Origin of the sequence: Phragmitibacter flavus (genome assembly GCF_005780165.1) — a bacterium.
Classification (GTDB): Bacteria; Verrucomicrobiota; Verrucomicrobiia; order Verrucomicrobiales; family Verrucomicrobiaceae; genus Phragmitibacter; species Phragmitibacter flavus.
Genome location: NZ_VAUV01000006.1, coordinates 115343 through 230418, shown reverse-complemented (window position 1 = coordinate 230418; position 115076 = coordinate 115343). Strand labels below are relative to the sequence as shown.

102 protein-coding genes and 1 other RNA gene (2 of these 103 running past the window's edge) are annotated in these 115076 nt (G+C 57.3%); 56 read left to right on the top strand and 47 right to left on the bottom strand.

All coding sequences use genetic code 11. The features are described 5' to 3' along the window. The 3 genes from FEM03_RS09330 to FEM03_RS09320 form a co-directional block, all read right to left on the bottom strand. Positions 1–1024: the 5' portion of a PepSY-associated TM helix domain-containing protein gene (locus tag FEM03_RS09330; protein ID WP_138085937.1), read on the bottom strand. 110 nt of this gene lie to the left of the window's left edge; only the first 1024 of its 1134 coding nucleotides appear in the window; it begins with the start codon at positions 1022–1024; the stop codon falls past the left edge of the window. A 17-nt stretch (positions 1025–1041) separates the two neighbouring features. After that, the gene (locus tag FEM03_RS09325) at positions 1042–1734 is read right to left on the bottom strand and encodes a Fe2+-dependent dioxygenase (RefSeq protein ID WP_138085936.1); all 693 of its coding nucleotides are present in this window, start codon (positions 1732–1734) and stop codon (positions 1042–1044) included. A gap of 161 nt (positions 1735–1895) precedes the next feature. Further along, entirely contained in the window at positions 1896–4187 is a 2292-nt protein-coding gene (locus FEM03_RS09320; RefSeq protein ID WP_166442745.1) for a TonB-dependent receptor, read from the bottom strand. 379 nt (positions 4188–4566) lie between these two features. Here FEM03_RS09320 and FEM03_RS09315 point away from each other — a divergent pair, with 379 nt between their 5' ends. Next, positions 4567–5733 (top strand): efflux RND transporter periplasmic adaptor subunit, encoded by a 1167-nt coding sequence (locus tag FEM03_RS09315; protein WP_138085934.1) that lies wholly within the window; start codon positions 4567–4569, stop codon positions 5731–5733. 53 nt (positions 5734–5786) lie between these two features. Further along, positions 5787–8990: an efflux RND transporter permease subunit gene (locus tag FEM03_RS09310; RefSeq protein ID WP_138085933.1), complete on the top strand. Its 3204-nt coding sequence runs from the start codon at positions 5787–5789 to the stop codon at positions 8988–8990. A 75-nt stretch (positions 8991–9065) separates the two neighbouring features. Here the strand turns inward: FEM03_RS09310 and tmk are convergent, their stop codons facing one another. From tmk to FEM03_RS09275, 7 genes are all read right to left on the bottom strand, one after another. Further along, a complete protein-coding gene (gene tmk / locus FEM03_RS09305; protein ID WP_138085932.1) occupies positions 9066–9746 on the bottom strand; it encodes a dTMP kinase in 681 nt (226 codons plus the stop codon). A 61-nt stretch (positions 9747–9807) separates the two neighbouring features. Beyond that, entirely contained in the window at positions 9808–10887 is a 1080-nt protein-coding gene (rfbB, locus tag FEM03_RS09300; RefSeq protein ID WP_138085931.1) for a dTDP-glucose 4,6-dehydratase, read from the bottom strand. Positions 10888–11215: 328 nt separating this feature from the next. Further along, positions 11216–11725 carry a single-stranded DNA-binding protein gene (locus FEM03_RS09295; protein ID WP_138085930.1) on the bottom strand — a complete coding sequence of 170 codons (510 nt, stop codon included), beginning with the start codon at positions 11723–11725 and terminating at the stop codon, positions 11216–11218. A 132-nt stretch (positions 11726–11857) separates the two neighbouring features. After that, complete coding sequence (gene rpsF / locus FEM03_RS09290; RefSeq protein WP_138085929.1) at positions 11858–12142, bottom strand: 30S ribosomal protein S6; 285 nt, start codon at positions 12140–12142, stop codon at positions 11858–11860. Next, on the bottom strand, positions 12139–12765 hold the full coding sequence (gene pth, locus FEM03_RS09285) for an aminoacyl-tRNA hydrolase (protein ID WP_138085928.1): 627 nt from the start codon (positions 12763–12765) through the stop codon (positions 12139–12141). The genes rpsF and pth overlap by 4 nt, the downstream gene beginning before the upstream one ends. Positions 12766–12792: 27 nt before the next feature. Continuing rightward, positions 12793–13407: a 50S ribosomal protein L25 gene (locus tag FEM03_RS09280; protein ID WP_138085927.1), complete on the bottom strand. Its 615-nt coding sequence runs from the start codon at positions 13405–13407 to the stop codon at positions 12793–12795. A 62-nt stretch (positions 13408–13469) separates the two neighbouring features. Next, on the bottom strand, positions 13470–14408 hold the full coding sequence (locus FEM03_RS09275) for a ribose-phosphate diphosphokinase (protein WP_138085926.1): 939 nt from the start codon (positions 14406–14408) through the stop codon (positions 13470–13472). 104 nt (positions 14409–14512) lie between these two features. On the opposite strand from FEM03_RS09275, the gene FEM03_RS09270 reads away from it, so the two are divergent. Beyond that, entirely contained in the window at positions 14513–15313 is an 801-nt protein-coding gene (locus tag FEM03_RS09270) for a hypothetical protein (RefSeq protein WP_138085925.1), read from the top strand. A gap of 212 nt (positions 15314–15525) precedes the next feature. Here the strand turns inward: FEM03_RS09270 and FEM03_RS09265 are convergent, their stop codons facing one another. Together FEM03_RS09265 and FEM03_RS09260 are read right to left on the bottom strand one after the other, a co-directional pair. Next, positions 15526–15987, bottom strand: coding sequence for a pyridoxamine 5'-phosphate oxidase family protein (locus FEM03_RS09265; RefSeq protein ID WP_138085924.1), 462 nt, complete (start codon positions 15985–15987; stop codon positions 15526–15528). Positions 15988–16105: 118 nt separating this feature from the next. After that, entirely contained in the window at positions 16106–16396 is a 291-nt protein-coding gene (locus tag FEM03_RS09260) for an EF-hand domain-containing protein (RefSeq protein WP_138085923.1), read from the bottom strand. A gap of 273 nt (positions 16397–16669) precedes the next feature. Between FEM03_RS09260 and FEM03_RS09255 the strand changes: the two genes are divergently transcribed. Continuing rightward, the gene (locus FEM03_RS09255) at positions 16670–17371 is read left to right on the top strand and encodes a hypothetical protein (RefSeq protein ID WP_138085922.1); all 702 of its coding nucleotides are present in this window, start codon (positions 16670–16672) and stop codon (positions 17369–17371) included. 51 nt (positions 17372–17422) lie between these two features. On the opposite strand, the gene FEM03_RS09250 is transcribed toward FEM03_RS09255, so the two are convergent. Continuing rightward, complete coding sequence (locus FEM03_RS09250; protein WP_138085921.1) at positions 17423–17800, bottom strand: hypothetical protein; 378 nt, start codon at positions 17798–17800, stop codon at positions 17423–17425. A 44-nt stretch (positions 17801–17844) separates the two neighbouring features. Then, entirely contained in the window at positions 17845–19434 is a 1590-nt protein-coding gene (locus FEM03_RS09245) for a PhoH family protein (RefSeq protein WP_138086098.1), read from the bottom strand. 474 nt (positions 19435–19908) lie between these two features. Between FEM03_RS09245 and FEM03_RS09240 the strand changes: the two genes are divergently transcribed. The 4 genes from FEM03_RS09240 to FEM03_RS09225 all read left to right on the top strand — a co-directional run bounded on the left by FEM03_RS09240 (position 19909) and on the right by FEM03_RS09225 (position 25715). Continuing rightward, entirely contained in the window at positions 19909–21996 is a 2088-nt protein-coding gene (locus tag FEM03_RS09240) for a tetratricopeptide repeat protein (protein WP_138085920.1), read from the top strand. Positions 21997–22107: 111 nt separating this feature from the next. After that, positions 22108–23688, top strand: coding sequence for a peptidylprolyl isomerase (locus FEM03_RS09235; protein ID WP_138085919.1), 1581 nt, complete (start codon positions 22108–22110; stop codon positions 23686–23688). Continuing rightward, a complete protein-coding gene (locus tag FEM03_RS09230; protein ID WP_138085918.1) occupies positions 23685–24050 on the top strand; it encodes a tetratricopeptide repeat protein in 366 nt (121 codons plus the stop codon). Before FEM03_RS09235 ends, FEM03_RS09230 begins: the two co-directional genes overlap by 4 nt. Positions 24051–24143: 93 nt before the next feature. Continuing rightward, on the top strand, positions 24144–25715 hold the full coding sequence (locus FEM03_RS09225) for a class I tRNA ligase family protein (RefSeq protein ID WP_138085917.1): 1572 nt from the start codon (positions 24144–24146) through the stop codon (positions 25713–25715). Positions 25716–25881: 166 nt separating this feature from the next. Here the strand turns inward: FEM03_RS09225 and FEM03_RS09220 are convergent, their stop codons facing one another. After that, positions 25882–26319: a VOC family protein gene (locus FEM03_RS09220; RefSeq protein WP_138085916.1), complete on the bottom strand. Its 438-nt coding sequence runs from the start codon at positions 26317–26319 to the stop codon at positions 25882–25884. A 162-nt stretch (positions 26320–26481) separates the two neighbouring features. Between FEM03_RS09220 and FEM03_RS09215 the strand changes: the two genes are divergently transcribed. Next, positions 26482–27177: a DUF899 domain-containing protein gene (locus tag FEM03_RS09215; RefSeq protein WP_138085915.1), complete on the top strand. Its 696-nt coding sequence runs from the start codon at positions 26482–26484 to the stop codon at positions 27175–27177. 75 nt (positions 27178–27252) lie between these two features. On the opposite strand, the gene mnmM is transcribed toward FEM03_RS09215, so the two are convergent. Both mnmM and FEM03_RS09205 read right to left on the bottom strand, forming a co-directional pair. After that, on the bottom strand, positions 27253–27876 hold the full coding sequence (gene mnmM, locus FEM03_RS09210) for a tRNA 5-(aminomethyl)-2-thiouridylate-methyltransferase MnmM (RefSeq protein WP_138085914.1): 624 nt from the start codon (positions 27874–27876) through the stop codon (positions 27253–27255). A gap of 81 nt (positions 27877–27957) precedes the next feature. Continuing rightward, entirely contained in the window at positions 27958–29016 is a 1059-nt protein-coding gene (locus FEM03_RS09205) for an NAD(P)/FAD-dependent oxidoreductase (RefSeq protein ID WP_138085913.1), read from the bottom strand. 107 nt (positions 29017–29123) lie between these two features. Between FEM03_RS09205 and FEM03_RS09200 the strand changes: the two genes are divergently transcribed. Then, positions 29124–30311: a hypothetical protein gene (locus tag FEM03_RS09200; RefSeq protein ID WP_138085912.1), complete on the top strand. Its 1188-nt coding sequence runs from the start codon at positions 29124–29126 to the stop codon at positions 30309–30311. A gap of 14 nt (positions 30312–30325) precedes the next feature. On the opposite strand, the gene FEM03_RS09195 is transcribed toward FEM03_RS09200, so the two are convergent. The 7 genes from FEM03_RS09195 to FEM03_RS09165 all read right to left on the bottom strand — a co-directional run bounded on the left by FEM03_RS09195 (position 30326) and on the right by FEM03_RS09165 (position 37424). After that, on the bottom strand, positions 30326–31252 hold the full coding sequence (locus FEM03_RS09195; protein ID WP_138085911.1) for a PEP-CTERM sorting domain-containing protein: 927 nt from the start codon (positions 31250–31252) through the stop codon (positions 30326–30328). 63 nt (positions 31253–31315) lie between these two features. After that, the gene (locus FEM03_RS09190) at positions 31316–32407 is read right to left on the bottom strand and encodes a metallophosphoesterase (RefSeq protein ID WP_138085910.1); all 1092 of its coding nucleotides are present in this window, start codon (positions 32405–32407) and stop codon (positions 31316–31318) included. A gap of 47 nt (positions 32408–32454) precedes the next feature. Continuing rightward, positions 32455–33399, bottom strand: coding sequence for a metal ABC transporter permease (locus FEM03_RS09185; RefSeq protein ID WP_138085909.1), 945 nt, complete (start codon positions 33397–33399; stop codon positions 32455–32457). Positions 33400–33409: 10 nt separating this feature from the next. After that, complete coding sequence (locus FEM03_RS09180) at positions 33410–34840, bottom strand: metal ABC transporter permease (RefSeq protein WP_166442744.1); 1431 nt, start codon at positions 34838–34840, stop codon at positions 33410–33412. A gap of 97 nt (positions 34841–34937) precedes the next feature. Continuing rightward, positions 34938–35705 carry a metal ABC transporter ATP-binding protein gene (locus tag FEM03_RS09175; RefSeq protein ID WP_138085907.1) on the bottom strand — a complete coding sequence of 256 codons (768 nt, stop codon included), beginning with the start codon at positions 35703–35705 and terminating at the stop codon, positions 34938–34940. A 17-nt stretch (positions 35706–35722) separates the two neighbouring features. Continuing rightward, entirely contained in the window at positions 35723–36493 is a 771-nt protein-coding gene (locus FEM03_RS09170; protein ID WP_166442743.1) for a transporter, read from the bottom strand. 4 nt (positions 36494–36497) lie between these two features. Further along, a complete protein-coding gene (locus tag FEM03_RS09165; protein WP_138085905.1) occupies positions 36498–37424 on the bottom strand; it encodes a metal ABC transporter solute-binding protein, Zn/Mn family in 927 nt (308 codons plus the stop codon). Between the two features lie 100 nt (positions 37425–37524). Here FEM03_RS09165 and mntR point away from each other — a divergent pair, with 100 nt between their 5' ends. The 12 genes from mntR (at position 37525) to FEM03_RS09105 (ending at position 47376) form a co-directional block, all read left to right on the top strand. After that, positions 37525–37968 carry a transcriptional regulator MntR gene (mntR, locus tag FEM03_RS09160; RefSeq protein WP_138085904.1) on the top strand — a complete coding sequence of 148 codons (444 nt, stop codon included), beginning with the start codon at positions 37525–37527 and terminating at the stop codon, positions 37966–37968. 89 nt (positions 37969–38057) lie between these two features. Then, positions 38058–38792 carry an ATP-binding cassette domain-containing protein gene (locus tag FEM03_RS09155; protein WP_138085903.1) on the top strand — a complete coding sequence of 245 codons (735 nt, stop codon included), beginning with the start codon at positions 38058–38060 and terminating at the stop codon, positions 38790–38792. Further along, a complete protein-coding gene (locus FEM03_RS09150; RefSeq protein ID WP_138085902.1) occupies positions 38789–40540 on the top strand; it encodes a hypothetical protein in 1752 nt (583 codons plus the stop codon). Before FEM03_RS09155 ends, FEM03_RS09150 begins: the two co-directional genes overlap by 4 nt. A 41-nt stretch (positions 40541–40581) precedes the next feature. Continuing rightward, positions 40582–41133, top strand: a complete 552-nt coding sequence (locus tag FEM03_RS09145) for a redoxin family protein (RefSeq protein ID WP_138085901.1) — start codon at positions 40582–40584, stop codon at positions 41131–41133. Between the two features lie 16 nt (positions 41134–41149). Next, positions 41150–41653: a GNAT family N-acetyltransferase gene (locus FEM03_RS09140; RefSeq protein ID WP_138085900.1), complete on the top strand. Its 504-nt coding sequence runs from the start codon at positions 41150–41152 to the stop codon at positions 41651–41653. A gap of 32 nt (positions 41654–41685) precedes the next feature. Continuing rightward, positions 41686–42996: a hypothetical protein gene (locus FEM03_RS09135; protein WP_138085899.1), complete on the top strand. Its 1311-nt coding sequence runs from the start codon at positions 41686–41688 to the stop codon at positions 42994–42996. A gap of 1124 nt (positions 42997–44120) precedes the next feature. Beyond that, on the top strand, positions 44121–44753 hold the full coding sequence (locus tag FEM03_RS09130) for a hypothetical protein (RefSeq protein ID WP_138085898.1): 633 nt from the start codon (positions 44121–44123) through the stop codon (positions 44751–44753). A gap of 182 nt (positions 44754–44935) precedes the next feature. Beyond that, the gene (locus FEM03_RS09125) at positions 44936–45124 is read left to right on the top strand and encodes a hypothetical protein (protein WP_138085897.1); all 189 of its coding nucleotides are present in this window, start codon (positions 44936–44938) and stop codon (positions 45122–45124) included. Further along, positions 45105–45365: a type II toxin-antitoxin system RelE family toxin gene (locus tag FEM03_RS09120; protein ID WP_138085896.1), complete on the top strand. Its 261-nt coding sequence runs from the start codon at positions 45105–45107 to the stop codon at positions 45363–45365. Before FEM03_RS09125 ends, FEM03_RS09120 begins: the two co-directional genes overlap by 20 nt. Before the next feature lie 63 nt (positions 45366–45428). After that, positions 45429–45914, top strand: a complete 486-nt coding sequence (locus FEM03_RS09115) for a hypothetical protein (protein WP_138085895.1) — start codon at positions 45429–45431, stop codon at positions 45912–45914. A 116-nt stretch (positions 45915–46030) separates the two neighbouring features. Next, complete coding sequence (locus FEM03_RS09110) at positions 46031–46405, top strand: hypothetical protein (RefSeq protein ID WP_138085894.1); 375 nt, start codon at positions 46031–46033, stop codon at positions 46403–46405. 164 nt (positions 46406–46569) lie between these two features. Beyond that, positions 46570–47376: a class I SAM-dependent methyltransferase gene (locus tag FEM03_RS09105; protein WP_138085893.1), complete on the top strand. Its 807-nt coding sequence runs from the start codon at positions 46570–46572 to the stop codon at positions 47374–47376. Between the two features lie 119 nt (positions 47377–47495). Here the strand turns inward: FEM03_RS09105 and FEM03_RS09100 are convergent, their stop codons facing one another. From FEM03_RS09100 to FEM03_RS09085, 4 genes are all read right to left on the bottom strand, one after another. Next, positions 47496–50327: a beta strand repeat-containing protein gene (locus FEM03_RS09100; protein ID WP_138085892.1), complete on the bottom strand. Its 2832-nt coding sequence runs from the start codon at positions 50325–50327 to the stop codon at positions 47496–47498. Between the two features lie 220 nt (positions 50328–50547). After that, the gene (gene lpdA, locus FEM03_RS09095; RefSeq protein ID WP_138085891.1) at positions 50548–51933 is read right to left on the bottom strand and encodes a dihydrolipoyl dehydrogenase; all 1386 of its coding nucleotides are present in this window, start codon (positions 51931–51933) and stop codon (positions 50548–50550) included. A gap of 100 nt (positions 51934–52033) precedes the next feature. Further along, on the bottom strand, positions 52034–53356 hold the full coding sequence (locus FEM03_RS09090; protein WP_138085890.1) for a pyruvate dehydrogenase complex dihydrolipoamide acetyltransferase: 1323 nt from the start codon (positions 53354–53356) through the stop codon (positions 52034–52036). A 178-nt stretch (positions 53357–53534) separates the two neighbouring features. After that, the gene (locus FEM03_RS09085; RefSeq protein ID WP_138085889.1) at positions 53535–54263 is read right to left on the bottom strand and encodes a response regulator; all 729 of its coding nucleotides are present in this window, start codon (positions 54261–54263) and stop codon (positions 53535–53537) included. Positions 54264–54463: 200 nt separating this feature from the next. On the opposite strand from FEM03_RS09085, the gene FEM03_RS25560 reads away from it, so the two are divergent. Next, a complete protein-coding gene (locus FEM03_RS25560) occupies positions 54464–55495 on the top strand; it encodes a DUF6799 domain-containing protein (RefSeq protein ID WP_138085888.1) in 1032 nt (343 codons plus the stop codon). A gap of 78 nt (positions 55496–55573) precedes the next feature. On the opposite strand, the gene FEM03_RS09075 is transcribed toward FEM03_RS25560, so the two are convergent. Beyond that, on the bottom strand, positions 55574–56263 hold the full coding sequence (locus tag FEM03_RS09075) for a response regulator transcription factor (protein ID WP_138085887.1): 690 nt from the start codon (positions 56261–56263) through the stop codon (positions 55574–55576). A 132-nt stretch (positions 56264–56395) separates the two neighbouring features. Here FEM03_RS09075 and FEM03_RS09070 point away from each other — a divergent pair, with 132 nt between their 5' ends. The 10 genes from FEM03_RS09070 to FEM03_RS09025 all read left to right on the top strand — a co-directional run bounded on the left by FEM03_RS09070 (position 56396) and on the right by FEM03_RS09025 (position 66371). After that, a complete protein-coding gene (locus tag FEM03_RS09070) occupies positions 56396–57604 on the top strand; it encodes a sialidase family protein (protein WP_138085886.1) in 1209 nt (402 codons plus the stop codon). A gap of 52 nt (positions 57605–57656) precedes the next feature. Beyond that, a complete protein-coding gene (fabG, locus tag FEM03_RS09065) occupies positions 57657–58403 on the top strand; it encodes a 3-oxoacyl-[acyl-carrier-protein] reductase (protein ID WP_138085885.1) in 747 nt (248 codons plus the stop codon). Between the two features lie 115 nt (positions 58404–58518). After that, positions 58519–59721 (top strand): bifunctional 3,4-dihydroxy-2-butanone-4-phosphate synthase/GTP cyclohydrolase II, encoded by a 1203-nt coding sequence (locus FEM03_RS09060; protein ID WP_138085884.1) that lies wholly within the window; start codon positions 58519–58521, stop codon positions 59719–59721. Between the two features lie 212 nt (positions 59722–59933). Continuing rightward, positions 59934–60713 carry a hypothetical protein gene (locus FEM03_RS09055; protein ID WP_138085883.1) on the top strand — a complete coding sequence of 260 codons (780 nt, stop codon included), beginning with the start codon at positions 59934–59936 and terminating at the stop codon, positions 60711–60713. Between the two features lie 18 nt (positions 60714–60731). After that, a complete protein-coding gene (locus tag FEM03_RS09050) occupies positions 60732–61901 on the top strand; it encodes a glycosyltransferase (protein WP_138085882.1) in 1170 nt (389 codons plus the stop codon). Next, on the top strand, positions 61898–63151 hold the full coding sequence (locus tag FEM03_RS25555) for a cytochrome P450 (RefSeq protein ID WP_138085881.1): 1254 nt from the start codon (positions 61898–61900) through the stop codon (positions 63149–63151). The genes FEM03_RS09050 and FEM03_RS25555 overlap by 4 nt, the downstream gene beginning before the upstream one ends. Positions 63152–63241: 90 nt before the next feature. Next, on the top strand, positions 63242–63742 hold the full coding sequence (gene ribH / locus FEM03_RS09040) for a 6,7-dimethyl-8-ribityllumazine synthase (protein ID WP_138085880.1): 501 nt from the start codon (positions 63242–63244) through the stop codon (positions 63740–63742). Positions 63743–63755: 13 nt separating this feature from the next. After that, entirely contained in the window at positions 63756–64232 is a 477-nt protein-coding gene (gene nusB, locus FEM03_RS09035; RefSeq protein ID WP_138085879.1) for a transcription antitermination factor NusB, read from the top strand. A 35-nt stretch (positions 64233–64267) separates the two neighbouring features. Next, positions 64268–65113: a signal recognition particle-docking protein FtsY gene (gene ftsY / locus FEM03_RS09030; RefSeq protein ID WP_138085878.1), complete on the top strand. Its 846-nt coding sequence runs from the start codon at positions 64268–64270 to the stop codon at positions 65111–65113. 127 nt (positions 65114–65240) lie between these two features. Next, positions 65241–66371: an Lrp/AsnC family transcriptional regulator gene (locus FEM03_RS09025; protein WP_138085877.1), complete on the top strand. Its 1131-nt coding sequence runs from the start codon at positions 65241–65243 to the stop codon at positions 66369–66371. 122 nt (positions 66372–66493) lie between these two features. Here the strand turns inward: FEM03_RS09025 and FEM03_RS09020 are convergent, their stop codons facing one another. The 6 genes from FEM03_RS09020 to FEM03_RS08995 form a co-directional block, all read right to left on the bottom strand. After that, positions 66494–66904: a hypothetical protein gene (locus FEM03_RS09020; RefSeq protein ID WP_138085876.1), complete on the bottom strand. Its 411-nt coding sequence runs from the start codon at positions 66902–66904 to the stop codon at positions 66494–66496. A gap of 178 nt (positions 66905–67082) precedes the next feature. After that, a complete protein-coding gene (locus FEM03_RS24370) occupies positions 67083–67472 on the bottom strand; it encodes a YciI family protein (protein WP_166442742.1) in 390 nt (129 codons plus the stop codon). A 286-nt stretch (positions 67473–67758) separates the two neighbouring features. Next, a complete protein-coding gene (locus FEM03_RS09010) occupies positions 67759–68052 on the bottom strand; it encodes a type II toxin-antitoxin system RelE/ParE family toxin (protein ID WP_138085874.1) in 294 nt (97 codons plus the stop codon). Then, positions 68049–68273 carry an addiction module protein gene (locus tag FEM03_RS09005; RefSeq protein ID WP_138085873.1) on the bottom strand — a complete coding sequence of 75 codons (225 nt, stop codon included), beginning with the start codon at positions 68271–68273 and terminating at the stop codon, positions 68049–68051. Before FEM03_RS09005 ends, FEM03_RS09010 begins: the two co-directional genes overlap by 4 nt. 131 nt (positions 68274–68404) lie before the next feature. Beyond that, entirely contained in the window at positions 68405–69049 is a 645-nt protein-coding gene (locus tag FEM03_RS09000; RefSeq protein ID WP_138085872.1) for an NAD(P)H-dependent oxidoreductase, read from the bottom strand. A 9-nt stretch (positions 69050–69058) separates the two neighbouring features. Next, positions 69059–70183: a citrate synthase gene (locus FEM03_RS08995; protein ID WP_138085871.1), complete on the bottom strand. Its 1125-nt coding sequence runs from the start codon at positions 70181–70183 to the stop codon at positions 69059–69061. 294 nt (positions 70184–70477) lie between these two features. Between FEM03_RS08995 and FEM03_RS08990 the strand changes: the two genes are divergently transcribed. Next, entirely contained in the window at positions 70478–72076 is a 1599-nt protein-coding gene (locus FEM03_RS08990; RefSeq protein WP_138085870.1) for a hypothetical protein, read from the top strand. Between the two features lie 131 nt (positions 72077–72207). Here the strand turns inward: FEM03_RS08990 and sucD are convergent, their stop codons facing one another. Genes sucD through sucC form a run of 3 tightly spaced genes read right to left on the bottom strand, consistent with a single transcriptional unit; the run spans position 72208 to position 74754 of the window. Next, complete coding sequence (gene sucD / locus FEM03_RS08985; protein ID WP_138085869.1) at positions 72208–73116, bottom strand: succinate--CoA ligase subunit alpha; 909 nt, start codon at positions 73114–73116, stop codon at positions 72208–72210. Positions 73117–73173: 57 nt separating this feature from the next. Then, positions 73174–73554 carry a VOC family protein gene (locus tag FEM03_RS08980; RefSeq protein WP_206170939.1) on the bottom strand — a complete coding sequence of 127 codons (381 nt, stop codon included), beginning with the start codon at positions 73552–73554 and terminating at the stop codon, positions 73174–73176. Positions 73555–73566: 12 nt separating this feature from the next. Further along, a complete protein-coding gene (gene sucC, locus FEM03_RS08975) occupies positions 73567–74754 on the bottom strand; it encodes an ADP-forming succinate--CoA ligase subunit beta (RefSeq protein WP_138085868.1) in 1188 nt (395 codons plus the stop codon). A gap of 293 nt (positions 74755–75047) precedes the next feature. Between sucC and FEM03_RS08970 the strand changes: the two genes are divergently transcribed. From FEM03_RS08970 to FEM03_RS08950, 5 genes are all read left to right on the top strand, one after another. Then, positions 75048–76361, top strand: coding sequence for an APC family permease (locus FEM03_RS08970; RefSeq protein WP_166442741.1), 1314 nt, complete (start codon positions 75048–75050; stop codon positions 76359–76361). 7 nt (positions 76362–76368) lie between these two features. Next, positions 76369–76734 (top strand): diacylglycerol kinase family protein, encoded by a 366-nt coding sequence (locus tag FEM03_RS08965; protein WP_138085866.1) that lies wholly within the window; start codon positions 76369–76371, stop codon positions 76732–76734. Between the two features lie 483 nt (positions 76735–77217). Continuing rightward, positions 77218–78666: a hypothetical protein gene (locus FEM03_RS08960; RefSeq protein ID WP_138085865.1), complete on the top strand. Its 1449-nt coding sequence runs from the start codon at positions 77218–77220 to the stop codon at positions 78664–78666. A gap of 36 nt (positions 78667–78702) precedes the next feature. Then, positions 78703–81711 (top strand): DUF1800 family protein, encoded by a 3009-nt coding sequence (locus FEM03_RS08955; protein WP_138085864.1) that lies wholly within the window; start codon positions 78703–78705, stop codon positions 81709–81711. Positions 81712–81759: 48 nt separating this feature from the next. Then, positions 81760–83313, top strand: coding sequence for a DUF1501 domain-containing protein (locus tag FEM03_RS08950; RefSeq protein ID WP_138085863.1), 1554 nt, complete (start codon positions 81760–81762; stop codon positions 83311–83313). A 16-nt stretch (positions 83314–83329) separates the two neighbouring features. On the opposite strand, the gene rlmN is transcribed toward FEM03_RS08950, so the two are convergent. From rlmN to FEM03_RS08930, 4 genes are all read right to left on the bottom strand, one after another. Then, complete coding sequence (gene rlmN, locus FEM03_RS08945; protein ID WP_138085862.1) at positions 83330–84466, bottom strand: dual-specificity RNA methyltransferase RlmN; 1137 nt, start codon at positions 84464–84466, stop codon at positions 83330–83332. Between the two features lie 93 nt (positions 84467–84559). After that, positions 84560–85219, bottom strand: coding sequence for a hypothetical protein (locus FEM03_RS08940; RefSeq protein WP_138085861.1), 660 nt, complete (start codon positions 85217–85219; stop codon positions 84560–84562). 228 nt (positions 85220–85447) lie between these two features. Next, positions 85448–85702: a hypothetical protein gene (locus tag FEM03_RS08935; protein ID WP_206170937.1), complete on the bottom strand. Its 255-nt coding sequence runs from the start codon at positions 85700–85702 to the stop codon at positions 85448–85450. 153 nt (positions 85703–85855) lie between these two features. Then, the gene (locus FEM03_RS08930; RefSeq protein WP_138085860.1) at positions 85856–86638 is read right to left on the bottom strand and encodes an MBL fold metallo-hydrolase; all 783 of its coding nucleotides are present in this window, start codon (positions 86636–86638) and stop codon (positions 85856–85858) included. Between the two features lie 252 nt (positions 86639–86890). Between FEM03_RS08930 and FEM03_RS08925 the strand changes: the two genes are divergently transcribed. Then, positions 86891–90178 (top strand): DUF2339 domain-containing protein, encoded by a 3288-nt coding sequence (locus FEM03_RS08925; protein WP_166442740.1) that lies wholly within the window; start codon positions 86891–86893, stop codon positions 90176–90178. Positions 90179–90252: 74 nt separating this feature from the next. On the opposite strand, the gene rho is transcribed toward FEM03_RS08925, so the two are convergent. Continuing rightward, positions 90253–92472 carry a transcription termination factor Rho gene (gene rho, locus FEM03_RS08920; RefSeq protein ID WP_206170936.1) on the bottom strand — a complete coding sequence of 740 codons (2220 nt, stop codon included), beginning with the start codon at positions 92470–92472 and terminating at the stop codon, positions 90253–90255. Positions 92473–92528: 56 nt separating this feature from the next. Continuing rightward, positions 92529–93278, bottom strand: a complete 750-nt coding sequence (locus tag FEM03_RS08915; RefSeq protein WP_138085858.1) for a YebC/PmpR family DNA-binding transcriptional regulator — start codon at positions 93276–93278, stop codon at positions 92529–92531. Positions 93279–93642: 364 nt separating this feature from the next. Here FEM03_RS08915 and folP point away from each other — a divergent pair, with 364 nt between their 5' ends. From folP to FEM03_RS08860, 11 genes are all read left to right on the top strand, one after another. Next, positions 93643–94485 carry a dihydropteroate synthase gene (folP, locus tag FEM03_RS08910; RefSeq protein ID WP_138085857.1) on the top strand — a complete coding sequence of 281 codons (843 nt, stop codon included), beginning with the start codon at positions 93643–93645 and terminating at the stop codon, positions 94483–94485. 32 nt (positions 94486–94517) lie between these two features. Continuing rightward, positions 94518–94769 (top strand): hypothetical protein, encoded by a 252-nt coding sequence (locus tag FEM03_RS08905; RefSeq protein WP_138085856.1) that lies wholly within the window; start codon positions 94518–94520, stop codon positions 94767–94769. 1 nt (position 94770) lies between these two features. Then, on the top strand, positions 94771–95169 hold the full coding sequence (locus FEM03_RS08900; RefSeq protein ID WP_166442739.1) for a TA system VapC family ribonuclease toxin: 399 nt from the start codon (positions 94771–94773) through the stop codon (positions 95167–95169). A gap of 171 nt (positions 95170–95340) precedes the next feature. After that, positions 95341–96390 carry a type I glyceraldehyde-3-phosphate dehydrogenase gene (gene gap / locus FEM03_RS08895; protein ID WP_138085854.1) on the top strand — a complete coding sequence of 350 codons (1050 nt, stop codon included), beginning with the start codon at positions 95341–95343 and terminating at the stop codon, positions 96388–96390. 131 nt (positions 96391–96521) lie between these two features. Next, the gene (locus FEM03_RS08890; protein WP_206170949.1) at positions 96522–97982 is read left to right on the top strand and encodes a protein adenylyltransferase SelO; all 1461 of its coding nucleotides are present in this window, start codon (positions 96522–96524) and stop codon (positions 97980–97982) included. 65 nt (positions 97983–98047) lie between these two features. Then, positions 98048–100216 carry a beta-galactosidase gene (locus FEM03_RS08885; protein ID WP_138085853.1) on the top strand — a complete coding sequence of 723 codons (2169 nt, stop codon included), beginning with the start codon at positions 98048–98050 and terminating at the stop codon, positions 100214–100216. Between the two features lie 144 nt (positions 100217–100360). Then, positions 100361–101575 carry a phosphoglycerate kinase gene (locus FEM03_RS08880; protein ID WP_138085852.1) on the top strand — a complete coding sequence of 405 codons (1215 nt, stop codon included), beginning with the start codon at positions 100361–100363 and terminating at the stop codon, positions 101573–101575. A 75-nt stretch (positions 101576–101650) separates the two neighbouring features. Then, positions 101651–102457 (top strand): triose-phosphate isomerase, encoded by an 807-nt coding sequence (tpiA, locus tag FEM03_RS08875; RefSeq protein ID WP_138085851.1) that lies wholly within the window; start codon positions 101651–101653, stop codon positions 102455–102457. Between the two features lie 307 nt (positions 102458–102764). Continuing rightward, complete coding sequence (locus FEM03_RS08870; protein ID WP_166442738.1) at positions 102765–103730, top strand: L,D-transpeptidase family protein; 966 nt, start codon at positions 102765–102767, stop codon at positions 103728–103730. A gap of 123 nt (positions 103731–103853) precedes the next feature. Beyond that, positions 103854–106124, top strand: coding sequence for a DUF1549 domain-containing protein (locus FEM03_RS08865; RefSeq protein WP_166442737.1), 2271 nt, complete (start codon positions 103854–103856; stop codon positions 106122–106124). Positions 106125–106197: 73 nt separating this feature from the next. Beyond that, complete coding sequence (locus FEM03_RS08860; protein WP_138085848.1) at positions 106198–107499, top strand: DUF1501 domain-containing protein; 1302 nt, start codon at positions 106198–106200, stop codon at positions 107497–107499. A gap of 62 nt (positions 107500–107561) precedes the next feature. Here the strand turns inward: FEM03_RS08860 and FEM03_RS08855 are convergent, their stop codons facing one another. After that, a complete protein-coding gene (locus FEM03_RS08855) occupies positions 107562–108473 on the bottom strand; it encodes a hypothetical protein (RefSeq protein ID WP_206170935.1) in 912 nt (303 codons plus the stop codon). Positions 108474–108642: 169 nt separating this feature from the next. Between FEM03_RS08855 and FEM03_RS08850 the strand changes: the two genes are divergently transcribed. Beyond that, positions 108643–110238, top strand: coding sequence for an NfeD family protein (locus tag FEM03_RS08850; protein ID WP_166442736.1), 1596 nt, complete (start codon positions 108643–108645; stop codon positions 110236–110238). Between the two features lie 67 nt (positions 110239–110305). On the opposite strand, the gene FEM03_RS08845 is transcribed toward FEM03_RS08850, so the two are convergent. Next, positions 110306–110794, bottom strand: a complete 489-nt coding sequence (locus FEM03_RS08845; protein WP_138085846.1) for a hypothetical protein — start codon at positions 110792–110794, stop codon at positions 110306–110308. A 121-nt stretch (positions 110795–110915) separates the two neighbouring features. Between FEM03_RS08845 and FEM03_RS08840 the strand changes: the two genes are divergently transcribed. The 3 genes from FEM03_RS08840 to FEM03_RS08830 are packed head-to-tail and all read left to right on the top strand — an operon-like array spanning position 110916 to position 113866. Beyond that, a complete protein-coding gene (locus FEM03_RS08840) occupies positions 110916–112235 on the top strand; it encodes a leucine-rich repeat-containing protein kinase family protein (protein WP_206170934.1) in 1320 nt (439 codons plus the stop codon). A gap of 54 nt (positions 112236–112289) precedes the next feature. Then, on the top strand, positions 112290–113045 hold the full coding sequence (locus tag FEM03_RS08835) for an ABC transporter ATP-binding protein (RefSeq protein WP_138085845.1): 756 nt from the start codon (positions 112290–112292) through the stop codon (positions 113043–113045). A 17-nt stretch (positions 113046–113062) separates the two neighbouring features. Next, positions 113063–113866, top strand: a complete 804-nt coding sequence (locus FEM03_RS08830) for an ABC transporter permease (RefSeq protein ID WP_138085844.1) — start codon at positions 113063–113065, stop codon at positions 113864–113866. Positions 113867–113892: 26 nt separating this feature from the next. Here the strand turns inward: FEM03_RS08830 and ffs are convergent. After that, positions 113893–113987, bottom strand: an RNA gene (ffs, locus tag FEM03_RS08825) — signal recognition particle sRNA small type. Between the two features lie 177 nt (positions 113988–114164). Between ffs and FEM03_RS08820 the strand changes: the two genes are divergently transcribed. After that, positions 114165–115076: the 5' portion of a hypothetical protein gene (locus FEM03_RS08820; protein ID WP_138085843.1), read on the top strand. 240 nt of this gene lie beyond the right edge of the window; only the first 912 of its 1152 coding nucleotides appear in the window; the start codon lies at positions 114165–114167; its stop codon lies off the right edge, out of view.

Here is a 115076-nt window from a genome sequence, read left to right as displayed (position 1 = left end):
CCGCCTCGCCGGTATGCACCCAGCGCGTCCACAAACGCAATTGCCGGCCCAGGTTGTAACTGGAAAATGGCTCCCATAACTTTTCCTCGCCGGTAGCAAGATCGACGTCCAGTTGCGCCCGTTTGTCAGGTCGGCCACGATGACTTTGACTAATCAAGAACGAGGCAGGCGCGCCCGGTTTGTCCCCAAGACGGATGCTGATGCTTTTCCAATCGGGCACTTTGTTTTGAGCAATGAGTAATGCCTCATTCAAACCTTCAATTTTCGGAGCGGATGGCTTGACTGCCATCTGCCCGCCGCCACCACGCCGACCCGTGCGCGGCGGAGGGGGTTCATTGCCGGTGAGCGCAAACAACAATTGATTCGCCCAACCAAACGCCATGATGGTGCCGGTCAGCACGATCAACAACAACGGCACACAACACCAGAAACCAAACACGTTGTGCCAGTTCCAATCCTTGGCGCGTTTGGTGAGTCGACGGTCAAACCACACAATGCGTTTGAGGAAATGCCAGGTCCAGCGACCCGGCCACCAGAGATACAAACCGCTGACAATCAGAAACAAGAAAAACAAGTTGGCGATACCGGTGATCAACTTGCCGGTATCCCGGTTCACCTCACTTAGCGCCAGCCACCGATGCAATCCGGTGATCCAATGAAATGCTTCATGCAAACGTGGCGATCCCTGTCCAAGATCTTCTCCGTTGTAAGGATTTAAATTGACCGACTTCTCGCGCCCAAAACTTACCCCGACCGCCGCCTTGGGATCCGCCTTCAGATTGACCGACGAAAAGCTCAACTCCGGATGCTTGGCAATGGACGCACCAACAAGATCCTCAAGCAACATCGCCGGCTGGTTGGGGATCTCAGCGACTTTGGGCTCATCCAGCCACTCAAGGATCTGTCGTTCGAACGACAACAACACGCCGGTGGCCGCCAGCAGGAAGATCACCAAACCCGCTGCGATCCCGCCCACCAAGTGGGTCCAAAACACCCCCTTTTTGATTGCTCGTCCTAGTTTCATCGGTGGCGTGATTGCTTTCACATCTCCGCCCACTGGCGGAGCAGGTTATGATAAACTCCCGTCAGTTGCACCGTGCTTTTCTCGGCCGTTTCATTGCCAGCCAGGTCGCGACTCAGCCGCTGGATCGCCACGTCCAGATCGAACATCAGCGAACGTTGCCCATCATCACGAATCATGCTCTGCAGCCAGAAAAACGAACACACCCGGGCACCACGCGTCACCGGTTTGACGTGATGCAAACTCGTCGCCGGATACAACACCATGTGCCCAGCGGGTAGTTTCACACTCTTGCCGCCATAAGTGTCCTCGACCACCAGCTCGCCGCCGTCATACTCCTCGGGACCGGTGAAAAACAACGTCGCCGAAAGGTCGGTGCGAATCCGGTGCGGAGTTCCAGGAATCTGACGAATGGCATTGTCCACATGCGTGCCAAAGGACTGGCCTCCGGCATAACGATTGAACAATGGCGGGAATACCCGCAGCGGCAGGGCAGCCGACATGAAAAGTGGATTTTTGCCGAGGGCCTGAAGAATCATGTCGCCGAGCTCACGTGCCACGGGATGCCCTTCAGGGATTTGCATGTTGTCCTTGGCTTTGGCGGATTGATATCCTGCGGTGACCCTGCCATCGCCCCAGTCGGCTTGGTCCAAGGCCTGGCGCGCATGGGCCACCTGTTCTGCAGTGAGGACGTCGGGAATGGTAAGAAGCATGGAATGGAATGAAATGAAGATGGAGTTTTTTGATCGGAGGGACGATTTTTTCTTTTGTCTGAAGAGGAAAACGGAGCGGCGCTGTGAACGCCGCTCCGTGCTAACAACACACTAACTAACTAACTAACTAACTACTCTGCCAGTGAACTAAGGCGTTTTGCTTAAAACTTCACAGACGCCGAAAGCGCAAAGGTGCGACCCACGCCAGGAACAAAGTGTCCACCGCCAAGGCGGTCGATGTAACGCTCGTCACCGATGTTATAGACGTTGAAGCGGAAGGAGAGATTGTCGTTCACCTTGTAACCCAGCATCGCATCAAACAACCAGTAGCTTGGGGCCTGACGGGCGTTGAGGTTGTTGTTGAAACGGGAGTCCACAAAGTTGGCCCCGCCACCAAGTTCAAAGCCATAAGGCAGATCAAACACGGTCCAGAAGCTGAAGGAATGTTCCGGGGTATTGGAGAGCTGATTGCCGATCTCAAGCACGTTGGCGGAATCTTCCACTTCGCTGTCGAGGTAGGTATAACCACCGAACACGCGCCACCAGTCGGTGATGCTGCCGGCAAAGCCAATTTCAAAACCTTGCACCACCTGCTCACCATCAAGAACGGTGACCGCCACCGGATCGGTTGGATCCGAAGTGCGGGCATTGGTTTTCTCCGTGCGGAAGATCGCGCCAGTCAAGGACAGACGATCTTCAAACAGATCCCACTTGGTGCCCAGCTCAAAGGTGCGGGACTCTTCAGGATCGAGGTTCACGGTGTTCGCGGTCAATCCCAATCCAGCATTGGCGTTGCCGTCAATGGAGGGGTTGAAGGAGGTCGCATAACCGAAGTAGATGTTGCCATTTTCCACCGGCTTGAACGCCAGCGCGGCGCGCCAGCTGACCAGGTCATCGACCCGGCTGAAGCTCACTCCAGGGGCGCTGTAGTCCGCATCGACACGATCATACCGAACTCCGCCGGTCAGTTCCCATTTTTCGCCAAAACTGATCTTGTCGAACACATAAGCGCTGATGGTTTGTGCCTCGGTCTTGTTGGGTGGATTGGTGATGCCAGGCATTGGCCCAAATGGTCGGTCCGACGGAGTCGGATTGAACAGATTGGTCGTCGGCTGGTTGGTGTTTTGCGCACCGTTTTGAGTGATCTGCTTTTCCCAGACAAACTCGACACCCACCACCAACGCATGGCGGATGGAACCCGTGTCGAAGTCGATGGAAAGGTCGGTCTGGTTCGCCCAAACTTCATTGGTCAGTTCGCGACGCTGGAGCTGGCGGTTGATGGCCAGGCTGTTGTTCACGTCCGCAAAACGTGGCGCGGTGATCGCCGAGGAGCGGTCGGTCCGGGCGTAGCGGCTGAAGTTGCGCAAACGAAGGCCATCACTGAAATCGTGCTCAAACAGGATGCCTGCCACATCGGTTTCGGTCTCTTCGTAGTCATAACCACGGATGCCGTAGAAATTGTCGAAGGACACCGGCGGTGCCTGGTCGGAGAAACGCGACAGCTGCGGATTGCTGTTTGGCGGGACCCAAGGAATGCCATACTCAGGCACGTTGTCTTCTTCCATGTGAAGATAGGTGAACGTCAGGCGCGTTTCGGTTCCAAGTCCGAATGCCAGCGAGGGCGCGATCGCCCAGCGCTCTTGCTCAACCACATCGCGGCCGGCCACTTCGTTGGTATGGAAGAGACCGTTCAAACGGAAGGCGTGACCTGATTCAGCCACCGGTGCCACTGGAAGAACTTCCTTCGCACCTTTGCCGCCGGAAAAACCTTCAACTCCAGGGGAGCCAGGATTCACCAGGAAAGGCTGGTTGATGTCGATGGTGGAGCGGAACAGCTTGTCCGTGCCGCCCATGGTATCCAGATGATAAAAAGGCTCAAGCTTGGGGGTCTTGGTCACCAGGTTGATGGAACCACCGGTCGAACCACGACCTGAAGTGGACGATGAAGGGCCTTTGGCGACTTCAATCTGTTCGTAGTTGAACGGGTCACGGGAATAAGCGCCAAAATCACGCACTCCATCAATGAAGAAGTCCGTGCGGGCATTGAAACCGCGAATGCTGAGGTTGTCACCTGGAAGACCGCCACCACCTTCACCCGCCTGGATGCTGATGCCAGGAACGTTGCGAAGCACATCACGAAGATTGGTCGCGCCCTGCTCCTGGATCACCGTTTGCGGAATGACCGTGATCGTCTGGGGAACGTCACGCAAAGGACCCTGCAATTTAGGGCTGGCAACGGCTTGGGGTTTGTAGAGGGGATCAGCCTGGCCAGTCACCACCACTTCGGGAGTAACGGTAGGCGAGGCTCCATTGTCCGGGGCAGGTGCCGGGGCCGTTTGTGCTGGAAGAGCGCCAGCCGCGCAGAGGACGGACGTGGTGAGGGCGATGCCTTCGCGTGCCGTCAGGGAGTTAGGGAGCGCGCGCTTGCGGTGCTTGATGATGGTTGATTTCATGAGGTGTGGAGAATTGAAGCCGCCCGAAGCAATAGTATTAAAGTCCGCGCAGTTCATCGCTGTTGCGATTAAAACTCAATACCACTCCAGGTCAACACCCAAACTAATGATTTTGTGTCGCATCAGCATTTTCTTTGAACAGCAGGCGTCTGGGATGGTGCTTCCGTCTCATTGCCATGATCACCCTAGTATTTTTGCCGATGAGACAATAAAAACACGCGACCTCCAATCCCATTTCGATGTCTCTGGTCGTGGCGAAAGCTGATTTTTCCGTGTCCAGAGCCGCGTCTCTGCCACGTATCCCTTTGGCGTCGCCGCACTCGCCACGAGATACCTTCCCGCCATCCATCCGACGCCCATCGATCCCGACACCTCCCGTATGAGACTCCAACCCGCCCTTCTTGGCCTATCGCTGTTCACCCTCGCATCCTGCGGACCAAAAGAAGCCACCACCGCCGCCGCCGCTCCGCAAAAAGTCACCGTCGCCAAGCCTGTCGTCAAAAAAGTCGTTGAATGGGACGAATTTGTGGGTCGGCTCGAATCCACCAAAATGGTTCATCTGCGCGCCCGGGTCAGTGGTTACCTCGAAAAGATTCACTTCAAAGAGGGCACTGAAGTCAAAGAAGGCGACCTTCTCATCACCATCGACCCACGCCCCTACCAGGCTGCCGTTGAGGGGGCCCGGGCCGAACTCGAACGCAATCGCACCCGTTCTGAACTCGCCAAAAACGAAGCCAAACGCGCCGAAACCCTCATCGCTTCCCGAGCCATCGCCGCCGAAGACTACGACACCCGTCTGAAAGCTGCCGCTGAAGCCGACGCCTCCGTCAAGGTCGCCGAGGCTGCCCTGCGTGCTGCTGAACTCGAACTCGAGTTCACCTCCGTCCGCGCCCCCATCACCGGTCGGATCAGCAACGCCCCCGTCACTGAAGGCAACCTCGTCACCGGCGGCGAACGCGACTCCACCCTGCTCACCACCATCGTCGCCCTTGATCCCGTCTACGTTTATTTTGAAGTCGACGAGCAATCCGCCCTCAAATACCGCGAACTCCACCGCCAGGGCACCCGCACCAGCCCCATGTTCGAGCCCATCCCCGTCGAAATGGGACTCGCCAATGAATCCGGATTCCCCCGCAAAGGCAAAGTCGATTTCGTCGACAACGTCCTCCGGCCCGACACCGGCACCATCCGCGCCCGCGGCATCTTCGACAACCCCGACAAACTCATGGCCCCCGGATTTTTCGCCCGCGTGCGCATTCCCGGTTCCGGCCAGTATGACGCGCTCTTGATTCGCGACGAGGCCATCGGCAGCGATCAGGGCCGTTCGTTTGTTTTTGTCATCAACGCCGACAACAAGGCCGAATATCGACCCATCGAAACCGGCCCCATGCAGGACGGTCTGCGCATCGTCCGCAGCGGGCTGAAACCTGAAGAACGCATCGTCACCAACGGGGTGGTCCACGTCCGCAACGGCAACTCCGTCGCTCCCGAGGAAAGCGAAATGGCCCTTGCCACTCCCATCCCGCCCGCCACCGCCGCCAAGTGAACGCAGCATCCGCTTGCTTCATCCTTTTGCCTTCATCCTCAATCCCTTAACGAGTGAACATCCCTAAATTCTTCGTCGACCGCCCCGTCTTCGCCGCCGTTCTCAGCATCGTCATCACCCTGCTCGGGGGGCTTGCCTACTTCACCCTGCCGGTCTCGCAATACCCCGACGTCATCCCGCCCACCGTCGTCGTCAGCGCCACCTACCCCGGTGCCAACGCCACCGTGCTCGCCGACACCGTCGCCACTCCTCTCGAACAGGAGATCAACGGCGTCGAGGACATGCTTTACCTGTCGTCGTCTTCCACCTCAGATGGACGCCTCAACATCACCGTCACCTTCAAGCTGGGCACCGACCTCGACAAAGCCCAGGTGCTCGTTCAAAACCGCGTCAACGCCGCCCTTCCGCGCCTTCCTGAAGACGTGCGACGCATGGGTGTCCAGGCCCTCAAACGATCGCCCGACCTGACCATGGCGATCCAGTTTTATTCGCCCGACGACACCCGCGACGTCCTTTATCTCGCGAACTACGTCAACATTCAGGTCCAGAACCGTCTCGCCCGTCTCCCCGGTGTCGCCGAAGCTTCCTCCCTTGGTGGACTCGACTTCACCATGCGCGTCTGGCTCGATCCTGAGAAACTCGCCGTCCGCAACCTGACCGCCACCGATGTTGTCAGCGCCATCCGTGAACAGAATATTCAGGTCGCCGCCGGCCAGCTCGGCCAGCCACCCGCTCCCTCCGGCATCCAGTTCCAATACACCCTCACCACCCAGGGTCGGCTGCGCAGCGCGGAAGAATTCAACCGCATCGTCCTGCGCACCGGCGAAAGCGGCGATGTCATCCGGCTCAAAGACGTCGCCCGGGTCGAACTCGGCGGCAAAGACTACGCCCAAAAAAGTTATCGCGATGGCAAAAACGCCGTCTCCATGCGCATTTTCCAGCTTCCCGGCACCAACGCGCTGGAGACCTCCGACGTGGTCCGCGCTGAAATGCTGCGCATCAAGGAACGATTCCCCCCCGGCGTCGACTACAGCATCAACTACGACCCCACCCAGTTCATTCGCGATTCCATGACCGCCGTCATGGTCACCCTCCTCGAAGCCATCCTTCTTGTTGTTATCGTCGTCGTCGTTTTCCTGCAAAGCTGGCGCGCCTCCGTCATTCCCTTGCTGGCCATCCCCGTCTCGCTCATCGGCACCCTCGCCGTCATGGCCGGCTTCGGATTCTCCCTCAACAACCTGTCCCTCTTTGGCATCGTCCTCGCCATCGGCATTGTCGTCGATGACGCCATCGTCGTGGTCGAAAACGTCGAACGCTACCTCGAAAAAGGCTTCGCCCCGCGCGAAGCCACCATCCGCGCCATGCAGGAAGTTACCGGACCCGTCATCGCGATTGGCCTCGTGCTCAGCGCCGTCTTCGTCCCGACCGCCTTCCTCACCGGCATCACCGGCGAATTCTACCGTCAGTTTGCCCTCACCATTGCGGCCTCCACCCTTCTCTCCGTCATCAACTCCCTCACGCTCTCGCCCGCCCTCGCCGCGCTCCTGCTGCGTCCCCATTCCGCTCCGCCCGACCGCTTCAGCCGCATCATCAACTTCTTCCTCGGCTGGTTCTTCAAGCTGTTCAACAAAGCCTTCAGCCGCATGTCCGATACTTACGCCAGGATCATCGGCAAATTCATCCGTCACGCCTTCATCGGCATCTTCCTCTACGGCGGCCTCATCGCGCTCGCCTTCTACGCCTTCAAAAAAGTCCCCACCGGTTTCATCCCCCAGCAGGACATGGGCTATTTCATGACCGTCATCCAGCTGCCCGATGGTGCCAGCTTTGAACGCACCGATGAAATCGTGCGCCGCGTCGACGACCTCGCCCGCTCCACCCCCGGCATCGCCCACACCTTCGCCATCTCCGGTTATTCCAACGTCCTTCAGGCCAACCAAAGCAACCTCGGCGCGTGTTTCATGATTCCCGCCCCGTTCGCTGATCGCAAGGATCCCAGCCTTCACGCCAACGCCCTCATGGCCACGCTGCGCAAAAAATTTGCCGACATCAAGGAGGCCCGTGTGCTCGTCCTGCCACCTCCGCCACTGCGCGGACTTGGCAACGCCGGGGGTTTCAAACTCCAGGTCGAAGACCTCAACAACGCCGGACTGCCCGCCCTCGAAGCCGCCACCCAGACCTTCATTGACGCCCTCGCCAAAGAGCCCGGTTTCAACTCCATCATCACCGGCTTCCGCGCCAACACGCCTCAATACAACCTCGTCATTGACCGCGAGCGCGCCAAAACCATGGACGTCTCCATCTCCTCCATCAACGAAACGCTCTCCACCTTCCTCGGCTCCACTTACGTCAACGACTTCAACCTTTTCGGCCGCACCTGGCAGGTCATGGCCATGGCCGAACCCAACTACCGCATGAAACCCGAAGACGTCGGACGCCTGCGCACCCGCAACAACGAAGGTGAAATGGTGCCCCTCGGAGCCCTCGTCAAAACCGAAAAAATTGGCGGGGCCGACCGCGTCCAGCGCTACAACATGTTTGTCTCCGCCGACGTCAGCGGCAACACCGACATCACCGTCAGCTCTGGTGAGATGATCGACCGCGTCGACCAAGTGGCCAAAGCCGCCCTGCCCGACGGCTTCGACTACGAATGGACCGACGTCACCTACCAGCAGATCCTCGCCGGTGACTCCATCATCTTCATCTTCCCTCTCTGCGTCCTCTTCGTGTTCCTCGTGCTCTCCGCCCAATACGAAAGCTGGAGCCTGCCCTTTGCCGTCATCCTGATCGTCCCCATGTGTCTACTCAGCGCCATCGGCGGCGTCTGGCTGACCGGCAAAGACAACAACATCTTCACCCAGATCGGCCTGGTGGTTCTTGTCGGTCTTGCGGCCAAAAACGCCATTCTCATCGTCGAGTTCGCCCGTCAGCAACAGGACCAATACGGCAAGAACCGTTTCGACGCCGCCGTGGAAGCCTGCCGACTACGTCTCCGCCCCATCCTCATGACCAGCTTCGCTTTCATCCTCGGCGTGCTCCCTCTGGTTCTTGCCAGCGGTGCCGGAGCTGAAATGCGCAACGCCCTCGGCACCGCCGTGTTCTATGGCATGCTCGGCGTCACCTTCTTTGGTCTGCTGTTCACCCCCGTCTTTTATGTGATCATCGCCAAGTTCATGAAGGCCCGCAAACCCATTGAGGAGGATGCTTCGGTCCCCGCGACTCCCGGGAACCCTGCCTTGCCTACCTCTCACGCCTGATTAGCAAAGTAGAAGGTCCGTCCCGGGCCTTTCAATCAAATGCCAAGGCCCGGGACGGACCTTCTACATTTCCCATTATCCCCCAAACAACGCAAGCGTCTCCGAATTCATCGTCTTCGCATTGGCCGTTTTCCACACCTTCTGAAGCGCCGCCTGCTGGAACAACCGCAGGCACTCGCGAGAAACCTCACGCCACGGCTTCGAAGCGTCCACCGTCACATGCTTGGCCTCGCTCAACTTCGGCAACTGCAAAAAAATCTCCCGGCAACGCTGCTGCGCCTCCACCTCTTCAAACTCATTCGGCTGATCGCCGCGCACGCGAATCCGGTTCTGCCCCACTTCGACCGGCAGATCCAACAGCAGCACCAAATCCGGCACCGGAAAACTTCCCTCGTTAAACTTCAGCACCTCGGCAATCGATGCCCCACGCGCGCCCTGATACGCTGCCGTGCTCCAGTAATATCGATCCAAAATCATGATCGCATCTTCGTCCAAAGCCGGTTGAATCGAAGTCTCCGCATGCTCCTCGCGATCCTTGTGAAACAAATCAAGTTCCTCGTCCAATGTCAGCCTGCCCGATGCGGCCGACTCGCGCAGCTTCATTCCCCAGCTCAGACTCGTCGGCTCCTTGGACAATGCGCAAAGCAGACCGCGCTCACCACACCACTGCGCCAGCGTCGCGGCCACGGTGGTTTTGCCCGCGCCATCAATGCCCTCGACGGCCACGAGCAATCCACCAGGAATAGGTCTTTTCATGCAGGGGAGAATACTAACCGCACTTCACGCTTTTGCCAGCAAATCACCAGCGGGGTTACCCTCACGCATCGCCCAAACGTTGCAGTTGATACTTGCGCTCGATCTCCTCAATCCAATCCGCATTGTCCAGATACCAGCGCACCGTCTTACGCATGCCGGTCTCAAACGTTTCCTGCGGCTCCCAACCCAACTCGCGACCAATCTTTGAACAATCAATCGCATAACGCCGGTCATGCCCCGGCCGGTCGCGCACAAAGGTGATCAACTCCTGCGGATCACGATTCAAATCCGGTCTTTCAGAATTCACCGCCGCGATCAAAGCCAGCACCACATCAATGTTCTTCATCTCGCACTTGCCACCAATGTTGTAGGTCTCACCGGGAACGCCCCTCAACACTGACAAGGTCAGTCCACGACAATGATCTTCCACATAAAGCCAGTCCCGCACATTGGAACCATCACCATAAACCGGCAGCTTCTCTCCACGGATCACTTTCTGGATCATCAAGGGCATCAGCTTCTCAGGAAACTGAAACGGACCGTAGTTGTTCGAACAATTGGTCGTGATCAACGGCAGCTGAAAGGTGTGAAAATACGCTCGTGCCAGGTGATCGCTGCCCGCCTTGCTCGCGGAATACGGGCTGTTCGGCGCATACGGCGTCGTCTCACTGAATCCCGGATCATCGGGACCCAGTGACCCAAACACCTCGTCGGTGCTCACATGCAAAAAGCGAAAATCATTCTGCCCGCCTGCCACACGTTCCTTTTGATAAATCCGCGCCGCCTCCAGCATTTGAAACGTCCCCACCATGTTGGTCATGATGAACGGTTCGGGAGAATCAATCGAACGATCCACATGCGATTCTGCTGCCAGGTGCATCACCACATTGATCTGATGCTCGCGAAGCAATTTGCCGATTTGTGCCCCATCCTGAATGTCACATTGGACGAAAACATGTCGGTCGTCTCCTTCGAGTTTGGCCAGACTGCTGCGGTTGCCCGCATACGTCAAAAGGTCCACATTCACCACCTTGCTGATCGTCACCCCCAGCTCTTCTCCGGCCTTGCCCAATAAATAATGCACGAGATTGGAACCGATAAAACCGGCTCCACCGGTGACGAGAATGCGTTTGTCAGGCATGATAGGATGGTGTGGTCGCGAGCGAAAAGCGGAGGGCAGTTTAGAAGCATAACTGATCCGCGACAAAGGAAATTTTCCGGTGCTGCTTTGTGCGTCGATTGCTTCCTGGAGGGACGCCTCATGCACGGAGAACGGCGAAACGCTTTGCGCATGAGGCGTCCTTTCAGGGCGCTTTCCTGGAGGCTCTGGACCCGGCACCTTGTGCCGGGCTTGATATGAGTCGTCCCGCTGGGACGGCAGTTCCGCCCACGAACTCGAAACTTGAGATCGGAATGTGGCTTGGGGGCTCCGCTGGCTTGGGCTTAAAGAAACCTTGTGCTAATGCACATCAAAACGGAATGTCGTCGTCATCGAGACCGTCAGTAATCGGGCCTTCATTAAAATCGTCCGCTGCGGCCGGGCGCTGTTGACGATTGTCAGACTGCGAACGTTGTGGGGCAGGGGCATTGTTGCCACGGGGCGCAGACCTCGATCCGCCGCCACCACCGCCTTCATCTCCATCACGTTTGCTGTCGATGAATTGCATGGTCTCACCCACCACACGAATTTTGCTGCGCTTTTGCCCGGTCTGCTTGTCTTCCCAGGTGTCCATCTGCAGACGGCCTTCGATAAAAACGGCGCGACCCTTGCTCAAATATTGCCCGGCGAGTTCGGCCAGACGCGACCAAAGCACCACATCAATGTAAGTAACTTCTTCACGGCGCTCGTTGTTCTCCGTGGTGTAGACGCGATTGACGGCAAGTCCAAGATCGGCGACCGCACTGCCCTTGGGCGTGTAACGAATTTCGGGGTCCCTGGTGAGGTTCCCGATCAGCATCACTTTGTTATACGAGGCCATAGTCGTGCATGATAGAAGGTCGCCGATGGTTTGGCGACTGGTTTTTATGCGCCCGTTAGCGGTCACCAAATGGTGCCGCCGGAGCAAGGGGGGTGAACGAGAGAAAAGATCTACCAAATGCCAGGCCGCAGCTTAGGCGCGCTGGTAATACTGCTGATAGATGTTCTCGTTGAGCTTCAAGGAGCCCTTGATTTTGTCGACGCTCTCTGGCTCGGATTCAAAATGCAAATTCACATACCAGCCGCCTTCCACGTGGCGTGGAGCGTAAGGGAATTTCTTTTTGCCAAGGTTATCGATCTGCTTGAGGCTGGCGCCGTTGGCTTCGAATTCTTTGGTCAACTGGGTCACCAAGGTGTCAATGTTGTCTTCTTTACCTTTGGTATCGAGGACGATTAGGGCTTCGTATTTGCGGCTCATGGGTTGGGCGTCGTTGGTTGGTCGGTTTGATTGAAGGTGTTCATCGCGGCTTCGAAGCCGCGTGTCAATATGGCGTTAAGGGCATCCACCGCGCGATTCACGGCGTTCTGCACAGGGATTTGCTCGTTTTCGTCGAAACGACCGAGCACGTGATCGGAAAGGTTTCTGCCATCGGGACGGCCATTGTTGGCAAAGCCGATGCCGATCTTGAGTCGTGGAAAAAGATTGCCACCAAGATGGGCAATCATCGAACGCATGCCGTTGTGTCCGCCCGCTCCACCCAACGGCCGAAGGCGCACACGGCCAAGCGCGAGATCGACATCGTCATAAACGGCGAGCACTTCCTGGGGCTCAAGCTTGTAATATTTGGCGGCGGCAGCAACGGCCTGTCCGCTGAGATTCATGTAGGTCAATGGCTTCAGCAGCCATCCGTCTTCCAGTTTCGCCACGGCGCAATCCCACTTCCTTTCACGCGTCCAGGAGGCGCGTTGTTGAGTGGCGAAGGCATCGACGACCATGAATCCAATGTTATGCCGGGTGTTTTCGTATTCCCGTCCTGGATTTCCCAATCCGACAATCAATCGGGGTTTGGGAAGAACAGGAACCGCAGAGTCGCCGGTCACGGACACATCAATGCAAACCAAAAGGGCTTACTTCTTGGCTTCGGCTGCGGGAGCAGCAGGAGCGGCGGTCTCTTCAGCAACGGTAGGCTCCTTGAGGGCAACCACCACGTTTTCGTCGTCGATGTGGGTGGTAACGCCGGAAGGAAGCTTGATGTCTTTGATGTGGTAGGAACCGCCGACTTCGAGAGGGGAGACGTCGATCACGATGGTCTCAGGAAGGTCTTTAGGAAGACAGAAGACTTCGAGGTTGTGAAGGATGTGCTCGATCTGTCCGCCTTTTTTCTCAGCAAGGTCGATGTGTTGAAGGATCACTGGGATGTTGGCGTGAATTTCTTCGGTCGCGTCAACAGCGTGGAAATCAACGTGAAGCACACCACCGCGGAGGTAGTCGTGCTGGATTTCTTGAACGAGTGCCAGGGAGGTGGCTTTTTCGCCTTCGATCTTCAGGTTCACGAGCACGTTGTCGGAAGCGCTGCCGTCCATGAGGGCGGAGAAAGTTTTGGCATCGACCTCAAGCTGGGTGTGGTCGTGTTTTTTGCCATAAATCACGGCGGGAATGCTGCCAGCTTTGCGCAGGCGCTTGACGGAACTAGTGCCAGCGGCGGAGCGCACTTTGGCTTGCAGATCGAGAATTTTGGCCATGACGTTAGTAGGTTATCGTTTCAAAAAAAGGGGTGTGATAGTAATCCGCTGCGGGAAAGCTGTCAAGCCCTGATGTCAAACAACGAAGTGACCGACTCATCGCAATGGATGCGTTTGATTGCTTCCCCGAGCAATGGTGCCACGGTCAGCGCGGTTACTTTGGGACCAGTCGCCTGGGGCACCGAATCGGTGGAAAACAGTTCAATGATCGGCGATGACTCGATTCTTGAGTGGCCCTTTTCACCCAGAACCGCGTGGGAAACCCCTGCGTAAATCGATTGCGCCCCGTGTTCCTGAAGAAGCTTGGCCGCCGCCGTCAGGGTGCCGGCCGTTTCGGTGAGATCGTCCACCAGCAACACGTTTTTGCCGCGCACATCGCCAATGATGTTGAGCGCCTCCACCTCTTCGGCGCTGACGCGATTTTTTGCGACAATCGCAAACGGAACCCCCAAAGTTTTTGCATAGGCGTGCGACATCTTGATTCCGCCCACATCCGGCGAAACCACCACGATGTCCTCCAGTCCGCGCTCGCGAATCGCCTTGATCAGCACCGGTGCCGCATAGAGGTGATCCACCGGAATGTCAAAGAAGCCCTGAATCTGACCCGCGTGCAAATCCATGGTCAACACCCGGTTGACGCCCGCCGCCACCAGCAGGTTGGCAATCAACTTGGCCGTGATCGGCACCCTGGGACGGTCTTTCCGATCCTGCCGCGCATACCCGTAAAATGGCAAAACCGCCGTGATGCGCTGGGCGCTGGCACGACGCACGGCGTCCACCATGATGAGCAGCTCCATGAGGTTCTGATTGGCCGGAGGACAGGTCGGCTGAACGATAAAAACGTCGCGCCCACGGATGTTTTCGCGGATCTGCACAAAAGTTTCGCCATCGGGAAAGGTCTCAACCGTGGTGGCTCCCAGTGCGACGCCGATATTGTCACAAATGGCCCGTGCGAGTGCGGGATGTGCGTTGCCACTTAAAACCTTGAGCCGTTCATTCATGGATCGAGTGAACAAAGATTCACCGATAAATCAACCGCGACGACACATCCTTTCGCTTTTACTGTCACGCCGCCGTCGAAAATCACATCCACCGACGCCTGCCGATGTCCCCCCAACCCATCAACCCACCCACCGCCCTTTCCGTCACCGCCAGCGATGCCGGTGCCGCCCGTCTGGCCGTCCGTCAATTGCGGCTCCGGCTGATTTCGGATCAGGAAAACGCGCCTATTCTCTCGCTGGTCGCCGATTCGCCAATGATTGTGGGCCGCTCCTCCACCGAAGCCGACTTCACCGCCCAGTTGCGTCCACGCAACAGCGTCAATGACGGTCGCACCCGCCGCATCGGCCGCGCCCAAACGCACTTGCGACTACGCCTCGACCGACTGCGCATCGACGAACCCGAAGCCCTCAACCCGACTCTGGTGCTCGACACGCCAATGCGGCAACGCGCCGCCCTCAGCCTGCCCGCCCAGATTGTCATCGCTGGCGAATACCCGCTCAAAATCCGCCTCGCGCCCAGCTTTTACCATGCTCCCCGCAGAATCGAAGGCTGGCCGACCGCCGACTCCAGCTTTCTTCAAGGTGCCCTCACCGTTCAGCCCGGCTCCACCGCCTCGCTTCCCTGTCAGGCGGCCTTGGTGGTCAGTGATGTGACGCTGTGCCTTGATCGCGAAGGGCTTCCAAGATTCCGCCCAGATGAAACCACCACTCCGATCGCCCGCGTGCATCGCATCGGCGGTCAATTCTGGTGGCAGGATCTGTTGCACGATGAAGCTAATCAGTCCCTCACCTGGATGCAACCTGGTGCCACATTGCGCATCGGCAATGTCGACTATCAAATTCACGCACACGACATCCAGGCACCCGACGAATGCAGTGCCGACGACGCCACCATGCTAGCTTGACCCTCCCATTGGCACGCCGTCAGGTCCGCGCGCGAAGCGCCCTGGACTGCTGCGGCCTGTCGCCGCTGTTCCAAAACCGGCCTGCCGGTTCATGCGCAAACCGCAGCGCAGCAGGCTGCGCCCCCTAGAGCGGCGACAGGTCTCCGCAGTCCACGACGACTGCGTCGAAGGCCAAAACATGCCTCCGATGGTGCGGACGAATCATGAAACGTTTAGGTTCGGACTGAGATTGCGAAAGGCACTTCGTGATACTCCAGCGCCCACTCTTTCATGTAGCGCACCCGTTTTGGCAGCATCCGATACAAGACCAATTGCGGGTTGTCCGGCTGTCCCAGATAGGCTCGCAATAATGCGTTGCTTTGCCAGATGTCATCAATGACGGCCCGATCTTCAACCACTTCTGCCATTGCGGTGATGCGCACCTGGTTGTGCTCCGAATCCAGGTAGCAAAGTTCCACCCGGGAATTCTTTTCGATCTCCCCCGTTTTGTGATAACTCCGCAAGTTGGCCACATACACAACAAACGCCTCCGTTCTCACCGGCGAAACCGGACGCACCCTTGGCTGCCCGTCATCCACGGTCGCTAACATGGGAAACTTGGCGGCTCGCATCGTTGCAAGAGCCAGCGCTGGCAAGTCGGCAGGATCTATCGGATCAGGTTGTGGAGCAGGCATGGGCGAAAGTGATTCAGCAATACGACGTCCTCATCGCCTCTCAATCAATCAATAAAAAACCGCATCCTCCTCAATGGAGAACACGGTCTATTGAATCGAAGCTCTGGTGAAGAAAGAATTACTTTGCTTCTTTTTTCTTGCCAGGGCCGCGCTTGACGAATTCTTCTTTGCTGAGGTCGCCGCTGGAGTCTTTGTCCATACGACCAAATTGTTTTTCCGCTTTCTCGGCGTCTTTGGCACCCTTCAAAAATTCTTCCTTGGAGAGCTTGCCGTCGCCATTGGCGTCTTTTTTGGTGAACATTTTTTCAAAGTCAGGTGCTGGTTTGTCACCGGCGGGTTTGTCGCCTTCTGCGCTGAAGCCGAAAGAAACACTGAGAGCAAGGGCACTGATGATAAAGATGGATTTCATGTTTGGTCTGTTTTGTTTTGGTTTGTTTTGGTTAGTTTGATTCGATTAGTTCAGTATTTGGTTTGAATGATCTGATCTAAAAAGCTCGGGAGGAAACCCGTCACTGTCCGCGTTAAACGTTAAGACTGGTGTGACGTTGCAGCGATTTTCGAAAATTATTTACCGGAACCCGCAGCCAATGGTCACAGCCTGCCCCTGCCGCTACATGCACGCACCGACTCAAAAGTTGCACTGCTGGCACACCAAATGCCTCATCCAATTCACCTTTCCCGAATGAACCCTGATACCGCAGAACGACCTCTTTATTTCTGTGGCGATGTGCACGGGGATTTTGAAGCCCTGCGCCTCTGGTCGGACGTCGTGGAGGGAGGCGACATCATCCAGGTCGGCGATTTGGGCGTTGGATTTCGCGATTGGAAAAGCGATGAATCCATCCTGCGCAGGCTCGGCTCCGCCGTGTCCGCCCGCAACAACCGGATCTTCGCCATCCGCGGAACCCATGACCGCCGAGACTGGTTTGATGGTCGCCAATACGATGGTTTATCGCTGGTCAAGGACGGCACCGTGCTCTCACTGCACGATGAAACCATCTTCTGCTGGGGCGGTGCCCATAGTGTCGACCGAACTTCCCGCACTCGCGACATCGACTGGTGGCGCGACGAAATCTTCGATTGGAACGGAGAACTTCCCGACGAACCCATTTCCATCTTGATCACCCACGCTGGTGGCCCATGGACCGGCCTGACGCCGAAAGCTCCGTTCCTCAATGGCTGGCACGCCCGTGACAAAAACCTTCACAAGGATCTCCAGTCCGAAATTCAACAACATCATCAACTGGGTGAAGCCCTGTTGAAAGCCAACCACCCCCTCAAAGCCTGGTATTGCGGCCATTACCACCTCCCCCTCCACGGGCAGATCGGCAACGCCCGCTGCCGAACCCTCGACATCAATGAGATTGTCGAATGGCGCTATTGAGATATTTCCTCTGCAATTGACGGGGCGGCTAGCTCGATATTCCTTCCCGGCTTAATTCTCCATTTTGAAGTGCATTCGCACCAACTCAGAGGCCAGTGTTCCAGATAAAAACCGCGCCACCGGTTCATTAATTTCTTCACCTTCGCCTACAAATCCCTCTAGCAAATCTCCCAGGACTTCATTCAACGTCGTGACCACCATGTAATTGCGCTCACTATCCTCGATCCCACCTACCTGTAGGAAGCACTTACTTTCGGCGTGATAAATCGCCACGACACACGCACCCAGATCACCATCATCCGGTCGCCATTCCATCAATAGTTGACTCAGAGTCTCAAACAACTCTTCATACGCCCTCTCACTGGCTCCCACCATCGAAGATAGGGAGCCAGATAACAGCATCTTAAGCGGCAAGGTCTTTTCAGCCATATCAAAAATCATCGAGCCGTCTCGCGACCAACGAAATCGCTTCCCTACAGCAACCTCGCCCCTGCTTCGGCCAGCGGACTCCGCTCGCCTTTGCTGAGCGGAATGTGCGCCGCGAAAGGCTGACCACGCATGCGCTGACGCGTGTAAACCAAACCATTGCTGCGGCTGTCCACATACGGATTGTCGATCTGCGCCGGATCGCCCACCAGCACCAACTTGCTGCCGCGCGACATCCTCGTCACCACCGTTTTCGCTTCCAGCGGCGTCAACTGCTGCGCCTCATCCAGGATGAAGAAACGGTCAGGAATACTGCGACCGCGGATGTAACACAACGCTTCAATCTCAATCACCCCCGACTGGATCAAGGGATCATAAGGCGCACTCACGGCTGCATGCATCGAAGGGGCTGCATCAGGCCGCGCGTTGTTGTGTTTGGATGTTTTCTTTTTGCTGAAATTCGCATCCGCCACCGGGCGGGTCAGCAAGTCCAGCGCATCATAAACCGGTTGCAACCAGGGGCGCATTTTCTCCTGCAAACTTCCAGGAAGGAAGCCGATGCCCTGGCCCATCGCCACAATCGGACGACTGACTGTCAACCCTGTATACCCCTGCGCCATCACCTGCGAAAGCCCCGCCGCACAGGCCAGCAAGGTCTTGCCCGTCCCGGCTTGTCCGTAGCAGGTCACCAGCGCAATGTCCGGATTCATCAACGCATCCAGCAAACAGGCCTGACCAAGGTTCATCGATTTGATTGCGCGACCATTCATCACCCGCAGGCTCTCCGGCACATGCAATCTCGCAAACTCTCCGGTCGCCGTGAATCTCGCTGGCATGGTGTTTTTCTCCCCTGCCGATAGCAGCACGTATTCATTCACCACCAACGACGCCGTCTTGCGCGCATCGATCGACAGCACGCCACTGCTGGCGAACCGCTGCAACTCATGCTGCGTGACGGTCACCATGGCCAGTTCCATGTGCGAAACCTCCTTGGCCTCGACTTTGTCATGAAGATAATCCTCACAAGGAACCCCCACCGCGCGGGCCTTGAGCTGCATGTTGAGGTCCTTGCTCACCAAAATCGCCGGAGTGCCCGTCTGCTGACCAAGCCACAAGGCACAGGCAAGAATGCGGTGATCCATTTTATCGAGGTCATGAAACACCCGCTGAAACTTCATCAGCACCGGATTGGTCATCGCCTCATTCGTATCAAAGACCACCAGTCTCACCTTGCCACCACCAGGCGTCGGCACGCCGGCCAGCACGTTCTCCGCAGGCTGTTGGGCAAATGCCTTGGTCAGCAACCGGTGGGCTTCACGGGCATTCGCACCGCGCTCGCTCGGTTCCGCCTTGAAGCGATCCAGTTCGCTCAACACATCCACCGGAATGCACACCTCATTGTCCTCAAAGCGCTGCAAACAGGCCGGATCATGCAGAAGCACATTGGTATCCAACACAAAAGTCTTCGCCCGGGCACCGGACGTCAGGGTCGAGCGCAACTGGGACTGCGTCGCTCGTGTTTTGTTTTTTCCTCCCGGTTTGCGGGCGTTTCGGTCACCGTTCTGCTGCCAGTCAGCGCGTTCGGTTGGGGTGGTTAGCAGGGCGGCTTCAGAGGGGAGGACGGCTTCGTGGAGCATGGGCGCGTGATTGCTGGTTAATGGTTGTTTTTGACCGGTGGTTTGAAACGAAAAACCGCCCTGAAGGAACGTTGAACGTCCTCGGGCGGTCGCACTGTTGCGGATGAGACTGGCATCCGAAAGATTAAGATGATCGAAGTATTTCCCACGGATGAGCGGGTAGGCAAGCTTAAAAAATTGCGTCCTCTGGATTTTCACAAAGATACAACGTCGACCGTAGTATTGACTTCGATCCGACTGCTACAGTCACGCGTAAAATGTGCCATCCTCAAAGCAAAAGATTCGCCGCAATGCGCATTTGCGATTGCCGCCGTCAAATCGCCAGCATCGCCTCTCATTCCTCCCCAAGCGCGCCTTCCGCCGCCAAACCACCCGTTTTCGCGTCATTTCCGCCTGAAATGGCCCTTCCAGCGCACGGAGAACATGGACAATTTCCCCATCACAGGTTATTCTCACCATCCGATGTTTCAAAAAATGCCAAATATCCTTCTCACACTGACCCTCTGGCTGGCGTCAGGCCTGTTGATGTTGAGCGCCCAATCCAACAACAGCGCTGGCGATCTCTTCCTGCGTGGCTTCAACCTCAAATCCGAAGCCGAAAAGCTTGAACAAGCTGGCGACGTCAACGGTGCCCTCGCCAAATTCCAGCAAGCCCAGCAGGCCATCGCCGCCATCGCGCAAAACTATCCCGACTGGCAGCCCGAGGTGGTCAATTACCGCCTCGGCATGATCGAGCGTTCCATCGCCAAACTTCGTGGCCAGTCCGCTCCTTCTTCCACCCCAGCTCTTCCGTCCCCCGGCATGCCCATGTCGCCCGCGCCCGCCGCCCCTGGAATCATGCAACCAGCTCCTGCGCCAATGCCCGGTGCTCCCACCGGCAACCCGCTTGATTACCTCAACCAGCAGTTCCAGGCCAAGGACCAAACCATCAACGAGCTGCAATCCAAACTGAAAGTCTACGAAGATGGCTACACCAACGCCGTTCGTGAACGCAACCGCGCCCAGCAGGACATCGACCTCCTCAAAAAACAGTCCGACGACCTGCAGCGTCGCCTCGCCGAATCCACCCAGCAGCAAGGCGCGAAGGACGAAGCCGCCAGAAAGGAAGTCGAACGACTCCGCGCCGAAGCCCAGATGGTCAGCGACATGCTCAAGACCCGCAACGATCAGTTTATCGAAAGCGGCAAATCCCTCGATACGCTGCAAAAAGAAAAAGACGATTTGTTTGCCCGTAACAAGGCCCTCGAAAAAGACCTCGCCGAAGCCAAAAAAGGCACCAGCGCACCGGCTTCCGATGAACTGAAAAAACTCATCGCCGACAACACCCGCCTCAAAAAAGAACTCGATGGCGCCCGCAAACAAGTTGAAACCCTGCGCGCCGAAGGCACCAAAAAAGACCAGGAAATCGCCTCCCTCCGCACCCAGATCACCGGCATTCAGTCGGAGTTGACCAAACTCCGCCAGGAAAACACCGCCTATCAAGGCCAGGTCGCCGAACTCACCGTCCAGCTCAAGGAAGTTAACGCCAAGCTCGCCAAAGCCCCTGCCGACGAAAAAGCCAAAGCCGAAGCTGGGCCCGAAGTCGCCCGCGCCGCCGAGGAAAACCAGGCCCTCCGCAACATCATCATGCGTCAGCTTCGCCAGCAGCAGCGCCAGTTGCAGGCCAAGGAAATCGTCATCGCCGAAATGAAAAAGCTCGAAGGTGCCTCCGGCGTTCTCATCGAAAACCTCGAAGACATGACCGCCGGCAGAATCCGCATCACCGTCGAAGAAGAATCCCTCTTCACTGAGCCAGAACTCAAGGAAATCCTTGCCACCAGCGGCGGCGTCTACGCCACCCTCGAAGCCAACTCGCCCGCCACCCAGGCCGCGGCCGATCAGGTGAAAACCCCAACCGGTGAGAACCCCGCCGCCCCCACTCCTGCCCCCGCCAACAACAACAGCGGCGACATGGACGAAGACGCCCTCATGGCCAAAGCCAGTGAAGCGATGCGCAATTCCGACTACAAAGGTGCCGAGTGGGCCTATCAAGATGCCCTGCGCGCCAATCCGAAAAATCTCAACGCGCTCACCAATCTCGCCGGTTTGAAACTCCACGCCCGCCAGTTTGAAGAGGCCGAAGTCCTTCTGCAAAAATGTCTTGTCTATGATCCCCAAAACGAAACGGCCCTCTACCGACTCGGCATCTGCTTCTTCCAGCAGAACAAACTTGCTGAAGCCAAAACCCACTTCGAAAAAAGCATCGCCAGCAACAAAGGCAACGCCCGCGCGCATCATTACCTTGGCATCATCACCACCCGCCAGGGCAATCGCGACCGCGCCGAAACCGAATTCAAGAGCGCCCTCGCCATCGACCCCAACTACGGCGACGCCCATTTCAACCTCGCCGTCCTCTACGCCACCTCCAATCCTCCCGACTGGGAACTCGCCCGCAAACACTACAAGAACGCCCTTGATCGCGGCATCAAATCCGATCCCGCCATGGAGAAATTGCTGAACGATACCAGCATACTTTCCTCCCTCCCCCCCGCGAAGGAACCCACGACCGCCCTCTCACGATAAATTTTTCCTTTATCCTTTCGCCTGCATCCTTTCCCTCTTGACCCCCGCCGGACGCCGTGAATAGGTGCGCCCCCTGTTTCTCCCACTCCTCCCTCATTTTCTTTTTTCGCCATGCTTGAATTTCTCCGCAAAAACCAAGGCACCCTCTGGATCGTCATCACGGTCGTGGTCATCATCAGCTTCGCCTTCTTCGGCAACGCCACCCAGTCCAAGCCTCCCGGAATGATCGGACCTGAAGACACCGCGTTTTCCATCTACGGCAAAAACCACTCCAACGCCGAACTCGGCCGCCTGCAACGTCTTCACACTCTCGCCAACCACCTGCAACTCCAGGTCGACAGCACCCAGGCCTCTTTTGCCGACACGCTCAGCTTCATCGTCCGCTCCTTCCAGTTCCAGGAAGCGATTCAGCCTGACTTCGCCTTCAATCTGCTTGTCCTCCGCCACGAACTCAAGAAGAACGGCATTCACGTCAGCGACGACGAAGCCCGCGAAGCCTTCCGCAACCTGCCCTCCCTCAAAAACGAAAAGGGCGAATTCAACGGTGCACTCGCCGAGTTCATCCAAAACAACCTCGGCTCCATGGGCTTCCGCCTCGCCGATATGTATGAGCTGATGCGCGACTGGGTCGGCCTGCAAAAACTCGTCGAACTCGTCTCCGGCAATGCCGTTGCCCCCGACTACCTCACCGACCTCTTCTACACCGACCGCTTCCAGAACATCAAGGTCGCCACCATCCCTTTTGCCCGCGAAACCTACAAAAAAGACGTCTCCGTCACCGACGAGGAGGTCGCCAAATACTTCGAAGAGCGCAAAGACGAATACAAAACCCAGGAGCAACGTGCCGTCAGCTATGTGTTCTTCCCCAACCCCACCACCGACACCCTCAGCGAAGAGGACCGCACCAAAGCCATCAATTCCAACGCCGAAAAAATCAACGCTTTCTCCCTCGCCGTCATCGCGCCCAATGCCGACCTCGACGCTGAAGCCAAAAAAGCCGGACTCGAAGTCAAAACCCTCCCCGCGTTTGCCCGCAGCGAAGCCCCTGAGGCCCTCAAAGACGAGTTCCGCGTGGTTGCCGACATTTTCCTCAATGATCCCGCCACCCGCCCGATCAGTGATCCCGTTGAAGGCGACAAAGGCTACTACGTTTACAAGGTCACCGAAGTAAAAGCCCCGCAACCCCAGACTCTCGACGAAGTCAAAACCGCCATTCGCGAGACTCTCATCGATCAAAAGGCCACCGAAGCCCTCACCAAGGCCGCCAACGACACCCGCAAGAAAATCGAAGAGCTCGTCAAAGGTGGCAAATCCTTCGCCGATGCCGCCAAGGAAGCCGGAGTGACCCCTCAAAACCTTGCCGACTTCTCCCCGGCCAACCCCCTCACCGACATCAGCAACGGTCAGGCCATCGCTCAAGCCGCCGCAGGCACTCCTGCAGGCAACTTCACTTCCCAACCCGCCCCTGCCGAGACCGGTCTCCTCCTCGTCTATGTCCTGAACAAGGAACTCCACAAACGCGAAGACTCCGTCACCACCAAAACAGAAATGCGTCAGTCCATCGACGGCTCCCTGCAGTTCGGCATCTTCCGCGCCTGGTTCGAACGCCGTCGCGAAGAAGCCAAAGTCGACGCCGACCCCATCATCCAACGCTCCCTTGGCGCCGGCGCCGAGGTTCCCGCAGCATCATGATCGACACTGCGGAACGCGACGACCTCTATGACGAAGCCAGCGGCCTCGTCGCCATCGGAGAAATCGCCGAAGCCGTTCCTCTCTATCGTCGCTGCGTCGAGCTCGACCCCCAATATGCCGACGGCTGGCACGCCCTCGGCATGGCCCTTTTCAAAAGCGATTCCGTCAAGGAAGCCATCGGTGCTGGCATGATGGCCACCACCCTTCGACCCAACGATCTCCTCGCCTGGACCGCCCTCTCCCAGATGTATGTCAAAAACGGCCAGATCGCCGAAGCCGAAGACGCCAAAGGCAAAGCCCGCATCCTCTCGCTCGGCGGTAAAATAGTTAAAGAGACAAAAGACGAAAAGGCAGAAGACTAAAGAGCCCAACCACCCCGGCCCGCTCCCACTTCTCAATCGCAAATCTTCCGTCCTCATCTTTTATCCTTTAGCCTTCATCCTTTAGCCTTTCCCATGAAGCCCTACTACATCACCACCGCCATCGACTACACCAACGGCGCCCCGCACATCGGGCATGCCTATGAGAAAGTCCTCGCCGATGTGATGGCCCGCTTCCAGCGCCTTCAGGGACGCGAGGTTTTCTTCCTGACCGGCGTCGACCAATACGGTCAAAAAGTGCAAAAAAGCGCCGAAGCCGCCGGTGTCACCCCCACCGCCTTTGTCGAGGCCACCACCGTCAAATTCCTCGCCCTCTGGGAAAAACTTGGCATTAAATACGACGGCTGGGCCGCCACCACCGACGAAAAACACCGTCGTGTTGTCCAGGCCATTCTGCAAAAACTCCACGACAACGGCCAGCTTTACAAAAAATCCTACCAGGGTTTCTACAGCGAACGTCAGGAACAGTTTCTTACTGACAAAGAACGCGACGCCGAAGGCAACTTCGGACCTGAATGGGGCACCGTCGTCGAGCTCCATGAAGAAAACTGGTTCTTCAAACTCAGCGACCACGTCGACTGGCTGCGCGAGTTCATCAAATCCCATCCTGACTTCATCTTCCCCGCCTTCCGCGCCAACGACGTCCTCAACGCCCTCGAAAACACTGTCGGCCAGGACCTCAGCATCTCACGACCTAAAGAGCGACTCACCTGGGGCATCCCGCTTCCCTTCGACGACCGCTACGTCACCTATGTCTGGTTCGACGCCCTCACCAACTACATCAGCTTCGCCGGCTACCTCGCCGATGAAGTCGGCAACCCCGGTCTCCCCGACTTCTCCAAACTCTGGCCCTGTGAAGCCCACGTCATCGGCAAAGACATCCTCGTCCCTGCTCACGCCATCTACTGGCCCATCATGCTCCATGCCCTCGGCTTCCCCGACGAACACATTCCCCAGCTCATCGTGCACGGCTGGTGGAACGTCAAAGGCCAGAAGATGAGCAAGAGCCTCGGCAACGTCATCGATCCCAACCAGGTCTCAGACCTCGTCACCGCCGACGGCCTTCGTTATTATCTCATGCGCGATATTGCCACCGGCTACGATGCCGACAGCAACACCGAGCGCCTCCACATGGCCTACAGCAAGGAACTCGCCGGCGGCCTCGGCAACCTTCTCAACCGCACCATCAACATGGCGCAAAAGTATCGCAGCGGCATCCTCACCCCCGGCAGCTACGATGATGAGATTAACGTCGCCCTTCGCCAGACCGTCGCCTCTGCCCCAATTGCCTACGCCTCCAAAATGAACGCCTGGGCCATTCACGACGGCATCGCCGAAGCCTGGAAGATCATCGACCACGCCAACAAGTTCGTCGACACCACCCTCCCCTTCAAACTTGCCAAGGATCCTGAGCAAGCTGCCCGTCTTGACAGCGTCCTCTACCACCTCGCCGAGTCGCTTGCCCACATCAGCATCCTGCTTGATCCCATCATCCCCACCGCCACCCGCAAACTCCGCGAGCAGCTCAATTGGATCCCCGCCGAAAAATTCACCCTCAGCGACCTCCATTGGGGCCTCCTTCCCACTGGTCATCAGCTCGGCACCCCCACGCCTCTCTTCCCGCAGTTGATCCTTCTCGCCGAGTAGGCAGTAGGCAGTAGGCAGTGGGCAGTGGGCAGTGGGCAGTAGGCAGTGGGCAGTGGGCAGTGGGCAGTGGGCTCAAGAAGCAGTGCCATCCTGGCCGCCGTCAGTGCCCAGGCTCCCAATTAAACCGTCGGCGGTCAGAGAGACCGCCCTTCCTTGTCGTCATTGGTCAGCACCCTGCTGGAGGCTCGACATGCACCCCAACCATCCAGGCAACTCCAAACTTGTCCTTCAACATCCCGAAGATGGGCGACCAAAACGTCTCGCCCAATGGCATCGTCACCTCGCCTCCCTCTGACAACGCATCAAAATAACGCTTCGCCTCTTCCGCACTTGCCACGCTCAACGACAAGGAAAAACCCGCATACCCGCCCTGAGCCTCACAGCCATCCGAGGCCATCACGATGTTTCCCTCAAAAGTGAAGCTCGCGTGCATGACCTTGTCCTCCCAACCTTCAGGGATCATTCCCGGCGGGGGCGGTTCGGGGCTGTCACTGAACTTCATGACCATGTCCACCTTCGCATCAAGGGCGGTCTGATAAAAGTTGATTGCTTCTTCGCAGCGACCGTTGAAGAACAAGTAAGGTTGAATGATGGGAAGGTTCATGAATGTGAATGATGTTGGAGTTACAAGTATTTGCGATGCCGCCGTGACGGCACTTCACTCCAACAACGAATAACACCGCCCTCGACAGGACAACAATGCAAAAAAATTGTCCCGGTTTTCATCTCGCAATCGTCGTCATCTCGAAACCAAAAACTAATAACCATGAACTTACCCCAAATCGTCTCCCGCGAAACATGGCAGGCCGCCCGCGAAGCCCTGCTGGTCAAAGAGAAAGCCCACACCCGTGCTGGCGAAGCGCTCAGTGCCGAACGCCGCCGGATGCCCATGGTCGAGATCACCAAAAGCTACCAGTTCCACGGACCGAACGGCCCTCTCACATTACTCGACCTGTTTGATGGTCGTCGACAGCTCGTCCTCTACCATTTCATGTTTGCCCCTGAAGATGAGGAAGGCTGCAGCGGCTGCTCCATGGTTCTCGACAACATGTGCCATCCCGCCCACCTCCATGCGAAGGACATCACCCGCGTCGTGGTCTCCCGCGCTCCGCTCGCCAAAATCGAACCCTTCAAAAAACGCATGGGCTGGTCGGAACCCTGGTTTTCTTCCTTTGGCTCCGACTTCAACTACGACTTCGGCGTCACCGACGAAACCGGCGAACACCACGCCCTCAGCGTTTTCCTCCGTGATGGCGACCGCATCTTTCAAACCTACTTCACTTCCGATCGCGGCGTCGAACATCTCGGTGCCACATTTACTTATTTCGACATCACTCCCTTCGGTCGACAGGAAATCGGCGAAGACTCCCCCGCAGGCTGGCCTCAGGGCCCCTTGTATGAATGGTGGAAACATCACGACCGCTATGAAGGCATCGCTCCTAAATCCACCTGCTGCCATTGAGGGGAATAAGAAGCGAGCATAGGGCGACATCATTGTCGAACGCGCGACGTGCTGGCGTTGCACGTGAGGCGGGGGTTAGGGCGTGGTCGGCGTGCCTGCTTCCGCTTTTTTGCGGCGGACTGCCATGAGATAGGGTGTGGTTGGGCGGTAGTTGAGGAAGGCGTGTTTTTGAACTTCGAAAATGTCAGAAGGAAGTTGGCTGAAGAGCGTTTCGACTAAGGCAGCTTCTTCGCGTCCGCCATCGTGACCGGGATAGACGACGGTGGTGAGGAGGCCGTCCGGCGCGAGCATGTCGAGGGCTTGCCGAATGGCGCTGAGGGTGCTCTCAGTCAGCGTGATGCGGGATTTGTCACCGCCGGGGAGATAGCCGAGGTTGAACATGATGGCATTGATTTGGCCATGAAGAGTTGGCGGCAGTGATTGGATGAGCGTTTGGTGACCGGTTTGGAAGAATTCAACGGAGTCGAGCGGGATGGCGTGGTCGAGCAATCGCTGGCGGGTGGAGGTAATGGCGGGCTCCTGAATGTCAAAGATGAACAGTTTTCCATTGGGGAGGACGTGCTGGGCAAGGAAGAGGGCATCGTGTCCGTTGCCAGCGGTGGCGTCGACGGCGTTCATGCCGGGTTGGAGTCGAGGTTGGAGCAGGAGGTGCGACCACTGGACGGCGGTGGGAAATGGCTGGTGGGCGGAGCTCGGCATGGTGTGGAAAGTAGAAGGCTCGTCCCGAGCCTTGAGCTGTGGAGTGCATGAACGAAAGGCTCGGGACGAGCCTTCTACTTTTCACAGGTTGGAGCGGATGTCGATGGCCTCGTCGAGAGGCTGGTGGTCGAGAAGGTGGTCAACGAGCCAGCGTGATAAGAGCGGGGATTTCATCGCACCTTTGGAGCCGAGGCCGTTGAAGACCAGCAGGCGGTCATTCGCGGGATGACGACCAAGCACGGCCTGTCGGCCTTTGATGATGGGGCGGACGCCAGCGCGAGGTCGGGTCATCGTGAAGGGGATGCGAAGGAGGGCCTGCAGCTTCTTTTGAAGGTCGGCCAAAGAATCTTCCAACGGCCGTTGAAAATCGAATTCATAAGTTGAACCTGCGCGCCAGCGATCAGGGCTGTGAGGGAGAATCCAGCCACCGCGGTTGTAGATGTGTCGGGAGAGGATGGAGGATTCAAATTCGAGATCGACCATGACGCCGCGTGCTGCATCGAAGGGTAGCCACGGGGTGAGGTCGCTGGCGGATTGCTGCCAGCCGCGACAGAGGATGGCGTGTGAAAATTCGGCGTCGTGCCAGATGATCGTGTCCGCGCGGATGTCGAGGTCGGATTCGTTGACGAGGCCTTGCTGGCAGCAGGTGTTTTCTTCGAAAAATTGACGGCTGGCTTCAAGGTAGGTGAGAGTGTCGAGCCATCCGGAACCTTGTTGGCGAAAGCCACCAAGTTCGGAGTGAAAGAGGGCGGGATCAGCGATCTCGTCTGCGCTTTCAGATTCGGATTCGGAATCGATCCACGGGATGAAGGCGGGATCGATGCGGCGTTTTTCCCACAGGGCAATTTCGCGGGGTTCTTTGAAAAGGCGGGAATGAGGCAGCGAATGATAGAAACCAACGCCGAGTTGCTTCTCGATGTCGCGATAGAAATGCTCGGCGGCGGGGAGGAGGTCGGCAATGCGCCAGCTGAGGTTGAGGCGCATGCCGGTGATGGGCGTGATCAGTCCGGCGGCAACTTTCGAGCAGGTTTCGGACTGGTTGGGATCGACGATGAGAAAAGGGATGCCACATTGCCAGAGTCGCCAGGCGATGGCGGTGCCGGCGAGGCCTTGGCCAATGATGAGGATGGGTTGGCGCATGGAGATCGAATGGGGGTGTCCTGAGATAACGACGGGTGAGCAAAAGGCAAGGACGGTGTGGGGTTTTGGGGTTGACGATGGCGGTGAATTATGGCCAAGATGACCTGATGATGAACGTTCTCTGCAACCAAGGCAGTCGGGGCAGGCGGATGGTCTGCGGATTGCTAGTGGGATGGGGCTTCTGCTTGGCCGGGCTCGAATTGCGTGGAGCGGTGGTGGTGTCGGTCATGGAACTTCCGGCGGCGGCGACTTATGCCGATCCACCGGCTGCGGGCGGGATTTTTGGTGAAGATGTGGCCGCGTTTTCGGATCGGCTTCACCAATGGAACGGGGTGAGCACGGACGTTACCAGACGTCAGCCAACGTTCGCGGGTTTAGGACTGGTGGGTGAGACGTATGTGCAGATGGCGAATGATGCGCGGGCGGTGAGTGCGACCAGTGGGGCTTATCAGGTGACGCTGGGGGAGGAGGCGCAGGTGTTTTTATTGATCGATACGCGGCAGGCGGTGCCGGCTTGGGTGGCTTCGATGGGGTTTGAGCGGGTATTGAACGGCGGCACCGATGGGGAATATCGGGTGGGGTATGACGAGGGCAGTGGGGCGGCGGATCTCGGGGTGGGACCGGGGTTGAGCATCAACACCCAGGCTGCGGTTTTTACGGCGAGGCTCGGAGCTGGGGTGCATGTATTTAATGGGTTGGGTTTTGCGGGGAACAACAACTATGGACTGGTGACCACACGGGCCGGGACAGTGGTGGGCGGGGTGGCGCGCGCGGGTGGCGGCAATCCGACTCCGGCGTTGTTGCGGTTGGGGTTTGCCTCCGGGGTGACGGCTTTTGTGGATCGGACGCACCAGTTTGTGGTCACCAGCACGGTGCTTGCGGCAGTGCCGGGTTTGGCGGGGGCGGATTTTGTGCAGACGAGCAATGATGCCCGGGCGTTTTCGGCGACGACTGCGTTGTATGAGGTGACGCTCTTGGAGGATGCAACGGCGTTTCTGATTTTGGATAATCGGATTGGGTCGGCGGTGCCTGCCTGGATTGGCGAGATGGGGTTTGTCTCAACAGGCCAGACCTTGGGGATCGATGAAGGGGGAGATGGAAGCATCAACCAGACGGCGACGATCTACCAGGCGCAATTGGGCGCAGGGATTTGGGAATTTAACGGTTTGGAGTTTGGAGGTGGACTCAACCATTATGGGCTGGCGTTTAGCGCGGTGCCGGAGCCCGGTCGGGCGTTGCTGGGAGCTTTGGGATTGATGGGGATTTTGACGATACGGCGTCGTCGGCGTCGATGAGGTGATGGATTCATTCAATGACGGCGGCGGCGCATGAGGATGAGGCCGAGGGAGCTGCAGAGTAGAAGGAAGCGGCTTGGCTCGGGGACACTGACGGCGAGGTTGTCGATGGCGAGGAACTCGTCGCTGAAGTCGCTGTTGAAACCGCGCCAGACAAACTGGAGGTAGAGGGTGTCGGAGCTGTGGGCGATGTTTTGAAGATTGATTTGGTAGGCGGATTCGACGGTCCAGCTTTCGGCAAAACGGTTGGCGGTGGTGGTGGCTCCTGCGGACCAGGTTTCGCGGTAAAAGCCTGCACCGAGGAGATTGGCGGCGGTGGCAAGAGGGGTGATGCCGGTGCCGACGTCTTCAAATCCAGTGGAGAAACCGCTGGTGCGGAGGGTGCCGCCGGATTCGAAGTCGCGACGGAAAATAACGTTGCCATCGAGAAGCACCTCGAACACGCCTTCGACACCGTCGATGCTGTCGCCAGCGGCGAGCAGGAAGCTGATGCTGTCAATTTGGCTGTGGGTGCCGAGGGAGTCGAAGGAGAGGGTGGCGGTGCGGGTGAAGGTCAGGTCGCCGTTGACGGGACCGGCAGGGGCGCTGTTGTTGGTGAGCCAGCTGCCTGAAAAACCAAGGGAGGCATAGGAGCCGGCGGGTTTGATGGAGGTGAGGATGTCGCCGATATTGGTGCCGGCGGGGGCGGTGCCTGAGACAAGACCATCGCCTCCGGCGGCGGCGACGGTGACGTTGGGTCGCCCGCCGTCGGTGTAGGCGCGGACGCCGACGTTGGACAAGGTCCAGGCGTTGGGATCGAGGGCCGCATTGAAATTTTCCGTGTAGTTGCCGCTGGCAAGGGAGACGGCGGCAGTCAGGGGCGTGGACAGCAGCGCGGAGGCGAGAATGGCAAAAATGGTGCGGCGTGGGGCCTTGGAGTCGGAGTGATTTGAGGCACGCATGATGAATGAGGTTAGCACAGCCGCCTCCGTGGGGTCAAGAGCATGCTGCCCATGGGGCCGGACCTAAAGCAAGCAGCTGAACTGCTGGTTGGGTTCGGTCAGCCATTGGTCATACCAAGGGGAATAAGTTTTCATTTGCACGGTTTTGCCGTCGGGATGGAATTGCATCAGACGCATGAATCCGCCGCCGCCGTGGCCTTTGGCGGGCATGACGGTGCCGCCTTTGTTGGGGGAGTTGTCCTGATAGTTGGCGAGGATTTGATGAACGGTTTGACCGGTGGTGGCGGTGCTGGTGAGGAGGCCGGTGCCGAGGTCGGAGGTGATGTGGCCGTTGAGGATGAAACGGATGTTGGCGTGTTTGCTGGCGAGCTTTTGCCAGACTTGTTCGCCGTCGTTGACGGTGCTGTTGGTGTTGAGTCCGTAGACTTTGGGGTTGCCGCGCTTTTTGTTGCCTTCGACGCCGTCAATGGTCCAGTCGTTGCGGAGGTTGTCGGAGTAAAGATGGGCGTGGGTGACGATGGTGATTTGATGATCGGCGTGTTGGGTGGCGATGGTGTTGGCCCAATTGATGACTTCGTCGCGGGGGCCGAATTCGAGGGCAAGGAGCAGTTGTTTGCCGGTGGGGGTTTGGAAGGGGTGGGCGCTGTTCTCCATTTTGCCGGGTTCGAACAGGATGTGGCCGGGGCTGTGCTGGTAGTCGGCGGGGGAGAAATAGTCGTTCATCAACGTGCTGCGATCGTTGGCTTTGCCGTTGTCTCCAAGGTCATGATTGCCGGGAACGAGGGCATAGGGAACGGCGGCGGTGTTGAGCACACGCATGGCTTTTTGGGCGCGGGTCCATTGTTCGGGGGTGTTGTGATTGGTGATGTCGCCTTCATGGGCAACGAAGAGGATTTGATGGCTGGTCTTGTGGGCGGCGATCCACTCGGTCTGGCGGACGAAGACGTCGGGGAAGTTTTGTGAGTAGTATTGGGTGTCGGGCAGGACGGCAAGGGTCCAGGTGCCGGCGGGGGCGTCGAAGGGGGTTTGCGGGACAACCGGAGCGAAGGGCGGTTGGACGAGTTTCGGTGTCTCTTGGGAGAAGAGTCCGTGGCGCGAGGTGAGCCAGGAGGTGGCCGTTGCGGCGAGGGTCTTGAGAAAGGTGCGGTGTTTCATCCGCGACACTCTATCAAGTCGCGTTGAAGGCGAACATCACAATTTTGTTAGGACGAAAGGGGTGAGTCGAGCAGGGGATCGGCCGTGGCGCCGCGTCGACCGGCGAGGATGCCGCCGGGGGCGAAGATCCAGGCGAGGGTGAAGAGGAAGGCTGCTGCGACGACGACGGCTCCGGCCATCGAGCAATCGAGCCAGACGGCGAGATGGAGTCCGAGCACGGCACTGAGGGCGGCATGGAGAACGCTGAGCCAAAGGCAGGGCGCGAGCCGGTTGGTGATGAGCTGGGCGGTGGCTCCGGGGAGGATGAGCATGGCGATAACGAGGATGGCGCCGACGGATTCAAAGGCGGCCACGATGACGATGGAGAGCATGGCCATCAGGCAGAGATGGATGATTTTTGGTCGGAAACCGAGCGAGGCGGCGAGCATGGTATCGAAGGAACTGACGAGGAGTTCCTTATAAAAAAAGGCGATGAGCGCGGCGACGGTGAGACCGACACCGCCCATGATGAGCACGGGGCGCGGAGCGATGGCATCGGCGGGTTTGTGGAGATAGCTGAGTTCGCCGTAGAGGACGCAGTCGGCATCGAGATGGACGCGGGAGGCGAAGACGTTGATGAGCACGACGCCGAGGGCGAAGAGGGTGCAAAAGGTGATGCCAATGGCGGCGTCGGCTTTGATGCGAGATTTTGAATGGATGAACTCGATCATGGAGGTGGTGAGCAATCCGGCACCGAGGGCTCCGGCGAGCATGGCGGGAAGGCTGAGACCGCCGGTGATGAGGAAGGCGATGGCGAGTCCGGGCAGGACGCTGTGGCTGATGGCGTCGCCGACCAGGGCCATGCGGCGCAGGATGAGGTAGTTGCCGATGAGGCCGCAGGTGGCGGTGACAAGGAAGGCCATCAACACCATCCAGCCGTAGGTGGGCAGCGCGGTGGTCCAGGGTTCGACGAGAACCAGGTGGGCATCGAAGCTGGGAATCAGCGTTTGCATGGGATGGAACTCAAGAGCGGTGGGAAACGGAGGAGATTTTTGGGATCTCTTTGCCGTGGGGATCGGTTTCGGGGAAGTCGAGTCGCCGTTCGAGCTGGCGCACTTGATCTTCGCCGATGACGTGTTCGATTTTTTCGGCGTCTTCGTGGACGTGATCGCTTTCGTATAACATGACGTTGGTGAGGTAGAGTTCCCAGAGGCGATGGTTGCGGACGATGGCCTTGGCTTTTTGCAGACCTTGAGGGGTGAAATGCAGAATCGTGCCGTCGTCGGTGAGAGTGGCGAGGTGGGCGTTCTTGAGGGCGGCGGCGCGGTGGGTGACTTCTTCGATGGTTTCGCGTCGGCGCTGGGCGAGGTCGACGAGCGAAACGCCTTCGCCGTGGAAGTCGCGGTCTTCGAGGACGTGATACATGGCTTTGAGGGTGTTTTCTCGTTCGGTGCGGCGGCGTCGTGAGTAATGGCGCCACATGCGGGTGAGCCAGCCGTGTCGGGGACTGAACAGGAAGGCGATGCTGAAAAGGGCGGCACCGGCGAGGACCATGAAGGGGCCGGTGGGGAAGTTGTTGCCGAGGAAGGAGAAGAACGCGCCGAGGACGGCGGAGAGCATGCCGATGACAGCGGCGATGATGACGAGTCGATGCATTCGGTCGGTCAACAGGTAGGCGGTGGACGCGGGGATGATGAGCATCGCGGAGACGAGCACGACACCGACGGCCTGCATGGCGGTGACCACGGCAAAAGCGGTGAGCAGCATGAGGGCGTGATGCATCCATGCCATGCGCAGGCCGAGGGATTCGCCGAATTCACGATGGAAGCTGAGCACGAGCAGGCCGCGATAGCAGAGGGCGAGGAAGGTCAGCGACACGAGCGAGGTGCCAGCCATGACCCAGACTTCGGAGGGGGTCAATGCGGCGGCCTGGCCGAAGAGGAATTTGTCGATGCCGCTTTTTTGGCCCGTCGGCAACCGTTGGATCATGGTGACGAGACAAATGCCGATGGCGTAGAAAGAGGAAAGCACGAGGCCCATGGCGGCATCGTCCTTTAATCGGGTGGTGCGGGTGATGGCGTTGACGGTGAGCATCGCGAGCGCACCGGCGGCGGTGGCACCGATGAGGATGACGACGGGGTCCTTGCTCATGTTCCAGAGAAACCCAAGGGCGATGCCGGGGAGGACGGCGTGGGAGAGGGTATCGCCGACGAGAGACATGCGGCGGACGACGACAAAGCTGCCGAGCAGTCCGCAGTTGAGTCCGAGGAGGATGCAGCCGAGCAGGGCGGTGCGCAGGGCTTCATCGCGGAAGCTGAAGAAGCGCAGGGCTTGTTCGAGGATGTCAGTGTCGGTGAGGTCGCCGATGCGGGCGGCGTGAAGGGACGAGGGGAGGAGGAGGAGTAGAAGGAGGATGAAGATTGACTGATGGCCGACGATACGTCGGCGCTCCATGGTTTTTTGACCGACGAAACGTCGGTGGTCCGATTGAGGCGATGATGACCGACGATACGTCGGCGCTCCATGGGTTGGTGATCCGTGAGTCATCGAATCAATGCACTCCTTGTTCGCTTTTGGCACTGGCTTCGGCGACGTCGCTCAACAGGGTGAGTCGGCCGCCGTAGGTTTTTTGCAGGAGGTCGACGGTGAAGATTTCGTTGGTGGGTCCACTGGCGACGACGCGCATGTTGAGGAGCACAAGACGATCAAAGTATTCCTTCACGGTGGTGAGATCGTGGTGGACGACAAGAATGGTTTTGCCGCGTGATTTGAGGTCTTGAAGAAGAGTGATGATGGCGCGTTCGGTGGCGGCATCGACGCCGGCAAACGGTTCATCCATCAGGTAAAGATCGCTTTCCTGGGCAAGGGCGCGGGCGAGGAAAACGCGTTGTTGCTGGCCGCCGCTGAGGTTGGAGATTTGACGGTTGGCGTAGGGAAGCATGGCGACCTTGTCGAGGGCTTCGCGGGCTTTTTCGCGGTCGGCTTTGCCGGGTCGGCGCAGCCAGCCGAGATGGCCGTAGCGACCCATGAGCACGACGTCCATGACGTTGACGGGGAAGTCCCAGTCGACGGATTCGCGCTGGGGCACATAACCAACGCGGCGTTTGGCCTTGGCGAAGGGTTCGTCGAAGACTTTGACCCAACCGCCGCTGACAGGAAGCAGTCCCATGACGGCTTTGATGAGGGTGCTTTTGCCGGCACCGTTGGGTCCGATGAGGCCGACGAGGGAACCTTCGGGGACGGTGAGGTCGACGCCGTAGAGGACGGGTTTTTTGTGGTAGGAGACGGTGAGGTCGTGAAGTTCGAGCGCGGTGCTCATGGGATTTATCTTCGTGGTTAGAAGCGGGTGGAGCAACCGACAAAGAAGACCAGATCTTCGGCGGCGCGATTGGTGCCGATGCGAATGCCGCCGTCAAACTGGAGTTGATCGGGAAGGGGCTGCCAGGTGAGGCCGGTGTTGAGGTAACCCAGCCATTCGCCGTCGGAGGCAAAGGAACTGATGCTGACAAATTCGATGAAGGCTCCGGTGTCCGCAATGAGGTCGATGCCGAGCACGATGGAGTTGACCCATTCAACGGAGTGGTCGTCGGTGGTTTCATCGTAGACGGCGTCGATTTCGGTCATCAGGCCGAGGCCGAAGGGTTCGGGGAGTTCGATGGCGAGCGGGATGATGAGTCCGGCTTCGGTGCCGCCGCTGCTGATGCCATCGCTGCCGGTGGGGAAGGTGACGAAAGGCATCAATGCCAATGCGGTTTTGCCGCCGTCGTTGCCCCAGAGGTTGAACTTGGCGCGGACGCTGATGTCGCCGAAACCTTCAGCGATGTCGCTGGCTTGTTCGACACGTTGCCACGTTGAGACGACGAGTTGAAGATCGAGGGAATCGGTGACGCCGTATTTGAAGTTGAATTCACCGAAGGCCCAAGACTTGGAATTGGTATCACCGTCGTGGCCATAGGCGGCGAGTTCGGTCTCAATCTGAACGAAACCTTTGGGAACCGTGCTGGCGCTTTCGGTGGTGTCGGGTCGGTCGGTGCTCAGTTCGCGGGGTTGGGCGGCAACGGTGGAGATCAGCAGCAGAGAGGCAGTGATTTGATGGATGAGGTGCATGGAATTATTTAAGGGCGTTGACGATGGTGGTGACGTTGTAGAGCAGGGCGCCTTCGTAGGTGCCTTTGTCATAGGTGGTGCCTTCAAATTGAAAGGTGTCGCCAGGGGTGCCGAGGGCGTCGGAGAAGAGTTCGCCACCGACTTTGGCTCCAGAGTCGCGACTGATGCGCTCGATGGTGGCGTGGGCAACGCTGGACTCGACGAAGATGGCTTTGACGCTGCGCTGTTTGATGAAGTCGACCATTTTGGCGACATCGGCGAGACCGGCTTCGGCGATGGTGCTGATGCCCTGGACGCCGACGACTTCGAATCCGAAGGCGCGACCGAAGTAATTGAAGGCGTCGTGACTGGTGATAAGCACGCGGTTGCTGGCGGGGATCTCGTTGACGAGGGTTTTGCAGCGATCAAAGACGGCTTGATAACGGGCTTTGAGGTCGGCTCCGCGCTGGCGGTAGTTTTCGGCGTGGGGGGCATCGGCTGCGGCGAGTCCGTTGACGACGACGTCGATGCAGGTGATCCAGAGTTCGGGGTCGAACCAGATGTGTGGATCAGGATGATCGTGATCGGCAGCGAGTTGTTTGTCGGCGGGCACGGTGGCTCCGAGTTCGTGGACGGCACCGCCATCGTTGCGGACTTGTTCAAAGAGTTCGCCCATGCGGCCTTCGAGGAGCAGGCCGTTGTAGAAGACGACTTTGGCTTCGCGCATTTTGCGGGCATCGGACGCGGAAGGTTTATACAGGTGGGGATCGACGCCAGCACCCATGAGCGGCATGAGGGCAATGTCTTCACCGCCAACTTCGCGCACCATGTCGGTGATCATGGTGGTGGTGGTGAGCACGGCGAGACGCGTGTCGGTGGACGCGGACTGGGGTCCGCAGGCGCTGAGCAGCAGGCCGAGAACGGCGGGAACGAAAAATCGCAAAGATTTCATATGCTAACAGTTTTAGGCTGGGCTAATTTTGTTTGCAAGCACTATTTTGCTTTCTGGTTGAAACCGGCGCGTGAGTGCGGGATGATGACGAACGTCGATTATGCCTGCCGCACGCAAAGAACGCTCACCCAACAGCCAGTCCCCGGCGATCGAGGATTATCTGGAGCAGATTCACAATCTCATTGAGAGCAAGGGCTATGCACGGGTGGTGGACATCGCGCAGAATTTGAAGATTTCGCAGGCCAGTGTGACGAACATGATTCAGAAGCTGGATGCGGAAGGGTATCTGAATTATGAGCGGTATCGCGGCGTAACCTTGACGCCGGAAGGCAAACGGGTCGGGCAGGCCATTGCGAGGCGGCATGATGTGCTGACGCGCCTGCTGGCGGGGTTCGGGCTAGATCCGGAGACGGTGCATCGTGATGTGGAAGGCATGGAGCATCACGTAAGCAAAAGCACGCTGCGGGTGTTGACGTTGATTGTGGAGGAGTTGGAGGGGAACGCGGAATTATTGAAGCGGCTCAAGCACAAGCTGGATGGGTGAACAGTGTAAGGGACGAGGCTGTGTGGCGTAAGTGAAGGATTTGGAACGCGAGGATTGTCGTGTTCGATGATCCAGGTATAACTGGCGCGATGCGTGCAAGATTAAACGAGATCAGCAAGCGGTTCGGCGGAACGGTGGCGCTGGATGAGCTGACTTTGGATTTGCCTGCGGGCAGTGTGGTGGCCGTTCTTGGATTGAATGGAGCAGGCAAGTCGACGTTGTTGAAGGTGATGGCCGGGGTGTCAGCTTTGGACGCAGGCACAGTGCTATATGACGGCGAGGTGTTTCATCGTGAACGGCTGGATTTGCGACGCAGGTTGTTGTTCACCTCGGAGTCACCAATGTTTTTTCCGGGGAAATCTGTGTTGCGCAATCTGGCGGTTTTTCTTGAGGTGTATGAGAAGAATGCTGCGGAGCGGGAGGAGCGAATTGTGGAATTGTTGCAGGAAACGGGCATGGCTGGATTGGTATTGAAGGAAGCGGGCACATTGTCTCGTGGTCAGGTTTGGAAGCTGGCTTTGGCTTGTGCGGTGGCGGTGCGTCCAGAGTTGTGGTTGGTGGATGAACCTTTTGCCTCGGGCATGGATGTGTTGGGGCTGGCGGCATTCAAACGGGTGGCCAGGAGTTTGGCGGATGAAGGTGGCCTGGTGATTTACACGACCCAACTGGCGGAGATGGCGGTGGGCTTTGCCGACTATATTTGTCTTTTGAATGAGGGTCGGGTGGCGTTGTGGGAGAGCAGTGAAAGTGTCAAAAGACGGTTGAAGGACGAGGGGGTGGAGGTCGCGGAACTGTTTCGCGGGATGCGGGAGGAGATCCCATGAACTGGTGGAATCCGGCGGTGGAACGACGTCTGAAAGAGGCCGTGTTGAGGGCGTTGGCGATCGAGCGGGAGTCGGGTCGTGGTGGAAAGTTGCAGCGTTCGCGCGGGGACTTTCGCAAGGTGACTGCACTCGCTGGCTTTTTGGCCATGCAGGTATTTTGGACGCTGGCCATGTTGAGTTTTTTGGGGTGGCATCAGCCGGAGCTGGCATCGTGGGATTGCCAGTTGGTCGTGGTGGGCTGGTGGTTCCTGTTCAGTGGTGGCCTGGTCGGCAACTTGCTGCAATTTCACTCATTCGCGTCTCCGGAGGCACGAATGTTGTGGACATTGCCAGCGGCTGGAGGGCGAATTTTGAGGTGGTCACGGGCAAGGGCATTGTGGAGGACCTGGCCGATTTTGCTGCGTGCATGCGTGGCTTGTTGGTGGCTCGGCGGAGCTTCGGAGGCGCTCGAATTGACGGAAGTGTTGTCGTGGCTGGTGCCGGGGGTGGTGATGGGCATGTTGACGGTGGCATGGCCTTTTGTTGAGGCGAGTGATTGGATGTGCCGGGTGAAGCTGGACCGCGTCTGGCATTGGCTGCGCATGGGGACGATTCCGGGCTTGGTGATCCTGTGGCTGTCGGTGGAGCACGGATGGTTTTGGCTGCCGATGGTGGAATGGTTGGAGCGATTGTCCCCGTGGCTGGTGTGGCTCATGCCCGCTTCATGGGTGGCGGGCATGTTGCAGCCGCATACGACAGCGTTTGGATGGTGGGGAATGCTGTTGACGATGGTGGTGGTGCTGGTGGGATTCCGCGGATGGTTGCGGTGGCCGATGACGGCGGCTCCGGCGTTTGATGAGTTGTGGCCGGATCATGACGCTGAGGACTTGGAGGCGCAGGCGGAGAAGGCTGAGGCAGTGCCTGATAGGGCGCTGATGAAGGAGCAGTTGAGAGGTGGAGAGGCGGCGCGTTTGTTGGAGGCGGGGTGGGTTGAGCGATGGGGTTTGAGTTGGTTAAATGCGCGGGACCGGGCAGTCTTTGCGGTGCTGGTGATGGTGCCGCCGAACTGGTCGCAGCGTTGGCGGAAGGCGGCCTTGGGTAGTCTGGGACTGGCCGTGATGCTGGCGGCGGTGCAGTTGCTTTCGCATCAAATCCCCCAAGAATATGTGGAGATGTTTTTTGTATGGGGCGGGATGATGGGGGCGGGCCTTCTGCTGGTTTTGGTGATGCCGTGGAGTGGTGGGGTGTCGGATGCGGTGATGGCGTGGCCGGCGGGGATAAAAAACATTCCGTTTCTCGCCGGGTTTCCAGTGGGAGCTTGGGATCTGTTAAGGATTTCTGTGAAGATTGTGTTGGTGCGGAGCATTGCGACGATGTTGCTGCTGCCATTGGGTGTGATCATGGTATGGTGGCTGAAGGATGGTGCGACGGCGCTGATCACTGCAAGCGTAGGGCTGAGAGTTTTGTTGTTGCTAATGGCGGTGCGACCGTTGTTGGTAATGCATCGGATGAGCACGGTGATGAAGTGTCATCGTGGGGGATGGGTGGCTTTGGGAACCTACATTTTCGCTGCCGTGGTAACATTAATTCTGGCTTTGGTGATGCTGGTATGTGCGGCGGCATTGCTAGGCTTTTCGGGAGTGATGGATGGGAAAGGCTGGCTGATCAGCGGAGGGCTGCTCGTGGTGTTCTTGCTTGCTGGATTAGGGGTTTTTGGATGCCATCAATGGCGCTTGCGTGGGCGGCAGGTTGACTATGAGGCACAGTGAAATGTGGTTGCAGAGTGTGGTGATCGATCTGATGAGGAGGAATGAAACCGTTGGCGATGCTGTTGTTCATATCCTCCATTGCTTTAGGAGAGGTGCCAGAGTTGGAGCTGCCTGATCTGGCCGCTGAATTGCATGCTCCGCTGCAGGCAGGAGAAAAGGCGGCGGCTGTGGTGGTGTTTGTTTCGCCTTATTGTCCGACTTCGAACAAGCTGGTGCCGGAGGTCAATGAGATCATCGCGGCGTATGGGGACAGGATTAAGTTCTCGCTCGTGCATGCGGATGTGGGGGTGAAATCGGAAGATGTGCAGCAGCATTTGGAGATGTTTGAGGTGAAGGTGCCGGTGTTACTGGATCGCGAGCAAAAGCTGGCGAAGGCGCTGGGTGTGGCCATCACGCCGGAGGTGGTGGTGATCAGCAAGGAGCGGATGGTGGTGTATCAGGGGAGGATCAATGATCTCTATTTGGCGGCCACGAAACGGCAGCGTCAGGCGACCGTGCATGATCTTCGTGTGGCGTTGGATGAGGTGCTGGCAGGCAAGCCGGTGACGGTGCCGCGCACGGAGGCGGTGGGTTGCAAACTCAGACAGGATTAACAGGATTTTCCCCAGCATGATGAAGACTGATTATGAGATTCGGCGGGCGGAGGTCCGGGATGGGGATGGATTGTTGAGTTTAATTTCTGGGCTGGCGGAGTATGAGAACTTGGAGCCGCCGGATGAGAAGGCCAGGCAGAGATTGCTGGAAGATGCGTTTGGCGAGGTGCCGAAGTTTGAGGCGTGGCTGGCTTTTGTGCCGGAGCGTGAGGAGGCGGTGGGGATGGTGGTTTTGTTGTCGACTTACTCGACGTTCCTGGCGAGGCCTTCGTTGTATATAGAGGATGTGTTTGTGTTTCCGGAATTTCGGGGGCGAGGGATTGGTGGGGCGTTGCTGAGAAAGGCGGTGGAACTGGCGCGAGAGCGAGGTTGTGGTCGGGTGGAGTGGACGGCGCTGGATTGGAATGTGAATGCGCAGAAGGTTTATGAGGAGAAGATGGGGGCACGTCACATGAAGGAATGGTTTCTTTACAGGATGACAGGAGTGGAGATGGATCGATTTCTTTCCGCAGGTGGCTGACAAGATCGGCCGCTTGGTGGCGTTTGATGAGGATGATGTATCTGCGCCTGCTGATCCTCGCTTTGCTGTTGGTTGTCACCGGAGGTCACGGTCATGCGGAGGAGGAAACCAAGGAGAGGCCGCTGTTCCGCGACTTTGTGGGGTTGTGTGGGCATACCGTCAACTTCAAGCCGGATTTGTATTGGCCGGTTTGCCGGGTGGTGAGGGACTATCATCCGGTGAAGTGGGATTTGGGGGAGGATTCCAGCAAGCTGCCGGAGTGGCCGTTTGCGAAGAACCGGGTGGACTGGTCGAAGATTTATGGATCGTGGCACGCGAAAGGTTTCAAGATCAGCGTGTGTCTGATGTTCGATGAGATGCATGAGGAGTGGAAGGATCTCGACAAGGATGCTTATGCTTATGCCAAGAGTTTTGCGGAGCATTTCGGACCGGGCGGCAAGTGGCCGTATGTGGAGACGGTGGAACTGGGCAATGAGCCGGGGCTTTATGACGACGCCAAGTATCGGAAGATTTTCGAGGCAATGTCGCGGGGGATTCGCGAGGGCAATCCGTTGATGAAGATCGCGACCTGCAACATTGAGGTGGGCGAGAGCAAAAGGTATTGGAAAGGGACGGGAGTATTGGCAGGGTTTGAGGATAAGTATGACGTGCTGCGCATCCATCGTTATGCGATTGCGGAGCAGTGGCCTGTGTGGCGGAGGAGTTATCCGGAAGATCCACAGGTGCCGTTTCTAAGTGCCATTCAAGAGTTGTTGCACTGGCGGGATGAACATGCGCCGGACAAGCCGGTTTGGGTATCGGAGTTTGGTTGGGACAGCAGCACGAAGAAGCCCGATCCAAAAGGCGAATGGTCGAAGTGGGTGGACAGCACGGATGAGGAACAGGCACGGTGGCTGGTGCGGTCGTTTTTGATTTTTGCGCGGATGGGGATCGACAAGGCCTTCGTGTATTTCTTCAATGATGAGGATGAGCCAAAGCTGCATGCGGCGTCGGGTTTGACGCGGAATTATCAGCCGAAGCCCGCCTATCATGCGGTGGCGTGGATGTTGGAGGCGTTGAAGGACTACCGGTTTTCAAAAGTGATCCGTGAGTCGTTGGAGGACGGGTATATTTATGAGTTTGCGCCGGAGAAAGATGGGGAGCCGGTGATCTTGGCGGTATGGCATGCGACGAAGGAGAATGAGGGGCACGAATTTGAGTGGGAAGAAGCAGGCAAGGTGCTGAAAGCGGAGCGGATGTCGGGCGAGGATGGCGAGGCGGTGGGGTTGTCTCCATCGATCAAAGGTTCAACGATGAAAATTGAGGGATGGGGGGCACCAGTGTTTGTGTGGATTCAGCGGTGACGGGGGGGGTGGTGGTCGACGAGAGCAGCCTGAAGACGATGAGGACATCGCCTCTCCTTGGTTAAGTGCGGCGTTGGGTTGGGAGCCAGTCTCCCTAGGGTGAAGACTGGGAGCGCGAGGGCTTACGGTGGCGGCGATAGCGCTCGTGGTGGCGGCGAGAGGAGTCGAGCCAGTTGACCGGTCATATTCTACTTTTGGATATGACGTCTCTGGGCATGCAAACCGACAAAGCTGTCAGCGAAGGCGGAATGCGACAGAAAAACTAGCATCGGCACGGTGAGAAACCCGTTGATAGGCGACAAAACTGTCGACTATAATGACCGTGGGCAACCAACGGAAAAGTGTCCGAATAACCAGTTCGCCCAACAACAGAGCCGCCCGTCAGTTCATGAAGGTCATCGTCGTTCACGCAGCAATCGCGATCTTCGCAGCATGCTCCATTTCTGGGGGCGAGCCTTCTGCCTATACAGCACGATTGCAGGCCTTTGTTCGCCAGGACTCGTCAAATGCACGAGATTTGAAGCTAACCGTGCTTCGATACTCGCCAGATCACCGAACCATTGTTGTCCGTTTTGAGAACCTATCACGTCGGCCAGTGAACTTGCTTCGTCCGCTGGATGGCTCCGAGTGGGGTTGGCATCTGCCGTTTTACGATGTTCAGATGACAGACTCAGCGGGGAAGTCAGTGCCCCTCGGAGGTCGTTGCGGCGTTTCGGGTCTCTACTCCGACGCCAAGTGGCCTGAGGACTATAGGTTTCAGATACTGCCGGGAGATGCCTGTGAGAGGCATGTTGATATTGCGCGAGAACATGAATTATCAGGGAAGTTCTCCGTTCGTTTCCGCTACACATACGACAGCACTGTTGCGTCGGCCAGCCGGGACTCTGGCATTCAGTATCCTCAGGATTTGTGGTCAGGCTCTACCGCTTCTGAGCCACTAGAGATAGTCATTCCTGAACCTGCACGATGAACACGACGACTGCGAGAACAGGGGTGAATAAGGCATTGGTGCCAACCCCCGGGGCTGCTCTGGCGGCCATGCTTTCCGGAACTTTAACCCGCCCTCCTGTCTCCATACTCACCCCAGCCTCGGCGGTCGGCACAGCTTGGACGTTCGCTGATAAATGAATACCGCTACCACCATATCTACCACCTTCATGATCTTCTTGATAGCATCTTCGGTTTTAGCCGAGGAGTGGTCAGTAATTGACGGAACGTCACCTTCTCAAAAGCAGGAGCTAGTAACCATTCCGATATTCGATACTGACCCACCCAACGGAACACCATTCCGAATCGCGCTCAGAGATGCATCGTCAAAGCAGATACTCGATTCGTTTCTTTGGGAAGGAGACATGGGCGATCCGAACGCTCACAAACAGAACAAGGCTTTTTGGTCACCCGGAGGGCGTTTCGTCGCGGTCTACATGCGCTCTGGAAGACTGTCTGCCACGACTGCGTATTTTATTGTTGAGCGTGGCAAGCTGATCCGTGTCACTCCTCCCGATGCCTGGCAAAATGTGCTGGGTAGATTCAAAGCCACCGAGGCCGGCCCGAATGGTGGGATTTCACCCGTAGCGTGGACGGATAGGAACCGCCTGAAAGTCGCAGTTATCGGTTCGGCAGAGGCTGAGAGTGGGCGAATTCCATTTCACTATCATGCGATGTTCAAGTTTAAAGGCGGCGATGGAGTTGTTCCGTGGATTCGTCTTGAGAGCGTCGAGTCAGCAAGAGACAACAGCGAACAAGGCGCGCCGTGACAACCCTGCAAGCCGTTCCGTTGATCGGTTTTATCGTGTCTTCACCACCGACTCCGTGATCGACACGAGCTCCCGCTGGTAGTGGTGCCTGCGCTTTACGTTCGCTGACAGACAATGGCCCTTCCCTCCTGCCGGATCCTAAACAGATCGACTTCCGCGCGAAATGCGCTAATTTAGCCTTCATGGGCACTCAATTTTTGACAGACGAGCAAGGGCACAAAGTTGCTGTCGTCATTCCTATTGCTGAATATGAGCATCTTTTGGAAGATGTTGCGGACCTTGCCGCGGTTGCTGAACGGCGGGACGAGGAGCGAATTTCCCTGCACAGCCTCAAACAACAACTCATTCAGGATGGCCTCCTATCGCGTTGAAGTAACCAGGTCAGCGAGCAAGGATATTCGTGGCATCGACAAGCAGTGGATACCAAAAATAGTTGCTGCCATTGAATCTTTGGGGTCTAATCCAAGACCTTCCGGCTGTAAAAATCTCGTTGGATCAGAACACACTTATCGGGTCAGGGTTGGCGACTACAGGATAATTTATGACATTCAAGATGACGTCTTGGTGGTCCTCGTGGTCAAGATTCGCCACCGCAAAGATGTCTATCGCTGAACTCAGATGGCGGGGGCGACCGCTCTGCGTTCCGCGCCTCACCTTTAACATTCGCATCAAAAGATGAAGAAACTATGTTTGATCTTCGGTGGAATTGTTCTGGTAGGCACTTTTGCATTCGCGTTTTTTCTGTGGGATTATGCAAGGATCAAGAGCTGGGGGGTTGATGTTGAATCGGTTGAGTGGCTCCCCACACAGGCTTCGAATATCACATTTATTTCTAGTGATATTAACAGGGTTGCTGAGTTCGACATCGATCAAGATTCTCTCCTGCAATGGTGTGATTCGATCGGGAAATCACTTGCCGCAGTCGCTGAAGATCAGACAGCCACGATCTGGCGTGTGAATCCGTTTCTAGATCGATTTGGAGTCACGAAAAACGGTTCATTCAATCACTCATCTTTAGTAGATGAGGAATTTGACCGTCATAGCAAACGGTTCACCACTGGCGACAAGTTTTTTGAAGACCGTTGGGCGAATGGTGGCGGTTATGTCATCGGATATGATGTCAGCGAGGGACGGGGATATTATCAATTTTCACACCACTGACGGACCCGGAATGTGAACAAAAACGGAGCCGGAAAACGATCGCATGCACCTTTCGGGCTGTCGACGCTCGCTGCTCTCAGGCGCTCAGTTCGAGTATTAGGGGGTCACAAACGCAGATGGACATTGAGTATTTTTCACAGCCAAACGTCCTTTTGATTGACGGGCACGAGCCGAAGGCGGTGGCGCTCTTGAGGGAGCAGTTGGCGGAGCTTGCACAAGGGCGTATCGGCAGTTTCGCGGTCCACAAGCTTCCGGGTTTTCGCTCGGTCGAGGGTAGCCAGTTGTTCGCAGAGCGAGATACATGGGATTCGGGTGTGCATCCCGATCCAAAACCACCAGTCTTTCGTTGTCGACTCACCCCTTTGACGTGGCAGAACATTGAAGTTTTGCTGGAGCCGTTAAGTGAAGGTGGCTACTTTGGATCAAGTCATCAGTTGCTTGACCATCATGGCGAGGTGCAGTTGATTATCGCGGGAGGACGAGGTTGGTGATCATTTCACCACACGGCTCAACTTCCAAATTAGCTTTGGTTTTGAAGTGACCGAAGCTGGGAGTAGTTGGGAAATAAAGGGACTGACAAATAGGAGATAATTAAGATGCGGCTCTACGACGCCATTGGGGAAATAAAGGGACTGACAAATAGGAGATAATTAAGATGCGGCTCTACGACGTCATTGGGAAAGACTACGCGAAGACACGACTGGCCGATGCCCGGATCGTTGGCGGACTTGATGAAGGTCTCGGTCTCGCCCATTCGTCCACCATCCTGGACGTGGGTGCAGGGACGGGCAAGTATTCGCGGGCATTGGCAGATTTGGGTTTCACCGTGCTCGCACTGGAACCCTCCGAGGTCATGCGTGGGCAGAGTTCATTGCATCCACGCGTCAGGATGATCGCCGCAGCTGCTGAGGATATCCCACTCCCATCGAACTCGGCCGATGGCGCAATCATGGTTCTTGCGCTGCACCATTTTTCAGATCGGAAGAAAGCCTTGGCGGAGATATTGCGTGTCATTGGCAACGGTCCGCTGGTGATTTTCAGTTTTCAGCCCCAGACATTAAACCGGTTTTGGCTCGCGGACTACTTTCCGACGCTTGGACGTGAGGGCGGTTCTTCGTTCTCCCATTTAGAAGATGTAGCGGAAGAGGTCCGCTTATTGACCGGTCGCACGGTGCGAGAGATTCCGTTCCTGCTGCCACGTGACTTGGAAGATCGATTTGCAGCGGCAGGATGGGCGGAGCCAGAAAGCTATCTCAGTCCTGCTGTCAGAAATGGCATATCGTCATTTGCCTTGATGGACCCAAAAGAAGTGAGTGACGGAATTGCTCGTCTGTCGGCTGACTTGGAATCGGGAACGTGGGATTCCCGGAATGGTTCACTGCGCCTCCAAGATCGGTTTGATGCGGGTTATCACTTCATTATTGCAGAGGCAGTGGCTGAAAATGAAGAGACGGATAGATAGCTAGGTTTGTGCCCGCTACAGCGAAAGTCGTCCTATTGTCTCCCGCCGAGGCGCAGCAGGCTGCGGCCACTACAGCGGCGGTAGGCCGCAGCAGTCCACGACGACTGCGTCGTAGGCTTTTAGTTTCCCGGTCCGATGGAAAGGTGAGCGAAAGTCCGGCGTCGGCGAAGTCCGATGAGGGACAGGCCGAGCAATATTAATAGGGCGCGGGTGGGTTCGGGGATGGCGACGATGGCGAGGAGGCCGGCGTCGGCGAAGCGGGAGGTGTCGATTTTTAAGGCGGGGTCTAGGGTTCCGCCGGTGATGGTGATGTTGTAAGTGGGGGTGCCGGTGAGGGCAAAGGTGGGGGCGTCGATGAGGTCGAAGACCATGCCTTCGACGAGGGTTAGGCCGGTGAAGTCGAGATTGAGATTGAGGACGACGTTGGGATCGGAGCTGAGGGTGTTGGTGACACTGATAAAATCGTTGGCGCCGGACTGGGCGGGATCGGCGAGGGTGGCGAGGGCGGCCTGGTTGGGGATGGTGGTGTTGGCGGCGGTGATTTTAAACAGGAGGGTGGCGCCGTCTTTGAGGGCGAGGTCGGCGAGGGTGAGGGAGCCGACACTGGTGCCGCCGTTGTCGCCGGGACTGAGGGTGCCGGCGAGGGTGGTGAGGGCGTTGATGGTGCCGGTGCCGGAGAGGATGGCGGGGGTTTCGACGGTGGTGGCGCTGGTGCTGGAGCCGATGCTGGTGTTGCCGACTTGGAAGTTGCCGTTCACGAGGGTGGTGGGGCCGGAGTAGGAGTTGGAGCCGGTGAGCACAACGCGACCGTTTTTGATGGTGCCATTGAGGTGGTTGAGCGTGAAGCCGCCGTTGCCGGTGATGGGGGTGTTGAAGGTGAGAATGGTGTTGTCGGCGATGTCACCGCTGGTGGTGCCACCGGTAAAAGCGACGGGGCCGCTGAGGGTGTTGTTTTGGTTGAGAACACGGACGGTGGAGCCGTCGTTGAAGTTGAGGGTCTCGGTGAGGTTGAGGCTGGTGCCGCTGCCGCTGGCGCCACCGGGATCGAGGACGAGGCTGCCGTTGACTTCGGTGCGGCTGGCAAGACCGGTGGCACCGAGGACGTTGTTGTTGCGAAGGTAGGCGGAGGCGCCTGCGGCGATGGTGGTGACGCCGGTGTAGTCGTTGTCGTTGTTGGAGAGGGCGACGTAGGAGGAACCGGTGATGGCGAGGGGTCCGTCGCCACTGATTTTGCCGCCGACCCGGTAGGCGGTTGGGGCGGAGAGGGCACCGCCGTTGGCAGTGAGGGTGAAGCCGCGGGTGATGGCGTTGGCTCCGCCGTTGTAGCTGAAGGCACCGCCGTCGAGGATGATGTTGTTGGTGCTGGTGCCGAGGGGGCCGGAGGGGAGGAGGGAGTTGACGCTGAGGGTGCCGGCGCTGATGGTGATGTCACCAGCGAAGGTGTTGATGCCGCTGAGGATGAGGGTGCTGCTGCCGGTTTTGGTGAAGCCTGCGGGTCCGCTGAGTTGACCGGCAGCGATGGTGAGATTGGTGCCGTCGGTGTTAATGATTGCGTTGCCCGCGAGGGTGACGAGGTTGGTGAGTGAGTTGTTGGATCCACGGTTCCTGATGATGCCACCCGACTGAACCGTGATGAACTCCGCCACGGCAATGCTGCCGCCCGCTCCGTTGCCGCCGTTGGGGTTCAAATCGAGGGTGCCGCCGTTGTTGATGATGGTGTGGCTGTCGGCATCGACTTCGCCAAGGACGCTGGCTCTGCGGACTTCGAGGAACGAGCCGTTGTTGATGGTGATGACGCCGGAGAAGTTGTTGAGCTCGTTGGTGAGGGCGACGTAGCCTGCGCCGCTGAGGTTGAGAGGGCCGGTGCCGACGATGACGCCATCCATGCGGATACCGCTGTTGAGGACCGTGGAAAGGGTGCCGCCCAAGGCGTTGAGGGTGAAACCGCGATCGGTGCCGACGGCGGAGCCTCCGGTGAATTCGAGGGTGCCGCCGTTGAAAACGAGGTTGGTAGAATCGCTGGTGGAAGATCCGAGAGAACTGGTGGATCCGCCAAGGGGAAGGGAGGAGACTTGCAGCAGGGCGTTCTGATTGATGGTGGTGACGCCGGTGAAGTTGCTGGCGCCGTTGGTGAAGGCAATGCTGCTGTTCTCGGTGATGGTGAGATTGCCTGCGCCAGTGATGACTCCGCCGAAGGTGGCCTTGATGCCGGCATTGGTTTTTAAGGTGCTGGTATTGGTGTTGAGAGTGAAGCCGCGATTGGTGCTGCCGTTGGCAGCGCCGGTGTAGTGGAGCGTGCCGCCATTAAAGACGAGGTTGCTGGAGGCGGTGGAGGAGGCTCCGAGCGAGCTGGCGACGCCGGCGTTGGCGAGGATGGCGGCTTCAAGGGTGCCGGCATTGATGGTGGTGATGCCGGTGTGGGTGTTTGCTCCGTTGAGGGTGAGGGTGAAGGCACCTTCTTTCTGAATGTTGGGGATGCCGACCTGGCTGATGATGCCGTTGACGATGATGTTGCCGGCGGCGGTGTTGAAGAGAAGGGCGCTGGTGAAATCGCCGCGGGCGATGAGGTTGAGGTCGATGGTTTGAGTGTTGACGGAGTTGTTGGTGATGTCGGCGGTGTCAGTATTGCTGGCGGAGGTGCCGAGCATGTCGAGCAGGGTGCCGGTGAGGGTGTAGGCTCCGGCTCCGGCGGCGAAGGTGATGTCGTCGATATTGACGCCAGCAGATACCGGAGTGATGTCGTTGTTGGAGGTCTGGTTGTTGGCGTTGGAGAAAGTCAGGATGCGGAAGGGGCCGTTGTCGGGGCTCGGAATGCTGCCGCCTGCCCAGTTGGCGGGGTCGCTCCAGTTGCCGCCTGCGGAGCCGATCCAATTGTGGGATTGGGCGTGGGCCAGCGGTGGGAGGACAACGACGAGAATCGAAAGCAGGAAAAAAAGGGGGCGTGTGGGCATGGCGGAGGAGGAAAAGCGTCGATGGCAATTGTCTTGAACGGTGGGGTTTGACACATTTGTGCGGAGATTTTTTGATGCGGGAGGCTGACTTGGGTGAAGTGTCTTCGTAGTCCTTGTTGAGATGATCGGCGTGGAAACAAAAAAAGGGATCCATCGGCTGATGGATCCCTTGTAATACTGAAGGGGCGATCTGGAGATCGCCCTTCCTTGGTGTCTGAGATTAGACGTGGATGGCGTGGCCGGCACCGACTTCGGCGGCTTCTTTGATCATCTCGCTCAGGGTGGGGTGGGCGTGGATGGTGTTTTCGATTTCTTCGATGGTGGTCTCAAGCGTGATGCCGAGGCTGAGTTCGGCGAGGAGTTCGGTGGCTTCGGCTCCGATGAGGTGGGCTCCGAGGATTTCGCCGTGGGGTTCACCGATGATGAGCTTCACAAAACCTTCGCTTTCGCCGATGGCGCGGGCTTTGCCGCTGGCGGAGTAGGGGAATTTGCCGACTTTGAACTTCAGGCCTTTTTCCTGGGCGGCGCGTTCGGTGAGTCCAATGCTGGCGACTTGCGGATGGCAGTAGGTGCAACCGGGGAAGATGCCGACTTTCTTGGGCTTGTGTTTGGTGAACATGCCTTCGACGGCTTGCAGGGCTTCGTAGGTGGCGACGTGGGCGAGCCAGGGGGGGCCGATGATGTCGCCGGCGGCGTAGATGCCGGGGATGCTGGTTTCGTAGTTGTCGTTGACCTTGAGATAGCCGCGGTCGGTGAGGTCGAGCTTGAGGTCGCCGCCGGGAAGGAGGGGCTGGACGCCGATGGCGATGAGGACGAGGTCGGCTTCGAGGACTTTTTCAGCGCCTTTGTCGTCGGCAACGGTGATTTTGACGCCCTTGTCGTTGGCTTCGGTCTTGACGGTTTTGTGATTGGTGAGGATCTCGATGCCCTGCTTTTTGAGGGATTTTTCGAGGAGTTGGGAGACTTCGGTGTCTTCAACCGGGAGGATGTTGGGCATCATCTCGACGATGGTGACCTTGCTGCCGAAGTCGTTCCAGACGGAGGCGAATTCAACGCCGATGGCACCGGCACCGATGACGATGGCGGTTTTGGGCTGGGTTTTGAGGACGAGGGCGTCTTTGGAACCGACGACGGTGGTGCCGTTGAAGGGAAGGTCGGGGAAGGGGCGGGTGACGACGCCGGTGGCGATGAGGATTTTTTTGGCAGGGTATTCGGTTTCCTTGCCTTCGGCGTCTTTGACGGTGACGACGCCGGCTTTGTCGATGCGGGCTTCGCCGCGGATGTCATCGATCTTGTTCTTTTTGAAGAGGAATGCGACACCGGCGGAGCCTTTTTCGGAGACGGTGCGGGAGCGTTTGATGATTTTTTCCCAGTCGTGCGAGAGGCCTTCCACCGTGATGCCAGAGGCGGCAGTGTGGTTTTTGATGTTGTTGTAGAGATTGGCGTCGTGGAGGAGGGCCTTGGTGGGGATGCAGCCCCAGTTGTTGCAGGTGCCGCCGCCGCGTTCCTTGTCGATGCAGGCAACTTTTTGACCGAGCTGGGCGGCTTTAATGGCGGCGACGTATCCGGCGGGACCGGCTCCAATGACAATGAGATCGTGGGACATCTGGGAAAGGATAAAGGATAAGGGATAAAGGCTAAAGACTGACCGGGCTGACCTTTTAAAAGGCTAAAGGATAAAGGCGAAGGGCTAAAGACTGACAGAATTATACCAGCATGAGGGCGGGGTTTTCGAGGAGTTTGCGGAGTTCGGCGAGGAAGGTGGCGGCGACGGCTCCGTCGACGACGCGGTGGTCGGCGCTGATGCCGATCCACATGCGCTGCCCGGCGACGATGTTGCCTTTTTCATCGACCACTGGGGTGTTGCGCACGCTGCCGACGCTGATGATGGCAGCCTGGGGCGGGTTGATGATGGCGGAGAAAGTGTCGATGCCGTAGGCGCCGAGGTTGGAGACGGTGATGGTGCCGCCAGCGAATTCGTCGGGGCTGAGTTTTTTGTTTTTGGCGCGTCCGGCCATGTCTTTGACGGACTGGCTGATTTCGAGAAGCGTTTTGGTTTCGGCGGCGCGGATAACCGGGGTGACGAGGCCATCAGGGACGGCGATGGCGACGCTGAGGTTGACGTTTTTGAACTGGACGATGGCGTCACCGTCGAACGAGGCGTTGACGGCGGGGACGGCGACGGCGGAACGGATGACGGCGCGCAGGATGAAGTCGTTGACGGAGTATTTGTTGCCGTTGAGTTTTTCGGAGGAGTCGTTGACGTGTTTGCGGAAGGCCATCAACGGGGCGGCGTCCACTTCGATGTTGAGGTAGAAGTGGGGGATCTGCGTTTTCGAAGCGTAAAGGCGTTCGGCGATGATGGTGCGCATGCCGGTGAGGGGGATGCGCTGGTCGTCTGGTCCGGCGACGGGGCGGATGGTTTGTGCGGGTTTCGCGGGAGCACCGCTGCCGCTGCCGGAGCCGCCACCGGTGGGAGCGTTGTCGAGGTCGGCGGCGAGGATGCGTCCGCCGGGGCCGGTGCCTTCGAGGGTGGAAAGGTCGATGCCTTTGGATTCGGCGATTTTGCGGGCGAGAGGGGAGGCTTTGACACGGACGCCGTTTTTGCTGGCGGCGGCGGCGCGGGATTTTGCCTTGGGAGCGCTGGGAGGAAGGACGCCGCTGAAGGCTGCTTTTTTGCCGGAGGTGTCTTTGTCTTTGTCCTGGGCTTTGGCTTTGGAGTCTTTCTTGGGGGCGGCGGCCGAGGCGTTTTCGGCGAGGTAGGAGTCGAGATCAGCAGGGGCTTCTTCACCGTCAGCCAGCAGGACGAGCATGGGGCCGCCCAGGGTGACTTTGCTGCCTTCGGCGATGAGGATTTTGTGGACGGTGCCTCCATCGAAGGCTTCCATTTCCATGGTGGCTTTGTCGGTTTCCACGTCGGCGATGACTTTGCCGAGTTCGATGGAATCGCCTTCCTTGATGTGCCACTTGACGAGGGTTCCCTCAGTCATGGTGTCACTGAGTTTGGGCATGTTGATGAGCTTGGGCATGGCTAGGGCAGGAGTAGGGAGAGAAATTGAAGCGGTCACTTTAGAAAGAGACGGCGCTTTGTCGAGAGTAATGCTTGGGGAAAGCTCGCACGAAGCTGCGCCGAGACACGTCTTTGGGCGGCAGCTCGACCTAGTCCAAACCGGATCGGGAGGGGGTGGCGGTCGGTGGGAAGGCTTTTCAGCGAGGCGGAGGAATGAGCGAGGGGTCGCTTGAAGAGATGAATTCTGCAGGCTGGCTGGACGCGATCCATTGGGCCGCCAGGTGGGACAGTTCGTCGGCGGTTTTGAGGGCGAGCTTCTCTTTAATGTGAGCGCGATGCGTTTCGATGGTTTTGACGCTGAGGTGGAGGGATTCAGCGATCTCGCGGGTGCTGAGGCGTTTGCCGATGAGTTCAAATACCTCCATTTCGCGGTCGGACAGATGGCTGAACTGGGAGCCGAATTCGGTGCCGCCGGGGCTGTGAACGGCTTGAAGGATGAGGGTTTTGTTGAGTCGAGCGCTGAGGTAGAATTCGCCGGAGAGGATTTTTTGCAGGGCGAGGACGATGGATTGATGGGCTTCGTCCTTCATGACATAACCTTTGGCCCCAGCGCGAATGACACGGAGGGCGTATTCGGCTTCTTCATGCATGGAGAGGACGAGGATCAGCAGACGTGGCTGCTCGGCGATGATGCTTTTGATAAGTTCGAGGCCGTTGGGGCCGGGCATGGTGATGTCGGTGATGAGGATGTCGGGAGTTAGCTGCCGGGCGAGTTCGAGTCCCGCGGTGGCGGTTTCGGCTTCACCACAGACATGAAAAGATGGATCGGCGTTAAGAATGAGAGTGACCCCGTGTCGGAAGACGGGATGATCGTCGACAATGAGCACACGCTTTTTTGAGGGGGAATTTGAGGGAGTCTCGTTCATGCCAGGTGAGGGGAATCGGTTTTCGTGGCGGGCTTGTGTGCATCGGTTGGGTGTTGTTTTTCGTGGGTGGTGGTTTGACCCTGAGGCGCTTGGCAGGGTTTTGCCCTACCTGCGGATGTGGCTTGGAGATCGAATCAGCTTTTATGAAAACAAAAACTTTCGCATTTAGCGCTTTGATCGCGATGGGCATGACTCAAGCGATGCCACTGTTGGCACAGACCAGTTCGCCCGGTGGTGTGACGACAGCCAATGGGTTCGTAATTCGCAACAATCAGATTTACCAACTTCGCAACGGTCAGGCGACTCCGCTGGATCGCGAGATGACGATGAGCATCAAGCCGAGTGGTGAAATCACCGGCTTTGATGGTCAGACGCGGCGAATGACGGAAAACACCGTGCTGACGCTGGACGGTCGGATTGTTCCTGCGCCGCCGGGGGTGGTTTTTGCAACCCCTCAACCGACTCCCGGTGCGGCGGAGAATGATCGGTTTTCGGAATCGAGATCGAGCCAGCCAGCAGTCACGGGAGAAAATGTTTCCGGATTGGCTCCCGGCACTCCGGGGATGAGATCGAATTCGTCGGCGAGTGGAGCGGCAAGCACGGGCACGACTGAGAACGGCACAACCGGAACAGCCGTAGAGGGCACTTCGACTCCGATGGAGCGTAGCGATCGAACCGGGGGTCAGACGAATTCCGATGCGGTGAATGCGGGCATCATTGATCCCGTGACGGGACTGCCTTTCCAGAACTCTGGGAATCGCAATGCGAATAGTGCCAACGTTCCAAATGGTAATCAGGGCAATAGCACCAACGGTAATAATGCCGACCGTAATCAACAACAGCAACAGCAGGGGATGAACAACAACAGTGGCGGATCGGATGCAAACATGCCTGCCAACAACAACGGGGCCAATGGCAACAATTCGGCTCGACCAACCGGTGGGAGCGGTCCTGAAAGCCGGCCGAACAGCAGCAATGCAAGAAGCACCGGAACGGGTCCAGAGAGTCGTCCAAACAGTAGCAATGCTACCGGCGGATCGAATTCATCCAGCTCAGGTGCCAATCGTAGCGGAAACTCGGGTTCTTCAGGTTCCACTGGTTCCGGCTCCGGTTCGAGTGGCGGCTCGAGCTCAAGTTCTGGCACGAGTGGTGGTTCGAGTTCAGGCGGCGGCAGCAGTAGTGGCGGCAGCAGTGGCGGTGGCGGTGGCAGTGGCGGCGGTGCTGCGCGATAATTCGCTGAGACAGGTGAATTTCTCGCTTTAAGTTCCTGATGCCGGGTCTCTAGGTAGACCCGGCATTTTTGTGCTTGTTCACCGAGGTTCGCAGGCTGCGATCCATTGGGAGGCGAGTTGGGTGAGTTCGGAAGCGGTTTGAACGCCAAGCTTTTCTTTGATGTGAGCCCGATGATTTTCGACAGTTTTGACGCTTAGGCTGAGACGCCCCGCAATTTCGTGCGCACTCACTTGATTTCCGATCAGTTCAAAGACCTCCATCTCACGCTCGGACAACGGGCTGAAGAAGGAGCGGAATTCGGTGCCTCCGTTGGCTTCGACGGCTTTCCAAATCAATGTGTTGTTAAATCGGGAACTAAGATAAATTCCGCTCGAACAGATCTTTTGCAGGGCTTCCGGCAGGGCATCGAGCGCCTCGTCTTTTAGGACGTAACCTTTGGCACCGGCGCGGATCACCTTGAGGGGATACTCGGCCTCGTCGTGCATGGAGATGACGAGAATCAGCAAATGGGGGAACTCAGCAAGGATGCTTTTGATGAGTTCGATCCCATTCGGGCCGGGCATGGTGATGTCGGTAATGAGGAAATCGGGGCGGACTTCGCGGGCTTTGTCCAATGCCGAGGAGAACGATTCGGCTTCTCCAACGACCTGAAACCCCGGTTGGTTCTTCACAATCAAGGCGACACCACGTCGAAACAGAGGATGGTCGTCGACGACCAGGAATCGAAGTTGGTTTGATCGGGAGTCGGAGTTAGGTGAAATGCCCATGAGTTCGTGGCGGTGGGATTAAGCTGCTGGGCTAAATGCGGATATTCTACGGGCGCTGGCTGCCGACACCATAGGCCATAAGAAAACGTTGGCGAGGTGCAAAAAGCGGGTATTTGGCGGGGTATGTTATAGATGAGATTTTTGTGTATTGTTGCCTTGGTGGCGGGGATAGGATTGGGGTGGCATCCGGGATGTTGCCTGGGGGCGGAGGTTCGTTTGCTGCCGGAGGGATGGAGCGCGGAAGAGCGGGCGAACCAGGTCATGGAGAAGCTGATCCGGGTGACGGCCCCCGGGGTGAAGGGTGCCCATGATGCGGAGTTTGTGCTGGTTGGCGGGCGGGCGTTTATCGTTGCTGAACTCAATGACGAGAAGGCCGGGGAAAGCGCGGCGTGGCCGTCGATTTATTCGGCAATGTCGGTGGTGAATTTGAAGACGATGGCGGTGGAGAACATTCTGCCGTTTGCGCGTTCGGAGCAAAAATTTGCGAATGAGACGCTGTCGGTGGGGGCGTGTTTTGTGCCGCGCATCATTCAGAAGGATGCGCGGACGCTGCGTTGTTATTTTGCCAGTGAGTCGCCGGGGAATCGACAGTCGCAAATGTGGTTCATCGATTTTGATGTCGAGAAGATGGCGTTTGAGGATTCCATCCACAAGGTGAAGATTAAGACGCAGCTGGGGGTGTTTGACATGCAACCGCAGCATTTTCATGCGGATGCCGCAGCATTGGGGTTCAGACATCCGGCGAAGGATTTTGGGTTGTATCTGTTTGATTCGTTCAAGGTGTTTGAGGGGAGGACCTGGGTGGCGGTGAATAACTATCCAGGGGCGCAGAACGCCCTGGCGGTGGCGAATGAGGCGCTGGATACGTTTGAAGTGGTGGGTCACTACAATGAGCCGTTTGATTTGCGGCTGACGGAGTCGGCAGTGAACCGCCTGCCGGATGGAACGTGGATGGCGATTTGTCGTCAGGAAGGCGGGAACAAAAATTACCTGTTCACGACGAGCGCGGATGGAAAAACCTGGAGCCGGGCGGAGCATTGGCCTCTGGTTCCAAACGGGACGAGTTCGAAGCCGACGTTCGACTGTTTCAACGGGATTTATTATTTGGGCTGGCAGGAGGCGACCCAGTTGAATGGAGTGAGCCGCTCGGTGTTTAATGTGGAGGTCTCGCGGGATGGGAAAAACTGGGAGCGGAAGTATCGTTTTGCGACGGAGCGGTCGTTTCAATACCCGACGTTCCATGCGCATGAGGGGGTGATTTATCTGGTCGCCACGCAGGGGGACAACGATCCGAGTCGCAAGGAGAGGATCATGTTTGGGGTGTTGGAGGAGCTGCCGTGATTCAGATTTATTTTATGTTGGTGAATGAGCGAGTTTCGCTTTAGTGGCGGGAATGAGCAGACTTTCCTCACGCATCGCAGTTGTCACAGGAGCCGGCCGGGGCATCGGCAAGGCCATCGCCGAACGTTTTGCCGCCGAAGGGGCGAAGGTGGCGGTGGTGAGCCGGACGGAAACCAATGCGGAAGCGGCGGCGGCGGCGATCAATGCGCTTTATCCTGACGCAGCCAAGGCTTATGCGGTGGATGTGGCGGATTCGGCGGGCACTTTGGAGATGGGCAAAAAGATCATCGCTGATTTTGGTGGCGTGGACATTCTGGTGAACAACGCGGGAATCACCCGGGATGGTTTGGCTTTGCGCATGAGCGAAGACGATTGGGATTCGGTGCTGGATGCGAACCTGAAAGGGGCGTTCAACATGCTGAAGGCGGTGCAGCGGCCAATTTTGAAAAGCAAGTTTGGCCGGATCATCAACATCAGCAGTGTGATCGGATTGATCGGCAATGCGGGTCAGGCCAACTATGCGGCGAGCAAGGCGGGATTGATCGGACTTTCGAAGTCGCTGGCGCGGGAGTTTGCCGGTCGGGCGGTGACGGTGAATGCGATTGCGCCGGGTTTCATTGTCACGGACATGACCCATGAGTTGAACGAACAGCAGAAGGAAGCGATTTTGAAGGGGATTCCGCTGGGGAGTTTTGGTGAGGCGGTGGACATTGCCAACGCAGTGGCGTTTTTGGCGAGTGACGAGGCGCGTTACATCACCGGGCAGGTGTTGACGGTGGATGGCGGCATGGTGATGTGAATGTGAACGGAACCGAACTGGGGGCCGTCTTGACCCTTTTGAGGAAATGACGTTCGTTGCCTGATGGGCAGCGTAATGTTAGGGAGTAGATTGTTTTTTAGCTGCACGCCTTTCCATGTCTGAACTGCCTTTTTCAAGTGTTGAAGAGATCCTTGCGGACATCCGCGAGGGCAAAATGGTCATCATTACCGATGATGCGGATCGTGAAAATGAGGGCGATTTGGTGGCGGCAGCGGAGCGCATCACTCCGGAGATGGTCAATTTTATGGCGAAATTTGGTCGCGGATTGATCTGTGCGCCATTGAGCGAAGAGCGGGCGCAGGAACTGGGATTGCCGGCGATGGTGCAGCGCAATCGGGATGCCTATGGCACCAATTTTACGGTGAGTGTGGATGCGGCGAAAGGGGTGACGACGGGCATCAGTGCGCCGGACCGGGCGCGAACCTTGCGGATCTTGGTGGAGAAGGGGAGTCGCAAGGAGGATTTGGTGCAGCCGGGGCATGTGTTTCCGCTGATTGCGAAGGCAGGTGGTGTGCTGCGTCGTGCCGGGCATACGGAAGCGGCGGTCGATTTGGCCACGATGGCGGGGCTGGCACCGGGTGGGGTGATTTGCGAGATTTTGAATGATGACGGGACGATGGCGCGATTGCCGGAGTTGATCGAGTTTGGCCGGGAGCATGGGCTCAAAATTGGCACCATCGAGAGCCTCATCCGTTATCGTCAGGAGCGCGAGCGCTTGATCGAGTGCGAGCAGGTGATCAAGATGCCGACCGATTATGGCGAGTTCGATCTGCATCTTTACAAGAGCAAGCTGGATGGCGAGAACCATCTGGCGATGGTGAAGGGCAAGGTGGATGACGGCGAACCGGTGCTGGTGCGGGTGCACAGCGAGTGCCTGACCGGCGATGTGTTTGGCTCACGGCGCTGCGATTGCGGAGGTCAATTGCACACGGCGATGGAGCGCATTCAGAAGGAAGGGCGCGGAGTGTTGCTTTACATGCGTCAGGAAGGGCGCGGCATTGGACTGGCGGCGAAGATTCACGCTTACAAATTGCAGGAAGAGGGGTATGACACCGTGGAGGCGAATGAAAAACTGGGTTTTGCGTCGGATCTGCGCGACTACGGTCTGGGTGCGCAGATGTTGTATGATTTGGGGGTGCGCAAGATTCGTTTGATGACCAACAATCCGCGTAAGGTGGTGGGGCTGGAGGGGCACAAGCTGCAAATTGTGGAGCAATGTCCGATCATGCAAGAGCCTAATGAGCACAATGCGAAGTATCTGGAGACGAAGCGGACCAAGATGGGGCACACGTTGTGAGCAGGACCGTCGCCGGGAGGTGGCTTGGCTAAGCGATCAGCTTTAGTTGCGCGGTCCTATCGCGGTATTATTTGTGGTTATGATCAAGAGGACGTTTCTCTTGATGGGGGAAGCATCGGTGAATGAGGTGAGCTCATGACTAATTCTCGCTGAATTGAGAAGGGACACGGCCGGATCGCATGGCTTTTCGATTCTCAGGCACTTCTGTGGGAATGAATTCTGAAACTATTTCGAAAAGCGCCCTGTGTTTGGGGCATCCGGGGCATGAAATTAAAGTTTTAGCCTGGGCGGCGGAGCACAAGCCGAGGGTGACGATTTTCACCGATGGTTCGGGACCAAACCGGCCTTCCAGGCTGGAGTCGACCCGAAAAATCTTGGAAGCGGTCGGGTGTGAGCCGGCACTGATGTTCGGGAACCTGGCGGATCGCGAAATTTATGGGATGATGCGGGAGGGGGCGGAGCCGTTTGTCCAAATTGCGCAACAGTTGGAGGGGGAGTGGACCGCTGGCGAAGTGGACACGGTGGCTGGTGATGCGCTGGAGGGCTTCAATACGACGCACGACGTTTGCCGGATGGTGATCAACGCGGTGGTGGAGAAGCTGCGGCGCAAGCATCTACGGGTGAAAAATTATGCATTCCCATTGGAGGGTCTGGGAATGGAGGTGGAGAGCGAGGGCGAGCTGGTGGTGGAGATGGATCAATCCCTGTTCGAGTGGAAGCGGGACATCGTCAAGAGCGCTTATCCGGAGATGGCGGGTGAGGTGGACAAGGCGATTGCGAAGTATGGCGAGGGGCCGTTTCAAAGGGAGGTTCTGCACCCGGCGGTGGAGGGGAGATTGGGCATGGTTTGGGAGGGGAATGCCCCGCCGTTTTACGAGACTTATGGAAGACGACAGATCGAAAAAGGCCACTATCACGATTTGATCACCTACTCCGAACATTTGCTTCCCATTGCCGAAGGTCTGTGGAATTGGGCGGAGGAGGGGAGCTAAGCGAGCCAAAGGCAGGTCATGCGCATCCTCATCACCAACAACACGTTAGACGAGCGTGCCGGCACGGAGTTGTATGTGCGTGACGTGGCGTTTGCGTTGCGGGCGATGGGACATGAGCCGGTTTGTTTCAGCATGAAGCTTGGTGAGGTGGCAGCGGAATTGGAGGCGGGAGGAGTGAGGGTGGTGACGGATTTGGCACGGGCGCATGGTCCCTTTGATGTGATTCATGGGCATCATCGCATTGAGACGACGCTGGCCGCGATGGCGTATCCGCAGGTGCCGGTGATTTCCTTTTGTCACGGACCCAAAATCTGGCCGGAGAGTCCGTGCACGATGCCCAGCGTGGTGCAATACGTCGCCGTGGATGAGGCGTGCCGGGAGAGGCTGATCACTGAAGGGGTTGCGGAGGAGAGGATTGTGCGGCTGCTTAATTTTGTGGATCTGTCGCGCTTTCCGCCTCGGCGGCCGCTGCCGGTGAAACCTCGCAAAGCGTTGGTTTTTAGCAACAACGCGGATGTGGGCGGGCATTTGTCAGTCATTGAGGAGACGTGCGGGCGGTTTGAGGTGACGGTGGAGGTGATCGGAAGAGCGTCGGGTAAAGTCTCTGCGGATCCTGGCACGTTGATGGCGGAATATGATGTGGTGTTTGCCAAAGCACGGGCGGCCATTGAGGCGATGGCCGTGGGGTGTGCGGTGATTCAGTGTGACTATTTTGGAGTGGGCTGGCTGGTCACCAGCGAGAAATTTGATGCATTGCGTCCGCTGAACTTTGGATACCAGTCGATGGACCAGCCTTTGACGGTGGAACATCTGTCGAGTCAGATGGCAGCGTATGATGCGGCGGATGCGGCGGTGGTGAGTGCCCGGATTCGTGCGGAGGCGAGTCTCGATCAATTTGTGCCGCAGCTTTTGGACGTTTATGAGCGGGCATTGGGTGTGTCAGTTCCGGCATTTGATCCTTGGGAGGCTGCGGCGGATTTTTTGAAGGAGCAAATGGAGCAGGCCAAGGAGGCACAGCATCGGCTCCCGTTGATGGAAGTTCATCTCGAAGATGCCCGCCGCAAAGTGTCGACCTTGAGGGAGAAGGCGGCCGGTTTGAAGACGAAAAACGAACGCTTGAAAGAACAACTTTCGAAGCAGCAGAAACAAGGTCGGAAGGCTTGGTGGAAAAGAAGTTTTTTGCGATGAGTGCCGTCATCCCCCCCTTGGATCTATCTCATCCCGATGTGTGGATTGATCCTTATCCAATCTATCGTCATTACCGTGAGAGCGCCCCGGTTCACTTCGTGCCTCAGGCGGCTGGTTCAGGATCAGAATTGCAGGCTGGCCGATATATTGTTACCCGGCATGCGGACGTGGTGGCGGGGATGCGACATCGGGGGCTGGTCCGCAATGTTCGAAGCAGTCAATGGGACGAGACCAAAAATGCGATCCCGGTTGAACATCTTGCCCTGGCAAGAACTTGCCGGGAATGGGTGATTTTCACTGATCCGCCGGAGCACGGGCGGTTGCGGCAACCGATCAACCGGGTCTGCAATGGGGTGGAGGTGTCAGATTTTCGTGAGTGGGTGGCCGACGAGGCGGGGCGCGTGGCGGGAGGCCTGCCCGCAGCTGGAGTAGTAGATGTGGTGGGTGAATACGCGGCGGTGCTTACCAGCCAGTTGGTGGCGAATTTGCTGGGTTTACTGGAGGGCATGTTGACGCAGGAGCTGGATACGGCGTTGACCTGCATCCAGATGGTGATGTCGAATCGGTATGATAGGGACCGGCTATCGGAAGCCAGTGCGCACATGGCCCGATTCTGCGAAGAGCTGGAGAAGACGATCTGCAAACCGGTGGAGGACCGGGCGGAGGCGATGCTGCTGGAGGGTTTGCTGAAGGAGGCGGCGGTGTCGGGGCTACCGCCGCATCAGGTGCGATCCACGGCAATTCTGCTGTTGATGGCGGCCCGCGACAATGTGCGGAATACGATTGGCAGTGCGGTGTTGAACCTGCTTCGGCATCCGCCCAGTTGGGAATGGTTGCGGAGTAACCTTACGCCGGAAGCGGCGGCGAATGCGGTGGAAGAGGTGCTGCGATTTGAACCGCCGGTGCAGTTCATGTCGAGGCATGCGAGCGAGGATCTGGAGTTTGCGGGGGCAAAAATTCAGAAAGGTCAAGGGGTGACCTTTTGCCTGGCCGCGGCCAATCGCGATCCGGCGGTGTATGAGAATCCCGAGGTTTTTGATTGGCGACGGGAGCCCGGCAAGTCGGCGGCCTTTGGTTTTGGCATTCACCAATGTCCCGGTGACAGGCTGGCCCGGATCATGATTGAGGAGGCGTTGAAGGCCCTGCTGACGCGCTGGGATCAGCCCCGGCTGGCCATTGCCCAAGACCAGCTCGCCTGGCAGAAGTCGATGGTTTTCCGCGGGTTGGCGGTATTGCCGGTGGAGATTTGAACAGTCGTGGGAAGCGTTTTCTGGCAGGAAGTTCAACCCAAGGTTGATTCCTGTGGGATTCTCCGCTAGTTGTCCCGCCCGTTCTTTCTCATGTCTGAAGCCGCACCCAGTCGTCCCCGAGTTTCCACCACCCGGGCAAACATTGCCATTGTCGCCAGCCTCTATAACGAAAAATTCGTTCAAGGTTTGGTGGATTCAGCCCGGCGTGAACTCGAATTGCTGGTTCCGCAGGCGCAGGTGATGACTTATCGGGTGCCGGGCGCTTTTGAGATTCCCGTGTGCGCGGAGTTTGTGTTGCGCAATACCGAGCCGGATGTGGTGATTGCGCTGGGACTGATCATTCGCGGGGCAACCGAGCATGGCGATCTGGTCGGGGCTTCGGTGACGGACGCCCTGCAACGGATGGCCGTGGCGCATGTGGTGCCGGTGGTGCACGAGGTGCTGCTGCTGGACGACGAAGAACAGGCGCGCGAACGCTGCCTTGGCGACAGAATTAACCGCGGCACAGAAGCCGCACGGGTGGCGGTGAACATGATCCAGCTGTTTGAGAAGCTGCGCGTCACCTTTCCATTTCCTCAATCCAACGGATAACTTTTTGATTTTCATGGGCAAGCGACGCGAGGGCCGGCAGGCCGCCATTCAATATCTTTTTGCGCATGATCTCCATGGCGAAGAGGAAGTGAGCGAGCAGGAACGCAGCGGTTTTTGGGAACTGCACAGTGCGAATGCCAAGGTTCGCGAACATGCGGAGGGACTTTTGCAAGGGGTGTTTGCGCATCAGGCGGAGATCGACCAGCGCATCAGTGAGCGGTTGGAGAACTACTCGTTTGAGCGCGTGGGGACCGTGGATCGCAACATCCTGCGGGTGGCGGTTTATGAGCTGCTTTATGTGAAGGAGATTCCGGTTCGGGTGGTGATCAATGAGGCGGTGGAGATTGCCCGTGGGCTTGGCGATACGCAGACGCGGATTTTTGTGAACGGCATCCTCGACAAAATCGCGAAAGTGGTGCGTCCGCAGGCGGAGCGGGAAGCGGCGCCGGAGCCGGAGGTTGAAGAGCATCCAACGACCACGGCTGACTGAGTCGTCGGACCGACTGAACTTAATTTTTTATCCCCGTGGCCGGCTTCTTCACCAAGATTCTCCAAAAGTTCTCCAACCCCGAAATCGATTGGGATGAACTGGAGGCGCAGTTGATTGGAGGAGATTTGGGCGTCAAATTGTCGATGCAGATCGTGCAGGAATTGCGTGATCAACAGCGCACCCTGCACGGGCATGACATTGTCGACGTTACCAAGGAGCACATCAAAAAAATCCTTCCGCCGCCTCGTCCGCCGTTTCTGGCGTTTGAGGACAAACCCAAGGTGATTTTGGTGGTGGGCGTGAACGGGACGGGCAAAACGACGTCTTCGGCCAAGCTTGCGCATTTGTTGAAGAAGCAGGGTCACAGCGTGATGCTGGCGGCGGCGGATACCTTTCGTGCGGCGGCGGTGGAGCAGTTGGAGGTGTGGTCGAAGCGCATTGAAGTGCCGATCATCAAAGGTCCGCCCAATGCCGATCCCAGCGCGGTCTGTTTCGATGCCTACAATGCGGCGGTCGCTCGCAAAGTGAGTTTTCTCCTGTGCGATACGGCGGGTCGGCTGCACACCCGGCACAATTTGATGGAGGAGTTGCGCAAGGTGGAGCGCATTGTCGGAAAAAAAGACGAGAGCGCGCCGCACGAGGTGCTGTTGGTGGTGGATGCGACGACGGGCAGCAATGCGCTGCAACAGGCGCGTGAGTTTCACAAGGCGGTGCCTTTGACGGGGTTGATCGTCACCAAACTCGACGGCAGCGGCAAGGGCGGCATCGTGGTGGCCATTCAACAGGAGCTGGGCATTCCCACGCGTTTTGTGGGCACCGGTGAGCAGGTGGATGACTTTAAGGCGTTTAATGCCACCGAGTTCCTGGACCAGATGTTGTGAAGAAGTTCTATGTTTTCAGGGTTCGGCTTCAAGAACCCCGCTGTTGAGATCGTTTGTTTATTCCGTCCAATTGCATGGGTTTCCCGCCTTGTATTTGAAGCTTCAAATCTGAATATTTTTTCGCCTTATGTCACTTTCTGCACCTACCCTTCCTGTCGAACACACCGACGAAATCAACACCCGGATCCTTGAGGTTTCAGAGGATCAGATCAAAGGGTTTCACCGCCACCCGTTTCAGTTTGTGGCGAAGCAGACGGGGCTTTCGTTGGAGACGGTGCTGGAGCGTGTTCAAGGAATGTTGAAGGCGGGCGTGATCCGCCGGGTGCGGCAGACCTTGCTGGCGAACAAGCTGGCGGATGGCGGTCTGGTGGCGTGGAACATCGACAACGACAAGCTGGATGCGGCGTTTGATTTCATGTTCAAGCAGGACCCGTTCAGCGGTCATGTGGTCTTGCGTTCGACGGATCGTGATGTGAGTGGATCGGATTTCAAGTTGTGGACGACGGTCAAGGTGCCGGTGGGCAAGCAGATTTCCGAGCATTGTGATGTGCTGCAGCGGCTGGTGGGCGCGAAGGAATACATCATCATGCAGCCGAAGGGCATCTTTGCCTTGGGTGTGGGGCATGTGCGGCGCAAGACCATGGAGCTTGGCGACAAGGCGGAAGTGCCGGCGGAAATGATCACGCCGGATATCGTCGAACTTTCACCTTTGGAGTGGGAAGTTTTGGTGGCCATGAAGCGGGATTTTGCGCCTGACGAAATCGTTGCCGAGCCATGGGTGGGAAGAGCGGCGGAGATTGGGATTTCGGTGGAGAAGTTTTGTGAAGTCGCCCAGGGGTTTGATGACAAGGGGATTTTGGGAAGATTCTCGACGTTTTTGGAGCACGTGAAACCTTCGCAATCCGGCGTTCGCGTGACGCGGTTCAACGCCTTGTTCCACTGGCGTGTGGAGGAAGGGATGCAGCAGCGTGCGGGCAGTGAAGTGGGACGTCATCACATCATGACGCATGCCTACTGGCGTGAAGGCGGACCGCGTTTTGCCAATGCCAACATCATGGGCGTGGTGCATGGGACGGACAGGGCGCGGGTGCTGGAGCACAAGGCCGCCATTGATCAGCATCTGGAGAACATTGGCATTCCCGTGCTTTATACCAATGTGTTCTGGGGCGGCCGCAGTGAGATCAAACCGAGCGAGATATCCCCCAAGGTTTTTGCCGAATGGCATGAGAAATGGAAGGATGCGGGGCTGGTGATTTGAGGGGTGGGGAGTTGAGAGCGCCGAAGTCTCGATCGGCTGCGATGCCCATTTAAGTTTTTCAGGCGCGAGGCGCTAGTTGGATGAAGCCGCACGAGATGGCGGCGCTCCCGGGCTAGGTGGCTTCAGCGCAGGGGCTCGCGTTGGATCACTTGCAAACGGCCGACGTTGTCGCGATCGAATGAAAATCGTTCGCGGGTGGGTTTTTCGGAGGAGGCATTGCCGTATTCGATGTGGGCGATGACGACGAAGGGGGCGGTTTCGATTTTGATGACGCGGAAGATGGGATCGCGTCGGGTGCGCAGAAAGCAGTAGAGGGGGATGAGTGGTCGGTCGGCATTCCACAGCCAGTTGGCGAGCGGGAACTTGGGGAGTTCGGAGAGGGCGACAAAGATTTCGCGGACGAGAACCTCGCCGTGCAAACGGGCGAGGCGCCAGGCGAGGCGGCGATTTTTGAGCATCTCCATCCAGGCGGCGATGGGATTCTGGTGAACCTCGACCATCTCTTCAATCAATTGCTCGGAGTGTCCACGCATGGCTTCTCTGAACTGGTCTCGGTTGATTTGCCCGCTGTCATAAGCGCGGAAAAGTTGTCGCGGAGTGAGGTCGCCGATGGTCACCTGAAGAGGTTGAAGAATCGGAACGAATTCGTCAAGACCAGAGCGAACGGCCTCAATGATCGACGATGGAAATTCCCCAAGGGAAGTCCCGGTGTTAGGCGGTTGCGAGACGTTTTTCGAGTCGCTGTGAGACGAGGCAAAGCGTGGTGAGTTCGCGGATCTCAAGTTGCACGCCTTGTCGAATGGGAGGGAAGGTGCTGGCGATGGCAGCAGCCTCATCGAAACTTTCCGCCTGGATAATGAGATAACCTCCGATGGCCTCTTTGGATTCGACGAAGGGTCCGTCGGAAATTCTGCCACCCTGTTTGCTGACCACCCGACCGCCTGCCGTGAGTGGCCGTCCGCCGGTCAGTTTGCCCTCCGCGAGCATGCGGTCCACCCAGAGATGGTATTCATTGACGACCTTGGCGATGTCTTCGACGGGGAGCTCTTCGTCCCAGTCGGTGTTGCGGAGAAGGACGAGGTATTCGTTGGAGGAGTTCATGAAGTGGTGAAGATGGGGCGATAATGGAGTGCTTGAATTTCGATTCAACTGATGACGAACTACGGGTTGAATCCAGGACATCGAATGGGAAATTGGGAAGGGAAACTTTGGATGTAGAAGGTTGAGCGCGTGAAGAGCTATCAAGATTTCAAATTTTACTGAGATGAGAGTGAAGGAGGAAAGGTGGCTCAGCTTACTTGCGTTTTCTCCAAGGTCTGGTCTTTCAATCGCTTGTGGTAGGTCGTGCGCTTTTAGACCGACGCTTAACTTGGGGGGCAGGCTTGAGTCAGTCTCTCGACATTCCGAATGCAGGATGTCGTCTTTCATGCTTCACCACGGTAATTCTAATCGAATCTTCTCCTGTGATTCGGAAGAAGATCACGTAAGGAAACCTTTTCATGAGTGATCGCCGAATGTCACCTTTCACGGTCATCCACCGTGTCGGCATTGCGGCGATGCTGAAGACCTGTCGTTCAAATTCATCGACAAAATCGTCCCCCAGACCGCTCGATTGGCTCTCATAGTAACGACGAATCTCCGCAAGCTCTTCTTCAAGGGCTGGATGATAATCGATTCTCATTGTCGGAGACGCAGCATGAGATCCGAATGTGAAATGGGAGATACCAAACCAGAGTCAATCTCCTCCTCACGAGCGATCGCCAGTGCGACGGCTTCGTCGTCGCTGACATGAATGGAGGCTGCATAGGGATCATCAATGCTCTCCCATAGGGATGCTGCCAAAAGTGCTCGGTCCCTAGCTGGCAGCTTGAGAGCCTCAGGTGCAATTTGGTCGATACTCATGGACCTACTTTACACTGGAGCAGCCCGCAGAAAAGAAGGATTTACTCCGGCGCAGAAACTTGCTGTGCGCGTGTAGCGCAGACTAATGTTGATGAAAATTATTTGTGCGGTCCTGGGGATCTTCGGCCCGTCTACCGGTATTCGATCATGTCCTCGGGCTTGAAGCGGACTTTCGGGAGTTGGGCGTAGCGGTCGTCTTCGGCGCGGTAGCCGGCGGGGCAGAGGAGGACGGAGGTGAGGCCCTGGGCTTCGAGGTTGAGGAGTTGGTCGTATTTGGCGGGTTCGAAGCCCTCCATGGGACAGGTGTCAATGCCGAGGACGGCGGCGACGGTCATGAACTGGCCGAGGGCGATGTAGGCTTGTCGGGTGGCCCATTCACGGGCGATCTGGCCGCGTTCGCCGTCGATGACGTCGCCGACGAGCATTTGTTTGAATCGAACGAGGGAGTCGGGGGTGCCGCCGCGCACTTCGGCGATGCGGAACATGAAGCGGTCGATGTCTTCCTCAGCGATTTTGGTTTTGACGGTGAGGACGACGAGATGGGAGGCGTCGGCGACCTGACGTTGACGCCAGCTGATGGGGACGAGTTGTTCGCGCAGCTCCGGGTTTTTGATGACAAGGAACTTCCACGGTTGCAGTCCGTAGGAGGAAGGAGTGAGGACAAGGCTTTCTTCTAGCGCCGCCCAGGTGTCGTCCGGGATTTTTTTGGCGGGATCGAAGACCTTGGTGGCGTAGCGCCACTGAAGGGCGTCGAGCAGTTCAGTGGCGTTGGGCATGGTGGACAATTAGCGTTCGTCGATGGGGAGGACTTTTTGGCCGTAGGGTTTGCCGACGTATTCGGAAAGGGGGCGGAAGAGACGGTTGTCTTTCCATTGCTCAAGCACATGGGCGGTCCAGCCGCTCATGCGGGAGATGGCAAAGATGGGGGTGAAGAGGTCGGTGGGGATGCCGAGGCTGTAATAGACGGTGGCGGAGTAGAAGTCGACGTTGGCGTTGAGGCCTTTGCGTTCGCGCATGATGGTGGCGATGCGTTCGGACATTTGGATCCATTTGGCTTCGCCGAGCTCGTTGCTCAACTTGATCGCCATGGTTTTCAAATGAGGGGCGCGTGGGTCGAGGACCTTGTAGACGCGGTGACCGATGCCCATGATCTTTTTCTTCTGCGCAAGGGCGTCTTCGACCCAGGCGTCGACTTTGTCGGGCGAGCCGATTTCTTCGAGCATGTGGATGACGCCTTCGTTGGCACCGCCGTGGAGGGGGCCTTTGAGGGCTCCGATGGCGGCGGAGATGGCGGAATACATGTCGCTCAAGGTGGAGGCGACCACGCGGGCGGTGAAGGTGGAGGCGTTGAAACCGTGCTCGGCGTGGAGCACGTAGGCAACGTCGAGGGTGGCTTCGGCTTCCTTGCTGGGGACTTCGCCGGTGATGAGGTAGAGGAAGTGGGCGGCTTCGCTGAGGTCTTTGCGAACCGGTGGGAGGTCGAGGCCCTGACGGGCGCGGTGGAAATAAGCGGCGATGACGCCAACCTGGGAGACGAGGCGGATGGCGGTGGCCATGTTTTCCGACATGGCGAGGTCGTGGCGCGAAACGTTGTAGCAGCCGAGCATCGATACGGCGGTGCGCATGATGTCGATGGGTTTGGCGTCTTTGGGGGCGCGGGTCAGGAAGTCAATGACGCCTTGGGGAAGCTCACGTTCGGCGCGCAGGGCGGTGGTGAGTTTGTCGAGTTCGTAGCGGTTGGGCAGGCGGTTGTGGAACAGGAGGTAGACGACTTCCTCGTAGCTGACGTGGCCGGCGAGTTCATTGATGTCGTAGCCACAATAATACAGGATGCCTTCCTGTCCTTTGACTTCACCGAGTTCTGTTTCTGCGGCAACGACGCCTTCGAGTCCTTTGGATACCACGGCCATATTGAAAAAAGGGGTAGATCTGTTGTAAAGATTCCGGGAGTTTGCGTTGGGGATGAATCCTCAACGTTGCGGAAAGATGGTTGTTAACTGCTAGCAGCAACGGGCTCAAGCAAAAAGCGCGCTATGTGATGAGGTTGTTGCGAGGAGCTATGAAAAAATCGGTGAGCATGGTGAATTTTGCGCCTGACGGGTCGAGAGATTGTCGAATGAGAGGTAGGTAGGAGAGCGAACTTCTGGGGCAAGAAGAAGTTAAAATGAGCTGGATTTATGGCTGGGTGGAGCAAAAACTCCCTGATGTTCGCCAAACCCTCGCTTCGACTCGATGAGCTTGTCGCACGATTATGGCATCTGCTTGAGCGAAAGGGGTGGTTATTGGGATCGGGAAGGCAAGTGAAATTGATCGAGGAGATCGCCGGGACAAGAGAGTTGTCAGCTCTTACCTGCTTTCAGACGCTGGTTCACCACGAGATTGATGCCGTGCGTGTTGCAGCCGAGGATGCGGTGGCATCGTTGTTGCCGTTGTTGGAAGTGGAAGATATGCTGTTGCTTGAGAACGAAATCAGGAGCTCATGGGGCTATTATTTTGTCAGAACCCCTGTTTCGAGAGCGACGCGATCAACAAGCTGGATGCTTTCGTCGCTTGATCCCAACGGTCGAATCCGTGAAGAGGCTTTACGTCGGCTTCAGAACCTGCCGATGGTCGATGTGCTGCCTTATGTTTTGTTGCGATTGAATGATTGGGTCAAACCAATTCGAAGAAAAGCCGACCAATGGCTGAGGTTGCGAATGAATGAAGTTACGCAAGACCTTCTGCACGCCAACTTTGGTCTCATCGCAGCGTTGGCAATACGAAAGCATCAGTCGGATTCAAAGTCGATGTCTCTGTTGTTGGAGAAATTGCGTGGCGGGGAGTCGCGGGAGCTGCTGATGAAGGTGATCGAAGACGCCCCGGGACGGACCAGGCGGTTTGCGTTTCGTCTTTTGGTTGATGGCGGTGCGCTGCATGATCCGACGATGCAATTGCGGCTGGTGTCGATTAAGAAATCGATTGTCGGAGTATTGTGTCTTGCCTGGCTGCAAAAGTCAGGAGCAAGGCCGGATGCGCGGGTGCTCGAGCATGGACTTTCTGCTTCTGAGCCAAAGATAAGGCGGATGGCGCTTCAACTGTATGCTGAACAGGTTTTTCCAGGATCTTTAGGCGTGTTGCAGGAAGGGATGAAGGATGTCAGTTTCGGTGTTCGCAATGTGGCGCAGTATTGGCTAAAACAGAAGATTTCGGAGGGCGATTTGCGCTCGTCATATGAGAAATTGATAGAGGAGCACAAGGGGGCGCCCCGGTTGGCGATGGCGATTTCAGGCTATCACGAGTGCGGTGGGAAATGGGATGCAGATGTTTATAAAAAGTGGCTTCAACACACCCATATGCAGGTAAGGATGGCGGCATTGAGAGCTTTTGATCAAGCGCACCCTTATGAGTCTACGCCTGATCTAAAGCGGGCGGTGATGGATGAGTTTGGGGCCAGCATGTCAAAGCTCGGATACAAACTGCTTCAAAAGCGCAAGGTGGGTTTGGGAGCAAGCGATGTCTCGGAAATGGTGGCGGATTCTCGCTCCAGCACGCAGCGCATGATGGGGCTAGTTTTGCTGGGAAAGCTGGATAAATGGGCGCAGCTACCCTTGCTACTTGGACTGGTTCGGACAACGGATGCCGAACTGCAACGCGAAGCCAAGTCGGCTATTGAGAATTGGCTTCGCAGTTACAATCGCTCGTTTACCACGCCTTCTGCATCTCAGCTCGGAGCTGCGAAGAGCGGGTTGGTGAAGTCGAGGGAGAGTTTAGCAGATTCAACGGCACACAATTTGGACGTGTTATTGAAATCGGTAAATGCTTGAAGCGGTGGGGTGATTTGATTTCTGTATGGCCGGGAGACGATACAAAGACGGAAGGGACAGGCAAAATGCCTGTCCCACCCACAGGCTGCAAGCCTGTGTCACGACGGTCACAGACTGGAAGTTTAGTTTCGTCAGGCTTTGCCCCAGAGTTTGAGGAGGGTGGTGGCCATGTCGGCGGGGGAGTCGGAGACGGCAATGCCGCACTCGGCGAGGATGCGCTTTTTGGCTTCGGCGGTGTCGTCTTCACCACCCACAATGGCTCCGGCGTGGCCCATGCGGCGTCCGGGAGGTGCGGTGGCTCCGGCGATGAATCCGGCGATGGGCTTTTTGCAGTTGTCTTTGGCCCAGCGGGCGGCTTCGACTTCAGCGGTGCCGCCGATTTCGCCAATCATAATGATGGCTTCGGTCTCTGGGTCTTCGTTAAACATTTTGAGGACGTCGAGATGGCTGGTGCCGTTGACGGGGTCGCCACCGATACCGACGCAGGTGCTTTGGCCATAACCACGGGTGGTGAGCTGCCAGACGGCTTCGTAAGTAAGAGTGCCGGAGCGGGAGACGACACCGACGTTGCCGCGTTTGTGGATGTAGCCGGGGGCGATGCCGATGCGGCAGCCGCCGTGGGATTTTTCGCCGGTGCCGGGGGTGACGAGGCCGGGGCAGTTGGGGCCGATGAGGCGGGTTTTGCTGCCTTGCATGGCGGATTTGACGCGGATCATGTCGTTGACGGGGATGCCTTCGGTGATGCAGACGACGAGGTCGAGTCCGGCATCGACGCCTTCAAGGATGGCGTCGGCGGCAAAGGGGGGTGGGACGAAAATGACGGCGACGGTGGCACCGGATTGTTTGGCGGCGTCGGCGACGGTGTTGTAGACGGGGACTTTGTGGCTGCCGTGTTCGAAGACCTGGCCGCCTTTTCCTGGAGTGACGCCGGCGACGAGCTGGGTGCCGTAGTCGAGGGAGGCTTTGGCGTGGCGGGAACCGAAGTCACCGGTGATGCCTTGAACGAGAATGCGGGTTTCGGGTGTGACGAGGATGGACATGTTGAAAGGATAAAGGATAAGGGATAAAGGCTAAAAAATGAACGGCGAAGGCGCGGCTCAGCTGTGGCCAGGTTTGCGTTTGTGGATGATGAGGGGATTGCCGTCGGGATCGCTGATCATGAGCATGTGGCAGACGGGGGTTTCGAGAGGGCCCATGTTGATGGGGGTTCCAGCGGCTTTGATCTGTTCGACGGCTTGTTCGAAGTTTTCGACTTCGAGGCCAACGGTGCAGCCCTGGCTGCTGGGTTCCCAACCAGGGGTTTTGCCAATGCTGAGGGTGCCGGTGCCGATGTCGAATTCGACCCAGTGGCCACTGCCATCTTCCATTTCGTGGTCCATGGTTTTGGTGAGACCGAGGACGCCTTCGTAAAAGGCGAGGGAGCGGGCGACGTCAGTGACGGCGTAGCAGGAGAAGGCGATTTCGGTGACCTTAATCATGGACGGGTGGAGTTAAGCGGCTTTGACGGCGGCGACGATTTTGGCGGCGGCGTCGGTGAGGTCGTCGGCGCTGGTGATGGCGAGGCCGCTGTTGGCGAGGGTGGCTTTGCCGGCTTCGACGTTGTTGCCTTCGAGGCGGACGACGAGGGGGATGGTCAGTGAGACTTCCTGGGCGGCGGCGATGATGCCGTGGGCGATGATGTCGCAGTCCATGATGCCGCCGAAGATGTTGACGAGGATGCCTTTGACGTTGGGATCGCCGAGGATGATTTTAAACGCTGCGGTGACCTGCTCTTTGGTGGCGCCGCCGCCGACGTCGAGGAAGTTGGCAGGTTCGCCGCCGTGGAATTTGATGATGTCCATGGTGGACATGGCGAGGCCGGCACCGTTGACGAGGCAGGCGATGTCGCCGTCGAGTCCGATGTAGCTGAGGCCGTATTCGCTGGCGGCGACTTCGCGCGGGTCTTCCTCGGTGATGTCGCGCAGGGCGGCGACGTCTTTTTGACGGTAGAGGGCGTTGTCGTCGAAGTTGAATTTGGCGTCGAGGGCGACGACCTGGTCATCGCTGGTGATGGCGAGGGGGTTGACTTCGACGAGGGAGCAGTCGCGCTGAATGTAGAGGGTCCAGAGGGAGGTGAAGAGTTTGACGGCCTGGTTGGCCAGCTTGCCGGTGAGGCCGAGGGTGTAGGCGAGTTTGCGTGCCTGGTAGGCCTGGAGGCCGAGGGTGGGGTGGACGAATTCGCGGATGATTTTTTCAGGGGTCTTTTCGGCGACTTCTTCGATGTTCATGCCGCCTTCGGTGCTGGCGATGAGGGCGTGGCGGCTGGAGGCGCGGTCGAAGAGGATGGCGAAGTAGTATTCTTTTTTGATGTCGACGGATTTGGCGATGAGGACTTTGCTGACGAGTTTGCCTTCGGGTCCGGTCTGGTGGGTGACGAGGGTCTGGCCGAGCATTTTACCGGCAATGTCTTCGGCTTCGGCGGCGGTGTTGATGACGTGGACGCCACCTTTGAAGCCGTTGGTGAAGGTGCCCTTGCCGCGACCGCCGGCGTGGATTTGGGCTTTGACGACGAGGCCTTCGCCGCCGATTTCGCGGGCGGCTGCACCGGCTTCAGCGGCGGTGGAGGCGACTTTACCGGCAGGGGTGGCGACGCCGGATTGGGCGAAAAGTTCTTTGGCTTGGTATTCGTGGGTGTTCATTTGGGAAAGCTCGGGGAAAGGAAGATGGATGTTCTAGAACGTGCAAAGACGCGGGCAGCATAGGAACTGGGGGGATGGCGTCAAGGACAAGAGAGGAATGTTTGCAGGCGATTTGGGGTTGAGAGAGGGGATTCACCACGAGTGGACACGAATCGACACAAATTTTTGTGTGGATGAAGAGTGCATCTGTGGGAATCGGAGTCAATCGGTGTGAACAAGGCTGGGTTTTCTCTGGTTAAATGAGGGGTTTATTTTTGTGCACGACGGACAGCTTGATGCTATGGGCGGGGGGTATGAAAGGGGAGACTTCTGCTGCCAACCCTCCGGTGTCGCTGGCGACGGCGGTGGCGGTGGTGGTGGCGAGCATGGTGGGAACGGGGGTGTTTACGAGTTTGGGGTTTCAGGTGCGCGACGTGTCGGCGGGGTTTCCGATTTTGGTGTTGTGGGTTTTGGGAGGTCTGGTGTCGCTGTGTGGAGCGTTTTGTTATGCAGAGCTGGTGGCGATGATGCCGCGTTCGGGCGGGGAGTATCATTTGTTGTCGTCGGCGCTGCATCCGATGGCGGGATTTCTGGCGGGTTGGGTGTCGATCACGGCGGGGTTTGCGGCTCCGATGGCGGCGGCGGGGGTGGTGTTTGGAACATATATGGCGGATCTGTTTCCAGAGTTGGGGATTGGAGTGAGGTGGTATGGATTGGCACTGCTGTTGTTGGTGGCAGGGGTGCAGTTGTTGTCGTTGCAGTTCGTGGAGCGGTTTCAGGTGGGGTTCACGGTAATGAAGCTGGGGCTGATTGGGATTTTTGTTTTGGGGGCGTTGTGGATGGGGGCGAATCGGTGGGAGCTGTTGCTACCGAAGTCGGGCGAGGGCGGTTATTATGTTTCGCAGCCGTATGCGATTGCGTTGGTGTATGTGATGTATGCCTACACCGGATGGAACGGGGCGGTGTATGTGGCGGGGGAGATGGCGGATGTGAAGAGGCAGTTGCCGCGCGCGTTGATGATGGGGACGCTGGGGGTGATGGTTTTGTATGTCGGATTGAATGCGGTGTTTTTGATGAGTGCGCCGTGGTCGGTGTTGGAGGGCAAGCCGGAGGTGGCGCTGGTGGCGGCGCGGTCGATCTTTGGCGCGTGGGGTGGAAACGGCATGGGTGGGATCATTGCATTTGGATTGGTGGCCCATATGAGTGCGATGTTGTTTGCAGGGACACGGGTGTTGCGGGTGATTGGCGAAGATGTGTGGTTCATGCGATGGATGAACCGTCGCAATCCTGCGGGAGCGCCATGGCTGGCGGTGGTGGTGCTGGCGGGCACGGTGCTGGTGTTGATGATGTCGGGAACGTTTGAGCAATTGCTGCTTTATATCCAGGGACTGTTGCTGATGTCGTCGATGTTGTGTGTGGTGGCGGTGCCGTGGTTGAGATGGCGCAGTCCGGGAATGGAGCGACCATTCAAGGTGCCGTTGTATCCATTGCCGCCTTTGGTGTTTGTGGGGGTGACGGGCTGGATGTTGTGGGCGCTGGTGGGAGAGCGACCGGTGGAGAGTGCGTGGGGGTTGCTGACGCTGGTGGTTGGAGCTGGGTTGTATGCGCTGAAGAAGATGAAGGGATGATGATGTTATGTTGAGATTGAAGTGGCGATCGTTTCGGTGTGCGTTGGAAGGGCTGGTCTTCATGATGAAGACGCAGATACATGCGCGATGGCATGCAATGGCTTCGGTGATGGTCGTAGTATTGGGGATTTGGCTGCAGGTGGAGGGGTTGGAGTGGATGATGCTGATGCTGGCGATGGGAATGGTGTGGGTGGCGGAGGCAATCAACACGGCATTGGAGCAGGCGTGTGATGCGGTGACGTTGGAGCGCGATGAGCGGATTGGACGCGCCAAGGATGTGGCGGCGGGTGCGGTGTTGTTGGCGGCAGTTTTTGCCCTGGCGGTGGGTATGATCGTATTTGTGCCGCGAGTTTGGGAGCGGCTGGCCCATTGAGTTCTCACTCACGCCCAACTTGTCGATTGGGTGCGATTAGCGCAATTCATCGTCCCTGGATGTTGCGGTTCGTTGCCCGACCCAAATTATTCACAGAGGGAAACACCAAAATCATGATCGAAAATGACCGATCAATTTGGGACGACGTCGTAAAATCTAATCATTATCTGCGGTGCATTCGACTAGTTAATGGACAATAAACAGATTGAAAAGCTCATGTCATCGAATCCCCATAAACTGCTGGTATTGAGCAAGTTGCAAATTAGGAGAGCTTAACAACCAAATGACCGTGCATTAAGTAAGCCATTTTGTTATTTGGTCGACAAAATAAATGACGGATGGTGAAAGTGCCATATTCTAGACAGGGCAAAGCGGGATTTGTTCAATGCATTCTCAGGGGGTGGATCAACAGCATTTGTGAAACATCAGCGGGCGATCATTAAATCAGCAAAACAAAAGGTTCATATGAATTCAAACTTCTCCATGAAACGTCCGGTTTTTCTCGTTGGGTTCACGTGTTTTTCTTTGCTTGGCGCGGTTCCGGTGTTGTCGACGGCCCAAATCCCCCAGTCCGTCAATGTCACCAAAGGGCTCACCATTTCTCCCGTGGGCGTGCAGCCATCCGCCATGGAAATTTCGGGGGTGCAGGGGGTGGGAAGTTCTTCAGTGGATACCTTGATGATGCTTAATCGGGTCGGCGATATCTCGGTCATCTTGCCTCAGGCCAACGGCAGTTTTGCGGTGGGAAAAACAGTAACGTCCGGGGGGTCGGTTTCCATTTTTGAGGTCATTCCAGGGGCAGGCACTGACACGGCCATCCTGCATGCGAATACGGAGGTCAACGGTGACCTGCGGGTGTCGGGCAAGCTGCATTTTTCGGGGGGTGGAAGCATCTGGACCAGTCCCTACGCCGGTGCGGTGACCTTGGGTGGGGAATACGGCACGCTTGCTTCAAGTTACCGGGCGGCTGCGATTGGCGGCATGAATGCCTTGGCGACGGGAATGAACTCCATCGCCATCGGAGGATACATCTGGAACAACGGTCCACGACCCAACCTGGCTTCGGGAACGGGGGCAGCCGTGGTTGGTGGAGGCGGAAACACCGCGTCTTCCATTCTCACCTCAATTTTCGGTTCCTATGAAAGTGAGATCACCGGCGGGGACTGGGGGCGGCACTCGGTTATTGTGGGTGGGGCCATGAATAAAATTGCGGGTGGGGCGAGCAACGCGATCGTTGGCGGGAGTGGCAATGAGATGCCCGCATGGTCGTGGGGAAGTGTGATTCTTGGAGGAAGCGCCAACAAAATGACCAACTCTGGAACCGCAGCGTCAATCACGGGCGGGCAATCCAATCAGATAGGTTTTGCCAATGCTTCAGCGATTGTCGGCGGAACTGAGAACAAGATCATTGGGAACACTTACGACTGGCAGTATGGTGATAACTTCATTGGTGCTGGCCGACTTAATACCATAGGCAGTGGCGTTCCGCTTTCTGCGATTGTTGGTGGGTATGCAAACACGATATCTTCCGGCGCTTATCATACGGTGCTTGGAGGTTACAGCGCACAGATCACGGGAGGATATTCCAACGTGGTGATGGGCTCATCGACAATAGCCTCCGGCAATCAACAACTGGTGATGGGCCGATACAATATTAATGATGGCAGCAAGTTGTTCATCATTGGCAATGGGAGTGCCGACAACGCCAGGAGGAATGCCTTTAGTGTAGGGGAGAATGGTGATGTGGTCACGAAGACCATGACGACCGAGTCGGTGGCGACGGGATCAGTGGCGACCACGACCATGGCGGCGGATTCGATTGTGACGGAGACCGTGCAGGCAGATACCATTTCCGTTCAATCCATCACCATCAGCAATCCGGCTGACACGTCGGACATATCGATGGGTCCCTTCACCCAAGGCATTCCTTGATGGTGGCTGGTCAACTCACTATATCCAATCAACGCGATGGACCGGAACCTCTTCTCTCTCACTGCTTGCGCCCTGCTTTCTTCAGTCGCGGTTTCGTTGGCGCAACAGACAAGCACGGAACCTCCGGGTCCAGCATGGTGGGGACAGTCGGGAGTCAAGAATCACGCGGGTTCCGTCAACAGCTTCTCACCGGTTCGCGTCGGTCAGGCGAAGCACATGGCCTACCGGGCGATGCTGGAGTTGAACCAGGCACTGGCGGCCTTCGATCTTCCCGGAGGCGGGGCGGGCGAAGAGATCCAGCAAATGGTCAACAGTTGGAGAATTGATCCCGGCAATGCGCAATCGGGTTGGAAGACGCACGATGTGAATCAAGTTCTCAATCAAGGACAGCTCAAAGCGATCACCAAACCTTTTTATGATCGACTCGCCGCTTTGGGGCTGTGGCCGCGGGGCGTGGATCTGGTTGATGCCTATTCAACGGTGCCCGCCGGCACTCCGCTGCCTCACATTAGCGGAACAAAGCGGGTGGAGATCAAGGTCGCGCCTCCCCTTGTCCCTGCTGAATGGGCGCATACGCCAAGGTATCCGTGGAAGTTTTGGGTTCCTTCCGTTTTCTGGGCGGCGCACGAACGCGACACGCTGGGATTGCAGCCGGCCAATCTGGGGCAACTTAAACACTGCTTCAACTTCGACTGCACCTCATTGCTCATTGCCAGGGGGTTTCTTTTCAACGGTCAGCCCGTGGACTCCGATGGTGACAGCCTGTCAAACCTTGCCGAGATTTTGGGGGGAGGAAACCCCAACCTGGCGGGGGATGTGGATGTTTACCTTGCTGAGCGACTTAGGCAGGATGGGGTAACCGCACCTATGGTGAAAGGTTCACGTCAGCTCTCCAATGAGTCGGCTGCGCGTTTGTTGTCACAGGCATCATGGGGGCCCACTTGGGAAACGATTGCTGAAGTAAAGTCACTGGGGATTGAAGGGTGGATCAATAAACAGCTCTACAACGATCCGTTTCGCACGCCCGGACAGTTGGTCAACATTCCGTGGCTGGACGGGGTGGGGACCGGACTTACCTGGCAGAATCTCTGGTATCCCAACTGGCCGGCCGGGGGCAGTGCGACGGCCAACCGGTTGCATGGTGGCAACGGGTATGCGGGCCTTGCTTCTCTTTGGGCGGGTGCGGGGGAACGCGGACCTTATGCCGATGCGGCCTTTCCAAAGCGAGGCATTGAACCGTATGTGTTCTACCTTCAGTGGCGCAAGATGGTCAAGGACCAGCCGCTCTGGATCAATCGTCTGCACCCAACCGTGGCGGGGGCGACGGATGCGCCGCTTCCCTTTCCTTACATTCTGGGGCCAGTTTATGCCAACGCCATGACAACGGAAGAAGCAATTCCGTCCGGCAACATGGACGATGCATGGCTTCGACGTGCGCTATATGACTCCGACCAATTGCGCCAGCGGGTTGCCTGGGCTTTCAGTCAGATCCTGGTCACCTCAAACCTGAATGGATTTGCCGCAGGCAAGCAGGTGGGGGTTCCATCGTTGGCGAACTATTACGACATGCTCACCGAGAAGTCTTTTGGCAACTTCACGGACCTGCTGACCTCAGTGACTTTCCATCCCATGATGGGGGTCTGGCTCACTTACCATTGGAACGGGGGGGCGGTCGATGTCAATGACACCAGCACGTTCCCTGATGGAAACTATGCGCGGGAGGTGATGCAGCTTTTCACCATGGGTTTGTATGAGCTGAACATGGATGGAACGCCCAAGCTGGATCAGGACGGCCTGCGCATCCCCACTTACACCCAGGATGACATCCTCGGATTGTCCAGGGTGTTTACCGGCATGATTCCGCCGGGTCAGTATCACTTTGCCACCCTGCCATTCCGGGTGTTTACGAATCAGCAGAATTTCGCCCTGCATGACCGGAGGAGCAAAACGTTCCTGGGGCTGACTTTCCCCGCCAACCCTGCCCCGACCGAGGCGCAAGCTCAGCGGGAAGTGGTGGAGGCGATCCGACACCTGACGCAGCGTCCCTCGGTGGCGCCTTTCATGAGCCGGCAATTGATCCAGCATCTGGTTTCCTCGAACCCGAGTTCCGCCTATGTGAGGCGGGTGGCGCAGGTTTTTGCCAGCAACAAGGATGCGTCCGACCAGTTAGCCAAGGTCGTCAAAGCGATCCTGATGGATCCTGAGGCACGACATGCGGGAGTTTGTCTTGCGAGCACCACCACGGGACGTTTGAAGGATCCCATGCAGCGGCTGCTGGGTTTGATGCGTGCCTTCAATGCAGGGCTCGATTACAGCGGAGGGCGTTACGACTTGCGCAATCCCAATCAAAACCCTCTCGATGGACCCAACTGGGGCGCTTGGAGCCATTGGAACACGGACGGGGACATCTCGGCCCCCATCCATGATTTTCAGCAGATGCCATTCATGGCACCTTCGGTCTTCAGCTTTTTCCGTCCGGGGTTTTCGCCTGCTGGGGAGATTTCCAATGCCCGGCTGAGAGCCCCGGAGTTTCAATTGCTGACCCCGGCAGCCTTGACCAGCTCGATCGGACGCGTGTGGACGGATACCGACAGCTCTTCCCACATGCTGCAAGATTACGTTTTGCCCGCTGGGTTCAGTTCGCACATCTATCACTCCGCGACGGTTGCCGTGCGCAATCACTTGTTTAGCGGAGGGCTTCCACTGACCACTGATCCCAACCTGGACTTACGTGGCAAGGCCTTGCGACTTAACTTCGCAGGTCGGCCCGCTGCGCCCGGTTCACCGGCCATTGCAGGCACGGCTTTGTCGCCCGCGCCGAGCGGGAACAACCCTCCAAGTGCCAGCAGTGTGGAAGCCTTCCTCACCAAGCTCAACACCCTGCTGTGCAATGGACGCATGTCGCCAAAAACCCGCGCCAGTCTAAAAAGCATCCTCACCTCCCCTGCCGACCCACGCCTCATGTCGGCCAATGATCCTCATCGATGGGAGCGACTGGCGGTGCAACTGCTGTGGCCCACGCGTGAAGCCGCCATCCTCAAGTAAACAAACCCATTAACCTCAACCCTTGCATCGCCTCAGATCACCAAGCGCATGAACCGCAGAGATTTCCTTCGTCGCAGTGCCGTATGGGGAGGCTGTCGTCTTCCAGTGGCTTCATGGCTATCGCTGAATGCTCTGGCGCAGCAGGCGGCGCAGGCTTCCGCTCCAGCCTCTGGATACCGCGCCCTCGTTTGTGTGATGCTGGCAGGAGGGAACGATTCTTTCAACATGCTGGTGCCGCGGCGAAGTGGTCAGCATGCGGCGGGCAACTGGACCGGTCCGGTCGAAGCCGAATGGCAAAAATACCTGGCCATTCGCGGTTCGGTGAGCCTGCCGAACATTTTTCAATCCGCACTGCCCCTCTATCAGGCCAACGGACAGAGCCTTCAAAGTCAGGCGCTTCATGGAAGCATGCCGCGTCTGCAAGCCATCTTCAACAACCGGACCAGTGCGGCGGCTCCCGGCGTGTTGCCGTCTGGTCGGCATGCCGCCTTTGTCAGCAATGTGGGCACACTGGTTGAGCCGATCACCGCTGCGGAAGCGCGGCAGCGTTCCAAGTTACTACCACTTTACCTCCAGTCGCACGTGGATCAGTTCGACCAGTGGCAAACTTGCTTTCCGCAGGGCCACGGAACGACCGGCTGGGCGGGCAGGATGATGGACCAGCTTCATGCCAGTCCTGGGAGTGGATCCGAATACGCACTCGTTTCGATGGATGGATACAACCTCGCGCTTGTCGGAAAGAATGTCGCTCCATTTGTTGAAGGGGCGGCCAACCGGCGCCTGCATAGCATGGTGGGGGGCGGGTTTAGCGCCCGGCGCGACAGGCTGATGTCGATCCTCAATGACGACGTGAACGATCCCAGCATCAATATTCTGGATCGTGCCTATTCGAAAATGGTCCGTGATGGACTGCAGTTGCAGCGCGATTATGCCGATATAGTTTCGCCGGGAGTTCCTGCTCCTGCGGACATTCTTGGTGCCAGTAATGGCCACCAGTGGGTCGAAAAAATGCGCAATCTGGCCAAGGTCATCAACGCCTGTCGCGCCGCGAGTGCCAGTGCTGGCAAAGAGAAAATGAGACGTCAGGTTTTCTTTCTGACCCTCGGTGGCTGGGATCATCATGATGACTTGAAATCCTCTCATTCAGGCATGTTGAGCCTGCTGGATGGGGCGCTGGCGGAGTTCTATATGCAGATGAAGGCCATCGGAGCATTGAATGATGTCACCCTGTTTACAGCGTCTGACTTTGGTCGTGCTCTGAAACCCAATGGAGGAGGCGACCGGGCCGGCACGGATCACGCATGGGGAGGAAATCAGATCGTTCTTGGAGGTGCGGTGAACGGTGGCACGATCTATGGATCTTACCCCAGCTTGAAACTCATGAGCGAGGGGATCAACGACCCGACGAATCTGGACATTCAGGGGAACGGGGTTTTCCTTCCGACCACGTCGGTTGATCAATACATTCAGAGATTGGGAAGCTGGCTGCTGCATGGAACCAGCGGGGCCATCGACTGGCCCGGCATTCTTCCCAACTGGCCGCAATGGAGTGGCTCTCAATACCAAAGCGGCACTCCTTTGGCGGGTATGATGAGCGCCTGATGATTGACTCTTTGAGTCAGTCGGCGTGAATTTCGGTGGTGATGCTGCGGCGTTTTTCGGGAACGGGGGCGGCGATGATGCCGAGCTGGGTTTCTTCGCGGAGACGAAGCTGGCCGCATGCGGCGGCGATGTCGTGTCCTTTTTCACGGCGCAGGGTGACGACGACATCGTGTGAGGCAACGATGTCGCGGAAGCGGTCTTGCTGGGGGACGTCGGGGCGTTCCCATTGGAGGCCGTCGACGGTATTGTAGGGGATGAGGTTAACCTTGGCGTCGATGTTGCGGGCGCGATGGGCGAGGAGTCTGGCTTGTTCGTCGCTGTCGTTGATGTCCTTGATAAGGATGAACTCAAAGGTGATGCGCTGTTTTTTGTGTTGTCGCCAGAAGTGCAGGGCTTCGAAGAGTTCGTCGAGCGGGTGTTTGCGATTCACCGGCATGATCTGGTTGCGCACTTCGTCGCTGGCACCATGGAGGGAGATGGCGAGTCGGACTTGAAGGGGGAACTCGGCGAGTTTTTTGATTTGAGGGGCGAGGCCGCTGGTGCTGACGGTGATGTGGCGGGCGCCGATGTTGACGCCCCACTGGGCGTTGAGGGCGGTGATTGCGCGGGTGACGTTGTTGTAGTTCGCCAAGGGTTCGCCCATGCCCATGAAGACGAGATTGTCGATGCGTTCCCCGGCGTGTTTTTCGACCTGGACAATCTGTTCAACGATCTCACTGGCGGTGAGATTGCGGGTGAAGCCGGCGAGGCCACTGGCGCAGAATTTGCAATCGTAAGCACAGCCGACCTGGGAGGAGACGCAGAGGGTGCGGCGGTTGGAACGTTCGCCGGCGAAAGAAACGGAGGCGGGGATGAGGACAGTTTCAACGAAACGTCCATCGTGAAGTTTAAAGAGGTATTTGCGGGTGGTGTCGGCGGAGCCTTCGACGCGGGCGAGAGTTAGCGTGCGGAGCGTGTGATGCTCATTCAAATAGGCGAGCAGGGGTTTGGAAAGGTTGGTCATTTCATCGAAGGTCTCAACGCGTTTGCGATGGATCCATTCGATGAGCTGTTTGGCTCGGTAGGACTTTTCGCCAGCCTGGGCGACGACGCTGATAAGTTCCTCCGGCGTGTGAGCAAGAAGAGAAGTGGAAATGGGGACGGCGTCGGACATGAGTGTGGGCGGCAACAACCTACCCGAGTTTGCGCCCGTTTACAAGAACGGCCTCGTGGATCACACGCGGCCGACGGGGAAGATAAAGGTAAGTTAGTCTTTTTTGGATCGGGCGGCTGCACCGCCGCGCTGCTTGTCACTTGAGGAACTACGGGATGAAACGGCTCTCAGGCGACCGTGACTGCTGCTGCTGGACTGGGGTTTCTGAACGGATGAACGGCTGCGGCTGGAAGAGGAGGATGAAGAAGAACGCTTGCGGTCGTCACCGCTGCTGCGGCTGCTGGATGAGACGGAACGTCTGCGGTCGTCATCGTTGCTGCGACTGCGACTGCTGCTGGACGCGGAGGAACTGCGGCGGCGATCGTCATCTCGGCTGCGGCTGCTGCTGGAGGAGGAATAGCTGCGACGGCGGTCCTTGTCATGATCATGACCATCATGGCGGTCGTGGTCGCGGTATCGGCTGGATCCGCCGCTGTGGCTGTGGTGGCGGTGGTCGCTGTAACGGCGATGATGGGAATGCCCACGGCTGTAGTAGCGACCGGAGTAGTAGTAGGGGTGGGACGATGAGTAGTAACCGTAGGACGGACCGGTGTAATATCCGCCGTAACCGCCGCCGCCGTAGACGGTGGTGCTGGTGTAGGCTCCATCATCATAATAGCCGTCGTCATAATAGCCGTAGCCATCGGTGATGACGCATGAGGGAAGCGCCACGGCGAAGAGGAGGGCGAGGGCGAAAAGGGAAAGCGATTTCATGATTGGAGATTGGACGGAGAAAGTGGCACGGGCATTCAATAATGTTTGGAATCCGTAGCAGCGGGTGCGTGCTGCAATGACTGATTCGTTTTGAGCGGGGGTATGGATGTGATGCTTTTCCCGAGCCCACGGGGCATAAAAAAAAGCGGTCCTTGAAAACACGACGTGAGCCGCATCATCAAGGACTGCTTGTTTTGTGGTCGGCAATCGGAATTGCCGGTGGCCGTCTTATTTTTTCTTGGCTGCTTTTTTGGCAGGAGCCTTTTTAGCTGGAGCGGCTGCTTTTTTGGCGGGAGCTGCTGCTTTTTTCGCAGGAGCCGCTACTTTTTTGGCAGGGGCTTTTTTAGCGGGAGCTGCTGCTTTTTTGGCAGGAGCTTTTTTGGCCGGGGCTGCTGCTTTTTTGGCAGGAGCTTTTTTAGCGGGAGCTGCTGCTTTTTTGGCAGGAGCCTTAACGGCGACTTTCTTTGCTGCTTTTTTAGCCATGGTCTCTGTTTCCTTTCGTTTGATCGTTGATGTTGTTTTATTGGTTACTGAAGCTGCATGATTAACATGAGCCGCACCAACTCACAACAAAAAAACTTCGCGTATGCGGGTGGTGATGAAGATGATGATGTGATGAAGACTTTGAAGCGATGATCAGGGTGATGGCCAAGCAAGTTTCAATCCATCATATGCGATGCGCACATCATGAGGAAGCAAGGCTTCGGCGCGTGCATGAAGGATCTCGCATTGCAGATGAGTGAACCAGGTGATGCGTGGTTTCACGGCTTCGCGGAACGCGAGCGCTTCAGGAAAATTCATGTGGGTGGGATGAGGCGTGTTGCGCAATGCATCGATGATGAGCGTGTCGACTCCCTCCATGAGTTCAAGCGTGCCGGGCAGTGGTTCCTTCATGTCACTGAGGTAGGCGCAGAGCTTGCGTCCATGACGTGTGAAGAGGTAGCCGAAGGTTTCAACTTTGCCATGTTTGACGGGCAATGGAGTGACGTGGGTGTCGCCAATGTTGAAGGGTCCGTCAATGGGCATGGGCTGGGGTTTGAGGTATCCGCGATAACGGTTCTGGCCATTGAAGGCGTGTTCATACATGCGTTGCAGGGCGGCGAGGCAGGAGGGTGCGGCATGGATGGGAAGGAAGGCGTCTTCTTCAATGCAGAAGCGGCGCAGGTCATCGAAGCCGGTGACGTGGTCCATGTGCGGATGGGTGTAGAGGGCGGCATCGACACGGCGAATTCTTTCGCGAAGGCATTGCATGCGGAAGTCAGGTCCGGTGTCGACGACCCATGAGGCTTCAGGTGTGGAAAGATAGACGGAGGAGCGCAGGCGTTGGTCGCGTGGATCAGTGGAGGTGCAGGTGGCGCAGTCGCAACCGATCATCGGAATGCCAACCGAGGTGCCGGTGCCGAGAAAGGTAAGGGTCATATTGAAAGGATAAGGGATAAAGGCGAAAGGCTAAAGGATGAGGGATGAGGGATGAGGGATGAAGGATGAAGGATGAAGGATGAAGGATGAAGGATGAAGGATGAAGGATGAAGGATGAAGGATGAAGGATGAAGGATGAAGGGAAAAGGTTATGGAAGCATGGAAGCGTGCCAAGGGGAAGGGGCGGGAAGTTTTTTGTAGGGATGCACATTTTGCTGGCGCATGGATGAACTTGATCTTCTTTGGGGACACATGAATCCTGACGAGAGGCTGCAACGCATTGTGGAGGAGCAGCGTGATTTGCGCGCTCGATTGTCGCAACTCGAACATGAGATCGGTGAGGTTCGACTGGCGTTGAATGAGAGGGAGGTGAAGGCGGAGGTGGTTGCACCGATTCCCGTGTCGACACCGGTTGAAGTGAAGGTGCCATCCATGCCGCCGCCTTTGCCGGTGACGCCGGTGGTGAAGATGTTCGATCCTGTGATGGAGTTGCTGAAGACAAATGACGAGGCGGAGCGGAAAGTGTTGCCGCCGAAGTTTGCATCGGCGCCTGTTTCGAAGACGACGATGGCGCTGCCTCCAGCCCAAGCGGTGGCGGCGAAGGTGGCTTCGGGTGATTTTGAAATGCGGCTTGGCAAGGTTTGGTTTGTGCGGATTGGGGTGGTGGCGATTTTAACGGGGCTGGCATTGGGAAGTGTGTATGCGTATCAAAATTTTGTGCGCGAGATGCCGGTGATCTTGAAGGTGCTGGCGCTGTATGGGTTGTCAGGATTGATGGCTGGCGTGGGGATGTGGCTGGAGAAGTCACAGGAGTCGTTGAAGACATTTGGGCGGGTGGTTGCAGCAGGTGGTTTGGCGGCGGTGTTTTATACAACTTACGCGATGCATCATGTGGAGCGCTTGCGGGTGATCGAGAGTCCGGTGCTGGCGGGGGTGGCGTTGTTGCTGTGTGCGTTTGGGATCTTCTTTTATGCGGATCGGCGCAAGGATCAAAGCGTGGCGGCGATGTCGCTGGTGCTGGGTTATTATGGAACATCGATCAATGCGATTGGTTGGTTCAGTTTGTTTTCGAATTTGTTGCTGACGCTTGGGGGCTTGTGGTTGTTGTGGCGTCACGGATGGGTGTCCTTGGGGGCGTTGAGTCTGGTGGGTTCCTATGGCGGGTTTGCCTTCTGGCAATATGTAATGCCTTTGCTCACGACGGGTGAACTGGCACCGATGCCTTACTGGGCGGGGCAGGGATTTTTGATGAGTTGCTGGGTGATGTTTACGGCGGGATTTTTGTTGCCGCGGGAGGAGGCGATGCGCATGGTGTTGAGGGGAACGTTGACGGCGCTGAACAACTCGGCCTTTGCGGCGTTGTTTGTGGTGGCGTTGCTGGCGAAGACGCCAATGGAGCAACAGAGTGATGCGTTTGCGGTGTTTTCATTCGTGTGGGGTGCGGTGTTGCTCGGACTGTGCTGGTGGTCGGAGGTGCGGCATGGGGAGAAGGGGCGACCGCTGGGCGAGATGTTCCTGGCGTTTGCGCTGGTGCAGATCTCCTTGGGGGTGGCGGTAAAGGTAAGCGGATACAACCTTGCCACAGTGTTTGCTTTTCAAACGGCAGTGTTGGCGTGGTTGGGCAATCGGCAGGATCGCATCGTGGCAAAAATCGGCGCGGGCATTGCCGCAGGGCTGGTGCTGGTTTTGCCGTTCCATGTGGATGCGAGTGGCAATCCAATTCAGCCGACGCTGGCGCTTGGTGGGCAACTGGCGGTGATATTGCAGGCCGCGTTGTTGCTGCTGGCAGGTTGGTTCGTGCGGGGGGATGAAAGCGAGGGTAAGTCGAAGACCAATGGGTTGAGTGTTTGGATATGTCTGGTGGCGTTGATGATTGTCACCGGGAAGCTTTTCACACCGATCGTGGACTGGCGGGGTTATGCTTTCATGTTTGGAGTGGCAGCGGTGTTTCTGGTGGGAGGCGACCGGCGTTTGCTGGGCTTTGGCGAGATGCGGAAAGTGGGAACGATTGGCGCGTTGTTGGGGGCCATCTTGGTGGTGGAGCGAGCGGTCGGGAGTGATCGGGTGGACGACTGGACGTTCACGCCGATGACGGTGACTTTTCTGAGTTTGATGATGCTGGTGCTGGCGTGGCTGAGTCGGCGTGATTTGTGGATGCGGGTGACGTTGCTGGGCAAGCTGGAGATGGTTTCGCTGGAGGTGTTGCTGCTGGGCGCGGCGGCGTGGGTGAGCTGGGCCTCGGTGGTGGTGTTGCCGCTGGATCGGTGGTGGGAGGGTGCAGCCTTGTTGTTGTTGAGCGGTGTGTTGTATGGATTGGGATGGTCGAGGCAGGTTGGGTTGAGAGAATTGATGCTGGTGTCGCGGGTGGCGGCGTTGGCTTCTGCTTTGCTAATCTGTGTGAATGCGGTGCTGAGCGATGGCGAGGTATTGGATCAGTGGCAGGTAGTGGGAGTGGTGGCGAGTTCGTTGTTGTTGATCGCAGCAGCGTGGCTGGCGCGTCATCGTCCTTCGTTTCAGTGGGATCCGATTGAGGGCGGTCTGGATTGGGTGCCGCTGGTGCATTCGATTGCGGCGGTGTTGAGTTTTGTGGTGACGGTATTCTGGCCGTTTGAATCAGTGTGGCAGCCGGCGGGGTGGGTGGTGTTTTGTGCGTTGTTGATGGCGCTGTCGAAGTTGTCGAAGGTGAATCTTCCGGAGCTTGGACTGGTGTCGGGATTTTGTGCATTGGCCGTGACATGGTATCAGGTGACGGAGCTTGGCGGACCGCAGCATCGGGAGGCGGGACTGTGGTTGATGCTGGCTTTGGGGTTGTTGATGCTGGCAGCGGCGATGCCCGCGAAGCGATGGGTGGAAGGGGAGCTTTGGTTGTCGGTGTTGCGTTGGATGGCCGGGTTGCAAACCGTGGCGGCGTTCCTGCACTGGTGGTGGATTTATGAGCCGGAGTTTTTTCCGCTGGCGACGGTGGGGGCGGGATTGTTGCTGGCCATGCTGACGCGGTGGAAGGACTCGCGCGTGGCGGCAGGGTTCGCTTGGTTGTTGTTAGGGTTGGGCCTGTTGAGCTTACTGGCCGGGTTGTTTACGGCGGATTTCCTTTGGTTTTTCTCGCCATCCATCAGACCGCAAGGGTGGGGATGGATGGTGCCGGTGCTGGCGATGGTGGCAGAGTGGTTGCTGCGCGGAAGCAAGGTCTATGAGGAGTCGGTGTGCAAAGGCTGGTGCAATGCGGTGGCATTAACATCGGTGTTTGCTTTGTGGAGCTTCCTGACCTTCCATCTGTTTGCGGAAGGGGAGTTTCGCACCATCAGTTGGGCGGCGATGGCACTTGTTGTTTTTGTTGCAGGGATTGGGTTGGGTCATCCCATTTACCGACGCTGTGGTTTGGCCGTGCTGGCGATGGCGCTTGGTCGAGTGGTCGTTTATGACGTCTGGCAACTCGGCACGGCGGCTAGGTTTGCAAGCTTCCTGGCAATTGGTGGCGTGCTGGTGCTGGTGGGGTTTTTCTACAACCGCTTCGAGGATTTTATTCGGAAGTATTTGTAGGTGGGGTGGGGGAACGACACGCACGCGTGGAGTCCCTCGGGATGATCGGACGGATTAGGCGGATCTGACGGATCTTAACCCGGGCGATTGGGGAGCTCGATGAGCATCTGGGAATTGTTGGGGCTGCGCTCAAGGAGGGTGATGACGCGTTGGACGGCGTCGATCGGTTTGTGTCCGGCGAGGCCGCGGCGCAGGAGATGGATTTTCTCCATCTGGAAGGCAGGCAACAACAATTCTTCCCGACGGGTGCCGGATTTGAAGATGTTGACGGCGGGATAGATGTATTGCTCGGCGATTTTGCGATCAAGCACGAGTTCGAGGTTGCCGGTGCCTTTGAATTCCTGGAAGATGAGTTCGTCCATGCGGCTGTTGGTTTCAATCAGCGTGGTGGCGAGGATGGTCAATGAGCCGGCATCGCGGGTGTTGCGCGCGGCGGCGAACAGGCGACGGGGAAGTTCGAGGGCGCCGACGCCGACACCACCGCTCATGGTGGCACCGCCTTTGTGGGCGTTGTTGAAGGCGCGTCCCATGCGGGTGATGGAGTCGAGCAACATGAAGACGTGCTGGCCGGCTTCGACGAGACGCTTGGCGCGTTCGATGGCGAAGGAGGCGGTGCGCATATGGTTCTTCACATCGCTGTCGTTGGAGCTGGAATGGATCTCGGCGTTGGGGAGGGTGCGACGGAATTCGGTGACTTCTTCGGGACGTTCGTCGACGAGGAGAATCATCAAATGGAGATCGGGATGTTTCTCGGTGACGGCTTCGGCGATGTGCTGAAGAAGGGTGGTTTTGCCGGCGCGTGGCGGGGCGACGATGAGTCCGCGTTGACCACGTCCGACGGGGGTGACGAGGTCCATCAAGCGCGTGGTGAGACGGTCGGGACGGGTCTCGAGCTGGATGCGCTTGTTGGGGTTGATGGCTTTGAGTTCTTCAAAGAGCGGCAGGTCGCGGACTTTCTCGGGGTCCATGCCGTTGACTTCGGTAATGGAGGTGATTTGGGGGCCGCGATGGCCTTCCTGTTGCACGCCTTTGATGAACATGCCTTCACGGAGTCCGAGTGTGCGGATCCATTCGGGGGAAACCCAGGGGTCTTGATTGAAGGCGGTGAACTGGCGGCTTTTCTGACGCAGATAACCGTAGCCTTTTGGGGTCAATTCGAGAAGACCTTCGCTTGCTTCGGGTGGGCCGAGCGGGCGGTCAGGTGGCGGCGCGGTTTGCTGGCCGCCTTCGCCTTGAGGGCCGCTGCGGTCACGGTCGCGGTCACGATCCCGATCCCGATCACGGTCGCGCGGTTGTTCGTTGCCACGGTCGTTGCGGTCGCGGTCACGGAAACGTCCGCGTTTGTCCCACTTGTTGCGGAAGCGATCATTGCCACGATTGCGAGACTGATCGTTGCTGTTCCCATTGCCACGTGGCTGGTCGCTGAAGTTGCCGCGGTCGCGTGGTGGTGGTTGTTGTTGTTCGTTGCCGGTGCTGACTCCTGTGCCGCCGCCGGTGCCGGTGCTGCGTTGTTGATCGTTGCCACGCTGTTGTTCGCGAGGTTGCTCGCCGCCGTTGGTGCCACGGTCACGATCGCGGTCTCGGAACTGGTCGTTGCCGCTGCCGCTGCGTTCGCGCGGTTGATCGAAGCCGATGCTGCTGCGGTCACGTGGTTGATTGCGATCACGATCACGATCTCTGTCGCGTCCGCGACCCCGGTCACCACCGCGTCCACGATCACGATCACGATCTCTGTCGCGGTCTCCGCGATCGCGGTCACGTGGTTGGGAGTAGTTTTGGGATTGTCCGCCTTGTTGATCGGCACCTGCATGAGATGGAGCAGGGGCAGGAGCGGGAGCAGAAACAGGAGCGGAGGCTGCGGATGGCGCGGGTTCGGGAGGACGTGGGGCCGGGGCGACGTTGGCGTTGGAAGATTCGTGAACGGGTGGTGCCTCAGACCGGGCGCTTGAACTTGATGGTTCGGGCGAAGTCTCGGCGGCTCTTGCGGGCTTGGATGAGGGTTCCTTTGTCGTTGCTGTCTCGCAAGCGGAGGCGGCCGTTTTGCGGGCGCGGGTGGCTTTTTTCGCGGGAGCTGGAGACGGTGCCTTCTCTTTTACGACGATGGGAAGTTCGGCAGCAGGGGCTTTTTCAGCGGGGGCCTTGGTGGCAGCGGCTTTCTTAGCGGTGGTCTTCTTGGCGGTGGCCTTTTTCGCGACGCGTTTTTTAGGGGCGGCAGTGTTGCGGGCTTCTTCGGGGGCTGGCGGGAAGAGGTCGCTTGCGGGAGCTTTGGCTGCCAGTAGGGTGGATTCGGTCATGATGATGAAAATTGGGGAAGGGGTTGTTGGATGCCCTTGCTTGCTTAGTTAGTTAGCTAGTTGAGCTGGTCGGCAATGGCGTCGTCGATATCGAAGTTGGCGTGGACGTGTTGGGTGTCGTCGTAGTCGTCGAGAGTGTCGTGCAGTTTAAGCAGGGCTTTGGCGGTGTCGGGTTCGGTCAGCGTGACCGTGGTGGACGGGTGATAGATGAGCTGGGTGGAGCTGGCAGTGATGTTTTTGGCCTGGAGGGCGCTGCTGACGGCGAAAAGTTGATCCCATGGGGTGCGGATGACCCATTCGTCGTCGCCATCAATGACGTCGTCGCCGCCGGTTTCGAGGGCGAGCTCCATGGCGTCATCTTCCTGGAGGTTGGCTTTGGGGAAACGGATTTCGCCAAGGCGTTGGAACATGTAGGCGACGCTGCCGGTGTCGGCGATGGTGCCGCCGTTTTTGCCCATGATGACGCGGATGTCGTTGATGGCGCGGTTGCGGTTGTCAGTGACGACTTCGATGAGCATGGCGACGCCGCCGGGGCCGTAGCCTTCATAGACCAGTTCTTCAAGAGTGGAGCCTTCGAGTTCACCTGCGCCTTTTTTGATGGCGCGTTCGATGTTGTCGTTGGGCATGTTTTGAGCGCGGGCATTAAGGATGGCGGTGCGCAGGCGGGCATTGAGTTCGGGGTTGGACCCTCCCAGCTTGGAGGCGAGGGTGAGTTCTTTGCTGAATTTGCTGAAGGCTTTGCCGCGTTTGGCGTCGACGACGGCCTTGATGTGTTTGACCTTCGACCATTTGTTGTGGCCTGCCATGGATGATGAGGGGTGTGCGTGGTTGGAGGATGCGTGAAATGAAGAGTCGAGAGTCGCGCCGGGACGCGGAGGAAGGGAAAGAGCGGGGGAACGAACAAACGAACGAGCGTGTGAAAAAAGTCTGGCTTCCTACGGGAGGCACCTTCTCTCTAAAGCCCGTGCCACGCAGTATTTATGGGTGGCGACTTAAGGAAGGAGCGAACCGTTGCACGGAAGGCAACGTTGATCACTGATGGGGCTTGCGAGCCCGACAACAAGTGAAGATTGGATGAAATCGGTGAGTCGTGCAAGGGGTTTTTGCGAATGGAAGGCGCGAAGCGGCATCGGGGGTTGGATTTTTTGAAGGAATGAGGGATGGTCCGCGATGGGAGTGACTTGGAAAATTCGTGGTCGGATGTTTGATTTGAGCCGTCGCGGCATGATCATGGGCATCTTGAATGTGACGCCGGATTCGTTTTCTGATGGCGGGGCTTATGTGAATGTGGAGCGCGCGATTGAGCATGGGTTGATGATGGTGGCGGAAGGGGCGGACATGCTGGATGTGGGTGGGGAGTCGACCCGGCCGGGTGCGGCGGCGGTGGATGTGGACGAGGAACTGGCCAGGGTGATTCCGGTGATCGAGGGGCTGAGAGCGAGGACGGAGGCGTTGATTTCGGTGGATACGATGAAGGGCGCGGTGGCGGCGGCGGCGATCCGGGCGGGGGCGGATGTGGTGAATGATGTGAATGGCTTGCGTGACGCGGCGATGCTGGAGGCGGTGGCGGCCAGTGATGTCGGGGTGGTGGTGATGCACATGCAGGGCGAGCCGCGCACGATGCAGAAGCAGCCTCTTTATGACGATGTGGTGCGGGAGGTTCGGGAATTTTTTGTGGAGCGATTGCGGACGCTGGCCGAGGCGGGGATTGAGTTGGAGCGGGTGGCGCTTGATCCGGGGTTTGGATTTGGCAAGACGTTGGAGCACAATCTGACGTTGTTGCGAGGGTTGGGAGAGGTGCGGGTGGAAGGGCGACCGCTGCCGGTGGGGGTTTCGCGGAAGTCGATGATTGCGACGTTGATCGGTGATCCGGCGATGGAGAAACGCCATTGGCCGACGGTGGCGTTGACGGCGTGGATGCGTGAGGTGGGGGCGGAGATTGCGCGGGTGCATGAGGTGCGGGACAATGTGCAGTCGATGCGCATGGTGGAGGCGGTGATGGGTGCGGGGTGACTTTTGGCGAATGTGCGCGTAGATGTGCGCACATGAGGACAACGATTGAGATACCGGATGCTTTATTCAAGCAGGCGAAGAGTCGTGCTGCGGCGAGTTCGGTGACTTTAAAAGAATTGGTGATTGATGCGTTGCAGTCGAAGCTGTCGGTTGCACCAAGTGCTGAGAAGGTGCGCGTGCGGATTCCGATGGTTCCGAGTGCGAATCCTGGTTCAAACAAGCTGACCGCCGCCCGGATCAAGGAGTTGGAGATGCTGATGGAGGCTGGTGATGTTTCTGCTTGATGTGAATAGCTGGCTTGCGCTGACCTTTCAATCTCATGTGCATCACAAGGAGATGGCAGTGTGGTTTGAAGGGCTGGAGGAGAACAGTGTGTATTTTTGTAGATTGAGCATGCTTGGATTTCTGCGATTGGCTCAGCTGGAGGCGGCTTTTCCGGGAGAGGCGGTGACGGCTGAGCAGGCGTGGGGATTTTATGAAGGGTATCTCGGTGATGAGCGAGTGGGATTTAAGGATGAACCACCGGGTGTAGACCATCTTTTGGCGGGATATCTTGGGCGTGTTACGCAGAAATCCCCCAATGTTGTGACGGATGCATATCTGGCGGCATTTGCCCGCCTTGAGGGGCTCAAGTTGCACACCTTTGATCGTGCGCTGGCAAAACATCCGCTGCTTTTGCACTGACGTAATCAATGATAGGTGGTCTTGACGGCATTTTTCCTGCTGTCACGGATTTCCGACGTTTAGGTGAACTAAAGGCGAGTTGACGCTTGCTGCGAGACCGCCTATACGTTCACCCCCTGCGCGGTCGTTCTGCGTAGGTGACATCAACCCATTCTTCACCTCCATCATCTAATGATCAAAATCGGTATCAACGGCTTCGGACGCATCGGGCGTCTGGTTTTTCGCGCCATCTGTGACCAAGGCTTGCTCGGCAAGGAAATCGAAGTCGTTGCCGTAAACGACCTCGTTCCGGCGGACAACCTGGCGTATCTCGTCAAGTATGACTCCACCCAAGGCAAGGCCAAGGAAGAAGTCTACAGCAAAAAATCCAGCCCTGATCTTGCTGAAGATGACATTTTGGTGGTCGATGGTCATGAGATCAAATGTCTCGCGGTTCGTCAGGGTCCTGCAGCACTTCCTTGGAAAGAGCTTGGCGTGGACATCGTGATCGAATCCACCGGTCTTTTTACCGACGCGGAGAAAGCCAAAGGGCACATCGAAGCCGGTGCGAAAAAAGTCATCATCTCGGCTCCTGGCAAAAACGAAGACATCACCGTGGTTATGGGTGTGAACCATGAGAAGTATGATCCAGCCAACCACCACATCATTTCCAACGCGAGCTGCACGACGAACTGCCTTGCTCCTGTGGTGCATGTGTTGTTGAAAGAAGGTTTCGGCATTGAAGAAGGTCTGATGACCACCATTCACAGCTACACCGCTACGCAGAAAACGGTGGACGGTCCTTCCGCGAAAGACTGGAAAGGTGGCCGCAGTGCTGCGATCAACATCATTCCTTCCTCGACCGGTGCTGCCAAGGCCGTGGGTCTGGCGATTCCAGAAGTGAAAGGCAAGCTGACCGGCATGTCCTTCCGCGTTCCTACACCAACCGTTTCGGTGGTTGACCTTACCGTGAAGACCGTCAAGGAAACCAGCTATGCCGAGATCTCCGCTGCGATGAAAAAAGCCAGCGAGACCTACATGAAGGGCATCCTCGGTTACACCACTGACGAAGTGGTCAGCAGCGACTTCATTCACGACAGCCAGAGCTCGATTTTTGATGCCGGCAGCGGCATTGAGTTGAACAGCAAGTTCTTCAAGCTGGTGAGCTGGTATGACAACGAATGGGGTTACAGCAACCGCTGCGTTGACCTTGTGAAGTATATCGTCAGCAAAGGAATCTAACATCCCGCAAGGCTTTTAGTTTTTGGTGAAACCGGCGCGGGTGACTGCGCCGGTTTTGCTTTTTGTGGTGAGGTGGGCGGATCTTTTCTGGGGTGATTGGGTGACTATCGGTCTAAGGGGTGGATAGTGGGATGATGGAGGAGCAGGCATCAATCTTTTTAGGATCACAAGCTGGTTGGCGTCTGGAACATTCTTATGCGCAGTTGCCGGAGATGTTTCATGTGAAGGCGATGCCGGTGCCGGTGAAGCAGCCGAAGCTGGTGGTGTTGAATGATCAACTGGCGGGGGAACTGGGATTAAACGCGGCATTGCTGCGGAGGGAGGAGGGCGCTGCGATTTTTGCGGGCAATGAGCTGCCTCATGGAGCGGAGCCGATCGCGCAGGCTTATGCGGGGCATCAGTTTGGGAATTTTACGATGCTGGGGGATGGTCGGGCGATTTTGTTGGGGGAGCAGATCACGCCAAAAGGGGAACGGTTTGATGTGCAGTTGAAGGGGCCTGGGCCTACGCCATTTTCGCGTCGTGGAGACGGTCGGGCGGCGTTGGGACCGATGTTGAGGGAGTATGTGATTAGTGAGGCGATGTTTGCTTTGGGGATACCAACGACGCGAAGTCTGGCGGTGACCTTGACAGGAGAGATGGTGCATCGGCAGGAGTCGTTGCCGGGGGCGGTGCTGACGCGAGTGGCGGCGAGTCATATTCGCGTGGGAACGTTTGAATGGGCGGCGGCGCGCGGAGATCGGACTTCCTTGAAGGCGTTGGCGGACTACACGATTGCACGGCACTATGCGGAGTTGGTGCTGGTGGGAGTGGAGAAAGTTTACGTGGAGTTTTTCAGAATGGTGATGGAGCGGCAGGCGGCGCTGTTGGCGCAGTGGCAGTTGGTGGGGTTCATTCATGGTGTGATGAACACGGACAACATGTCGGTCTGCGGTGAGACGATTGATTATGGGCCTTGTGCGTTCATGGATGCGTATGATCCGGCGACGGTGTTCAGCTCGATTGATCAGCGCGGGAGGTATGCTTATGGGAATCAACCATTGATCGCGCAATGGAACCTGGCGCGGCTGGCGGAGGCTTTGTTGCCGCTGTTTGGTGAGGATGAGAAACAGGCGGTGGAGCTGGCGAATGAGATGATCGAGAGTTTTAAAGAACGAATTGAATTCTATTGGTTGAGGGGGATGCGCCGGAAGTTGGGGTTGTTTAGTGAGGAGCCGGGCGACAGGGGGCTGGCGGATGAGTTGTTGGAATGGATGCACCAGACGAAGGCGGATTTTACCAATACGTTTCGTGATTTGCCTGGCGTTGGGGACGAGCAGTGGAGGCAGCGATGGATGGAGAGGCTGGACCGACAGGAGCAAACGTTTGAGGAGTCGGTGATGTTGATCAAGGCCAGCAATCCGGCATTCATCCCGCGCAATCATCGGGTGGAAGAAGCGTTGGAGGCGGCGGTTGCCAGAGAGGATTTATCGGTGATGGAGCGGCTGCTCGAGGTGTTGGAAAAACCCTATGAAGACTCCGCAGAGCATGCTGAATATCGAAGTCCGGGTGGAACGGAGGCAGAGGGCTATCAGACCTTTTGCGGGACTTGATGGTCGTCGCGCACGATTTTTTGATTGGCGACGTTGATGGAAGCTGCGAATAACAAGCGCTTCCTATGAAACAATTTCTCTTTGGATTGGGTGTTTGGTTTTTGACAGCGGCGATGATGCCGGCGCAGACGGTGGGCGTGAGGCTGTTGAATGAGGGGATGGAGATTGAGGCGGGCAGTGTGGGGAAGCTGGTTTTGGATTATCCGAAGTTGTTCGATGAAGGGCAGAAGGTGGAGAGCAAGTTGATTGCAAGGGAGGTGGGCAAGGAAAGCGCCCTGTTGAGTTATGAGGGCGGATCGAAGCTGCGACTGGACGTGGGCAAGAATGGGGAGGTTGGGGTGGTGTTTGTGGAGAGGGGGGCGGATGCGAAGTTTTTGATTTTGGAGATGCAGATTCCGATTGGATTTAACCAGGGCGGATCATGGAAGATCGGCGACAAGATGGCGGCGTTTCCGGTGCAGAAGCCGGAGGGAAATCCGCATCTGTTCCAGGGCAATGCGGAGTCGTTGACGGTGGTGAATTTTGAAGGCCGGAGTCTGACGGTGAAGCCGCCGGGGTTTTCGTTTCTGCAGTTGAGTGACAATCGGGAGTGGAACTGGCCGATCTTTTTTTGGAAGTCGATCACGCCAGTGGAGGCGCATGCGGCGGGCGGGATGACGATTGAGCTGGCGCTGGGAGGGGATGGAAAAGGAGCGAAGCCTTTGGTGGATTTGATGGGGCAGTCAATGCGGGCGGAATGGGCGGACAAGGTGAGGGACTTGGAGGAGCTGAAGGGGGATGTGGCGGCGGAGGAGAAGTATTTTGGCGGGTTGCCGGATTTTGAGAGGGATGAGTTTGGCGGGCTCCAGGGATCAAGGGAGAAGTTGGGGTTGAAGGCGACGGGGTTTTTCCATGTGGAGAAGAAAGAGGATGGGCGTTGGCTGTTGGTGAATCCAGTGGGCAATGCGTTTTTTCATCTGGGGGTTTGTGGGTTTAATCCGAATGATGATTACACGCTGACGAAAGGTCGGGAGTCGGCTTATGAATGGCTGCCGGAGTCAAAGGGAGAGTTTGAATCGGTGTTTCGGACGGGAAGTGAAGGAACGGTCGTGTCGTTCCATCTGGCGAATCAGATCCGCAAGTATGGGGCGCCGTTCGAGGCGAATGCTTATGCGGCGCGGATGATTGGGCGATTGCGGAAGTGGGGATTTTCTTCCGTGGGCGCATTTACGGATTTGAGCTTCGGTGCGGAGGCGAGGAAGGTGGCGAAGTTCCCAGGCGTGGCGCATTTGCCGATCAATGCCTGGGAGAAGGTGCTGCGGATTGCGGGGATTCATGAGGTGTTTGATCCGTTTGATGAGGCGACGAGGAGGCAGATTGAGGAGAACATGGCGGCGTTTTTACCGGCGCATGCCGATGATCCGTTGATCATTGGGTATTACATCGTGAATGAGCCAATTTATGAGCAGATTCCGGTGATCGTGCCATCGCTGAAGGGCAGCGAGCATGCTTGCAAACGGCGCTTGGTGGAATGGTTGACGGAGAAGTATGGGTCCGTCGCGAAGTTTAATGAAGCTTGGGGAATGAAGATGGGTGGTTTTGAAGAGTTGCTGGAGCCGGGATTGCCTATGACGACAGACGCGGCGAAGGCGGATGCAGTGGCTTTTGCGGAGGTGTTTCTGGAGGCGTATATGACGTTGGTGAAGGAGTCGTTTCGGCGGCATGATCCGAATCATCTGTTGTTGGGGAGCCGGTTGCAGCCAGCGACGATCAAACATGAATGGATCTGCCGGGTGATGGGGAGACACGTGGATGTGATGTCGTTCAACTACTACACCTATGGCCTGGACAAGGAATTTTTGAAGCAGGTGCATGGGTGGACAGGTGGGAAGCCGATGATGCTGAGTGAGTTTTTTTGGTCGTCGCCGACGGACAGTGGTCTGACGGGAGGTCGTGAGGTGGGGAGTCAGCAGGAGCGGGGTCTGGCCTATCGGAATTATGTGGAGCAGGCGGCGTCGCTGGGTTTTGTGGTGGGGACGGAGTGGTTCACGATGGTGGATCAGTCGGTGACGGGACGGTGGTTTTCGGGGTTTGACGGGGAACGGGCGAACACGGGATTGATCAGTGTGGTGGACCGTCCGTGGAAAGGTTTGCTGGAGGAAATGATGAAGGCGCACCGGGCGGTTTACCCGGTTTGGTTGGGGGAGCAGGCTCCGTTTTCTTCGAAAGATCCGAGATTTACGACAGGGGAATGAGACGAAAAGCGGTCGGTTGGTGCACTTATCTGCTGAATCGTGCGGGATGTGGGCGACACTTCTTGACGAGAGGGGCAGTCCCTTTTATGAAATCGGCCCCGGGTTCGGCCCGAATCTTGCACTCCCAACACAGAATTTATTGATATGCCAAAAAAGAGCATCCGCGACATCGACGTGACTGGTAAACGCTGCCTCGTGCGCGTGGATTTTAATGTTCCTCTTGATGACAAGGATGGAACGATGGTGATCACGGATGACACGCGGATCAAGGGGACGCTCACGACGCTGAACTATCTTCTGGAAAAGGGAGCGCGGGTGATTTTGGCGAGTCATTTGGGTCGTCCGAAGGGCAAGCCTGATCCCAAGCAGTCGTTGAAGCCGGTGGCGGCAAGACTCGAAGAGTTGATTGGTCGTCCGGTGGCTTTTGCGGATGATTGCGTGGGTGAATCGGCCAAAGAGAAGGCGCTGGCACTGAAGGATGGAGAGATTCTGCTGTTGGAGAACACGCGTTTCCACGCAGGTGAGGAGAAGAACGACGCCGAACTGGCGAAGGGTATGGCTGACTTGGCGGAGATTTTTGTGAATGATGCGTTTGGTTCTGCGCACCGTGCGCACAGCTCAACGGCTGGTGTGGCGGATTACCTGCCGGCGGTTTCTGGTTTGCTGATGGAGAGCGAGCTTGCCTATTTGCACGATGAACTGGAGAACCCGGAGCGTCCGTTTGTGGTAATTCTTGGTGGTGCGAAGGTGAATGACAAGATTGCGGTGATCAATCGTCTGCTGGAAAAAGCGGATACGGTGATCATCGGTGGCGGCATGGCTTACACGTTCATGAAGATCGTGAATGGCATTTCCATCGGCAAGAGCCTTTACAAGCCGGATTGGGAGCCGATTGCCCAGGCGGCATTGGACAAGGCGAAGGAGCGTGGGGTGAAGTTGTTGATTCCGGTGGATTCGATGATCACCGATGCATTTGATTTTGATGCGAAGAAGCTGGGCAACACGAAGTTCACTTCGCCCGGTGAGAGCATCCCTGATGACTGGGAAGGGGTCGACATCGGTCCAGAGACAGTAAAACTTTTCTCTGATGAAATTGCCAAGGCAAAAACGGTGATCTGGAACGGCCCGATGGGCGTTTTTGAGATCAAGGAAAGTTCCAAAGGCACTTTTGACGTGGCGGAAGCAATCGCTGCGAATCAGGCTGCCAAGACCATCATTGGTGGTGGCGACAGTGTGAAAGCAGTCAAGAAAGCTGGTGTCTCGGACAAGGTGACCTTCATTTCCACCGGTGGTGGCGCGAGCCTCGAACTTTTGGAAGGCAAAGAGCTTCCGGGTGTCGCTGCACTTCAGGACAAGTGACCCCGCTTTTTTGCAGTCCCCCAGACTTTTCTCAACTCACACGCATCATTTAATCGAACCTCCACTCGCACTCCCATGCCTCCCGTGTTCCGCAAACCTATCGTCGCCGCCAACTGGAAAATGAACAATACACCGACGGAAACGGAGCAGTTCCTGCGGTCGTTCCTGCGGTTGATTCCAGAGAAATGTCCGATCCAGATCGTGGTGACCCCACCGTTTGTGTCTCTGCCAAAGGCGCATGAGTTGATGCACAACGTGCGCACGGAAATTGTCGAATTGGGAGCGCAGAACATGAGTCAGTATCCGAGCGGTGCCTACACGGGCGAGATCAACGCGATGATGCTGAAGGAAGTGGGCGTGCGCCACGTGATCCTTGGTCACAGCGAGCGCCGGGCAATTTTTGGCGAGACGAGCCAGATGGTGAACGCGAAGGTGCTCGCGGCTTTGGAGGCACGTTTGCATCCAATCGTTTGCGTGGGTGAGACTTTGGAAGAGCGCGATGCGGGCCGGATCAATGAGGTGCTCGAATCGCAGATGCGCGAGAGTTTGGCGACGGTGGGATCACGTCGTTTGATGGATGTGGTGGTGGCCTATGAGCCGGTCTGGGCGATTGGCACGGGTCGAACGGCATCTCCGGAGCAGGCACAGGAAGCCCATGCGTTTATTCGCAGCGTGCTGGCGTCGATGTTTGATCAGGACACGGCCAACAAGGTGCGTATTCAATACGGCGGCAGCGTCAAGCCTTCCAACATGGATGAGCTGATTTCACAGCCGGATGTGGATGGGGCGTTGGTGGGTGGTGCCAGCCTTGAGAGCGGCAGCTTTTACGAAATCGTCAAAGCGGTGATCAATTACGTGAACGACAACAACAAGCCGGGCTGAGCTGAGCTGAGTCGAGTTGGTTGACCTTGGGAGCGCTGGCCTCTGGCCGGCTTCATTGTTAGCGAGCAAAGGCAGACGATTCTGCCACTTGCGAGTTCCCCCGGGACAGAGATAGTGAGGCACTGCAATGCCTCCACTGATTCGGCTTATTCTCGTTGGGTCTTCATTTCTAGGGCTGTTGGCGGGTTGTGGTCGCAGAGACGAGGCGGTCCCCAATTCCGCCGCGCCTCCGATTAGGTCCACCCACGCAGTCGTTGAGGCAAAGGAACCTCCGCCCGTTGAAAAGCCTGCGGAGGAAAGTTCATTGGTGACCCCGGCTTCGGCAGCGGAACACAATGTCGCGGCTGAGACACCCGTTACGGTGATGAAGGCGGTGCCGACTGATCCTTTGTTGGTATTCGAGGCAATTTTAGCCAATGACGAGGCGCGACTCGGGGAGCTATTGCAGGCCGGATTGCCTGCGGAGCAGATGAATGGTGAGGGCGATTCCCCGCTGTGTCTGTCGTTGCGGCTGCGGTTTCTGCCGCTGGCGGTGAAGTTGATCGAGCACGGTGCCAATCCGAATACGCCGGGACTTGGCAAGCAGGTGCCCGTGGTGCTGGCGTCGATGTATCGGCATCCAACTTTGTTGGAGGATCTGTTGAAGGCGGGGGCTGATCCGAATGTGCCGTTCAGTCATCAGGTTGCGCCAGAGTTGCTGGAACTGGTGCCTGATCCGTGGCTGCGCGGGGAGCTGAAACGCGAACGCAATGTGACGGCATTGATGGCCTGTTCGTTGCGCGGAGATGTGGAGGGAGTCATTTCTCTGGTGAAATTTGGAGCGAGCAAAAATGCGCACACGCTGCCCAGCTATCGTTATCCCATCAACATGGCGGCGGGTCGTGGATATCTGTTTATTATGAGGGTGTTGTTGGGTCGTGATCCGGATGAAGAACCGGCGAGATTGATCACGGTGGACTTGTCGGAGCAGAAATTTTGGGTGGTGCAGCACGGGGAGGAGATTTTGCGAAGCAGCATTTCAAGTGGTCGCAACGGCAAGGAGACTCCTCCGGGAAGGTATGTGATCACCAACAAACACAAGGATTGGGTGTCGACCATTTACAAAGTGCCGATGCCGTATTTTTTGCGGTTCAATTGCAGCGAGATCGGTTTCCACAGCGGGCGGGTGACGGGGCGTCCGGCCTCGGCGGGATGCGTGAGGTTGCCTCATGCGATGGCCAAGAAGATGTTTGATCTGGCCCAGGTGGGCGATGAGGTGATCATTGAGCCTTGATGATGTTTTTGTGATGATACGGAAGTGGATAAATTGTTTTCAGCGAAAATAACCGACTGGTTTTTGATAGGTGGAACAATGCCGGACGTTTAAGCTGTTGTTATGCAGCACTCACTTAGGATTATGATTTTCGCTGCGGCCCTGGTGGCTCCGGTTGGTTTTACATCAGCGGCAGTGGCGAAGGTGGAGGAGAAGTCGGCCGCGAAGGCAATCGACGCAATTCTTGCAAAAGGGTGGGAGGCGAACCACGTGAAGCCAAATGCCCCGGCGAGTGATGAAGTTTTTGTGCGCCGAATTTATCTGGATGTAGTTGGGAGAATTCCGACTTATCGCGAAACGGAGGAGTTTTTGGCAGACAAGGCGGCGGAGAAGCGGGCGAAGCTGATCGACCAATTGCTGGCGGGAGATGGGTATGTGCAAAACTTTTTCCATTACTGGTCGGACATCCTGCGCTTGCAAACGAATGGCCAGCAGGCGGGTGTGGTGACGGGGGCGGCTTACGCGAATTATTTGAAGGAGAGCCTGCGGAGCAACAAACCTTATGACCAGATGGTGCGGGATTTGGTGTCGGCACAGGGTTTCGCATGGGAGAATGGGGCGATCGGTTACTACATGAGGGATCGTGGGATGCCGCTGGACAACATGGCGAATACGGTGCGCGTGTTTCTCGGCACGCGGATTGAATGCGCGCAGTGTCACAATCATCCTTTCGACAAGTGGACGCAGAAGGAGTTTTTCGAAATGGCGGCCTTTACGTTTCCGGTTGAGACGAACGATTACAGCGGCGGTCCGCTTGGGGAGGTTCGTGACATGATGCAGGCGGAGGAACAGGAGGTTTTGGGGCCGCTTCGACAGAAGAGTCGCAAGGACGAGGGCGCACGCAAGGAGCTGACGGAGATGCAGCAAAAATTCCGTCAGCACAGTCGCGAGATTGGGGAGACCTTGACGGATTTGCGCAATCCACTCCGCTACACGGCAGTGGGACTTCGCGAAGGCAAACAGGTGACGCTGCCACATGACTATGCTTACTCCGATGCAAAGCCGAAATCGAAGGTGGGCGCGGCGACAATGATGGGGCATGAAGTCGCGGCCGAACCGGGTGAGGCGGGTCTGAAGGCGTATGCAGAATGGATGACGGCGAAGGACAATCCTCGTTTCACCACGGTGGTGGCGAACCGGTTGTGGAAGAAAGTTTTCGGGGTCGGTCAGATCGAGCCGGTGGATGAGTTGATGGACAATACCCAGGCAATGAATCCAGAGCTGATGAAGCATTTGGAAGGTTTGATGGTGTCGCTGAATTATGACATGAAGAGCTATCTGCGGATATTGTTCAACACGGATGCCTATCAGCGGGAGGTTTCGCGCGAGGAAGTCATTGCAGGCGTGCCTTATCATTTTCCAGGACCGGTGCTGCGGCGCATGACGGCGGAACAGATGTGGGATTCGTTTGTGACCTTGATCAATCCTACCCCCGACATGCCGAACGAGGCTCAGCAGGAACTGGCGGACAAACGCATAGATGGTGCAAGGTTTGTTTATGATTCGCTGGAGGCCTACGGGCCGGAGGCAATTTTGGAAGGGGCGGAAAAATCGGTGGTGGTCTATCGCAAACAGGCGGACAGCTTGAAGGGGTTGCAGCGCGATCTCGCATTGGCGAGAGTGGCGAAGGACAAAGACAAGGTGGCCCAAATCAGCAAGGAACTGCAAGCTTTGAACCGGCAGGTTCGTGAAGCAGTGAAACAGAATGTGATGGCACCTGCGGCGGCGAAGTTTGTTTCAATGAGCAAGGGCAACAATCCTTCGGGGGAGATGGCTGAGGCTTCAATGGAAGGTTCGGCGATGTCCATGATGATGAGTGGGAATGCAGGATCGGAGATTCCCGGATTTGATCGGGTCCAAAGCAACGATCGGGGCAAATTGACGGAAGAACAGGAGCGGCAGTTGCAGGATGAGGCGGCGTATTTTGGGATCTCTGGAGAAAAAGAAGTGAGGCAGTATGCAAAAGCACGAATTCAGAATGTGCGCACCTGGCTGCGGGCGGCGGAGATTGAGAGCCCGGCGCCTCGCGGACACTATCTGCGGGAGTTTGGTCAGAGCGATCGCGAAGTGATTGAGAATGCCAACACGGAGGCAAGTGTGTCGCAGACATTGGCGCTGATGAACAGTCAGTTGCTTCCGCAGGTGATGAACAAGTATTCGGCTCTGATGTTAAGCTTGAATAAACAGCAGTATCATGATGACAAGGTAACCACGGCTTACATGACTTTGCTTTCGAGACAGCCGACCGAACAGGAGCGCGAGATCTGGCGGAAGGCGGCGGATCGGGGGCTGACGGAGATGGAAGATTTGCTTTATGCGCTGATTAACACGCAGCAATTCATTTTTATTCAGTAATGAGCATCTCGGACCAACCGATGAGCTTCAATCATTTATTTATTTGTTCCAATATAACCAACCCACTTACACCATGAAAAATTCTTTTCTTCGTCAGGACGAACTCAGCCGTCGTCAGTTTGCTGCGCGCACGGCGAGTTCACTTTTAGGGGTGGGTTTGTTGCCGGGGATCTTCTCGGGAAAAAGTTTTGCGGCAGGGGCTTTGGCTTCGAATTTGAAACAGGCGGCAACGGCGAAGAACGTGATCTATTTGTATATGTCGGGTGGCATGAGTCATCTGGACACGTTTGATCCAAAGGAAGGCGTGGAGACGGCGGGTCCGACGAAAAGCATTGGCACCAGTGCGGATGGCGTGAGGATTTCGGAATATCTCCCGCTGACGGCGAAGCAGATGCATCACATTGCGGTGATCAATTCGCTCAATTCAACGCAAGGGGCGCATGAGCAGGGCAATTATTACATGCACACGAGTTACACGATGCGTGGAACGATTCGTCATCCTGGAATGGGGGCGTGGTTGAACGCCTTGCAGGGAGGGGGGAACACAACGCTTCCAAAATATGTGTATGTGGGCAATGATAGCAGGCATCCAGGCGCGGGATTTTTTCCGGCTTCGTATAGTCCGCTGTTTGTCAGCAAGCCGGATCAAGGTTTGAAGAATGTGAAGCTGCAGCCGGGATTGACGGAAGACAAGTTTGCCGCGCGCATGCAGCTGGCAGGCGAGCTTGACCAGAACTTCCGGACCACTTTTCAACATCGCAATGTGAGCGCGTATGCCGACATGTATGACGATGCGATTTCCATGATGAAAAGCGAAGATCTGGCGGCGTTTGATCTCACCAAAGAATCCGCACCGCTGCGGGCGAGTTATGGTGACACACCGTTGGGTCAGGGATGTTTGCTGGCGCGGCGGTTGGTGGAGCATGGGGTGCGTTTTATTGAGGTGAGCATGGGGGGCTGGGACACGCACAATGCGAACTTTGTCAAAGTGCCGGAAAATTGCGATACCTTGGACAAGGCGTTGTCGACCTTGATCGCGGACTTGCATTCGCGCGGACTGCTGAATGAGACGCTGGTGGTGCTGGCGACGGAGTTTGGGCGCACACCGGACATCAACATGAACGTTGGTCGGGATCACTATCCCAAAGCCTTTTCAGCCATCATGGCAGGCGGCGGAATCAAAGGGGGTTTTGTTTATGGCAAAACCGACAAGGAAGGCCGCGAGGTCGTGGAAAACCAGGTGGAGATTCCGGCGGTGAATGCGTCCATTGCGTATGCCTTGGGGCTGCCGCTGGATCAGGTGGTGTATTCACCGAGCAAGAGACCGTTCACGATTGCCGACAAAGGCAAGCCGTTGGTGGAGTTGTTTGCTTGATGGGGGACAGATGGCTCATGCTTGGCCAACTCTCTTGAAGCGCCGCGCGGGGCTGGGGCGGATCAATTCTGTTCAGATGGGAATGATTCGAGAAGGTTTTCGCAGGCGTGCTGCAGGCGTTGGCGGATGGGATTGGCGAGGGCGGTGAGGTCTTGCTGCTCGCGGCGGTATTGTTCGCGGCCGGCTTCGGTTTCGATGGGGATGGGGTCGAAGCCGAGATGGGCGAGGTCATAAGGGCTGGCGCGCATGTCCATGGCGCGGCCGATGACGGCGAGTTCGAAGGTGTCGGCGACGAGGTCGCTGCCGATCCAGGGCCAGAGTTTGCCGGCCCATTTGTAGAGGTCCATGTTGGCGTGGAGGCAACCGGCCTGTTCGTTTAAGTGGCGGGTTTCGAGGGTTGGTTGGATGGCGTTGAGGGGAGTTGCGGGTGGGGTGAAAAAACGGAAGGCGTCGTAGTGGGTGCAGCAGAGGGGTTGGGATTCGATCAGGTCGGCAATGTCTTTGGCGGGGAGGCGGAGGGGGTGTTGGTTGTGGCGGATCTCGGCTTCGCTCTGGCGGTAGACCATGGCCCATTCGTGCAGGCCGTGGCAGCCGAAGCGGGCGGGTTTGGCGAGAATGTTGGAGCACAGGCTGGCGATCCAGCGGGCTTGATGGAGGTCGCGGGGTTTTGGGACGGGGAAGGCGTGCTGGTGATAGACAGTGTGCTGAAGATTTGCGATGAACTCTTCACGCTGGTGGAGTCCAGGGATCCAAGTGAGCAGTTTGTTGGGGGAGAAGTTGTAGTAGGTGAACAGAAAGTCCCACACGGGATGCTTTTCGCCGCAGGCTCGGCGTTGCACGAAGGCCTCGGCATGCGGGACGACGCGGGCGCGGTGTTGGGATTGTCGAAGTTCCCAGACAGAAGCTTCGATTTCAATTTTGATGCTGAGATCGAAGGATGCGGGTGTGGGGGTGATGCTCGGAGAGGTCTGCATGGAATCGGCTCGCTGGGGGTGAAGCTACATCAGGTGGCGCGATTTTCCATGCCAGGGAGAGGGATGATTGATGGGGTGGGTCGATATGCGCGGTTGTGCAACGGGGGTTTTTCGGTCAAAATGGCGAATGCGCTTCCTTTCTCTTCTGAGTGTTTTTGTTTGGTTGTCGATGGCCTCGGTCCAAGGACAGGAGACGGCTCCACCGACTGCGGAGGCACCGGCAGTAGAAGCTCCAAGTAAACCTGCTGAAGTGGTGGAAGAGCCAAAGAAAGCGGTGCAGAAGGAGGTGGAGAATGAGGTGAATGTGGTTCGTCGCGACGAGGTGAAGCCGCGGGTGTTTGAACAGGGGGAGTCGTATGAGGGCAAGGTGGTGATCATTCCGGTGGGCGAGGAGGATTTGATGAATCCGGCACGGTTTGAATACATGTCGCGGACACTCAAGCGGGCCTCCGACGAGGGGGCGGAGGCGGTGGTGATTGATCTGGATACGCCAGGTGGGATTGCATGGAACACCACGACGATGGCCATGGAGGATTTGCAGAAGATGAAGGTGCGGACGGTGGCGTTTGTGAATCCGCGGGCACTGTCGGCGGGGGCGTTGATTGCGATGGGGACGGATGCGATTTACATGAGTCCGGCGAGCACGATTGGTGCGGCGACGCCGGTGTCGTCCATGGGGGCGGAGCTGGGTGAGGCGGAGCGGGCGAAGATGAATTCGGCGTTGATGGCGATGGCGAGGAGTGCGGCGAAGGCGAAGGGGCATCGCGAGGAGGTGGCGAATTCGATGGTCGACAAGGATGTGGGATTGAAGATCGGGGAGGTGGAGATTGTGCCGAAGGGGCAGATTTGTTCACTGGATCAGGAGCAGGCGACGCGAATGTTTGATGGAAAGCCGTTGCTGGCGAAGGCGGTGGTGGGGGATCTGGAGGCGCTGAAGCAGATGGAGCAGTTCAAGGGCGAAAGTGTGCGGGCGGAGCCGCAGGGGTTTGAGCTGGTGGCGATCTGGATCACGCAGTATGCGACGGTGCTGTTGTTGATTGGGTTGGCGGCGGGGTATTTGGAGATGCAGGCTCCGGGATTTGGTCTGCCGGGTTTTACGGCGATTGCGGCGTTCTTTTTGTTCTTTTTCGGTCACTACATCGCGGGGAGTTTGGTCGGGTTTGAGACGGTGGCGCTGTTTGTGTTGGGCATTGGGTTGATTGCGGTGGAGTTCTTTATTCTGCCCGGGTTCATTGTGCCGGGACTGGTGGGACTTGCGATGGTGGTCGGGGCGTTGATTTACACGATGGCGGGTTGGGAGTTCACGGTGCCTGAGGGCGGGGTGTTGCCGGTTCGATTGGAGGATTATATGAGACCGCTATTGAACCTGGGACTGGCGTTTGTGGGGTCGATCATCGTGATCATGCTGATGATGCGATACCTGCCGGACGTGGGTCCTTTCAAGAACATGATTCTGGAGACAGCGGTGGGTGGGGAGCAGGCGTCGATTGAGGGTGAAGGGCAGCGGATGGCGGGTTCGGTGGCGGTGGGCGCTTTGGGGCTGACGAAGTCGGCGTTGCGGCCTTATGGCAACGTGGAGTTTGATGGGGTGATGCTGGAGGCGATGTCAGAGGGGGATTATTTGCCGCCTGGGACGAAGGTCAGGGTGAGATCGGTGACCAGCGGCAAAATGGTGGTCGAGAGGGAGGCGGAACCGCAGGTGGGGAATGAGACGGAGACGGTGGCGGGGCACGGAGGCTCAGGGGTTCAAGGCGAAGGGGTGTAGGCATAAAAATACCGCGAGTCCTTTTCGGGTCTCGCGGTTTGAATGAAGGGAAGAAACGAGAGCCTGCTTATTTGCCCTTCAACTGGGGAAGGAGGCCGGCGTCGGTGGCTTCTTTGGCAACCTTGTCAGGATCGGCGGTCCATTTGCGAAGACCGGAGTTGGAGTAAAAGTAAACTTTTTCGCCTTTGTATTCGGTGGATGGGCTGTCGGGTGTGACGATGTTCTTTTTAGTGATTGGGCAGAAGCGTTGGGGAAGAAGTTCAACTTTGTCGAGACCGAATTCGGCTTCCCTGCCTTTGAACTGAGGGAGGATTCCGGCTTCAAGACCCGCTTTCATGTAATATTTTTCGTTGGCTTTCCATTTTTTCTCGCAGGCGCTGCAGCAGAGACCAACTTCAACGTCGCCGACTTTGGTGGTGTATTCGCCGTCGATGGGATCTTCGGTCATGATGGGGCAAAGTTCGTTGCCGGGAGCGGCCAGCAGAGGAGTGGCGCTGGAAAAGGCGATAACGGTGGCACCGAGCAAGAGAAGGGGTGTTAATTTAAATATTGGCATGAGTTGAGATACGGTCTCAGCGGCCAAAGTGTTGCAAGTTCATTTCGATTTTTGCCGGTCAGGGCGATTTTTTGATGATCGGACTGTGGGTGGTTGTGCTAGGGAAGGCGGGTCGGGTGCGATGCCTGCGGAAACTAGAATGATGATGGAGAAGACCGATGTTTTGGGAACGCTGCGTGCCGGGGAATTGGCGGGGGCGACGCGTTTGGATTTGGCGGGATGCGGCCTTACGGGAGTGCCGCGCGAGGGGTTTGATCTGGCGGATTCGCTGGGGGTGTTGAATCTATCGCAGAATCGTCTGCAGAACTTGCCGGATGAGTTGGCCACCTTGGGACGATTGAAGATATTGTTTGGATCGGACAATCAGTTTACGAAAGTGCCGGAGGTGGTGGGGGCTTGTCCGGCATTGAGCATGGTGGGGTTCAAGGCAAATGCGATTGAAGAGGTTCCGGCGGAGTGTTTGCCGAAGCATTTGCGGTGGTTGATTCTGACGGACAATCAGGTGGCGGAGTTGCCGAAGCAGCTGGGCGGGTGCGCGGCATTACAGAAGTTGATGCTGTCGGGCAATCGTTTGGAAAGGTTGCCGGAGGAGATGGCAGGTTGTGTGAATCTGGAGCTGGTGAGGCTGGCATCGAATCGGTTTAAGCGGCTGCCGGAGTGGCTGTTGAAGTTGCCGAAGCTGGCCTGGCTGGCGGTGGCGGGGAATCCGTGTTCGGCGACTCCCGATGCGGTGGGTGAGGCGGGACTGGAAGAAGTGGCATGGGGGACGCTGGAGTTGAAGGAAAAGCTTGGGGAGGGGGCATCGGGCTTGATTTACCGTGCGCTGAGGTCGGACGGAACCGAGGTGGCGGTGAAGGTTTTCAAGGGGGCGGTGACGAGTGACGGGTTGCCGGAGAATGAGATGAAGGCGAGCATCGCGGCGGGTCGGCATGCGCATTTGATCAAGGTGCTGGGGAAGGTGAAGGGGCATCCACAGGGCATGGAGGGGTTGGTGATGGCTTTGTTGGATTCGAAGTATCGGAATCTGGCGGGACCACCGAGTTTTGAGAGTTGCACGCGGGATGTCTACGGAGAGGACTTGCGGTTGGAGCGGCGTCAGGTGATCGCGATGGCCCGGGCAATGGCGTCGGTGGCGATGCAGTTGCATGGGCGCGGGTTGATGCACGGGGATTTTTATGCGCACAACATGGTGTGGGATGGGGAAGAGGGATGTTTGCTGGGAGATTTTGGTGGGGCGTCATTTTATGATCCCGAGGTGACGGGAGTAAGTCTGGAGCGATTGGAGGTGAGGGCGTTTGGGTGTTTGATGGAGGAGTTGCTGGATCGATGTGTGGATGAGGGGGGACCGGGATTGAGGGAGTTGCAGAGACGGTGTCTGGATGGTGATGTGGCGGGGCGGCCACGGTTTGGGGAGATTTTGGAAGCGTTGGACGCGCGATGAAACAGAGCAGTTGCATGCGGATGGGGACGCGTGCATGAGTGGGGTCCCCTTCCCATGGCCGACAACGACATCCTTCTTGAAGCCAGCGAGTTGACCCGTGTATTTGACGGCATCACGGTGCTGGATCGCTTCAGTTTTCAACTGCGTCGAGGCGAGGTGCTGGGAATGCTGGGAGCCAACGGAGCGGGCAAAACGACCGCGATGAACATGTTGCTGGGACTGACGACGCCGACCTCAGGGAGCATTCGTGCGTTTGGCATGGACCTGTTCAAGAACCGGGTGGCGGTGCTGCAACGGTGCAATTTTTCATCGGCTTATACGAACCTGCCGAGCAATCTGAAGGTATGGCAAAATTTGAAGGTGTTCGCGATGATCTACGGGGTGAAGGACGCGGCGAAGAAGATCGACAGTTTGTTGGAGCTGTTTGAGATCACTGATCTGAAAAAGCACGTGACGGGGCATCTTTCGGCGGGCGAGAGCACGCGGGTGAACCTGTGCAAGGCGTTGCTGAATGATCCGGAGTTGTTGTTGCTGGATGAACCGACCGCGAGTTTGGATCCAGACATTGCGGACAAGGTGCGCAAGACGTTGAGGAAGGTGCAGGCGGAGCGTGGGATTGGGATTTTGTATACCTCGCACAACATGCGCGACATTGAAGAGGTGTGCGACCGGGTGATCTTCCTGCACAAGGGCAAGGTGGTGGCGGAGGGGACGCCGTCGGAGATTGTCGAGAAGACGCAGGAGCGGTCGCTGGAGGATGTGTTCATCAAGATCGCGCGCAGTGGCGATGTGGAGGAGCAGGCGGGCTAGCTTTAATTGGAATTCCTATGAACTTTCGAGTGATTTACGCGTTGATTTTGCGGTATCTGTTTCTGTATGGACGGACGCCGATGCGGTTGGTGGAGCTGGTGTTCTGGCCGGTGGTGGATCTGATGGTGTGGGGATACCTGACGATGTTCCTGCAGGAAAACTCCGAACAGGAATTTGCGTCGTTTTTGATCTTTTTGGTGGGCGGGATGATTCTATGGGATGTGTTGTTCCGTGCCCAACAGGGGGTGGCGATCTCATTTTTGGAAGATGTGTGGACGCGTAACTTGCTGAACATTTTTGTGTCTCCCGTTCGCACGCATGAGTATGTGGCGGCGACTTTTGCGATTGGGTTTTTGCGGATCATGGTGACAATGATCGTGCTCTGCACCCTCGCGGCGGTGAACTACAACTTTAATATTTTCCAACTGGAGTGGAGTCTCATCCCATTCTTCCTGAACCTGTTGGTGTTCGGGTGGAGTTTGGGCATGATTTCCACGGCGTTGATCTTGCGATGGGGACAGGCGGTGGAGTCGCTGGCGTGGGCGGTGCCATTTTTCATCCAGCCACTGGTGGCGGTATTTTATCCGGTGGCCAAGTTACCCGAGTGGTTGCAGTATATCGCCTTGTGTTTCCCGGCGACCCATGTGTTTGAGGGCATGCGCGAGGTGTTGAACCCGAAAATCGGTTTTCTGAGCTGGGAACGGGTGGGCTGGGCTTGTCTGACCAATGTGATTTTTATGGCCATCGCAGCAACCATTTTTGCCACCATGCTGCAGAGCACTCGTCGACGGGGTTTGTTGACCAAGCTCGCAACCCAGTAGTGGGATGGCATAAAGCGCCGGGGAAAAAAGATCAGGGAACCGCGGCAGAGAAAGACATACTGCCGTTGCTTCCTTCCGGACCTGGCGGGGTTCGCAAGCTCACCCTCCACGGTCCCTGACGAGTTCATCCTGACACGGATGCGGAGAAAACACAACCATGAATGGTCATCGTGATCACAATTTTTTAAAAATCGGGCTGATGTCTAAACTCTTGTGTTTTTTATGTTGTATCAAATGCCTGATTTCGATAGAAAAGAGGTTCGTTAAGTATTTTTTCTGACCCAACCACAGTCCCATCATGCTCTGGAAAATTTTGTCTATCGTCACCGCCCTAGCCCTCGGCCTCGGCCTCTGGTTCAGCTATGGCATGCAGGGAGCCATCAAGGCTGAGCGCGAACTTGCGTCGCGTTCGACCAAGAACCTTGAGGACGTGAAGCGGCAGTTTGCCCGCGCCAACGAAGCCAAGGAAGCCCAAGTCAAGGCCCTTGAGGAGACCACCAAACAGCACGGTGAACTGAAGGAAAAAGTCGCGCAGAGCAATGAGGAAGTTTCGCTCAAAGAAAAAGAGGCAACTGCCGTCGTGACCCAGGTAGAAGAGGTCAAAAAGCAGGTGGCCCAGCTTGAGGAACAGATTACGAAGTCCGGCGACATTCCTAAATTACTGGAAGAAGTGAAGCAGTTGGACACCCAGGTGGCTGCCAGCAATGCAGCACTCGCCAACAGCCAGCAGCAGGCGGCGTTGGGAGACGGGCGTGTCGCTAAGGTCCAGGCGGAAATTCGTGCTTTGCAAGAACGTGAGGCCGATCAGAAACGCGGCACCGTGACGAAAGACTTCACTGCAAGAGTGTCCCAAGCTTTTCCTGGATTCGGTTTTGTGATCTTGAACAAGGGAAATCGTGCGGGCCTGTTTGCCAACGCGAACCTGGAAGTGAAACGCGGTCGCGAGATCGTCGCCAAACTAAAGGTGCGTGATGTCGAACAGGGCAACGCGGTGGCAGATGTGGTTCCTGGAAGCATGTCCGAGGGGAGTGAACTTCGCGCCGGTGACTTGGTGATTGCAGGGAAAGCACAAGCCCCGGCCAGCGCCTCCCAACCAGCTCCGGTGCCAGCCGACGGTGCTGCCGCCGCCGCAACTCCCGCCCCAGTTGATGGAGCAGCTCCCGCAGCGAACATGGCTGACGATCCATTCGGTGCTCCTCCCGCCGGGATG

Bases quoted from the DNA above. Each gene is read 5' to 3' on its own strand.
- FEM03_RS09325 (WP_138085936.1), bottom strand. From the start codon at position 1,734: ATGCTTCTTACCATTCCCGACGTCCTCACTGCAGAACAGGTGGCCCAT.
- FEM03_RS09320 (WP_166442745.1), bottom strand. From the start codon at position 4,187: ATGAAATCAACCATCATCAAGCACCGCAAGCGCGCGCTCCCTAACTCC.
- FEM03_RS09315 (WP_138085934.1), top strand. From the start codon at position 4,567: ATGAGACTCCAACCCGCCCTTCTTGGCCTATCGCTGTTCACCCTCGCA.
- tmk (WP_138085932.1), bottom strand. From the start codon at position 9,746: ATGAAAAGACCTATTCCTGGTGGATTGCTCGTGGCCGTCGAGGGCATT.
- rfbB (WP_138085931.1), bottom strand. From the start codon at position 10,887: ATGCCTGACAAACGCATTCTCGTCACCGGTGGAGCCGGTTTTATCGGT.
- FEM03_RS09295 (WP_138085930.1), bottom strand. From the start codon at position 11,725: ATGGCCTCGTATAACAAAGTGATGCTGATCGGGAACCTCACCAGGGAC.
- rpsF (WP_138085929.1), bottom strand. From the start codon at position 12,142: ATGAGCCGCAAATACGAAGCCCTAATCGTCCTCGATACCAAAGGTAAA.
- FEM03_RS09280 (WP_138085927.1), bottom strand. From the start codon at position 13,407: ATGGCCAAAATTCTCGATCTGCAAGCCAAAGTGCGCTCCGCCGCTGGC.
- FEM03_RS09275 (WP_138085926.1), bottom strand. From the start codon at position 14,408: ATGAATGAACGGCTCAAGGTTTTAAGTGGCAACGCACATCCCGCACTC.
- FEM03_RS09270 (WP_138085925.1), top strand. From the start codon at position 14,513: ATGTCCCCCCAACCCATCAACCCACCCACCGCCCTTTCCGTCACCGCC.
- FEM03_RS09265 (WP_138085924.1), bottom strand. From the start codon at position 15,987: ATGCCTGCTCCACAACCTGATCCGATAGATCCTGCCGACTTGCCAGCG.
- FEM03_RS09260 (WP_138085923.1), bottom strand. From the start codon at position 16,396: ATGAAATCCATCTTTATCATCAGTGCCCTTGCTCTCAGTGTTTCTTTC.
- FEM03_RS09255 (WP_138085922.1), top strand. From the start codon at position 16,670: ATGAACCCTGATACCGCAGAACGACCTCTTTATTTCTGTGGCGATGTG.
- FEM03_RS09250 (WP_138085921.1), bottom strand. From the start codon at position 17,800: ATGGCTGAAAAGACCTTGCCGCTTAAGATGCTGTTATCTGGCTCCCTA.
- FEM03_RS09245 (WP_138086098.1), bottom strand. From the start codon at position 19,434: ATGCTCCACGAAGCCGTCCTCCCCTCTGAAGCCGCCCTGCTAACCACC.
- FEM03_RS09240 (WP_138085920.1), top strand. From the start codon at position 19,909: ATGCCAAATATCCTTCTCACACTGACCCTCTGGCTGGCGTCAGGCCTG.
- FEM03_RS09235 (WP_138085919.1), top strand. From the start codon at position 22,108: ATGCTTGAATTTCTCCGCAAAAACCAAGGCACCCTCTGGATCGTCATC.
- FEM03_RS09230 (WP_138085918.1), top strand. From the start codon at position 23,685: ATGATCGACACTGCGGAACGCGACGACCTCTATGACGAAGCCAGCGGC.
- FEM03_RS09225 (WP_138085917.1), top strand. From the start codon at position 24,144: ATGAAGCCCTACTACATCACCACCGCCATCGACTACACCAACGGCGCC.
- FEM03_RS09220 (WP_138085916.1), bottom strand. From the start codon at position 26,319: ATGAACCTTCCCATCATTCAACCTTACTTGTTCTTCAACGGTCGCTGC.
- FEM03_RS09215 (WP_138085915.1), top strand. From the start codon at position 26,482: ATGAACTTACCCCAAATCGTCTCCCGCGAAACATGGCAGGCCGCCCGC.
- mnmM (WP_138085914.1), bottom strand. From the start codon at position 27,876: ATGCCGAGCTCCGCCCACCAGCCATTTCCCACCGCCGTCCAGTGGTCG.
- FEM03_RS09205 (WP_138085913.1), bottom strand. From the start codon at position 29,016: ATGCGCCAACCCATCCTCATCATTGGCCAAGGCCTCGCCGGCACCGCC.
- FEM03_RS09200 (WP_138085912.1), top strand. From the start codon at position 29,124: ATGATGAACGTTCTCTGCAACCAAGGCAGTCGGGGCAGGCGGATGGTC.
- FEM03_RS09195 (WP_138085911.1), bottom strand. From the start codon at position 31,252: ATGCGTGCCTCAAATCACTCCGACTCCAAGGCCCCACGCCGCACCATT.
- FEM03_RS09190 (WP_138085910.1), bottom strand. From the start codon at position 32,407: ATGAAACACCGCACCTTTCTCAAGACCCTCGCCGCAACGGCCACCTCC.
- FEM03_RS09185 (WP_138085909.1), bottom strand. From the start codon at position 33,399: ATGCAAACGCTGATTCCCAGCTTCGATGCCCACCTGGTTCTCGTCGAA.
- FEM03_RS09180 (WP_166442744.1), bottom strand. From the start codon at position 34,840: ATGGAGCGCCGACGTATCGTCGGCCATCAGTCAATCTTCATCCTCCTT.
- FEM03_RS09175 (WP_138085907.1), bottom strand. From the start codon at position 35,705: ATGAGCACCGCGCTCGAACTTCACGACCTCACCGTCTCCTACCACAAA.
- FEM03_RS09170 (WP_166442743.1), bottom strand. From the start codon at position 36,493: ATGCACCTCATCCATCAAATCACTGCCTCTCTGCTGCTGATCTCCACC.
- FEM03_RS09165 (WP_138085905.1), bottom strand. From the start codon at position 37,424: ATGAAATCTTTGCGATTTTTCGTTCCCGCCGTTCTCGGCCTGCTGCTC.
- mntR (WP_138085904.1), top strand. From the start codon at position 37,525: ATGCCTGCCGCACGCAAAGAACGCTCACCCAACAGCCAGTCCCCGGCG.
- FEM03_RS09155 (WP_138085903.1), top strand. From the start codon at position 38,058: ATGCGTGCAAGATTAAACGAGATCAGCAAGCGGTTCGGCGGAACGGTG.
- FEM03_RS09150 (WP_138085902.1), top strand. From the start codon at position 38,789: ATGAACTGGTGGAATCCGGCGGTGGAACGACGTCTGAAAGAGGCCGTG.
- FEM03_RS09145 (WP_138085901.1), top strand. From the start codon at position 40,582: ATGAAACCGTTGGCGATGCTGTTGTTCATATCCTCCATTGCTTTAGGA.
- FEM03_RS09140 (WP_138085900.1), top strand. From the start codon at position 41,150: ATGATGAAGACTGATTATGAGATTCGGCGGGCGGAGGTCCGGGATGGG.
- FEM03_RS09135 (WP_138085899.1), top strand. From the start codon at position 41,686: ATGATGTATCTGCGCCTGCTGATCCTCGCTTTGCTGTTGGTTGTCACC.
- FEM03_RS09130 (WP_138085898.1), top strand. From the start codon at position 44,121: ATGAATACCGCTACCACCATATCTACCACCTTCATGATCTTCTTGATA.
- FEM03_RS09125 (WP_138085897.1), top strand. From the start codon at position 44,936: ATGGGCACTCAATTTTTGACAGACGAGCAAGGGCACAAAGTTGCTGTC.
- FEM03_RS09120 (WP_138085896.1), top strand. From the start codon at position 45,105: ATGGCCTCCTATCGCGTTGAAGTAACCAGGTCAGCGAGCAAGGATATT.
- FEM03_RS09115 (WP_138085895.1), top strand. From the start codon at position 45,429: ATGAAGAAACTATGTTTGATCTTCGGTGGAATTGTTCTGGTAGGCACT.
- FEM03_RS09110 (WP_138085894.1), top strand. From the start codon at position 46,031: ATGGACATTGAGTATTTTTCACAGCCAAACGTCCTTTTGATTGACGGG.
- FEM03_RS09105 (WP_138085893.1), top strand. From the start codon at position 46,570: ATGCGGCTCTACGACGTCATTGGGAAAGACTACGCGAAGACACGACTG.
- FEM03_RS09100 (WP_138085892.1), bottom strand. From the start codon at position 50,327: ATGCCCACACGCCCCCTTTTTTTCCTGCTTTCGATTCTCGTCGTTGTC.
- lpdA (WP_138085891.1), bottom strand. From the start codon at position 51,933: ATGTCCCACGATCTCATTGTCATTGGAGCCGGTCCCGCCGGATACGTC.
- FEM03_RS09090 (WP_138085890.1), bottom strand. From the start codon at position 53,356: ATGCCCAAGCTCATCAACATGCCCAAACTCAGTGACACCATGACTGAG.
- FEM03_RS09085 (WP_138085889.1), bottom strand. From the start codon at position 54,263: ATGAACGAGACTCCCTCAAATTCCCCCTCAAAAAAGCGTGTGCTCATT.
- FEM03_RS25560 (WP_138085888.1), top strand. From the start codon at position 54,464: ATGCCACTGTTGGCACAGACCAGTTCGCCCGGTGGTGTGACGACAGCC.
- FEM03_RS09075 (WP_138085887.1), bottom strand. From the start codon at position 56,263: ATGGGCATTTCACCTAACTCCGACTCCCGATCAAACCAACTTCGATTC.
- FEM03_RS09070 (WP_138085886.1), top strand. From the start codon at position 56,396: ATGAGATTTTTGTGTATTGTTGCCTTGGTGGCGGGGATAGGATTGGGG.
- fabG (WP_138085885.1), top strand. From the start codon at position 57,657: ATGAGCAGACTTTCCTCACGCATCGCAGTTGTCACAGGAGCCGGCCGG.
- FEM03_RS09060 (WP_138085884.1), top strand. From the start codon at position 58,519: ATGTCTGAACTGCCTTTTTCAAGTGTTGAAGAGATCCTTGCGGACATC.
- FEM03_RS09055 (WP_138085883.1), top strand. From the start codon at position 59,934: ATGAATTCTGAAACTATTTCGAAAAGCGCCCTGTGTTTGGGGCATCCG.
- FEM03_RS09050 (WP_138085882.1), top strand. From the start codon at position 60,732: ATGCGCATCCTCATCACCAACAACACGTTAGACGAGCGTGCCGGCACG.
- FEM03_RS25555 (WP_138085881.1), top strand. From the start codon at position 61,898: ATGAGTGCCGTCATCCCCCCCTTGGATCTATCTCATCCCGATGTGTGG.
- ribH (WP_138085880.1), top strand. From the start codon at position 63,242: ATGTCTGAAGCCGCACCCAGTCGTCCCCGAGTTTCCACCACCCGGGCA.
- nusB (WP_138085879.1), top strand. From the start codon at position 63,756: ATGGGCAAGCGACGCGAGGGCCGGCAGGCCGCCATTCAATATCTTTTT.
- FEM03_RS09025 (WP_138085877.1), top strand. From the start codon at position 65,241: ATGTCACTTTCTGCACCTACCCTTCCTGTCGAACACACCGACGAAATC.
- FEM03_RS09020 (WP_138085876.1), bottom strand. From the start codon at position 66,904: ATGCGTGGACACTCCGAGCAATTGATTGAAGAGATGGTCGAGGTTCAC.
- FEM03_RS24370 (WP_166442742.1), bottom strand. From the start codon at position 67,472: ATGAACTCCTCCAACGAATACCTCGTCCTTCTCCGCAACACCGACTGG.
- FEM03_RS09010 (WP_138085874.1), bottom strand. From the start codon at position 68,052: ATGAGAATCGATTATCATCCAGCCCTTGAAGAAGAGCTTGCGGAGATT.
- FEM03_RS09005 (WP_138085873.1), bottom strand. From the start codon at position 68,273: ATGAGTATCGACCAAATTGCACCTGAGGCTCTCAAGCTGCCAGCTAGG.
- FEM03_RS09000 (WP_138085872.1), bottom strand. From the start codon at position 69,049: ATGCCCAACGCCACTGAACTGCTCGACGCCCTTCAGTGGCGCTACGCC.
- FEM03_RS08995 (WP_138085871.1), bottom strand. From the start codon at position 70,183: ATGGCCGTGGTATCCAAAGGACTCGAAGGCGTCGTTGCCGCAGAAACA.
- FEM03_RS08990 (WP_138085870.1), top strand. From the start codon at position 70,478: ATGTTCGCCAAACCCTCGCTTCGACTCGATGAGCTTGTCGCACGATTA.
- sucD (WP_138085869.1), bottom strand. From the start codon at position 73,116: ATGTCCATCCTCGTCACACCCGAAACCCGCATTCTCGTTCAAGGCATC.
- FEM03_RS08980 (WP_206170939.1), bottom strand. From the start codon at position 73,554: ATGATTAAGGTCACCGAAATCGCCTTCTCCTGCTACGCCGTCACTGAC.
- sucC (WP_138085868.1), bottom strand. From the start codon at position 74,754: ATGAACACCCACGAATACCAAGCCAAAGAACTTTTCGCCCAATCCGGC.
- FEM03_RS08970 (WP_166442741.1), top strand. From the start codon at position 75,048: ATGAAAGGGGAGACTTCTGCTGCCAACCCTCCGGTGTCGCTGGCGACG.
- FEM03_RS08965 (WP_138085866.1), top strand. From the start codon at position 76,369: ATGTTGAGATTGAAGTGGCGATCGTTTCGGTGTGCGTTGGAAGGGCTG.
- FEM03_RS08960 (WP_138085865.1), top strand. From the start codon at position 77,218: ATGAAACGTCCGGTTTTTCTCGTTGGGTTCACGTGTTTTTCTTTGCTT.
- FEM03_RS08955 (WP_138085864.1), top strand. From the start codon at position 78,703: ATGGACCGGAACCTCTTCTCTCTCACTGCTTGCGCCCTGCTTTCTTCA.
- FEM03_RS08950 (WP_138085863.1), top strand. From the start codon at position 81,760: ATGAACCGCAGAGATTTCCTTCGTCGCAGTGCCGTATGGGGAGGCTGT.
- rlmN (WP_138085862.1), bottom strand. From the start codon at position 84,466: ATGTCCGACGCCGTCCCCATTTCCACTTCTCTTCTTGCTCACACGCCG.
- FEM03_RS08940 (WP_138085861.1), bottom strand. From the start codon at position 85,219: ATGAAATCGCTTTCCCTTTTCGCCCTCGCCCTCCTCTTCGCCGTGGCG.
- FEM03_RS08935 (WP_206170937.1), bottom strand. From the start codon at position 85,702: ATGGCTAAAAAAGCAGCAAAGAAAGTCGCCGTTAAGGCTCCTGCCAAA.
- FEM03_RS08930 (WP_138085860.1), bottom strand. From the start codon at position 86,638: ATGACCCTTACCTTTCTCGGCACCGGCACCTCGGTTGGCATTCCGATG.
- FEM03_RS08925 (WP_166442740.1), top strand. From the start codon at position 86,891: ATGAATCCTGACGAGAGGCTGCAACGCATTGTGGAGGAGCAGCGTGAT.
- rho (WP_206170936.1), bottom strand. From the start codon at position 92,472: ATGACCGAATCCACCCTACTGGCAGCCAAAGCTCCCGCAAGCGACCTC.
- FEM03_RS08915 (WP_138085858.1), bottom strand. From the start codon at position 93,278: ATGGCAGGCCACAACAAATGGTCGAAGGTCAAACACATCAAGGCCGTC.
- folP (WP_138085857.1), top strand. From the start codon at position 93,643: ATGGGAGTGACTTGGAAAATTCGTGGTCGGATGTTTGATTTGAGCCGT.
- FEM03_RS08905 (WP_138085856.1), top strand. From the start codon at position 94,518: ATGAGGACAACGATTGAGATACCGGATGCTTTATTCAAGCAGGCGAAG.
- gap (WP_138085854.1), top strand. From the start codon at position 95,341: ATGATCAAAATCGGTATCAACGGCTTCGGACGCATCGGGCGTCTGGTT.
- FEM03_RS08890 (WP_206170949.1), top strand. From the start codon at position 96,522: ATGATGGAGGAGCAGGCATCAATCTTTTTAGGATCACAAGCTGGTTGG.
- FEM03_RS08885 (WP_138085853.1), top strand. From the start codon at position 98,048: ATGAAACAATTTCTCTTTGGATTGGGTGTTTGGTTTTTGACAGCGGCG.
- FEM03_RS08880 (WP_138085852.1), top strand. From the start codon at position 100,361: ATGCCAAAAAAGAGCATCCGCGACATCGACGTGACTGGTAAACGCTGC.
- tpiA (WP_138085851.1), top strand. From the start codon at position 101,651: ATGCCTCCCGTGTTCCGCAAACCTATCGTCGCCGCCAACTGGAAAATG.
- FEM03_RS08865 (WP_166442737.1), top strand. From the start codon at position 103,854: ATGATTTTCGCTGCGGCCCTGGTGGCTCCGGTTGGTTTTACATCAGCG.
- FEM03_RS08860 (WP_138085848.1), top strand. From the start codon at position 106,198: ATGAAAAATTCTTTTCTTCGTCAGGACGAACTCAGCCGTCGTCAGTTT.
- FEM03_RS08855 (WP_206170935.1), bottom strand. From the start codon at position 108,473: ATGCAGACCTCTCCGAGCATCACCCCCACACCCGCATCCTTCGATCTC.
- FEM03_RS08850 (WP_166442736.1), top strand. From the start codon at position 108,643: ATGGCCTCGGTCCAAGGACAGGAGACGGCTCCACCGACTGCGGAGGCA.
- FEM03_RS08845 (WP_138085846.1), bottom strand. From the start codon at position 110,794: ATGCCAATATTTAAATTAACACCCCTTCTCTTGCTCGGTGCCACCGTT.
- FEM03_RS08840 (WP_206170934.1), top strand. From the start codon at position 110,916: ATGCCTGCGGAAACTAGAATGATGATGGAGAAGACCGATGTTTTGGGA.
- FEM03_RS08835 (WP_138085845.1), top strand. From the start codon at position 112,290: ATGGCCGACAACGACATCCTTCTTGAAGCCAGCGAGTTGACCCGTGTA.
- FEM03_RS08830 (WP_138085844.1), top strand. From the start codon at position 113,063: ATGAACTTTCGAGTGATTTACGCGTTGATTTTGCGGTATCTGTTTCTG.